Here is a 110,189-nt window from a genome sequence, read left to right as displayed (position 1 = left end):
CGCGAGCCCTCCACATTGCTGTGCGCGAGCTCGTCGACCAGCAGCACCGCCGGCTTGCGCGCCAGCGCCGCGTCCAGGTCGAACTCCTTGAGCGTGCGCCCGCGGTAGACCACCTCGCGCAAAGGCAGTTGCGCCAGCCCGGCCAGCAGCTCCAGGGTTTCGCTGCGGCCATGGGTTTCCACCACACCGACCAGCACATCGCGGCCGGCCTTGCGCTCGCGCTGCGCGGCGCTGAGCATGGCGTAGGTCTTGCCCACGCCGGCGCTGGCGCCGAAATAAATGCGCAGGCGGCCCCGGCGCGCTTTCTCCTCCTCGCCGCGCAGGCGGTCCAGGAGCTCGTCGGGGTCGGGGCGGGAGTCGGGGAAGCTGGCCATGGAATTCTTAGGAGTGCCTCATGGTATCGGCTTAACGCAAAGCCTCCAGCGCCAGGTTAAGCCGCAGCACATTGACCTGGGGCTCGCCCAGGACGGCCAGCAAAGGCTGCTCGGTGTGCTGCGCGACCAGGGCTTGGACTTTTTCCAGCGGCAAGCCACGCGCCTTCGCGACACGAGCCATCTGGTAGCGCGCCGCGGCGGGGCTGATGTGCGGGTCCAGCCCGCTGGCCGAGGCCGTGACCAGGTCCACCGGCACAGGGGCGGTATTGCCGGGGTCGGCCGCCTTGAGCGCCGCCACGCGGCCCTTGACGGCATCGACCAGCGCGGGATTGAGCGGCCCCTGGTTGGCGCCGCTGGAAGCCGCGGCGTTGTAAGGCATGGGGCCGGTGGCCGAGGGGCGGCCCCAGAAATGGCCGGGATCGCTGAAGTTCTGGCCTATCAGCGCGGAGCCGACCGGCTTGCCGTCGCGAAGCATCAGGCTGCCGCCGGCCTGGGCCGGGAACAGGGCCTGGGCCGCGCCGGTCACGGCCAGCGGGTAGGCCACGCCAGTGATGAGCGTCAGCACGGTAAACAACACCCCCGCAGGACGAAGAATTGCTTTCATGGTTTTTTCCTTATACGAGGTTCATCGCAACCAGTGCGAGGTCAATCGCCTTGATGCCGATAAAAGGCACGACCAGCCCGCCCAGGCCGTAAATGAGCAGGTTGCGCCGCAGCAGCGTGGCGGCACCGACAGCCCGGTACTTCACGCCCTTGAGCGCCAGCGGGATCAAGAACATGATGACCAGCGCGTTGAAGATCACCGCCGACAGGATCGCCGTCGAGGGGCTGCCCAGGCGCATCACATTGAGCGCGGCCAGCTGCGGGTAGGTGGTCACAAAAATCGCCGGGATGATGGCGAAGTACTTGGCCACGTCGTTGGCAATCGAAAACGTGGTCAGCGAGCCGCGCGTCATCAGCAAGGCCTTGCCGGTTTCCACGATCTCCAGCAGCTTGGTGGGGTTGGAGTCCAGGTCCACCATATTGCCGGCCTCCTTGGCGGCCTGGGTGCCGCTGTTCATGGCCACCGCCACGTCGGCCTGGGCCAGGGCCGGCGCGTCATTGGTGCCGTCGCCCGTCATCGCCACCAGGCGGCCTTCGGCCTGGTAACCGCGTATCAGTTTCAGCTTGTCTTCGGGCGTGGCCTCGGCCAGGAAGTCGTCGACACCGGCCTCGGCGGCAATCGCCGCGGCCGTGAGCTTGTTGTCGCCGGTGATCATCACCGTCTTGATGCCCATGCGGCGCAGCTCGCCGAAGCGCTCCTTGATGCCGGCCTTGACGATGTCCTTGAGCTCCACAATGCCCAGCACCACGGCGCCGTCGGCCACCGCCAGCGGCGTGCTGCCGCGGCGCGCCACTTCGTCCGCCGCGCGCAGCACCTCGGCCGGCAGGCTGCCGCCCAGCGCCTCCACATGCTTGCGCACCGCATCGACCGCGCCCTTGCGCAGCTGGCGCGTGCTGCCGTCGGGGCGCAACTGGTCCATGCCGCTCATGCGCGTTTGCGCGGTGAAGGGCACCTCGTGGCTGCTGCCCACCAGGGCTTCGCTGGCGCCCATGCGCTGAGCCAAAGCCACAATGCTGCGGCCCTCGGGCGTCTCATCGGCCATCGAAGCCTGCATCGCGGCGGTGGCCAGTTTGGCGCCGGCCACGCCGGGCGCCGGCAAAAAGCTCGAGGCCTGGCGATTGCCGTGGGTGATGGTGCCGGTCTTGTCCAGCAGCAGCACGTCCACGTCGCCGGCGGCCTCCACCGCGCGGCCCGAGGTGGCGATCACATTGGCCTGCATCATGCGGCTCATGCCGGCCACGCCCACGGCCGACAGCAGGCCACCTATGGTCGTCGGGATCAGGCAGACCAGCAAAGCCACCAGCGCGGTGATGCTGACCACGGTGCCCGAGCCCGCGGCCTGCACGCTGAACACCGAGTAAGGCAGCAGCGTGACCGTGACCACCAGAAAGACGATGGTCAGCGCCACCAGCAGAATCGTCAGCGCGATCTCATTGGGCGTCTTCTGGCGTTTGGCGCCCTCGACCATGCTGATCATGCGGTCCAGGAAGGATTCGCCGGGGTTGACCACAATGCGCACCACCAGCCAGTCGGACAGCACACGCGTGCCGCCGGTCACGGCCGAGAAGTCGCCGCCCGACTCGCGCACCACCGGCGCCGATTCACCGGTGATGGCGCTTTCATCGACCGAGGCCACGCCTTCGATGACCTCGCCGTCCAGCGGAATCATGTCGCCGGCTTCGACCAGCACCACGGCGCCCTTGCGCAGGTTCTCGGCTTGTTCAGGCAGCCAGGCTGTGCCGTGGAAGACCTTGCTGTTGGTTTCCTTGAACTTCTTGGCCCAGGTGCTTTTCTTGAGGCTGCGCAAAGAGGCGGCCTGCGCCTTGCTGCGGCCTTCGGCCAGCGCCTCGGCGAAGTTGGCGAACAGCACGGTAAACCACAGCCAGATCGCCACGGCAAAGATAAAGCCTGCCGGCGCCTCGCCCTGCCCCTGCAAGGCCTGCAGGCCCAGCAAGGTGGTCAGTATGCTGCCGATGTAGACGACAAACATCACGGGGTTGCGCCATTGCACGCGCGGGCTCAGCTTGGTGAAGGAGGCCGCGATGGCGGGCTTGAGCAGCGCGGGGTCCAGCAGCACAAAAGGTTTTTGGGTAGTCATATCGGTTTTCTTTCGCGGCGGTTCAATGGGCGGGCCAGAGCATCAAATGCTCGACCACAGGGCCCAGCGCCAGGGCCGGCACGTAATTGAGCAGGCCCACCAGCAGCACGGTGCCTATCAGCAGCAGCACAAACAGCGGGCCGTGCGTGGGCATGGTGCCGGCCGTGACCGGCAGGCGCTTCTTGGCGGCCAGCGCGCCGGCAATCGCCAGCACCGGCACGATGACACCGAAGCGGCCCAGCCACATCACCATGCCCAGCAGCGTGTTGTAGAAGGGTGTGTTGGCCGACAGGCCCGCGAAGGCGCTGCCGTTGTTGTTGCCGGCCGAGGTCAGCGCGTAAAGGATTTCAGAAAAGCCATGCGCGCCGGGATTCGCGATGCCGGCCTTGCCGGCGCCGGCCAGCACAGCCACCGCCGTGCCGGCCAGCACCAGGATGGGCGTGACCAGGATGGCAATGGAGGTCAGCTTCATCTCGTGCGATTCGATCTTCTTGCCCAGGTACTCGGGTGTGCGGCCAATCATCAGGCCGGCGATGAACACCGCGAGGATGGCGAAGATCAGCATGCCGTAAAGCCCGGTGCCGACACCGCCGAACACCACCTCACCCAGTTGCATCATCACCATGGGCACCATGCCGCCCAGCGGCGTGAAGGAGTCGTGCATGGCATTGACCGCGCCGCACGATGCCGCCGTGGTGATGACGGCAAACAGGCTGGAGGCATTGATGCCGAAGCGGGTTTCCTTGCCTTCCATATTGCCGCCGGCCTGCAGCGCGCTGGCCGCCTGGTCCACGCCCAGGGGCGGCAGCAGCGGGTTGCCGGCCTGTTCGGCCGGGGTGATGGCCACCACGGCAACGACAAAGATCAGCGTCATCGCGGCCAGCACGGCCCAGCCCTGGCGCGTATCGCCCACCGCGCGGCCAAAGGCAAAACACAGGGCCGCGGGAATCAGGAAGATGGACAGCATCTGGAAAAAGTTGCTCAGCGCCGTCGGGTTTTCATACGGGTGGGCCGAGTTGGCATTAAAGAAACCGCCGCCGTTGGTGCCCAGCATCTTGATGGCCTCCTGCGAGGCGACCGGGCCCATGGCCAGGGTCTGTGTGCTGGTTTTGGCGTCTTCCATGACCGGATTGCCCTTGTCGTCTTTCAAGGCCTGGCCGTCAGGGCCGTTTTTGGGCTGCTGGTAGCTGGTGGCTTCCAGCGTGCTCACATCCTTGTAAGCATCAAAGTTCTGGATCACACCCTGGCCCACCAGGAACACCGCAAACACCAGCGACAGCGGCAGCAGCAGCCAGGCCGTGACCCGCGTGATGTCCACCCAGAAGTTGCCGATGGCGCCGGTCGCACGCGCGGCAAAACCGCGGAACAGCGCGAACACCACGGCAATGCCGGTGGCGGCCGAGAAAAAATTCTGCACAGCCAGCACCAGCATCTGCGTGAGGTAGCTCATGGTCGATTCACCGGCATAACCTTGCCAGTTGGTGTTGGAGACAAAGCTGATGGCGGTGTTAAAGGCCGAGTCGGGCGAGATGGCGGCCATGCCGGCCGGGTTCAGCGGCAGCCACACCTGCAGGCGCTGCAGGGCATAGACGGCGACCACGCCCAGCGCATTAAAGGCCAGCAGCGCCAGCGCGTACTGCGACCATTTCATGTTCGTGTCGGCCGAGGTGCCGGCCAGGCGGTACAGCGGGGCTTCCACCCGATGCATCCAGCCGGGCAGCCGGCCCGCATACAGGCGCGCCAGCCACAGGCCCAGCGGCCAGGCGGTGGCCAGCAGCGCGGCCAGGAAAAGGGCCAGCAGCCCCCAGCTTGAGGCGTTCATCAAAACTCCTCGGCGCAGATCAGCGCATACACCAGGTAGGCCAGCAGCACGATGGCGCAGACGCCGCCAAAGCCATACAAAACGTCAAGGGGGATCATGAGCGGCCCCCTTCGGGCTTTTCGAGCTTCTCAAAGCCCCAGACCAGCAGGACCGTCACACCCCAAAGGGCGGCGGCGCCAACCATAAACGCAAGATCCATGATCTTTCTCCAAGCAACAACGATGGAGAAAGTGTCGGAGCCGGCGTGTAAAAACGGGGATGAAAGACGGGCGGCGGGTATAAAGAAAGCGTAAAAACCGGCCCCAAAACCGTGTCTTTGCGCCGGCTGCACTCTACGGTGTTTACCCCGCCAGCCAGCGTATGGCGCTGCCGATCACCATATAAAGGCCTATGGCCAGCAGGCCCGCAAAGAACAGGCGCTTGAAGGTTTTTTCATCCAGCCGGCCGCGCAGCACTTGGCCCGCCGCCATCCCCAGCAAGGCCGCGGGCAAAGCCACCAGCCAGCCCCAGCCACCGGGCAGGGCTGCGGCTGAGAACGAACCTTCAAGCACCAGGCGCCCAAAAAGCGCGACGGTGGAAACGGTGAAGGACAGCCCCAGCGCCTGCACGAGTTCATCCTTCCTGAGACCCAGAGCCTGCAGGTAAGGCACCGCCGGAAACACAAACACACCGGTAGCCGAAGTGATGGCGCCGGTGATGAGCCCGATGGCGCCGGATAAAAACGTCTCGCCGCGACGAGGCACGGCCAGCGGAACGGCCACCAGCCCCAGCACGGCATAGGCCATCAATGCCGCCCCCAGGCCCGCCGAAGCCGCATTGGCGTTCAGGGTGACCAGGCTCACCGGCGCCCACAGCGTTCCGGCCGCCACGCCCAGTTGCAGCGGCCAGAGGCGCCTGAGCAGCCGGCCCAGCGCAGCGCCGTCCCACATCTGCCAGGCATTCGTCAAAAACGAAGGCAGGATCAGGATCACCGCCGCCTGCGCGGGCGGCATCACGCCGGCCAGCAGGCCCATGGACAGCGTCGGCAAGCCCAGGCCGACCACGCCCTTGACCAGACCGGCCAGCAGGAATACCGCGGCGACGACGGCGACCAGCAGGGTATCGTGCCTCATGCCCGCGAAATTGTGCAAGTTCATGAGGCCGATTCTGCGCAGGGACGCGCCCCGCGCTCAAGCGGTAATATGCGCTGGCAGCCTTCGCCACTGCCGAAGGCTCAACAGCTTCCCACACCGTTATGCCCGCCGCCATCCGCTTTGACTTGGTCGACCTCCGGCTGTTTCTGCATGTGGTCGACACCGGCAGCATCACCGCCGGCAGCAGGCTTTCGCACCTGGCGCTGGCCTCGGCCAGCGCGCGCATACGCGGCATGGAGGACGCCCTGGGCGTGCCGCTGCTGGATCGCCTGCGCGGCGGCGTCAAGCCGACCAAGGCGGGTCTCGCCGTGGCCCACCATGCACGCCTGGTGCTGCAACAGATAGAGCACATGCAGGGCGAGATCGCCGACTACGCGGGCGGCCTGGCGGGCCGCGTGCGCCTGCTGTCCAACACCGCCGCCATCACCGACTACCTGCCGCAGGCGCTCGCGGCCTTCCTCAACAGCCACCCGGCCATAGACGTCGATCTTGAGGAGCGCCCCAGCCACCTGATCGTCTCGCAGCTGCTGGCCCAGGCGGCCGAGCTCGGCATCGTGGCCGACTCCGCGGATGTCTCCAGCCTGGAGTCCAGGCCCTTCAGGCGCGACCGGCTGGTGCTCATCGCGCCACGATCCACCGGCTTCGGCCGGCTGCGCCAGGTCGCGTTCGCACAAGCCCTGGCCCATGACTTTGTCGGCCTGAGCGAAGACAGCGCGCTGCAGCAGCACCTGGCCTTGCAGGCCGAACGCCTGGGGCTGCACATGCGCACGCGCATACGGCTGCGCAGTTTTGAGGCCGTGTGCCGCATGGTGGAAGCTGGCGTCGGCGTGGCCGTGGTGCCGGCCATCGCGGCCGAAGGCCATGCGGGCGCGGGCACGCTGCGCGTGCTCAAGCTCTCCGACGACTGGGCCGACCGGCAACTGCTGATTTGTGCGCGCAGCTTCGAGCAGCTGTCGCTGCCCGCCCTCAGGCTGGTGGAGGCGCTATGCGCACCCCATAAGGAATAAAGTCATGCCCATGAACACCCAAACCGACCCGCATGCCATCACCAGCCTGCCGCAACTCGAGGCGCTGTTCGGCGCCGTCGGCGAAGCCTCTCTCAAGAAAGAAGTGGACTATTTGCACCCGGCCTACCAGGCGCTGATCCAGGCCTCGCCTTTCGCGGTGCTCGCCACTTCGGGGCCTGACGGGCTGGATGCATCGCCGCGCGGAGACCCGCCGGGCTTTGTCGCCATCCAGGACGACAAGACCCTGCTGCTGCCGGAGCGCCGCGGCAACAACCGCATCGACAGCCTGCGCAACCTGCTGACGGACCCGCGCGTGGCGCTGCTGTTCCTGGTGCCCGGCGTCGGCGAGACGCTGCGCGTGAACGGCCGTGCCCGCATCACGGTCGCGCCCGACATGCTTCGGCGCTTTTCCATGGAGGGCAAGCCGCCTCACTGCGTGCTGGTGATCAGCGTGGAGTCGGTGTTCTTCCAGTGCGCCCGGGCCCTGCAGCGCTCAAAACTCTGGCAGACCGCGCCGCCAAGCCGGCCCGACGTGCCCACACCAGGCGCCATGCTGCAGGCGCTGACGGCGTCGGCCATAGACGGCGAAAAATACGACCGCGAGCTGCCCGCGCGGCAAAAGTCCACACTCTACTGATGGCGCACACCAACCCAGAATCCATGGACCTGCTGGCCCGCTCCTGGCGGCGCTGCACCAGCGCGCTCGTGCCGCGGACCATCACCGGCAGCGTGTTTGACCAGCTGCTGGCGCGCTACTCGGAGCCGCATCGCAAATACCACACGCTGCAGCACCTCGCGGAATGCCTCGCGCATGTCGAGGCCGTCCGCCACCTGGCCGAACAACCGGGCGAAGTCGAGTTCGCGCTGTGGTTCCATGACGGTATTTACGACACGCAGCGCCACGACAACGAACGCCAAAGCGCCGACTGGGCGCGCGCCGTGCTGCAGGGTCATGGCGCGGCGCCGGCCGCCGTGCAACGAATCGACGAACTCATCATGGCCACCTGCCACAGCGCGCTGCCGGTGACGCCCGACGCGCAGCTGCTGGTGGATATCGACCTGTCCATCCTGGGCGCCTTGCCCCCGCGCTTTGCCGAATATGAAGAACAGATACGGCAGGAATACGCTTTTGTGCCCGAGGACCTCTTTCGCCAAAAGCGCGGCGAGATTCTTCGCGCCTTCCTCGCCCGACCGGTGATTTACAGCACGCCGCATTTCCAGGCCGCGCTGGAAGCCCGCGCCCGAGGCAACCTGCGCCTGGCCATCGCAGCCATCACCGGCTAGGGCTTAACGGCCAGGGTTGGTGCGCGCGGCCAGGCCCTCGTCTTTGGCCGCGAACACGCTGGAGCGCAGCGCCTCCAGGTCCAGCACGCGCAGGCCGCCGTATTCGATGCGGATAAAACCCTGGTCCTGCAAGGCGCTGAGCGCCTCGTTCACGCGCTGGCGCGACAGGCCCACCAGGTAGGCCATCTCCTGCTGCGTGATGCGCAGCATCTGGCCCACACCCGGATACAGGACGGGGTTGAACAGCGCGGCCAGGCTGCGCGCCACGCGGATGTCGGGGTTGTTCATGCGGTCTATCTCGCGCGCGGCGATGAACTGGCCCAGGCGCTCGTTGAGCTGGTTCATCACAAAGCGGTTAAAGCCTATGGAATGGTCCAGCAGCCAGTGGAAGGTGTCTATCGGCAAACCGGCCACCACACTTTTGCGCAGCGCCTGGATGTTGTAGCGGTAGGGCTCGCGCTTGAGCGCCGTGCCCTCGCCGAACCAGCCGCCGGGCGGCAGGCCGGCAAATGTCATGGTCATGCCCTGGGCGTTGTCGCTGCTCATCTTGAGCAGGCCTTCCACCACGCCAAACCAATAAGTCACCGGCCTGCCGACACGGCAGACATAGTCGCCCGGCGCGGCGTCACCAACCTGCAGCACCGCGACCGCGCGTGCGCGCTCATCCGGCAGCAGCAGGGGCAGCCAGGGAATGCCGCGCAGCTCGTCCGGCGTGGGCGCCCTGCGGCGCAGGTGAAGGGGTGACTCAGTGGCCATGCTCGCAATGTTCAAGCAAGAAAGAAGGTGGGTAGATCAGGGAAAGCCCGGGCGGGCGCAACCCTTGGATTGTCGTCGGGCAGACAGTTGGCCGCGCCTCCAAAGCATAGCATCGGCCTCGCGTAGACAGGCCGTCAAGAGCCCACCGCAATCCCATCACGACCAGGAGACACCCGCCATGACAAGCTTTTTCACCGCCTCAAAAGCCGGTTTACCGCCGCCCGCTGATCACCTGACACGCCGCCGCATGCTGGGCGCACTCGCGGCTGTGCCAGCCGCCCTCTACGGTCCCGCGCGCGCCCAGGACAACGGCCCGGTCCGCATCGCGCAATCCATCGCGCTGAGCGGGCCGCTGGGCGAGCTGGGCCAGGCCATGCACCAGGGCGCCAAGGCCTGCTTTGCCGGCATCAACGCCAGGGGCGGCGTGAACGGCCGGCCCATAGAGCTCACGGCGGCCGACGACGGCTACGACGTCAAGCGCGCGCTGGGCAACGTCAAGGGCTTTATCGACGACAAAAGCACATTCGCGCTCTTCAACTGCATGGGCACGCCCATGATCGAGGCCATGCTGCCGCAGGTGATCGACTCGGGCATGCCGTTTTTCGCGCCGTTTTCGGGCGCGCTGTCGGCGCGGCCGGCCAACGCGCGCAATGTCTTCAACATACGCGCCAGCTACGCCGACGAGGCCGAGCAGCTGGTGCAGCACCTGGCGACCATAGGCATACGGCGCATCGCCATCGTCTACCAGAACAACTCCTTCGGCAAGGAAGTCTTCGACGCCACCCAGCGCTCCATGGCCAAACACAAGCTGGAGGCGACCGTGACGGTCACCGTGGAAAACAACGCCTCGGACGCCGGCCCGGCGGCCGAAAAAATCGCGGCCTCCAACCCCGAAGCCGTGCTGGTGGGCCTGGCCGGCAAGCCGACCATCGATTTCGTGAAAGCCATACGCGCGCAGCGCAAGGGGCTGTCGCTGTATGCGCTGTCCATCATGGGCGCGGCCGCCACGCTCAAGGCCATGGGCGAGGACGCCACCGGCATCGCGGTCTCGCAGGTGGTGCCGCTGCCGGGCAACACCGTGGTGCCCATGGTGCGTGAATTCCAGCAGGCCTGGAAGGCCGCCGGCGTGGCGCTGGAGCCTTCGCACCTGGCGCTGGAAGGCTATATCAATGCGCGCGTGTTCGCCGAGGCGCTGCGCCGCGCCGGCAAAAACCCGACGCGCGCCGCCTTCATCGACAGCACCTGGAATTTGAAGCGCTACGACCTGGGCGGCTTTGAAGTGAGCTTCAGCGATTCGGCCCGCAACGCCTCGCGCTTCGTGGAACTGACCATGGTTTCGCGCGACGGGCGCTTTATCCGATAAACCGGCCGGACCCCGGGGACACCCCAGTAGGACTTACCCGGAAATTGTCGTCGCAATGACACCATAGCGTCAAAGCCGGTCCTACTATTCGCCCATACCAGCGGTTTTCCTGAAAAACCGCGCACAACGGAGACAAGAAGCGAATGCAGACCACGTTCCCACGATTGCTGCTCAAACATGCGGCCGAACGCCCCGGCGCCCCGGCCATGCGCGAAAAAGAGTACGGCATCTGGCAGGCGCACAGCTGGGCCGGCATGGCGCAGCTCGTGGAGCACATCGCCTGCGGCCTGCACCTGCTGGGCCTGCAGCGCGGCGAGCACATGGTCATCATCGGCGCGAACCGGCCGCGCCTCTATGCCACCATGCTGGCCGCGCAGGCGCTGGGCGCCATACCGATTCCGCTGTACCAGGACGCGGTGGGCGCCGAATGCATCTTCCCGGTCAACAACGCCGACGTGCGCTTTGCACTCGTGGAAGACCAGGAGCAGGTCGACAAGCTGCTGGAGATACGCGGCCAGTGCCCGCAGCTGGCGCACATTGTTTACGACGACCCGCGCGGCCTGCGCAACTACGCCGAGGACGGCCTGCAGTCGCTGGACGCACTGCTGGACGCGGGCCGCGGTTTTGCCACCGGCCAGCCGGGCTTCTTCCAGGCCGAGGTCGAAAAAGCCCGCCCCGACGACGTGGCCGCGATGTTTTTCACCTCGGGCACCACGGGCAATCCCAAGGGCGTGGTCCACACCCACAACACCTTGCTGGACCGCGCCAAGGCCGGCGCCGATTTCGACAGGCTGACCTCCAGCGAAGAAGTGCTGGCCTATTTGCCGCCGGCCTGGATAGGCCAGAACATCTTCAGCTACGCCCAGTGGCTGGCCTGCGGTTATGTGGTCAACTGCCCCGAAAGCGCCAGCACGGTGACGATTGACCTCAAGGAAGTCGGCCCGACCTATTACTTCGCGCCGCCGCGCATTTTTGAAGGCCTGCTGACCACGGTGATGATCCGCATGGAAGACGCGGGCCGCATCAAGCGCGGCATGTTCCATTACTTCATGGGCGTGGCCAAACGCGCCGGCCCGGCGCTGATGGACGGCAAGCCCGTGGGTGCGCTGGACCGCGTGCTGTACGCGCTGGGCGGCCTGCTGGTCTACGGCCCGCTGCGCAACACCCTGGGTTTTTCGCGCGTGCGCGTGGCCTACACCGCCGGCGAGGCAATCGGCCCCGACCTCTTTACCTTTTACCGCTCCATAGGCATCAACCTCAAGCAGCTCTACGGCTCGACCGAGACCGCGGTGTTCGTCTGCCTGCAGCCCGACAACCAGGCGCGCGCCGACACCGTGGGCGTGCCCATCCAGGGCGTGCAGATCAAGGTGGCCGAGAACGGCGAGATCCTCGTGAAGTCGGCCGGGTTGCTCAGGGAATACTACAAAAACCCCACGGCCACGGCCGAGGTGCTGAGCGCCGACGGCTGGTACCACACCAGCGATGCCGGTTTCCTGGACGCCAGCGGCCACCTCAAGATCATCGACCGCGTCAAGGACGTGGGCCGCATCAAGGGCGGCGCCAACGACGGCGCCATGTTCGCGCCCAAGTATGTGGAGAACAAGCTCAAGTTCTTCCCGCACATCAAGGAAGCCGTGGCCTACGGCGACGGCCGCGAGAAATGCTGCGTGATGCTCAACATCGACTTCGACGCCGTGGGCAACTGGGCCGAGCGCCGCAACCTGCCCTATGCCGGCTACACCGACCTGGCGCAAAAACCCGAGGTCTACCAGCTCATCAAGGAATGCGTCGAAAAGGTCAACGCCGACCTCAGCGTGGACGCCCTGCTGGCCGGCTCGCAGATCAGCCGCTTCCTGGTGCTGCACAAAGAACTCGACGCCGACGACGGCGAACTCACGCGCACCAACAAGGTCAGGCGCGGTTTTATCGCCGAGAAATACCAGCCGCTGATCGACGCGCTTTACGGCGGCAAGGCCGAGCAGTTCATTGAAACCGTGGTGAAGTTTGAAGACGGCCGCAGCGGCAGCGTGAGCGCGACGCTCAAGATCAGCGACACCCAGACCTTTGAGCCAGTCAAGGCAGCAGCATGAACAACAAGTGGCAGCAAATTCCCCAAATACCAGCTCGAGCCGCGGAACCGGCTTTGCCGGGCCGCAGGCGGGCGGCCCCCTCGGGGGGCAGCGCAGTACACGCAGTGACAAGCGTGGGGGTCCACATCCCATGAGCAAAAAAATCGGCGACGTCATTCTCGACGTCAAAAACATCTCCCTGAGCTTCGGCGGCGTGAAGGCGCTGTCGGACATCTCCTTCAATGTGAAGGAGCATGAAATACGCGCCATCATCGGCCCCAACGGCGCGGGCAAAAGCTCCATGCTCAACTGCATCAACGGCGTCTATGCGCCGCAGCAGGGCTCCATCACCTTTCGCGGCCAGACCTTCAAGCACATGAACAGCCACCAGGTGGCCGTGATGGGCGTGGCGCGCACCTTCCAGAACCTGGCGCTGTTCAAGGGCATGAGCGTGCTCGACAACATCATGTCGGGCCGCAACCTCAAGATCAAGAGCAACCTGTTGCTGCAGGCGCTGCGCATAGGCCCGGCCGAAAAAGAAGAAATCATGCACCGCGAGGCGGTCGAAAAAATCATCGACTTCCTGGAAATCCAGGCCTACCGCAAGACGCCCGTCGGCCAGCTGCCCTACGGCCTGCAAAAACGCGTGGACCTGGGCCGCGCCCTGGCCATGGAGCCGCAGGTGCTGCTGCTCGACGAACCCATGGCCGGCATGAACGTCGAGGAAAAACAGGACATGTGCCGCTTTGTGCTCGACGTGAATGACGAATTCGGCACCACCGTGGTCCTGATCGAGCACGACATGGGCGTGGTCATGGACATCTCCGACCGCGTGGTGGTGCTCGACTACGGCAAAAAAATCGGCGACGGCACGCCCGACGAAGTCCGCAACAACGAAGACGTGATCCGGGCCTACCTCGGAACCAGCCACTGACATGGATAAGAACACCCCAATGAAATCACAGCACGCCCCACAACCCACGATGTCCGCATCCCGCGAGGGGGGCCAGTGATGGGTTCATTTCTTGAGACCATTATTGGCGGCCTGATGTCGGGCATGCTGTACTCGCTGGTCGCGCTGGGCTTTGTGCTGATCTACAAGGCCTCGGGCGTCTTCAACTTCGCGCAGGGCGCGATGGTGCTGTTCGCGGCGCTGGCCATGGCGCGCTTTTCCGAATGGATCCCGCAGTGGACCGGCCTGGACAGCAAGTTCATCAACAACGCCCTGGCCTTCGCGGCCGCGCTGGCCATCATGGTGGTGATCGCCTGGCTGATCGAAAAACTGGTGCTCGGCAAACTCGTGAACCAGGAAGGCGTCGCGCTGCTGATGGCGACCCTGGGCATCTCCTATTTCCTGGACGGCTTCGGCCAGACCATCTTCGGCTCCAGCATCTACAAGATCGACGTGGGCATGCCCAAGGATCCCATCTTCCTGCTCGAAAGCGTGTTCCAGGGCGGCCTGCTGGTGAACCAGGAAGACCTGGTCGCCGCGCTGATCGCCACCGCCCTGGTGGCGGCGCTGGCCGCCTTCTTCCAGTACACCGGCACCGGCCGCGCGCTGCGCGCCGTGGCCGACGACCACCAGGCCGCGCAGTCCATAGGCATACCGCTGAACCGCATCTGGGTCATCGTCTGGAGCGTCGCGGGTTTTGTGGCCCTGGTGTCCGGCGTGATCTGGGGCAGCAAGCTGGGCGTGCAGTTTTCGCTCTCGGTGCTGGCGCTCAAGGCGCTGCCGCTGGTGATCCTGGGCGGCCTGACCTCGGTGCCCGGCGCGATTGTGGGCGGCCTGATCCTGGGCGTGGGCGAAAAACTCGCCGAAGTGTTTATCGGGCCTTATGTGGGCGGCGGTATCGAGATCTGGTTTGCCTATGTGCTGGCGCTATGTGTCTTGTTGGTCCGCCCCCAAGGTTTATTTGGCGAGAAGATCATTGACCGCGTCTGAGCCGCTTTTTACCTAAAGAAAAACCATGTTCTACAGAGAAAACGGCCAGTTCAAAACCAGCTACCGGTCCGACCAGCAGATCTTCCCCATCCTGCAGGACCGCATCGCCATAGGCCTGCTGCTGGCCTTTGCCTTTATTGCCGTGCCGCTGCTGGCCAGCGACTATTTGTTCCGCGCCATCCTGATTCCCTTCCTGGTCTTTTCGCTGGCGGCCGTGGGGGTCAACATCCTGGTCGGCTACTGCGGGCAGATCTCGCTGGGCTCGGGTGCCTTTATGGCGGTGGGCGCTTACGGCGCCTACAACTTCTTTGTGCGCATCCCCGGCATGCCGCTGATCCCGGCGCTCATTCTGGGCGGCCTGTGCGCCATGCTGTTCGGCATCCTGTTCGGGCTGCCCAGCCTGCGCGTCAAGGGCCTGTACCTGGCGGTGACCACGCTGGCCGCGCAGTTCTTCAGCGACTGGATGTTCCTGCGCATCAAGTGGTTCACCATGGACACGCCCTCGGGCTCGGTGTCGGTGTCCAACCTGCAGGTCTTCGGCCTGCCGATTGAAAGCGCCGTGAGCAAATACCTGTTCTGCCTGGTCATCGTGGTGGTGATCACCCTGCTGGCCAAAAACCTGGTGCGCAGCGCCATAGGCCGCGAGTGGATGGCGATTCGCGACATGGACGTGGCCGCCGCGGTGATCGGCATACGCCCCATGTACGCCAAGCTCAGCGCCTTCGCGGTCAGCTCCTTCATCATCGGCATCGCCGGCGGCCTCTGGGCCTTTATCTACCTCGGCGCCTGGGAGCCTGCCGCCTTTTCGGTGGACTACTCCTTCCGCCTGCTCTTCATGGTGATCATCGGCGGCATGGGCGCCATCATGGGCAGCTTCTTCGGCGCCGCCTTTATCGTGGTGCTGCCCATCGTGCTGAGCCAGCTGCTGCCGGTGCTGGCCGGCTGGCTGGGCATCTCGATCTCCACCGCGGGTGTCTCGCACGCGGAACTGATGATTTTCGGCGGGCTGATTGTGTGGTTTCTGATTGTGGAGCCGCATGGCTTGGCCAAGCTGTGGGCCGTGGGCAAGCAGAAGCTGCGGCTATGGCCGTTCCCGCATTGAGGTCTTCCCATCTGCGCTTATAGGGTTAAGGATTACTCGAAATCACCAATGCGCAATGGATGCTTAGGTCGTTTACTGAGGTGCCCCTTTTTTCACGGTGTTTATCAATTTTCCAGGAGACAACAATGAAGATTCGTAATGTGATGTTGGCGGTGGCAATCCTCGCCACCGGCGCTTCGTCCCTTGTGACGACCAGCGCATTCGCCCAGGCCAAGGAACAGTTCTTCCCGGTGCTGTCCTACCGCACCGGGCCTTACGCGCCCAACGGCGTGCCCTGGGCCAACGGCTATGTGGACTACCTCAAGCTGGTCAACGCGCGCGGCGGCATCAACGGCGTGAAGATCTCGTTCGAGGAATGCGAAACCGGCTACGACACCGCGCGCAGCGTGGAATGTTATGAGCGCCTGAAGGGCAAGAACGGCGGCGCCACCCTGGTGCAGCCGCTGTCCACCGGCGCCACCTTCGCCATCACCGAAAAAGCCCCGGTCGACAAGATCCCGGTGGTGACCGTGGGCTACGGCCGCAGCGAAAGCGCGGACGGCTCCATCTTCAAGTGGAACTTCCCGATCGCCGGCACCTACTGGGTCGCCGCCGATGCCATCCTGCAGGCCATCGCCAAGAAGGAAGGCGGCTTCGACAAGCTCAAGGGCAAACGCGTCGCGCTGGTTTACCACGACTCGCCCTTCGGCAAGGAACCGATTCCGCTGATGCAGGAGCGCGCCGCCATGCACGGCTTCACGCTGCAGCTGCTGCCCGTCACCGCGCCCGGCGTCGAGCAGAAAGCCACCTGGCTGCAGATCCGCCAGTCGCGCCCCGACTATGTGGCGCTCTGGGGCTGGGGCATCATGAACACCACGGCCATCAAGGAAGCGCAAGCCACCGGCTACCCGCGCGAGAAGATGTACGGCGTGTGGTGGGCCGGCGCCGAGCCTGACGTGAAGGACGTGGCCGAGGGCGCCAAGGGCTACAACGCCGTGACCATGCAGCACGGTGCAGAGCCCAACTCCAAGCTGGTCAAGGACGTCATGACGCTGGTGCACGGCAAGGGCCAGGGCACGGGCCCCAAGGAAGAAGTCGGCCAGGTGCTGTACATGCGCGGCGCCATGAGCGCCATGCTGGGCGTGGAAGGCCTGCGCGCCGCGCAGGACCGCTTCGGCAAGGGAAAAATCATGACGGGTGAGCAGGTCCGCTGGGGCCTGGAGAACCTGAACCTGACCCAGGCCAAGCTGGACGCTCTGGGTTTTGCCGGCGTGATGCGGCCCATCAGCACCTCCTGCACCGACCACATGGGTTCGGCCTGGGCGCGCATTCACACCTGGGACGGCAAGGAGTGGAAGTTCACCTCCGACTGGCTGCAGGCCGACGAGCAGGTGATCAAGCCCCTGGTCAAGGCCACGGCCGCCAAGTACGCGACGGAGAAAAAACTGACGGCGCGCACGCCCGCCGATTGCCAATCCTGATAGTGGCTTGACCACCCCTCCCGCCGCGGCGGGAGGGCGGCGGCTCCTTAGAGCCGCCAATTGAAAGGGCCGGTGGCATGGCTTTTTCAATTGGCTTCACCGACACGGACACACAACAATGAGTGACTCACCCGACATCGTTCTCAACGTCAACGGCATCGAGGTTATCTACAACCACGTGATCCTGGTGCTCAAGGGCGTCTCGCTGCAGGTCCCGCAGGGCCGCATCGTGGCCATCCTGGGCGGCAACGGCGCGGGCAAGACCACCACGCTGCGCGCCATCTCTAACCTGCTCAAGGGCGAGCGCGGCGAGGTCACCAAGGGCTCCATCGAGCTGCGCGGCGAGCGCATCGAAAACCTTTCGCCGGCCGACCTGGTCAAGCGCGGCGTGGTGCAGGTCATGGAAGGGCGGCACTGCTTTGCCCACCTGACCATCGAAGAAAACCTGCTGACCGGCGCCTACACGCGCGCCGGCAAGGCCGAGGTGGCGGCCAACCTCGAGAAGGTCTACAACTACTTCCCGCGCCTGAAAACCCGGCGCACCTCGCAGGCGGCCTACACGTCAGGCGGCGAGCAGCAGATGTGCGCCATCGGCCGCGCGCTGATGGCCAACCCCTCCATGGTGCTGCTGGACGAGCCCTCCATGGGGCTGGCGCCGCAAATCGTCGAGGAGGTCTTCAACATCGTGCAGGACCTGAACCAGAAAGAGAAGGTCACCTTTTTGCTGGCCGAGCAGAACACCAATATGGCGCTCAAGTACGCCGACTACGGCTACATCATGGAAAGCGGCCGCGTGGTGATGGACGGCGCGGCCGCCGACCTGGCCAACAACGAGGACGTGAAGGAGTTTTACCTCGGCGTGGGCGGCGGCGAACGCAAGAGCTTTAAAGACGTCAAGAGCTACAAGCGCCGCAAGCGGTGGCTGGCCTGAGGGTATGGACATGAGCAATTTCTTCGACACCCTGGAACACCGGCCGCATGCCGAGCGCGAAGCCGCCCAGTTCGCCACGCTGCCGCAGCAGGTCGCGCACGCACAGTCCCATGCGCCGGCTTTTGCCGGCATCCTCAAGGGGGTGGACGCCTCGGCCGTCAGCTCGCGCGCCGCGCTGGCACGCCTGCCGGTCACGCGCAAGTACGAGCTGCTGGCACTGCAGCAGTCTTCGCGCGAGGCGGGCGGCGATCCTTTCGGCGGCTTCAGCGCGCTGCGTTATGGCGCCGCCATGCCGCGCGTGTTCGCCAGCCCCGGCACGATTTATGAGCCCGACAGCACACGCAAGGACTACTGGCGCATGGCGCGGGCCCTGCACGCCGCGGGCTTTCGGGCCGGGCAGCTGGTGCACAACTGCTTCAGCTACCACTTCGTGCCGGCCGGCACCATGATGGAAAGCGGCGCCCATGCGCTGGGCTGCACCGTCTTCCCCGGCGGCACCGGGCAGACCGAGCAGCAGGTGCAGGCCATGGCCGAGCTCAAGCCCGCCGGTTATGTCGGCACGCCCAGCTTCCTCAAGATCATTGTCGACAAGGCCGCCGAAATGAAAATCGGCCTGCCCAGCGTGACACGCGCCATGGTCTCGGGCGAGGCCTGCCCGCCCAGCCTGCGCGACTGGTTCGCCGAACGCGGCATCGCCGCCTACCAGTGTTATGCCTCGGCCGACCTGGGGCTGATCGCCTATGAAACCGAGGCCCGCGAAGGCCTGGTGCTCGACGAAGGCGTGATAGTGGAAATCGTGCGCCCCGGCACCGGCGACCCGGTCGCCGAGGGCGAGGTCGGCGAACTGGTGGTCACCACGCTGAACCCCGACTACCCGCTGGTCCGTTTTGGCACCGGCGACCTCTCGGCCGTGCTGCCCGGCAACTGCCCCACAGGCCGCAGCAACACCCGCATCAAGGGCTGGATGGGCCGGGCCGACCAAACCGTCAAGGTGCGCGGCATGTTTGTGCACCCGGGCCAGGTCGCCGACATCGCCAGGCGTTTTCCCGAAGTGCTCAAAGCCAGGCTGGTCGTCAGCGGCGAGATGGCCAACGACAGCATGCACTTCCAGGCCGAGGCGGCGTCCACCCCCGAGGGACTGGACCAGCGCATCAGCGAAGCGATACGCGACGTGACCAAGCTGCGCGGCACCGTGCAATTGCTGGCACCCGGCAGTCTCCCCAACGATGGCAAGGTTATTGAGGATGCACGAAGTTACAAGTAGAGCCATTCCAGTGAGCCCCCACGTTCGCTCACTGCGTGTAGCTCTCTGCCCCCCGAGGGGGCGCTGCGCCTGCGGTCTGGCAAAGCCAGTCCCGCGGCCCCTGCTGGCCTGAATGCCCGAAACCAGGGTCGCTTTTAAGGCCAGAAAGGCCCCGCCATAAAGGGGATAGCCCTTACGTAGTTCCCGCGATGCTGGGGCGGTAAGGGGACCGTAAACTTGGCGCCTTCAGATTCAAGGAGACGCTCATGAAACGCCTGTTAGTCCTCGCCGCCGCCGCAACGGCCATGTTTGCCGCCCACGCGCAAGCCCCCGCCTTCCCCGGCTCCAAGCCCATCAGCCTGGTGGTGCCCTTCGCCGCCGGCGGCCCGACCGACCGCGTCGCGCGCGACCTGGCCGAGGCCATGCGCAAAGCCATGGGCGGCAGCGCCAACTTCGTTGTGGAAAACGTCAACGGTGCCGGTGGCACCATCGGCGCAGCCAAGGTGGCACGCGCCGCGCCCGACGGCCACACCCTGCTGGTCCACCACATCGGTATGGCCGCGGCGACGGGCCTGTACCGCAAGCTGCCTTACAAGGTGCCTGAAGATTTTGAGTTCCTGGGCATGATCAATGAAGTGCCCATGACCATCATCGGCAAGCCGCAGCTGCCCGCCAACAACTACCGCGATTTCGAGAACTACATACGCGCCAATTCCGGCAAGCTCAACATCGCCCACGCCGGCCTGGGTTCGGCCTCGCACCTGTGCGGCCTGATGTGGCAAGCGGCCATCAACGCCAAGGACGCGATGACCACCATCCCCTTCGGCGGCACCGCGCCGGCCATGAATGCGCTGGTCGGCGGCCAGGTCGACATGATGTGCGACCAGACCACCAACACCACCGGCCAGATCGAAGCCGGCCGCGTCAAGGCTTTTGCCGTGACCACCGCCAAGCCGCTGAGCAACAACAAGCTGCTCAAAGACTACCCCACGCTGCAGGAAATGGGCCTCAAGGGCTTTGACCTGACCGTCTGGCACGGCATCTACGCACCCAAGGGCACGCCTCCGGCCGTGCTGACCCAGCTCAACACCGCGCTGAAGGCCGCCCTCAAAGACGCCGACTTCATCAAGAAGCAGGAAGGCCTGGGCGCCGTGGTGATCACCGACAACCGCGTCGACCCCGCCGCTCACAGGGCGTTTGTGGTCGGCCAGATCGCCAAGCTCAAACCCGTGATCGAAGCCGCCGGCAAGTTTGCCGACTGAGTGATTCCACGCTGACTGGATTGCCAAGCCGCCCGGTTCGCGCCGGGCGGCTTTTTCTTTTTCAAGCGCCCGGGTTTAACCCCCTTGAAGCGCCTGCCCGCGGACGTTATGTTCGTGTGGTCCCCGGCCGCGTGCCGGCCATCCCCTGGAGAGACTTCCTGATGAACAACAAATCCTTTCTGCGCGGCGCCAGCTTCATCGCCACCGCGATCGCCGCCCTCAGCACCTTTATGGCCGCACCCTCTGCCTGGGCGCAAAGCGCGAACTGGCCCGCCAAGCCCGTCAAGATCGTCGTGCCCTTTGCGCCCGGCGGCACCACCGACATCCTGGCCCGCGCCATGGCGCCTGAACTCTCCAAGGCTTTCGGCCAGCCCTTTGTCGTCGAGAACCGCGCCGGCGCCGGCGGTAACATAGGCGCCGACATCGTCGCCAAGTCCACACCCGACGGCTACACCCTGCTCATGGGCACCGTGGGCACACACGGCATCAACAAGTCCCTCTACACCAAGATGGCCTTCGACCCACAAAAAGACTTCGCGCCCATCACCCTGGTCGCGGGCGTGCCCAACGTCATGGTCGTCAACACCGAAAAAGCCAAGGCCGCCGGCATCAACAACGTCACCGACTTCATACGCGCCGCCAAAGCCAAACCCGGCACCTTCAACATGGCCTCCAGCGGCAACGGCACCTCCATCCACCTGGCCGGCGAGCTGTTCAAGACCATGAGCGGCACCTATATGACCCATTTCCCCTACAGCGGCTCAGGCCCCGCATTGCTGGCGCTCGTGGGCGGCGACATGGACGTCATGTTCGACAACCTGCCCTCCTCCATGGCCCTCATCAAGTCCGGAAAACTCAAGGCATTGGCCGTCACCAGCTCGGAACGCTCAGCCGCCCTGCCCGACGTACCCACCGTGGAACAGGCCGGCGGCCCGGCTCTCAAAGGCTACGACGCGAGTTCCTGGTTCGGCCTGCTGGCCCCCGCAGGCACACCCCCCGACATCGTCAACCGCATCCAGCAGGAAGCCTCCAAAGCGCTGGGCACGCCGGCAATGAAGGAAAAGCTTCTTGCCCAGGGCGCGATTCCCTCGGGCAGTACGCCGGCGCAGTTCACGGCGTTTATCAATGCCGAGCACAAAAAGTGGGCGCAGGTGGTGAAGGCTTCGGGGGCGAAGGTGGATTGAAAACCGTTAGCAAACCCTAACTAGCTAGTTTCAGCTAAGGCAGGCCATCACCTTTGCTGCGGCTGGCCCAGCCAGCATCAGCTGGTGCCACCAGCCCGGCACAGATTCTTGAAAAATCCAGCGCATCGCCTAAGAATGGCGCTACGCATCTCCTGGCACAGCTGAATCTTGAATCAATGAAGCGGGATAGCTCAGAGTAAGTGCTTAGGCCGCTCCCTGGAGCATTTCTAATGCGTCGCGATATAAAAACGGCACCCAGTAGGTCGGAGTTTCTCGGGATCCTCTGCGCTCAAAAAATCCCGCTTCTACCAACTGATCGGCCACCTCAACTGCTTTCTCGCCCGGCACTTTCCATAACTTAGACAGTGAGGTGGGGCTCTGCTCAGTTTTTTCTCCCTCTAACTTATCGAGGTAAGGTTTAAGTAATGGATATTCAGCGCAGAGCGTCTGTTCATATCTAACTTTCGATACCGCAGGCAACGCGGCACGAATTGCGGCCCTGTCGACCAGTTGCTCACCCGCTGGTTCAGCGTGCCCAATCTCATACAACTTAAGCTGCTCGCTCCGTATTTCATTTAGCAAATGGATCAGTTCACGTGGGGCTGTTCGCTTTGACCCATCAGCGGATCGAGATAGTATCCAATCTAAGGTCTTAGGCTGTCTTTTTCCGATATCAACTTGGTCAGGAAAAAATTTATAAAACAGCTCTTGTTGCAGTTGCGCGTTGGCACCTATGTCTTCGCTGTGCATGCCATAGCAGTCACAGATAAGTGCATTTGCCGATATTCTTTTTACTAGCAGATTCAACAAAGTGCGAGGCTCCCAAGAGATGCTGATCGTCCGAGTGACGTGGCTAGCTTCTCTGAACCCCGGGCCAATAATTTTTCGCCAGATATCGTCCCTCAGAAAAATCTTAATCTTGATATTTGAGAGGCCAGACATATCAAGATAAGTCCTAAATAGAGCTCTAAGCGCATTTCCCTCAAGCTCTGGCGAATCTGAAAAGGCCACATCTAATCGGTCCAATGCAAGCCAACACGTGATGTTTTCCATCGCATAGGCCGAATTTAATAACTCGATGAGGGTATCAATAGATGAATATCCTTTGCCTCGCTGCTCCTCTGTTAACGCACTAAACGTAATTTTTCCGCTCAGCTCAAGTCCACTGTTGGGTTCCGTAACCTTTCCTTCAAGCGAAGGAAGATTTTTCTTTAAGTAATCTAAAGCGGCCTTCAGTCGGGTAACAAGATTGGCGTTCGGCACTAGAAGTCCATTTTTCTCCAGAATCTCAAAAACCGCGCTGGCCTTTTCATTTTCTGTTTTTGAAACTACAAGGTGGTGCCGAAGATAGTTGGATGAGATCGAGAGGAAGTACAGTTTCCATAGCCCTCTAAACTGCTCTTCTGATAAAGGCGGAGCAGTCGTCAGATCTCGAAATGCCGGTGCGCCGCGAGGATTTTCTGCCGCTAGGAAAATTGTTCTTCTACCTAGTCGGAGTTGATCTTTTTGCGCGACAAGCAAGGAATAAAGTGCGCTCTTGCCTGCCCCTTTGGCCCCGAAGACGATGTCTACGTCGCCACTCAAAATTCTTCGCCATTGCTCGGTTTCAACAAAATAGTGCTGCAAGTCGTCGACCTCGTCCTCGGCTGTTCGGCTCCCAAAATTTGCCTCTGTTAGTGCTTTCTTTCTAGTCGTCATGCTATGTACCAATCGTTAGGTTGAGCAAAATCTTACAGATGATGATGCATATTTGATAGAGGAAGATGACGGAGTCTGCCTCCAAACCGGGAACAGAATCGTCAGGTCGACTATTGGCGCGTATCCCAATAGTTGCTGGGCTACCTCGAAAAGCCACGTCTCGGATCATGAATACGAAACTCGATTCTTCGGTGTTCTACTCTATTTAGAGGATGAGAGAAGGCAGCTTTAGGCTTAGTGTTGCATCCAGACGGACTCAATAGAAATATGCAGAGCGATGCACGAGGAGCGGGCGATGGCATACCTAGTGTTCTGTACCTTCGATCTCAAAGGTGCCAGTAGTCAAGACTATCAAGATGCTTATGCTGACTTAGCCTCGCTTGGCCTAAAGAAAGTCCAGAGCTCTCAAAGCGGGAGCAATGTGGTCATTCCCACAACCGCTGCTATGGGGTTTTTTGACGGCGCCAATGCTGTAGCGCTTCGTACAAAGATCGAAAGTAGCGTGAAGGCGAAGTTCACAGCACGGCGCTTCAAATCAGAGATATTCATAGTACTGGGGAGTGATTGGGCGTGGAGCGCCTCCACCACCTGAAGTCCAATTCCCGCAAGGAGCTGATCATTGCTAGAGTTCGTCCTGAGCATATCGTCGAACACCTTAGTTCGCAGATGCGCCGCGCGCTAGAGGCTGCCGTCTTGGAGGTCATTCCTGACGCGCAGTTTGATCAGTACGAGCTGTTCCGAGCTTTCCGACGGGCCGTCGGGCGCAAATGCAGCACTTGGGAACGAGTCCGAGATCAGGATGTCGATGCTAGTTAGCCGCTAGCGCAGGTGTGCAACATGAGTGCGCCTATCTAGCCTTCTTTGGATAGAGCTTATGTTGTGGAATTTGGGTCCGACGACTAGCCACAGATGAATTCCTCGTTTCCTTCCTAGCGAAGCAACCCCTAAACGCAGTTGCTATGGCTATGACACAGCAATCGCCCTTAACAATTTCTCGCGAGGAGGCGCCATATGCTTTGGCACGTCACGAACACGAGCCTTCACATCCTGGGATCGATTCACCTGTCGGGTACCCCATTGCTTCTAAGCGAAAAAATGGCCGCGACGGTGGAGCGCGCGGAAGTTCTGGCGTTTGAAGCGAACCTGGATGCGGCGCCTGATCCTCTCATCGGGAGGTACAAACGCGGTACTCTGCTAAGCACCTGTATTTCTGCAGATCTTTTTCGCGACACCGTGAATTTGTGGGATCAATTTCGATTTGATCGAAATGAGCTTGAAGGTCTTCAGCCGTGGTTAGCTGCTACTCGATTAACGAACGCTCTCGCACAACAACATGGCCTGCAATACGCGGAAGGCATTGATCGAAAAATATTCAGTCAAGGTAAGCACCTTCGAAAGAAACTCTTTTTCCTTGAATCAGTAAACGTTTTTGCGCAGCTCATGAGTCAATCCCCTCCTATAGAGCAGGAGCGCTACCTGTCCTTGATTGTTCAGGAGCCCGAGGAGGAAATGCAGCGCATACGGCAGATGGCTGCAGCGTGGAAAGCCCAGAGGCCCGACTATTTGATTCCCATAGTTAGCAGAGAAATCAGTCTCATTCCACGCACCTTTGCCGCTGTTGTTAACGCTCGAAACAGAAATTGGCTTCCTCAACTATTGCGTCTGGCACGAAGCAGAAAGAATACTGTGGCGGTAGTTGGAGCGCTACACATGGTAGGCCCGGGAAGTCTTGTTGATCTGCTTTTGGAGCAAGATTTCGCTTGTGTTCGATACGCTTAGTCTCATAGGAAAGTCGTTGCCTAGCGACTCGCGCGCTTCGAACGTGATGGACGTTTGGCAGATGAGTGATGCTGAACCACTCTCCACAAAACAATGCTTAGGCTTGATGATCAAGCCAACCCGTATCTTCAGTCCGGCACCACCGCCGTAACCTCAATCTCCACCTGCGCACGGTCCTCGACCAGGCCGGCCACCTCGACGCAGGTCATGGCCGGGAAGTTTTTTCCCATGACTTCGCGGTAGGCGGCGCCCAGTTCCTTGAGCCTGGCCACGTACTCGACGCGGTCCACCACGTACCAGGTCATGCGCACCATGTGTTCGGGCCCGGCGCCGCCGGCTTTGAGCACGGCTGCGATGTTTTGCAGGGCCTGCTTGGTCTGCGCGACGAAGTCGTCGCTCTCGAATTCCTGTTTCGCGTTCCAGCCGATCTGGCCGCCGACGAAGAGCAGCGCGCCGCGCGCGAGCATGCCGTTGGCATAGCCCTTGGGTTCGGCCCAGTCAGGGGGTTGGATTTTTTTGATCATGGGGCGGGTCTCCATGGGATGTTTTTAAATAGGGCAGCAAAGCCTCGCGCAGTGCATCGGGAATGCGCATGGGCTTGCCGTTGGGAACTTCGGAATACACGATCACGCCGTGGGCCTTGAGCCGGGTGTCGCCGGCCTCGCCGCGGATCTCGTACTGCATGCCGATGCTGGAGCCGCCTATGCGCGTGAGCTCCAGCGTGATGGTGAGCGCGTCGCCGTTGCGGCACATGCCGAGGAATTCGGTCTTCAGGTCGACGATGGGCACACCGACGCCGCTGGCGATCAGTTTGTGTTCGGGAAAGCCGATGTGTTCCAGGAAGTCTTCCTGCACCTCATGCAGCAGGTAAAAAAACTGCGGGTAAAAAACAATGCCGGCCGGGTCGCAGTGGTGAAAGCGCACGCGCTTGGGAACGCTGAATTTCATGGCTGGCGCAGCTTGAAGCGTTGCAGCTTGCCGGTCTCGGTGCGCGGCAGCTTGTCGACAAACTCGATTTGCCGCGGGTATTTAAAGGGCGCCAGCGTCGCCTTGACATGGTCCTGCAAGGCCTTGGCCGTGGCGTCGCCGCCGGCCTCGCCGGGCTTGAGCACGATAAAGGCCTTCACGACCATGCCGCGCTCCTCGTCGGGCAGGCCCACCACGCCGCACTCGGCCACGGCCGGGTGCTTGAGCAGCGCGTCTTCGACCTCGGGGCCGGCCACGTTGTAGCCGGCGGTGATGATCATGTCGTCGGCGCGCGCCTGGTAAAAAAAGTAGCCGTCGGCGTCCTGCATGAAGGCGTCGCCCGGGTAGTTCCAGCCGTTCTTCACATAGTTGCCCTGGCGCGCGTCCTCCAGGTAGCGGCAGCCCGTGGGCCCGACCACGGCCAGCTTGCCGATCGTGCCGCGCGGCACTTCGGCGCCGCTGTCGTCCACCACCTTGGCGGTATAACCGGGCACCACCTTGCCGATGGCGCCGCGGCGCACGTCGGCACCGGCCGCCGAGATAAAGATGTGGAACATCTCGGTCGCGCCTATGCCGTCAATCATCTCGATGCCGGTGGCATCCTTCCAGAGCTGGCGCGTGGCGTCCGGCAGGCTCTCGCCGGCGCTCACGCACAGGCGCAGGCCGGGCACGCCGTGCTGTTTGGCAAACGCGGCCATCTGCCGGTAAAACGTGGGCGCGGTGTAGCAGATGGTGGCGCCCACCTGTTTGATCAGCTTGACCATGGCCTCGGGTGTATAGCCTATGGAGGGGTAATACACCGAGGCGCCGGCCCACATCGGGAAGATCAGCATGCCGCCCAGGCCAAAGGTAAACGCCAGCGGCGGCGAACCGACCACGATGTCGTCGGGTTTGGCCTTGAGCACATGGCGCGGCCAGGCCTCGCAGGCGGCCAGCACGTCGCGATGCGTGTGCACCGCGGCCTTGGGCTTGCCCGTGGTGCCCGAGGTGAAAGCCATCAGCGCGATGTCGTCGGCCGACACCGGGCAGGGCTTGAACTTGCCGTCCTTCTGCGCCGACAGCACGGCCAGCGAACCGGGCGCATCCATCACATTAAAAGGCACGATGGTGGGCAGCGCGGCGCTGGGCGCCTGCGCCGCCTTCAGTTCATCGAGCAGACTTGCATCGCACAAGGCCAGCGCGGGCCGGGCTTTTTCGATGATCTCGCCGAGCTCCTTGGCGCGCAGCAGCGGCATGGTCGCCACCGCCACCAGCCCGGCCTGCACCACGCCCAGCCAAGCCAGCGCCATGCCTATGGAATTGCCGCCGCGCAGCAGCACGCGGTTGCCGGGCTTGAGCTTGAAGTCTTCGGTCAGCACCTGCGCGATGCGGTTCACGCGCTCCAGGGCCTCGGTGTATGTCAGCGTGATCTTGTCCGAGCGCAGCATGGGCTTGTCGCCGCGGCCCTCGCGAATTGCCTTGTCAAACAGGGACTGCACCAGGTTGGCCTGCGCCGGGATGCGCAGCTCGGGCAGCGCGTATTCCATGCGCGGCAGCTGCTCGGGCGCCGGCAGGCGCTCGTGCACAAAACGATCCACCTGTGCGGAAGGCGCGGAGGGCGCCGCGGTGACACTTTCGAGAGGGTCGGAGACGGAGGTGCTCATGATTGCAATTGGGCCTTTCCAATAATGAGTTGCTGCACTTCGGTCGCGCCTTCGTAAATGCGCAGCGAGCGTATGTCGCGGTACAGGCTTTCCACCTTGGTGCCCACCTTCACGCCCAGGCCGCCGTGCATTTGCAGCGCCATGTCGATGACCTTTTGCGCGTTCTCGGTGGCCGCCATCTTGGCCATGGCGGCCTCGGCGGTGATGCGCGCGCCGCTGCCCAGGCGCTCGCTTTCGTCGCGCATCCAGGCGGCGCGGTAGGTCAGCAGCGCGGCCGCGTCGACCAGGGCCGCCATTTCGCCGAGCTTGGCCTGCGTCAGCTGGAAGTCGGCCAGGGTCTGGCCGAACATTTTTCGTTCCTTCGAAAAGCGCACCGCCTCGGCCAGCGCGCGGCGCGCCATGCCCAGCGCGGCGGCCGCCACCGAGGCGCGGAAGATGTCCAGCGTCTGCATGGCGAGCTTGAAGCCGCCGTGCAGCGCGCCCAGCTGCGCGCCTTTGGGCAGCTTGCAGTGCGCAAACTTCAGCGTGGCCAGCGGGTGCGGCGCCATCACGGCGATGTGCTCGCTGCTGTCCAGGCCCTTGCTGTCCGCATCAACGATAAAGGCGGTGATGCCGCGCGTGCCGGCCTGCGGGTCGGTCTTGGCGAAGGTCACGTAAAAATCCGCGATGCCGCCGTTGCTGATCCAGGTCTTGCTGCCGTTCAGCGTCCAGCCTTCGCCCGTGTCGGTGGCCGAGGTCGCCATGGCGCCGGCGTCAGAACCCGCGTCGGGTTCGCTCAGCGCAAAGGCCGCGATTTTTTTGCCGCTGGCCACCAGGGGCAGGTAGGCCGCCTGCTGCGCGGGCGTGCCCGCCAGCGTGATGGCACCGCTGCCCAGGCCCTGCATGGCGAATGCGAAGTCGGCCAAAGGCGAATGAAAGGCCAAAGTCTCGCGCAGGATCACCAGCGCGCGCGAGTCCAGTTTCTCCAGCGCGCCGCCCAGGGCGCCGTCCTTGCCGGCCGGCACGCAGTAGCGCAGCCAGCCCTGCTCGCCCAGCAGCGCCACCCATTCCTTGCAGGCCTTGCGGTCGTCGCTTTCGTCGACCTGCTGCTGGGGCGCCCAGTCGGCCAGGCGCCGGCCCAGCTCGCGGTGAACCTCGTCAAAAAAAGGCAAAGCCAGGTGGGCGGTGCTCGATTTCATGCCTGAATCCTTGTTGTGCTGCTGTGCTCAGTCGCCGCGAAACACCGGTTTCTGTTTGGCCGCAAAGGCCTCGTAGGCGCGCGTGAAGTCCTTGGTCTGCATGCAGATGGCCTGGGCCTGGGCCTCGGCCTCTATGGCCTGGTCCAGCGTCATGGCCCATTCCTGGTGCAGCATGGTCTTGGTCATGCCGTGCGCGAAGGTCGGGCCCTCGGCCAGCTCGCGCGCGAGTTTTTGCGCCTGTGCCAGCAGCTCCTGCGGCTCATGCAGGGCGTTGAAGAAACCCCACTGCAGGCCTTCCTGCGCGTTCATGGCGCGGCCGGTGAACAGCAGCTCCGAGGCGCGGCCCTGGCCTATCAGGCGCGGCAGCAGCGCGCAGGCGCCCATGTCGGCGCCGGCCAGGCCCACGCGCGTGAACAGAAACGCCGTCTTGGCCTGGGCCGTGCCCAGGCGCATGTCGGCCGCCAGCGCCATCATGGCGCCCGCGCCGGCGCAGATGCCGTCGATGGCCGCGATGATGGGCTGAGGGCACAGGCGCATGGCCTTGATCAGGTCGCCCGTCATGCGCGTGAATTCCAGCAGCTCGGGCATGCTCATCTTGGTGAGCGGGCCTATGATCTCGTGCACGTCGCCGCCCGAGCAGAAATTGCCCCCCGCGCCGGTGATGACCACCGTTTTCACGTCGGTCGCGCTGTTCAGCGTGCGGAACAAATCGCGCAGCTCCGCGTAGGAATCAAAGGTCAGCGGGTTTTTGCGCTCGGGGCGGTTCAGGGTCAGCGTCGCGACGCCGTCCTCGAACGAGTACGCGAAATGCTCCGCCTGGTAGTGGGCCATCGCATCGAAATGCGCGTGCATGGGGTTGGCCAGGCCTATGTAGTGTTTCATGGGGTTTCCAGTTTTGCGTCGGCGAGTTGGTTGTGGTGCTGCTTGACCTTGCCCAGCAGCTTGTGCAGCGATTCGACCTCGCGCGGCGACAGGGCCTCAAAGGCCGAGACGATCCAGGCCTCGTGCTCGGTCGCCATTTCGTCAAACAGCTTGCGCCCGCGGGTCGTCAGGCGCACGCGGTAGGCGCGCCGGTCGCCCTCCACGTCCACGCGCTCGACCAGGCCTTCGGCCACCAGCTGGTCGGTGATGCCGGTGACGTTGCCGCCCGTCACCATCATGCGGCGCGACAGCTCGTTCATCTTCAGGCCCTCGGGGCTGCGCTCGAGCTGCGCCATCAGGTCGAAGCGCGGTAGCGTGGTGTCGAACTGCTCGCGCAGCTGGGTGCGCACCTGCTTTTCCACCAGCTGCGTGCAGGTCAGCATGCGCAGCCAGAGGCGCAATGCCTCGGGGTGTTCGCTGTGGCCTCGTGCTTCCATGTCCATGCGGGTCTCCTTGCTGTGTTGGCTTTTGCTTTTTTATTTACCGGCCGCGGGCTGCCCGGCGAGTGCCTGCTGCTTGGCGATTTCGCGGTAGAGCTGGTCGCGCCCGCTCAGGTAAGGCTTGGGCCAGTTCACATGGCGGCTTTGCAGCTTGGCGGCTTCGTGCAGCGTCCAGGCCGGATCGGCCAGGTGCGGGCGGGCGATCGCGCACAGGTCGGCGCGGCCCGCGGCGATGATGCTGTTGACGTGGTCGACTTCCGAGATCGCGCCCACGGCGATGGTCTGTATGCCCACCTCGTTGCGTATGCGGTCGGCAAACGGCGTCTGGTACATGCGGCCGTACACCGGTTTGGCCGCGCGCGTGGTCTGGCCGGAGGATACGTCGATGAAGTCGCAGCCCGCGGCCTTGAACAGACGCGCGATCGCCACCGCGTCGTCGGCCGTGTTGCCGCCCGGCGCCCAGTCGTGCGCCGAGATGCGCACGCTCATGGGCAGGTGGGCAGGCCACACGGCGCGCATGGCGGCGAAGACTTCGAGCGGGAAGCGGCAGCGGTTTTCCAGGCTGCCGCCGTAGTCGTCTGTGCGCTGGTTGGTCAGCGGCGTGATAAAGCTCGACAGCAAATAGCCGTGCGCGCAATGCAGCTCCAGCCAGTCAAAACCGGCTTCGGCCGCATAACGCGTGGACTGCACAAACTCGGCCTTCACGCGGTCCATGTCGGCGCGCGTCATGGCCTGGGGCAGCTGGTTGCCCGGGCCGTAAGCCACGGCGCTGGCCGCCAGCAGCGGCCAGTTGCCGGAAGGCAGCGGCTCGTCGGGCGCTTCCCAGCCCACTTGCGTCGAGCCCTTGGGGCCGCTGTGGCCCAGCTGCATGCCGATTTTGGCGCCCGCGCCCGAAGCATGCACAAAATCCACAATGCGTTTGAAACCCTTGGCCTGCGCCTCGTTCCACAAACCCGGGCAGCCCGGCGTGATGCGGCCTTCAGGGCAAGGCGAGGTCATTTCCACAAACACCAGGCCGGCGCCGCCCAGGGCGCGCGCGCCCAGGTGCACCAGGTGGAAGTCCTGCGGCATGCCGTCCACCGCGCTGTAGGTGGCCATGGGCGAAACGACGATACGGTTTTTCAGATTGAGTTCGCGCACTTTCAGCGGCAGCAGCATGGGCGGCGGCGCGTGCGGAGCATTGCTCTTGGCCAGCCACTGCTCATAGCCTTGCAGCCAGGCGGCGTCGCGCACGCGCAGGTTTTCGTGGCTGATGCGCTGTGAGCGTGTGAGCAGCGAATAGAAGAACTGCTCGGCCTCCATGCCGCTGTAGCGGTCCACGTTCTCGAACCATTCGGTGGAGTTGCGCGCCGCGTTCTGGATCTTGAGCACCTCGACGGAGCGCAGCGCCTCGTAGGCCTGCAGCGCCGCCGTGGCATCGCCGTGCTGGGCGAAGCAGTGGCTCAGCTCTATCGCGTCTTCGAGCGCCAGCTTGGTGCCGCTGCCGATGGAGAAATGCGCGGTATGCGCCGCATCGCCCATCAGCACAATCGGTACCTGTTTGCCGTTGATGTCAGCCTCATGCACCCAGCGCTCGCAAACCACACGCGGAAAGCGTATCCAGATGGCCGAGCCGCGCACATGGGTGGCGTTGTTCATCAGCGCGTTGCCGTCCAGGTATTTGGCGAACAGGCGCTCGCAAAACGCGATGCCGTCCTCCTGGCTCATCTGGTCCAGGCCGTGGGCCTTCCACACGGCCTCGGGCGTCTCGACGATAAAGGTCGAGGTGTTTTCGTCAAACTTGTAGGCATGCGCGGCAAACCAGCCGTGCTCGGTCTGCTCAAAGGCGAAGGTGAAGGCGTCAAAGGTCTTGCGTGTGCCCAGCCAGACAAAACGGCAGGCGCGCAGCTCCACGTCGGGCTTGAAGGTGTCCGCGTAGCGGTTGCGGATGCGGCTGTTCAGGCCGTCGCTGGCGACCACCAGGTCGGCGCCGTACTGCGCCGCGATGGCCTGGTCGTCCTGCACGTCGGTTTCAAACACCAGCGACACGCCCAGCGCCATGCAGCGCTCCTGCAGGATGTTGAGCAGTCGCTTGCGGCCTATGCCGCAGAAGCCGTGGCCGCCCGAGCGCACCGAGCGCCCCTTGAAGAACACCTCCACGTCATCCCAGTGGTTGAAGGCATCGCCTATCAGCTGCGCGCTGACCGGGTCGGCCGCGCGCAGGTTGCCCAGGGTCTGGTCCGACAGCACCACGCCCCAGCCAAAGGTGTCGAACGGCCGGTTGCGCTCGACCACCGTCACCTGGTGGGCCGGGTTCTGCAGCTTCATCAGCAGGGCGAAATACAAACCTGCGGGACCACCGCCCAGGCAAAGAATGTGCATGAAAGCGTACTCTCTGGATTAATCTTGCCTTAATTGTTTAGGTTTAAAGTAAATCCGTCAAGCAGGGTTTTCCGCCCCCTTCCCGGTTGAACCCCCTGAACTCTTAACCCAGCAGGGGCCGCGGAACCGGCTTTGCCGGGCCGCAGGCGCAGCGGCCCCCTCGGGGGGCAGCGAACCACACGAAGTGGGGAGCGTGGGGGCTGAATCTTCACCAGCAGGGGCCGCGGAACCGGCTTTGCCGGGCCGCAGGCGCAGCGGCCCCCTCGGGGGGCAGGGAGCTACACGAAGTGAGCGACCGTGGGGGCCTGGAAGGCCGCTGCGCGGTAAGTGAGCACCAGCGTGTCGCGGAATCCGGCACCCGGCTGATCGTCGGCCGGCAGGATGGGCGTGGTCTCGTGGATCACCCGGGCGTCGTCCAGCAGCAGCGCCGTGAGCGGCTCCCGCATCACAAAACGCACGCCGTGCGGGCCGTTGGCGTCAAACACCCGGGTCTCGCCGCCCTTCACGCCGTGGCGGCCCACCATCATCACCACCACAAAGTCCACGCCGTCGCGGTGCGCGCCCTCGGGTGTGGGCCGGCCCACGCCGCCGGCCGTGTCGATGCGGAACTGGTGCGCCTCGATGTGCCAGCGCTGGGCCGGCTGCACCTGGGCAAACAGCCGGCCCAGGGCGGCGATCAAGTCCGTCCAGGCCGCGGCCGTGGCCACGGCGGGCTCCACCGGCTCGAACCAGCGCTCAAAACCGCCGTGCAGCGCGTTGTAGTCGGTCGGCTGCCAGTGCGCGCGGTGCGGCGTCTGCGTGAGCGTGCCGGCGGCGATCTCCTGCACAAAACACGAGTGCCGGCGCTTGCGGTAATGGCCGCCGTCCTTCAGGTGGGCGTCGGGCGGCAGGCGGTCCCAGGAGGGCACCAGGGCATTCCAGGCCGGCGCCCAGGCGGGGCCCAGCTCCAGCGTGGCCGTCAGCTCGGCCGGGTTCAGCAGGCTCAGGCCGTCCTGGCTGAGCGCCTGGCGGGCCGACTTGGGGACAGTGGCGATATTGAACATAGTCCGCTATTTTGCTTGAGCCCGGCGGGCCGCCCGCGCCCCGCCAGCGGAAACCCCCTGGCGGCCAAAAAGGTGAAACTTACCTACACACAGGCCGCTCAAACCTTTCCATAATGGTCTGTCAGCACAACTTGAGGAGCCATCCATGCTTTACAAATTCAAATCCAAAGACGCCGGCGATGTGATCATGCTCGAAGCCAACGGCCGCAAGGTCCTCGAGATCATCGGCAAGGACCCCGCCCCCAAGGGCATCATCCTGCCCGAGCAGATGCCCGCCGCCATCGCCGCCCTGAAGGAAGCCATCGCGCACGAGGAGGCCCACGACGCCAATGCCGAGGACGGCGTGGTCCCCGGCGACGGCCTGGGCCTGCGCCAGCGCGCCGTGCCCTTTATCGACATGCTGCAGCGCAACCTCAAGGCCGGGCATGAGGTGGTCTGGGGGGTGTAGGCGCCCCGGCCGCCGCGGCGGCCTGACTCTCTCTATATATAGATAGGAATAAAAAAAGCCCTGGTGACAGGGCTTTTTTCATGGGGGGGGTTGTGATGCGCCGTGGCGCGCGGCAGGCAATTTAAATGTCAACCACACCCATCCGCTTCAAGGCATCCTTGGCCGGCTCCAGCCCTTGCAGCGCCGCCTTCTTGTACCAGTCGATGGCGGCCGTCCTGTCCTGGCTGCCGCCCCAGCCGTACTCATAGGCATGGCCCACCTTGTACTGCGACTGCGCAAAACCGGCCGTGGCGGCGGACAGGTGGTAGGCAAAAGCCTTGCGCAGGTCCGCCGGCTGGCTGATGCTGCAGCAGACCGCCAACCGGCACACCCTGCTCAGTGAGCTGGAGTGGCGTGTGATGCCGGCGCTGGTTCTGAACCAGGCCAAGCTGTATTTGAAGGATGAGACGCCCGTGGCCTTTGTTTCCTGGGCTAGATTGAGCGAGGAAGTGGCACAGCGCTACCAGGCCGGGCCGCACCAGCTCAGTATGACCGACTGGGCTTCGGGCGAGCAGATCTGGTTGATTGATGTGTTGACGCCTTATGGCGGCGCGCAGGAAGTGCTCAACAATCTGCGCGAGAAGGTGTTTGCCGGGCAGGTGCTGCGCCAGCTGGTGCCGGCCGGGCCGGCGCAAGTCAGGCTGGTGAGCTGGCCTGCCGCTAATGAGGAAGGCACCTCACGAGATGGATAGGCATGAAAAGCAAAGAGCGTGCTTTTCTCTTCTTTTTTTTCTTTCACGGCGCGCATCAAGAGACACTCAAAAAGAAAATGCGAACCGGAAAGCAAAACGCCTGCATGATGCAGGCGTTTTGGGTTTGGTTGCGCGGGCAAGATTTGAACTTACGACCTTTGGGTTATGAGCCCAACGAGCTACCAGGCTGCTCCACCGCGCGGTATATCTGTATTGTAGCTTACTCTGCCTTGGCCGCGTCAGCGGTAGTGTCTTCCGACACTTCAGGGCGGTCCACCAGTTCGACCAGGGCCATGGGCGCATTGTCGCCAACGCGGAAACCCATCTTCAGGATGCGGGTGTAGCCGCCTGGGCGGGCCTTGTAGCGGGGGCCGATTTCAGCGAACAGCTTGACGACCATGTCGCGGTCGCGCAGGCGGTCGAATGCCAGGCGCTTGTTGGCCAGGGTGGGTTCCTTGCCCAGGGTAATCATGGGCTCGACCACGCGGCGCAGTTCCTTGGCCTTGGGCAGGGTGGTCTTGATGACTTCGTGCTGCAGCAGCGAGTTCATCATGTTGCGCAGCATGGCGAGGCGGTGCTCGCTGGTGCGGTTGAGTTTACGTAGTCCGTGTCCGTGACGCATGATCAATTTCCTTTTTTAAAATCCGGGCAGCCGTATCAGGTACTGCCCGTGCGAGACCCCTTTGAGGCGGGTCTTGTGGGTTCAACAACTAATTAAATTAACGCTTGTCGAGGCCGGCGGGAGGCCAGCTTTCCAGGCGCATTCCGAGGGTGAGGCCGCGGGAGGCCAGCACTTCCTTGATTTCATTGAGGGATTTACGTCCCAGATTGGGGGTCTTGAGCAGCTCGTTTTCAGTGCGCTGGATCAGGTCGCCAATGTAGTAAATGTTTTCGGCCTTGAGGCAGTTGGCCGAGCGCACGGTGAGTTCGAGCTCGTCGACGGGGCGCAGCAGGATGGGGTCGAACTGCTGCGAGCTGCGCTGAACGGGTGCGTCGAACGCGGCCAGTTCATTGCCTTCGAGCTGCGCGAACACCGCGAGCTGCTCAACCAGGATCTTGGCCGAGGCACGGACGGCGTCTTCCGCGGTCACGGCGCCGTTGGTTTCGATTTCCAGCACGAGCTTGTCGAGGTCGGTGCGCTGCTCAACGCGGGCGCTTTCGACGGTGTAGCTCACGCGCTTGACGGGCGAGAACGAGGCGTCCAGCACGATGCGGCCGATGGATTTCGGCGACTCGTCGCCGTAGCGGCGCTGGTTGCCGGGCACATAGCCGCGGCCGTTTTCAACCTTGATCTGCATGTCGATCTTGCCGCCGTGCGACAGGTTCACGATGACGTGCTCAGGGTTGATGATTTCCACGTCGTGCGGCGTCTGGATGTCGGCGGCGGTGACGGGGCCTTCGCCGTCCTTGCGCAGGCTCAACGTGACTTCGTCGCGGTTGTGGAGCTTGAACACCACACCCTTGAGGTTCAACAGGATGTTGACGACGTCTTCTTGCACACCGTCGATGGACGAGTACTCGTGCAGGACACCCGCGATGGTGACTTCAGTGGCGGCGTGGCCGACCATGGACGACAACAGTACGCGGCGCAGTGCGTTACCCAGCGTGTGGCCGTAGCCGCGCTCGAAGGGCTCCAGAGTCACCTTGGCGCGGTTGGCGCCAAGCTGCTCAACATTGATGGTTTTTGGTTTCAACAAATTGGTCTGCATGCAGTCTTCCTCTCAATACCCTCGGTTCGTTACACCGATAAGGCCGGCGAAGCACACCCTGGCGGCACGGTGCCCCGTGCCGCAGGAACGAAAATTAGCGTGAGTACAACTCGACGATCAACGATTCGTTGATGTCGGCGGCGAACTCATCGCGGTCAGGAACCTTCTTGAAGGTGCCTTCGCCCTTGTCGGCGTTCACATCGACCCAGGCGGGCAGGCCGACCTGTTTTGCGAGCTCGAGGGCTTCGGTGATGCGGGTCTGCTTCTTCGACTTTTCGCGCACGGCGATGACGTCGCCGGTCTTGACCATGTACGAAGGGATGTTGACCGTGCCGCCGTTGACCGTGATGGCCTTGTGTGACACCAACTGGCGTGCTTCAGCGCGGGTCGAGCCGAAGCCCATGCGGTACACCACGTTGTCCAGGCGGCATTCCAGGATGAACAACAGGTTGGCGCCGGTGTTGCCCTTGCGGCGATCGGCTTCTTCGAAGTAGCGGCGGAATTGCTTTTCGAGCACGCCGTACATGCGCTTGACCTTTTGCTTTTCGCGCAGCTGCAGGCCGAAGTCGGAAGTACGGGTACCGGAGGTACGGCCGTGCTGGCCCGGCTTGGAGTCGAATTTGGCCTTGTCGCTGATGGCGCGGCGGGCGCTCTTCAGGAACAGGTCGGTGCCTTCACGGCGGGATAGTTTGGCCTTGGGGCCGAGGTAACGTGCCACTTGAGTGTCCTTTTTTCATCTGCTGCATTTACATGCAGGAGCCGGAGGTCGTGACCTGCCGGCGGTGGGCTTGGTAAAAATGCCTGGTGTCTGACGGGCTAAAACGCCCGCCGGACAGCCAGGCACGGGGGATTAAATGCGGCGGCGCTTTTGCGGGCGGCAGCCGTTGTGCGGAACCGGGGTCACGTCGGCAATGGAATTGATCCGGATGCCGAGTGCGCCCAATGCGCGAACAGACGATTCACGGCCGGGACCAGGACCCTTGATTTCGACGTCAAGGTTCTTGATGCCCTGCTCAATGGCGGCGCGGCCTGCGACTTCCGAAGCGACCTGCGCTGCGAAAGGCGTGGATTTGCGCGAGCCCTTGAAGCCCTGGCCACCGGAGGAAGCCCAGGACAAGGCGTTGCCCTGGCGATCCGTGATGGTGATGATCGTGTTGTTGAAAGAAGCGTGCACGTGGGCGATGCCATCGGCCACGTTCTTGCGAACTTTCTTGCGAACGCGCTGTGCGGCGTTATTGCTTGGTGATTTTGCCATGACGACCTCTCAATTATTTCTTCAAAGCTGCAGCGGCCTTGCGCGGACCCTTGCGGGTGCGGGCGTTGGTCCGGGTGCGCTGGCCGCGCATGGGCAGGCCACGACGGTGGCGGAAGCCGCGGTAGCAGCCGATGTCCATCAGGCGCTTGATGTTCATCGTGGTTTCACGACGCAAGTCACCTTCGATGGTGAACAGGGCGATCTGCTCACGGATTTTTTCCAGGTCGCCGTCGGTCAGGTCTTTGACCTTCTTGGCGTAGGCGATGTCGCATGCTTCGCAAATCTTGCGAGCGCGCGTGCGACCGATGCCAAAGATAGCAGTCAAGCCGATTTCGGCGTGCTGCTGCGGCGGAATATTGATACCAGCGATACGAGCCATGTTCGTCCTCTAAAACTCTTGAAATCAGCCTTGACGCTGTTTGTGGCGCGGGTCCGTGCAGATCACACGGACAACGCCCTTGCGACGGATAACCTTGCAGTTGCGGCAAATCTTCTTGACCGAAGCTGAAACTCTCATTTCTATTACTCCTAAACTTTCACTCTGTGCCTACTTGGCACGGAAAACAATGCGTGCCCGCGATAAATCGTAAGGCGTCAATTCAACCGTCACCTTGTCACCGGGAAGGATGCGGATGTAGTGCATACGCATTTTTCCCGAGATGTGCCCCAGTACCACATGTCCATTTTCAAGCTTCACCCTGAAAGTTGCATTGGGGAGGTTTTCCACAACCTCACCTTGCATCTGGATCACATCGTCTTTAGACATATCCCATCAAATACCCAGTTAACCGCCCAGTGACGTCTTGAAGTTCGCCTTTTTAAGCAACGACTCATACTGTTGCGACATCATGTAGTTCTGCACCTGGGCCATGAAATCCATGGTCACCACGACAATAATCATCAACGACGTGCCGCCGAAATAGAAAGGCACGTTGTATTTCAAAATCAAAAACTCCGGCAGCAGACACACGAATGTGATGTACACCGCACCTGCCAGCGTCAAGCGCACCAGGATTTTGTCAATGTAGCGGGCCGTCTGGTCACCAGGCCGGATGCCGGGAATGAAGGCGCCGCTCTTCTTCAGGTTGTCCGCCGTTTCACGGCTGTTGAACACCAGGGCCGTGTAGAAGAAGCAGAAAAACACAATCGCGCTGGCATACAGCATCACATAGATCGGCTGGCCGGGGGTCAGCGTGCTGGCGACGTCTTTCAACCAGCGCATGCTGTCACCGGCGCTGAACCAGCCCACCACGGTTGCCGGCAGCAGAATGATCGACGAAGCGAAGATCGGAGGGATCACGCCCGCCATGTTCAGCTTCAGCGGCAAGTGCGACGACTGGCCGCCATAGACCTTGTTACCCACCTGGCGCCGCGCGTAATTCACAAGAATCTTGCGCTGCCCGCGCTCCACGAACACCACGAAGTAGGTCACCAGCACAACGACCGCGACGATCACGATCGCCACGACAATGCTCATGGCACCGGTGCGCACCAGCTCCAGCAAGCCGCCCATCGCGTTCGGCAAACCAGCCGCGATACCCGCGAAGATCAGGATCGAGATACCGTTGCCCAAGCCGCGCTCGGTGATCTGCTCGCCCAGCCACATCAGGAACATGGTGCCGGCCGTCAGGCTGAAAACCGCCGTCATGCGGAAACCGAAACCAGGCACCAGGACCAGGCCCGGCGAGCTTTCCAGCGCCACGGCAATGCCCATGGACTGGAACAAGGCCAGGGCCAACGTGCCGTAGCGCGTGTACTGGGTAATCTTGCGGCGGCCGCTTTCACCCTCTTTTTTCATCTGCTCGAACGTCGGAACGACGTAAGTCATCAGTTGCATGATGATCGAGGCGGAGATGTAGGGCATGATGCCCAGGGCAAACACGGTGAATCGCGACAGGGCACCACCCGAGAACATATTGAACAGGTTCAATATGCCGCCTTGCTGGCCCTTGAAAAGCTCTTTCAGCTGGCCAGGATCGATCCCCGGCACCGGGATGTGCGCGCCAATGCGGTACACCACCAGGGCCAGCAGCAAAAACACAAGCCTGTTGCGCAGATCACCGTACTTGCCGGTTTTCGCAATTTGAGCCGAGTTGGTTGCCACTGATTTATCCAGTCAGGTATTTAAGCGATGGAGCCGCCGGCGGCTTCAATCACGGCCTTGGCAGCCGCCGTGGCGGAAATGCCGTTCAGCTTCACAGCCTTGGTCAGTTCGCCGGTCTTGATGACCTTGACGTTCTTGGCCAGCTGGCCCACCAGGCCGGCCGTCTTCAGTGCCAGCAGATCCACTTCGGCCAGGCCGAGCTGCTCCAGCGCGCCGAGGGTGACCTCTGCGTTGAACTTCAGCAGGTGCGACTTGAAGCCGCGCTTGGGCAAGCGACGCTGCATGGGCATTTGACCGCCCTCGAAGCCCACCTTGTGGTAGCCGCCCGCACGGGACTTCTGGCCCTTGTGGCCGCGACCCGACGTTTTGCCCAGGCCGGAGCCGATGCCGCGGCCGACACGGCGCTTGGCATGTTTGGCGCCTTGGCCAGGCTTGATTCCGTTCAATTCCATGATGAGTCTCCGCTCAGACAATCTTGACCAGATAGCTGATCTTGTTGATCATGCCGCGCACTGCGGGCGTGTCCTGCAGTTCGCTGACGCTGTTGACGCCACGCAGGCCCAGACCGCGCACGGTGGCGCGATGCGATTCCTTGGTGCCAATCGGGCTGCGAACCAGCTGGACTTTGAGTTTGGTTTCTTTGGTCATTTCAATGCCGCCTTAACCGAAGATTTCTTCGACAGACTTGCCACGCTTGGCCGCGATTTCCGAGGCGGTCGTGGAGTTGTTCAGTGCATCCATGGTGGCGCGCACCATGTTGTAGGGATTGCTCGAACCATGGCTCTTGGCCACGATGTCGGTAATGCCCATGACTTCGAAAACAGCGCGCATCGGGCCGCCGGCAATGATGCCGGTACCCTTGGGAGCCGGCGCCATCATGACGCTGGCCGCACCGTGGTGGCCGAACACATTGTGGTGAAGGGTGCCGTTCTTCAACGAGACCTTGGTCATGTTGCGGCGCGCTTCTTCCATGGCCTTTTGCACGGCTGCTGGCACTTCTTTCGACTTGCCCTTGCCCATGCCGACGCGGCCGTCACCGTCACCAACCACCGTGAGCGCGGCGAAACCGAGGATACGGCCGCCCTTCACGACTTTGGTCACGCGGTTGACCGCGATCATTTTTTCCTTCAGACCATCGTCTGGAGCGTCGTTGTTCGATTTTGCTTGAAACTTAGCCATACTTAATTCCAGTCTGCTTAGAACTGCAAACCAGCTTCGCGAGCCGCATCAGCCAGCGCTTTGACGCGGCCGTGGTACGCAAAACCGGCGCGATCAAACGCCACTTTTTCTACACCTGCTGCTTTTGCCTTCTCGGCAATACGCTTGCCAATGGCTTGCGCGGCAGCAACGTTTCCGCCTTTACCCGAGGCGCCGATTTCCTTGCGCACTTCGACTTCCGCGGTGGAAGCGGCAGCCAGAACCTTGGTGCCGTCGCCAGAGATAACGCTGGCGTAGATGTGCAGATTGGTGCGGTTGACGGTCAGACGGGCAACGCCTTGCGTGGCAATGCGGATGCGGGTCTGGCGTGAACGACGAAGGCGCTGCTCTTTTTTGGTCAACATGATGCAGCTCCTTATTTCTTCTTGGTTTCTTTGATCGTGATTTTCTCATCCGCATAACGGATGCCCTTGCCCTTGTAAGGCTCGGGAGGACGGACGGCGCGCACTTCGGCGGCGATCTGTCCCACACGCTGGCGATCGGAACCCTTGATCACGACTTCGGTCGGGGTGGGCGTTTCGACCTTGATACCGGCCGGCATGTCCATCACCACCGGATGGGAGTAACCCACCGTCAGGTTCAGCTTGGCGCCCTGGGCCTGGGCCTTGTAACCCACGCCGATCAGGCTGAGCTTCTTCTCGAAGCCCTTGGTCACGCCCGTCACCATGTTGTTCACGAGCTGACGCATCGTGCCGCTCATGGCATTGGCTTCACGCGAATCGTTGGCCGGCGCAAAGGTCAGCTTGCCGGCATCGTTCTTGATGGTGACAAGCGCGTTCTGGGCCAGCGCCAGGGTGCCGAGGGCGCCCTTGACGTTGATCTGGTCGTCTTTCATGGCCACGTCCACGCCCTGAGGGACGGAGACCGGCATTTTTCCTACACGAGACATTTCAGTTTCTCCTCAATGCCGCCGTTAGGCCACGTAGCAAAGCACTTCACCACCGATACCGGTAGCGCGGGCTTTACGATCGGTCATGACGCCTTTCGGGGTCGTGACAATTGCCACACCAAGGCCGTTCATGACCTGGGGGATGGCGCCATGGCCTTTGTAGACGCGAAGACCGGGGCGGCTGACGCGCTCGATGCGCTCAATCACGGGGCGGCCTGCGTAATACTTCAGGGCGATTTCCAGCTGGGACTTGCCTTCGTCGGTCTTGACGGAGAAGCCATCGATGTAGCCCTCATCCTTCAGCACCTGCGCGATGGCAACTTTGACTTTCGACGACGGCACCAGCACAACGGCTTTTTCAACCATTTGTGCATTGCGGATGCGGGTCAACATGTCGGCGATAGGATCACTCATGCTCATTTTGTGGTTCTCCTATGCTTACCAGCTTGCCTTGGTGATACCAGGGATATCACCAGCAAAAGCCAACTCGCGAATCTTGGCGCGAGCCAGGCCGAATTGACGGAACGTACCGCGTGGGCGACCCGTGATCTCGCAGCGGTTGCGCTGGCGAGTCGGGTTGGCGTTGCGGGGCAACTTTTGCAGCTCAAGGCGGGCCAGGGCGCGCTCTTCATCGGAGCGCTTGGCGTCGTTGGACGCAGCCTTGAGTTCAGCGTATTTTTTGGCGAACTTGGCGGCGAGTTTCTCGCGCTTCAGTTCACGTTGCAGTAAAGCTTGTTTTGCCATGTCCCGCCTCAGTTCTTGAACGGAAAACGGAAAGCGGTGAGGAGCGCCTTGCACTCTTCATCGGTCTTTGCCGTGGTGGTGATGCTGATATTGAGACCGCGCAGGGCGTCAACCTTGTCGTACTCGATCTCAGGGAAAATGATCTGCTCTTTCACGCCGATGTTGTAGTTTCCGCGGCCATCGAAGGCCCGGCCGGAAATACCGCGGAAGTCGCGCACGCGGGGCAGGGCCACGGTGACGAAACGATCGAGGAACTCATACATCTTCACGCCGCGCAGGGTCACCATGCAGCCGATGGGCAGGTCTTCGCGGATCTTGAAACCGGCGATAGCCTTCTTGGCCTTGGTCACGACGGGCTTCTGGCCGGCGATCTTGGTCATGTCGCCGACGGCGTTGTCCATGACCTTCTTGTCGGCAACAGCCTCGCTCACACCCATGTTGAGCGTGATCTTGGTGATGCGGGGAACCTGCATGGGCGAGGTGTAGCCGAATTTTTCAACCAGGCTGGGGGCGATTTTTTCGCGGTACTGGGTTTGCAGGCGGGCCTGCAAAGCAGCTGGTGCGGGTGCGGTCTTTGCCATGTTATGCAACCTTGATTTCTTCGCCGCTGGACTTGAAGACGCGCACTTTCTTGCCGTCAGCCAGGAGCTTGATGCCAACGCGATCCGCCTTGCCGGTTGCGGCATTGAAGATTGCCACGTTCGACTGGTGAATCGGCATGCTTTTTTCGACGATGCCGCCGGTGGTGCCCTTGAGGGGGTTGGGCTTGGTGTGTTTCTTCACCAGGTTAATGCCCTCAACCACGACGTGGCTGTCGTCTTTGCGCAGCGAAATCTTGCCGCGCTTGCCTTTGTCGCGACCGGCGATCACGATGATCTCGTCGCCCTTACGAATCTTGTTCATGGCGCGTCCTTACAGAACTTCAGGAGCCAAGGACACGATCTTCATGAACTTTTCAGTGCGCAGTTCGCGCGTCACTGGTCCGAAGATGCGGGTGCCGATAGGCTCCAGCTTGGCGTTAAGCAACACGGCTGCGTTGCCATCGAATTTGACGAGGGAGCCGTCACCGCGGCGGATGCCCTTGGCGGTGCGAACGACCACAGCGCTGTAAACCTCGCCTTTTTTGACGCGGCCACGCGGAGCGGCTTCTTTGATGCTCACCTTGATGACGTCACCAACGCTGGCGTACCGGCGCTTGGAGCCGCCCAGAACCTTGATGCACATCACGGACTTGGCACCCGTGTTGTCAGCAACATCGAGCTTGGATTGCGTTTGAATCATTTAAATGTGTTCCCAACTTGCACCGGAAGGCAATCCCTTGGGATTGCCAGCCAATCAGTCTTGGGCCTGTCGTCCACACCGCAAACCACTTGCGATGCTTCCGTTAGGCAGAATTCCTCGCCTTTTTAGAGCGAAGCCCACGATTATCACTGAATCGCCTGGCAGTGTCAACCGGCTGGTGTGAAAATATCCCAACAGGGCTTTTGCAGACGGGCCTGGCAACCCAAAAATCGCAAAACTGCGGCTGAACCCGGCACGCCAAGGGGTTGAATTTCAGGTATGAAATCTAGCCCAGCATCAGAGCTAGAAAGAAAAGTCCGCTATAAAAAGCGGAGCGATTCAGGACACATTCAATTGGGCAGGCTCAGGTACTGGCCGCAGAGCGCCAAAAATGCGTCCAGCTGCGGATCCACCCCATTTTCCTGCTGCAGCAGGGTCGCCACCTCCGGCGCCAGGGTACGGGCCAGCGCGGCGTCCAGGAACAGCAGCCGCGAACGCCGCGCCAGCACGTCTTCCACCGTGCGCGCATATTCGTGGCGGGCGGCAAAACGCACCATGGCCTCAGTCAGGCCGCCGCCCAGCTCGCGCCCGGCGCCCGGTAGGCTGTCCAGGGAAGCCGCCTCGCTGCCATATAGATGAGGGCCGGGGGCCTCGCTGATCTTATGGCCCGAGTTGTGAGCGCCAACTAACTTCAAGTGCGCGGTGGTGCTGCCGGCCCGCGCGGGCAGCAGCGCCGCGCCAAAACATTTGTCCAGCACGTCTTCCGCCATGGCGCGGTAAGTGGTCCATTTCCCGCCGGTCACCGTGACCAGGCCGCTTTTGCTGACCAGCACCGTATGCTCGCGCGACAGCGCCTGGGTGCTGCCGGCATCGTCGTCCGGCGGCTTGACCAGGGGCCGCAGGCCTACCCAGATGCTCTTGATGTCCGCCGGCCCCGGGGCCCGGCTCAGGTAGCGGGCCGATTCGCGCAGGATGAAATCGACCTCTTCCCGGAAAGGCAGCGGCTCGCGGGCCAGGTCGTGGCGCGGCGTGTCGGTGGTGCCCAAAATGGTTTTGCCCAGCCAAGGCACGGCAAACAGCACCCGGCCGTCGGCCGTCTTGGGCACGAGCAGGGCATGGTCAGTGGGCAGGAACGAGCGGTCCACCACGATATGGACGCCCTGGCTGGGCGCCACCATGGGCTTGGTGTCGCGGCCTATGGCCTGGCCGTCCAGCAGGCGCAGCTGGTCCACCCAGACGCCGGCCGCGTTCACCACGCAGCTCGCGCGGATCTCAAACGTGCGGCCGGTTTCCTGGTCACGCGCATGCAGGCCGGCCAGCTTGCCGCCCTCATGGATCAGGCCGGTGGCCTCGCAGTAATTGACCAGCAGCGCGCCCTGGCTTGCGGCCGTGCGGGCCAGCGCCAGCGCCAGCCGCGCGTCGTCGAACTGGCCGTCCCAGTACTTGACGCCGCCTTTGAGGTCGCGCGGCTGCACCGTCGGCAGGTAAGCCAGGGTTTCCCGGCGATTGAGGAATTCGGTCGCGCCCAGGCCGGCCTTGCCGGCCAGCGCGTCATACATCTTGAGCCCTATGCCGTAGAACGGCGCTTCCCAGAATTTGTAGGAAGGCATGACAAAAGGCAGCGGCTGCGCCAGGTGCGGGGCGTTGGCCAGCAAGGTGGTGCGCTCCAGCAAGGCCTCGCGCACCAGTGAAATATTGCCCTGCGCGAGGTAGCGCACGCCGCCGTGCACCAGCTTGGTGGCGCGTGAGGAGGTGCCCTTGGCAAAGTCGTGCGACTCCACCAGCACCACGGAAAATCCGCGCGCCGCGGCGTCCAGCGCCACGCCCAGGCCGGTGGCGCCGCCGCCGATGATGGCGATGTCGTAGTGGCGAGGCGCGGCCAGGCTGTCCATCAAGTCCTGGCGCCGCGTGGCGGCAGCAGGTGCGAATTCAGTCGACATGGGCTTTGATTCCCGTTCCATACAAACCCATTTTTTTAAAAGTGGCGACGAGCTTACCCCAGCGCCGTGGCGGCAAGCGCCGCCCTCATCCGCAAAAAAATGGGCCGTGCGGCAGCAAGGCGCCGCACGGCCCCGCGGTTTAACGCACCTTGCCGTCTTTCCAGGCCTGCAGCAGCTTGTCGTAGTTGATGGTCTCGCCCTTGGGCTTTTCATTGGCCAGCTTGGCCCATGGCGCACCCTTGTCGCTCAGCCATTTAGCCGGGTCGCTCTTGGGGTTGAGCTTGGGCGCGCACTTGGCCATGCCGGCGCGCTCCAGGCGGCCCATCACCTGGTCCATCTCGTCGGCCAGTGTGTCCATCGCGCCTTGCGGCGTTTTTTCGCCGGTCACGGCCTGCGCCACGTTCTTCCACCAGAGCTGCGCCAGCTTGGGGTAGTCGGGCACGTTGTTGCCGGTCGGCGTCCAGGCCACGCGGGCCGGGCTGCGGTAGAACTCGACCAGGCCGCCGTACTTGGCGGCATTCTTGGTGAAGTACTCGTGGTGGATGTCGCTGTCGCGGATGAAGGTCAGGCCCACCACCGATTTTTTGGCCGAAACGGTCTTGGAGGTGATGAACTGCGCATACAGCCAGGCGGCGGCGACCTTGTTGGCATCATGGTCCTTGAAGAAGGTCCAGGAGCCCACGTCCTGATAGCCGTTTTGCATGCCCTGTTTCCAATAGGGGCCGTTGGGGCCGGGCGCCATGCGCCACTTCGGCGTGCCGTCGGCGTTAACGACCGGCAGGCCCTTCTTGGTCATGTCGGCGGTAAAGGCCGTGTACCAGAAGATCTGCTGGGCGATCTGCCCCTGGGCCGGCACCGGGCCGGCTTCGCCAAAAGTCATGCCGCCGGCTTCCTTGGGCGCGTACTTCTTCATCCAGTCCACGTACTTGGTCAGCGCGTAAACCGCGGCCGGCGAGTTGGTGGCGCCGCCGCGCGCCACCGAGGCGCCCACCGGCGTGCACTTGTCGTCCCCCACCCGGATGCCCCACTCGTCCACCGGCATGCCGTTGGGGATGCCCTTGTCGGCGGTACCGGCCATGGACAACCAGGCGTCGGTGAAACGCCAGCCCAAAGACGGATCCTTCTTGCCGTAATCCATGTGGCCATAGATGGGCTTGCCGTCTATGGTCTTCACGTCGTTGGTGAAGAACTCGGCGATGTCCTCGTAGGCGCTCCAGTTCAGCGGCACGCCCAGGTCATAGCCGTATTTGGCCTTGAACTTGTCCTGCAGGTCCTTGCGCGCGAACAGGTCGGCACGGAACCAGTAAAGGTTGGCAAACTGCTGGTCGGGCAGCTGGTAGAGCTTGCCGTCGGGCGCCGTGGTGAAGCTGGTGCCTATGAAGTCCTTGAGGTCCAGGCCCGGGTTGGTGTATTCCTTGCCTGCGCCGGCCATGTAGTCGGACAGCGCCAGGATCTTGCCGTAGCGGTAGTGGGTGCCTATCAGGTCGGAGTCGGAGATCCAGCCGTCGTAAATCGACTTGCCCGACTGCATGGAAGTCTGCAGTTTTTCAACCACGTCGCCTTCCTGGATCAGGTCGTGCTTGACCTTGATGCCGGTGATCTCCTCAAAGGCCTTGGCCAGCGTCTTGGATTCGTATTCGTGGGTGGTGATGGTCTCGGACACCACCGAGATTTCCTTCACGCCCTTGGCCTGCAGCTTTTTGGCCGCGTCGATGAACCATTTCATCTCCGCCTGCTGCTTGTCCTTGGCCAGCGTGGAAGGCTGGAATTCGCTGTCGATCCATTTTTTCGCCTCGGCCTCGCCGGCCCAGCCGGGGCTGGCCATGGCACACACCGCGGCCACTGCCAGTGCCGTATAACGCATCTTCATGACTTGTCTCCTCATTGGTTCACTCCCCGTGGTTGAAGGCTTGTTCGGCTCCGGGGAATATGAGCCGGGTTCCTCTTTCTACGCACTTCTCTTCTCTTCACGTCCTGCCTAGCCCTTGCGCATGATCCATGCGAGCAAGGCCATGGACAACACAAAACTGATCCAGATCGATGGATCCCCCTCCAGCTTCAGCCAGCCGGCCAGCTTGCCGCTGATGCCGACAAAAATCAGGTTCACATAGGCCGCGCTGAGCAGGCCTATGAACAGCCGGTCGCCGCGTGTGGTTTCCAGCGGCAGGAAGCCACGCCTGAGCGTCGTCGGCGACTTGAACTCCCACACCGTCATGCCCACCAGCATCAACACGATGCAACTGAAGAAAATCGCCACCGGCGTGGTCCAGGCCATCCACTCAAACATGGGTCATCTCCTTCTAGACTCGGCCCATCGCGAAACCCTTCGCGATGTAATTGCGCACAAACCAGATCACGATGGCGCCCGGCACGATCGTCAGCACGCCGGCCGCGGCCAGCGTGGCCCAGTCCATGCCCGAGGCCGACACCGTGCGCGTCATGGTCGCGACGATGGGCTTGGCGTTGACGCTGGTCAGCGTGCGCGCCAGCAGCAGTTCCACCCAGCTGAACATGAAGCAAAAAAACGCCGCCACGCCCACGCCGGCCTTGATCAACGGCAGGAAGATGCGCGTGAAAAAGCGCGGGAAGGAATAGCCGTCGATGTAGGCGGTCTCGTCGATCTCGCGCGGAATGCCACTCATGAAACCTTCCAGGATCCACACCGCCAGCGGCACGTTGAACAGCAGGTGGGCCAGCGCCACCGCGATGTGGGTGTCCATCAGGCCCACCGTGGTGTAGAGCTGGAAGAAGGGCAGCAAAAACACCGCGGGCGGGGTCATGCGGTTGGTCAGCAGCCAGAAAAACACATGCTTGTCGCCCAGGAAGCTGTAGCGCGAGAACGCATAGGCGGCCGGCAAGGCCACGGTGATGGAGATCACCGTGTTGATGGCGACGTAGATCAGGCTGTTGATGTAGCCCGAATACCAGGACGGGTCGGTGAAGATGGTCTTGTAGTTGTCCCAGGTGAATTGCTGGGGAAAGAAGGAGAAGCTCGACAGGATCTCGCTGTTGGTCTTGAAGCTCATGTTGACCATCCAGTAGATGGGCAGCAGCGCGAACAGGATGTAGGCGATGAGGAACAGCGTGCGCGCCTGGAATTTCGGTGTGTTCATTCCACGCCCTCCTTCTCCTGCGTGCCCACGCGCTGCATCCAGTTGTAGAGGATGAAGCACAGCAGCAGGATGATCAAAAAGTAAATCAGCGAGAAAGCCGCCGCCGGGCCCAGGTCGAACTGGCCGACGGCTTTTTGCGTGAGGTATTGCGACAGGAAGGTCGTGGCATTGCCCGGCCCGCCGCCCGTGAGCACAAAGGGCTCGGTGTAGATCATGAAGCTGTCCATGAAGCGCAGCAGCACGGCGATCATCAGCACGCCGCGCATTTTCGGTAGCTGGATGTAGCGGAACACCGCGAACTTGCTCGCGCCGTCTATGCGCGCGGCCTGGTAGTAGGCGTCCGGAATCGAGCGCAGCCCGGCGTAACCCAGCAGGGCCACCAGCGGCGTCCAGTGCCAGACGTCCATCAGCAGCACCGTCACCCAGGCGTGCGTGGCATTGCCGGTGTAGCTGTAGTCAAAACCCACCTTCTGCAGCATCGCGCCCAAGAGGCCTATGTCGGCCCGACCGTAAATCTGCCAGATGGTGCCGACCACATTCCAGGGGATCAGCAGCGACAGCGCGACCAGCACCAGCACCAGCGAGGCCTTCCAGCCCTGCGCCGGCATGGACAGCGCCAGCGCGATGCCCAGCGGGATTTCCACCGCCAGCACCGCCAGCGAGAAGGTCAGCTGCCGCCACAGCGCCGCATGCAAATCCTCGTCACGCATGACGGACGCAAACCACTCGGTGCCGACAAACACGCGCCGTTCGGGCGAGATGATGTCCTGCACCGAATAGTTGACCACCGTCATCAGCGGCAGGATGGCGGAAAAGGCCACGCAGATGATCACCGGCAGCACCAGCAGCCAGGCTTTTTGATTGACCGGTTTTGTTGTCGTGCTCATGCGTCCACCAGTTCATCGTTGAGGTACAGGCAGGTGTGCGTGCCCATGACCTGCAGCCAGACCTCTTCGCCCACCTGCGGCGCGCGGGAGGCGGGGTTCAGGCGGGCTTTCAGGGTGTGCTCACCAATGCGCGCCGTCAGCATCCAGTGCGTGCCTATGTCCTGCACCAGCGTGACGGTAAAGGGCAGCGCCGCCGGGTCGCCGGGCGCGGTCTTCACCACATACTCGGGGCGCACGCCGAGCTTGAGCTCGCCGTCGGGCACGGTGCGCCCGGGCGGCAGCGCCAGCGGCCGGTCCGCGACGCGCAGCGCGCCGCCGGACACCGTGGCCGGCAGGAAATTCATGCCGGGCGAGCCGATGAAGTGGCCGACAAAGGTATGGCGGGGCCGCTCGAACAGCGCGTCGGCCGAACCGGTCTGCACCGCGCGGCCGCGCGTCATCACCACCACCTCTTCGGCAAAGGTCAGCGCCTCGACCTGGTCGTGGGTGACGTAGATCAGGGTGAGCTTGAGCTCGTGGTGGATCTGCTTGAGCTTGCGCCGCAGCTGCCATTTGAGGTGCGGGTCAATCACCGTGAGCGGCTCGTCGAACAGCACGGCCGACACGTCGGGCCGCACCAGGCCGCGGCCCAGCGAGATCTTCTGCTTGGCGTCCGCCGCCAGCCCGGCCGCGCGCTGGTTGAGCTGGCCGCTCATGTCCAGCATCTCGGCGATCTCGCCCACGCGTTTTTTGATCTGCTCTTCGGGCACCTTGCGGTTGCGCAGCGGAAAGGCCAGGTTCTCGGCGACCGTCATGGTGTCGTAGATCACCGGGAACTGGAAAACCTGCGCGATGTTGCGCTGCTGCGGCGTCGCGCGCGTCACGTCCACGCCGTCGAACTTGACGCTGCCCTGCGAAGGCACCAGCAGGCCGGACATGATGTTGAGCATGGTCGTTTTGCCGCAGCCCGAGGGGCCCAGCAGCGCATAGGCGCCGCCGTCGCGAAAGCTCATGGTCAGCGGCAGCAGCGCGTAGTCGCTGTCCTCGCGCGGGTTGGGCCGGTAGGCATGGGCCAGGTCCAGGTCAATGCGCGCCATGAGACCTCCGTGGAGCCAAAAGCAACGCGCCTTCGGCATCAAAAACATAAACCTGCGCCGGGTCGAGGTACAGGGTGACGGGCGCGCCCAGGTCGAAGTAGTGCACGCCCGTGAGCTGCGCCACCAGCTCGCCCACGGCCGTCGCCACGTGGACAAAGGTGTCTGAGCCGGATATCTCGGCCAGCTCGACCTTGCCGGGCAGCGCCACGTCGCCTTCGCGCGCCGTGACACGCAGGGCGCTGCCGCGAACCCCTGCCGTGAAAGAGGCCATGCGTTGCGCCGGCGCGTCCGGCAGTTTCAACGCCAGGGCCGGGCCGCCGGCCAGCTGCAGGCCCTGGGCGGCGGGCAGCGCCGCGACCAGGTTCATGGGCGGGTCGCTGAAGGCCCGCGCCACACGCAGCGACTGCGGCGCGTGGAAGACCTCGGCAGTAGGGCCGTACTGCAGCAGCTCACCGCCGTCCATCACGGCGGTATAACCGCCCAGCAGCAGGGCTTCGCCGGGCTCGGTGGTGGCATAAATGACCGTGGAGTCTCCCGCGGCGAAGAGCTGGGTCAGTTCCTCGCGCAATTCCTCGCGCAGCTTGTAGTCAAGGTTGACCAGCGGCTCGTCCAGCAGCATCAGCGGCGCGCCCTTGGCCAGCGCGCGCGCCAGGGCCACGCGCTGCTGCTGCCCGCCCGAGAGTTCGGCCGGGTAGCGGTCCAGGAACATGTCGATGTGCAGGCGCTCGGCCAGGCCGCGCACCTTGCGCTCTATGTCTTTTTCGCCGCGCAGCTTGAGCGGCGAGGCGATGTTGTCGGCCACGCGCAGCGAGGGGTAGTTGATGAACTGCTGGTAGACCATGGCGACGTTGCGCTCGCGCACCGGCATGCCGGTCACGTCGGCCTGGTTGACCAGGACCTTGCCGTGCGTGGGGACGTCCAGGCCGGCCATGATGCGCATCAGGCTGGTCTTGCCGGCCTGCGTGGCACCCAGCAACACCGTGACTTCGCCGCTGCGCGGCGCCAGGCTCATGTCGTACAGCCATTGCTCGGCGCCGACTTTTTTGCTGATCTGGTCGAGCGACAGCTGCATCACGCCGCTCCCCCGCCCCGCAGGGGCTGGAACAGGCCGCCGCACACCCCGGCCGGGGCCAGGGCAGGCAAGAAATTTGAAACAGTCAACAAGAAAGCGTCTCCCGAGGATGTGTAGACAGAACTTGATAAGTTCGGTTTTTTTCTATTTTTCTTCCTTTGTGATTGTTTTATCTAATTGTTTTCCCTTATCTGTTTCCTTTTGTTTCGATATAAAGTTTCTTCACGCTCATACAGCTGTCATTCTTAGGTCCTTTTAATTCCCCGATTTCCCCCAGACTCCCCAGACTTGGCCCCGCGTGAACTCCAATCCCAGGCAAATCAAGCTTCTTGACGTGGTCCGTGCCCACGGCTCGGCCTCCGTCGAGCAGCTTGCCGACAAGCTCAACGTCACCCTGCAGACCGTCAGGCGGGACGTGCAGCGCCTGTCCGAAGCCGGCTTGCTGACGCGCTTTCACGGCGGCGTGCGGGTGCCCACCTCCACCATTGAAAACATCGCGCACCGCCAGCGCGAAAGCCTGAACGCCGAAGGCAAGGCGCGCATCGCCGAGGCCGTTGCCAGGCGCATCCCCAACGACTGCTCGCTGATCCTGAACATCGGCACCACCACCGAAGCCGTCGCCAAGGCATTGCTGAACCACAAGGGGCTGCGCGTCATCACCAACAACCTCAATGTGGCGGCCATCCTGTGCGGCAACACCGACTGCGAGGTCATCGTGGCCGGCGGCGTGGTGCGCGCGCGCGACCGCGGCATCGTGGGCGAGGCGGCGGTGGATTTCATGCGCCAGTTCCGCGTCGACATCGCCGTGATCGGCATTTCGGGCATAGAGCCCGACGGCTCGTTGCGCGACTTCGACTACCGCGAGGTCAAGGTCGCGCAGACCATCATCGAGCACGCCCGCGAGGTCTGGCTGGCCGCCGACAGCAGCAAATTCAACCGCCCGGCCATGGTCGAGCTGGCCAGGCTTTCGCAGATAGACCGGCTGTTCACCGACATGCCGCCGCCTGAGCCCTTCCCGGCCCTGCTGGAGGAAGCGGACGTCAGCTGCGAAGTGGCCCATCCCTGAGCCCCGCCCGGACCGGGCAGTTTTCATACACTCCAGCGCATGACCTACCTCCTCGCCCTTGACCAGGGAACCTCGAGTTCCCGCAGCATCGTGTTTGACGAACACGGCCACATCGTGGCCCTGGCGCAGCAGGAACTGCCGCAGATCTACCCCCGGCCCGGCTGGGTCGAGCACGACTTGAATGAAATCTGGCGCACCCAGCTGGCCACGGCGCGCGAGGTGCTGGCCAAGGCCAACATCAAGGCCGGCGACATACGCGCGCTGGGCATCACCAACCAGCGCGAAACCACCGCCCTCTGGAACCGCAAGACCGGCCAGCCGGTGCACCACGCCATCGTCTGGCAGGACAGGCGCGCCGAAGCCACCTGCGCCGAACTGCGCGAGCAGGGCAAAGAAAAACTGATCCAGTCCAAAACCGGCTTGCTGGTTGATGCCTATTTTTCAGGCACCAAGCTCAAGTGGCTGCTCGACAACGTGCCCGGCGCGCGCGCGCAGGCCGAGCGCGGCGAACTGGCCTTCGGCACCATAGACAGCTGGCTGATGTGGCAGCTCACCGGCGGCGCGCTGCATGCCACCGACGTCAGCAACGCCTCGCGCACCATGCTCTTCAATGTGCACAACAACCAGTGGGACACGGAACTGCTGGACCTGCTGGGCATCCCGGCCTCGCTGATGCCCCAGGTGCTGCCCTCCAGCGCGCATTACGGCGAAGTCCGGCCCGAGCTGCTGGGCCACCCGATTGCAATCGGTGGCGTCGCGGGCGACCAGCAAAGCGCCCTCTTCGGCCAGGCCTGCTTCAAGGCCGGCATGGCGAAGAACACCTACGGCACAGGCTGCTTCATGCTGATGCACACGGGCGGGCAGTTCCAGACCTCGCACAACGGGCTGCTGACCACCAGTGCAGCACAAGCGACCCCGCAAACCCAGTTCGCCATCGAGGGCAGCGTCTTTGTGGGCGGCGCCGTGGTGCAGTGGCTGCGCGACGGCCTGCATGCCATCAAGGGCAGCGCCGAAGTGCAGGCGCTGGCCGAAAGCGTGCCCGACTCGGGCGGCGTGATGATGGTGCCGGCCTTCACCGGCCTGGGCGCGCCCTACTGGAAACCCGATGCGCGCGGCACCATCACCGGGCTCACGCGCGGCACCACCGTCGCCCACATTGCGCGCGCCGCGCTGGAAAGCATTGCCTACCAGAGCGCGGCCCTGCTGCAAGCCATGAGCCGCGACGCGGTCGGTGCCGGCGCCGCGCCCGTGGCCGAGCTGCGCGTGGACGGCGGCGCCTGCGTCAACGACCTGCTGATGCAGTTCCAGGCCGACCTGCTGGGCATCCCGGTGATTCGCCCGGCCGTGATCGAAACCACCGCGCTGGGCGCCGCCTACCTGGCGGGGCTGTCCAGCGGCGTGTACCGCAGCACCGAAGAACTCTCGGGCATGTGGCGCGCCGAGCGCAAGTTTTTGCCCACGCTGGGCGCGGACCGGGCGGCCGAGCTGATGGCGCGCTGGGAGCAGGCGGTGCGGCAGACCGTGCTGCAGTAGCACTCCCTGCGCTACTGTCACATTTCCCGCAGGGGCGGCCGCTAGACTGGCCGCATGAACACGTCCACCACGTCTCTTTCGAAGCGCCGGCTCATCCTCGGCGCCGGCGCGGCCGCCGTGCTGGGCCTGGCCGGCTGCGCGGCGCCGCCATCGCCGCCCGCGACCGGCCAGCCGCCGCGCGCGCGCCTGCGCCTGATCGGCGAATCCCGTTTTGCGCACCGCCTGCAATTCCAGGGCAGCACCGTGGGCGGGCTGTCGGGCATGGACTACGACCCGGCCGGCGACCTCTATTACCTGATCAGCGACGACAGCTCCAGCATCAACCCGGCGCGCTTTTACACCGCGCGCATCGCGCTAGGCATGGACAGCCTGGGCGCGCCCGAGCTGCTGGGCGTGGCCACGCTGCGCCAGGCCGACGGCAGCGCCTACCCTTCGGCGATGCGGGGCGGGCAGGTGCCCGACCCGGAAGCCATACGCTGGCGCGCGGCCAGCAACACCCTGCTCTGGACCAGTGAAGGCCACGCGCCCACGGGCACCGCGCCCTGGCTGCGCGAAACACGTCCCGACGGCGGCTTTGTGCGCGAATTTTCCCTGCCGGCGATGTTCAATTTCCAGGCCGGTGCGGGGCCGCGCGGCAACCTGACGCTCGAAGGCCTCACACTGGCGCCCGACGGGCAGACAGCCTGGATCGCCATGGAAAACGCCTTGCTGCAGGACGGCCCCGTGCCCAGCGTGCAGGCACCGGGCGGGCCTTGCCGCTTCACGCAGATAGACCTCGCCAGCGGCAAGGCCCTGCGGCAGATCGCCTATGTGCCCGACGCCATCCCGCGCGCGCCCGTGCCGCCCACCGCCTTCGCCGACAACGGCGTGGCGGAAATCCTGATGCTGGACGCCGAACGCATGCTGGTGCTGGAGCGGGCCTATGTGACGGGCTCGGGCAATTCGCTGCGCCTCTACCTGATCGATACCCGCCAGGCCGGCGATACGCTGGAGCTTCCCGCCCTGCGGCCGGGCGCTTACCAGCCGGCCGGCAAAACCCTGCTGGCGGATTTTTCGGCCTTTACCGGCCCGGGCGCGGGCCCCCGGCTCAAACAGCTGGACAATACCGAAGGCATGAGCTGGGGCCCGGTGCTTCCCAACGGGCGCCGCAGCCTGATGTTCATCAGCGACGACAATTTCAGCCCCCGGCAAATCAGCCAGTGGCTGGCCTTTGAATTTTTGGACTGACAACGCATGACTTCCACTTCCCGCGCAAACAACGAGCACATCGCCTTCATAGGCGGCGGCAACATGGCCAGCGCCATCATCGGCGGCCTGCTCAAGCAGGGCCTGCCAGCCGGCCAGGTCCAGGTGGTCGAGCCTTTCGCCGAGCAGCGCGCCAAACTCGCGCAGCAATTCGGCGTGCAGGTCCACGAAGGCCCGGGCGCCTGGCTGGCCGCCGCCGGCCTGGTCGTCTGGGCGGTCAAGCCGCAGGTCTTCAAGGATGCGGCCCTGCAAACGCGCTTTCACACCAAAACCGCCCTGCACCTGAGCGTGGCCGCCGGCGTGCGCTCCGGCAGCATCGCGCACTGGCTGGGCACCGAACGCGTGGTGCGCGCCATGCCCAACACGCCGGCGCTGGTCGGCAAGGGCATGACCGCCCTGTTCGCCCGCGAGGCCGCCACCGGCGCCGACAAGCTGGCGATCGAAAAAGTGCTCAAGCCCACGGGCGACTACCTGTGGCTGGCCGAGGAAGCCCAGCTGGACGCGGTGACCGCGCTGTCCGGCTCGGGCCCGGCCTATGTGTTTTATTTCATCGAGGCCATGATCGAGGCCGGCACCGACATGGGCCTGCCCCTGGCGCAGGCGCGCCAGCTCGCGATCGGCACCTTTGTGGGCGCCTCCGCACTGGCGCAGGCCTCGGACGAGCCGCCGCAGGAGCTGCGCGCGCGGGTCACCTCCAAAGGCGGCACGACTTACGCTGCGCTGACATCGATGGAGCAGGACCGCGTCAAGATGCAGTTCATGCGCGCCATCCACGCCGCCCGGCAACGCGCCGCCGAGCTGGGCGACGAATTCGGCGGCGCCTGAGCGCGCCGGCCCCGGGCGCGTCAACCGCCCGGCCGGGGCCGGCGTTGAACACAGGCGTACGTGCAGCTTGTCTTGGTCCACGCACAGTGGGACACCCCCGGCGGCATCCGCGTTACAACTTTTTCCAACATCCGGAGCTTCACATGAACAAAGTCCTGTCCACCCTCATCAGCGCAGCCGTCCTCGCCATGCCCCTGGCCGTGATTTCCACGTCCGCATCGGCCCAGGCTCCTGCCGCCGCACCTGCAGCAGCCCCCGCCGCCGCGCCTGCCGCAGCACCCGCCCAAAAAGCAGCCCCCGCCGCCAAGGCAAAGGCCAAGAGCAAAGGCAAGCGCAAGGCAAAGGCCAAGAAGGCCGCCGTCTGATCAGCCCGCGCTGACGCAAAAAAGCCCGCTTGAAGCGGGCTTTTTTTATGGACGCCTTCCGGGCCTTGCGCGGTCAGCGGCCCAGGTAAGACAGGGCGATACCCGCAAAAACCGCAAAACCCAGCCAGTGGTTGATGCGAAAAGCCTTGAAGCAGTCCTCGCGCCCGCGCCTGCGGATCAGCCAGCCATGCCACAAGGCCTGCAGCAGGGCGACGCCCATGGCGACCCAAAAAACCGGCGATTGCCGCAGCATGTCCGGCAGGGCCCAGGCCCAGACCACCAGGTAGGCGGCGTAGCACAGCATCACCGCCGCCACGTCAAAACGGCCCAGCGTGATGGCCGAGGTTTTCATGCCTATCTTGAGGTCGTCGTCGCGGTCCACCATGGCGTACTCGGTGTCGTAAGCCACCACCCAGAACAGGTTGCCCAGCAGCAGCAGCCAGGCCAGCAGCGGCACACGCGACTGCACGGCGGCAAAAGCCATGGGAATGCCGAAGCTGAAGGCCACGCCCAGCACGGCCTGCGGCATGGACACATAACGCTTGGCAAAAGGATAGGCCAGCGCGATCGCCAGCGCCGCGAACGACCAGGCGATGGTGGCGGTATTGGTGGTGAGCACCAGGCCGAAGGCCAGCAGCGCCAGCACCGCGCCGACGATGAGCGCTTCGCGCACCGACAGCGCCCCGCTGGTGACCGGCCGCTGGGCCGTGCGTTTGACGTGGCGGTCGAAGTCCCGGTCGGCCACGTCGTTGACGCAGCAGCCCGCGCTGCGCATCAGGATGGTTCCCAGCGTGAACACCGTCAGCAGGTGCCAGCCCGGAAAGCCGTGCGAAGCCACCCATAGCGCCGACAGCGTGGGCCATAGCAGCAGCAGCCAGCCCGCCGGGCGGTTCCAGCGGATCAGCTGAAGATAGAGGGCGAGCTTATTCTTCAAGCAGCGAGCGCAGCATCCACGCGGTCTGCTCGTGCACCGTCAGGCGCTGGGTCAGCAAATCGGCCGTCGGTTCGTCATGGGCCTTGTCGGCCAGCGGGAACAGCTCGCGCGCGGTGCGCGCCACGGCCTCATGGCCTTGCACCAGGATGCGCACCATCTCGAGCGCCTTGGGCGGCAGCACCGGCACATCGGGAATCGAAGCCAGCTTGCTGAACTGCGCATAAGAGCCCGGCGCGGGATGGCCCAGCGAGCGAATGCGTTCGGCGACAGGGTCGACCGCGGCCCAGAGTTCGGTGTACTGCGTCATGAACATCAGGTGCAGCGTGTTGAACATGGGGCCCGTCACATTCCAGTGGAAGTTGTGGGTGGTGAGGTAAAGCGTGTAGGTGTCGGCGAGCAGGCGGCTCAGGCCCTTGGCAATGGCCGCGCGGTCTTTTTCACTGATACCGATGTTGATGGAGGGTGCGGCTTTTCCATTGGGTTTGGCGGAAGGCTTGGCCATGGTGTTTCCTTTTTTTAAAAATTCAGGGATAACTTTAACGAAATCGGGACGGCGGCCGCAACAGCCGCCGTCAATGCGCGCCATAGGCGGGATTCAAGACAGGCGGATGACGCCGGGCAGCTCGCAGGCGTAGATGGCATTGCGCAGCGCGGCGATGGCTTCATAACGCGTGAAGCTGCGCCGCCAGGCCAGTACCACGCGCCGGCTCGGCACGTCGCCCTCGAAGGGCAGGTATTTGATAAACGAAGGTTGCTCCGCGGCCACCTTGCCGCGGCCCGGGGCGGTTTTTCCTTTCACCGCCTTTTTGGCGGCGGCCTGCTCGGCCAGCGCTTCCTTGGGCACGCCCAAACGGGGTACCAGCGTAATGCCCATGCCGGCCGCCACCATGTGTTTGATGGTCTCCAGCGAGGAGCCCTCAAAGCTTTTGCTGATGCCCTCGGCGCTGCTGGAAAAGCGCGCGAACTCGGGGCAGACCTCCAGCACATGGTCGCGAAAGCAGTGGCCGGTGCCCAGCAGCAGCATGGTTTCCTTCTTGAGCTCCTCGGCCGTCACGCCGCCGCGCGCGGCCAGCGCGTGCGCGCTGGGCACGGCCGCCATAAAGGGCTCGTCATACAGCGGCGCGATCGCCAGGTTGGCGTCCGGGAAGGGCTCGGCCAGGATGGCGCAGTCGATCTCGCCGGTGCGCAGTTCCTCGAGCAGCTTGACGGTGAAATTCTCCTGCAGCATCAGCGGCATCTGCGGCGTCATCGCGATGGCCTGGCGCACCAGGTCGGGCAGCAGGTAAGGGCCTATGGTGTAAATGACGCCCAAGCGCAGCGGGCCGGACAGCGGGTCCTTGCCGCGCTTGGCGATTTCACGGATGTTGTCGGCCTGCTCGAGCACGCTCTGGGCCTGGCGCACGATCTCCTCGCCCAGCGGGGTGACCGTGATTTCATTGGCATTGCGCTCAAACAGCTTGACCTGCAACTCCTCTTCCAGCTTCTTGATGGCCACGCTGAGCGTAGGCTGGGAAACATGGCAGGCATCGGCGCCCTTGCCGAAATGCTTTTCCCGGGCTACGGCGACGATGTATTTGAGTTCGGTCAGCGTCATGGGCTTATTGTCCTGCTTTTCTCGCCTGCCGTATCGCGGTGTTCAGGCCTTCAGGTACTCCGCCTTGCCGCCCAGCCAGCGCAGGATGTGCCGGTGCGCGAGTTCCGCATGCTGGTCCAGCATGGTGGGCGCCAGGCCGCGTGCCCAGGCCAGCAGCTCGGTGTCGGTGGCGAGGTCGGCAAAACGCAGCAAGGGCGCGCCCGACTGCCGCGCGCCCAGGAATTCGCCCGGCCCGCGGATTTCCAGGTCGCGCCGGGCGATCTCGAAGCCGTCATTGGTCTGCGCCATGGCCTTGAGGCGCTCGCGCGCCATCTCGCCGAGCCGGGGCGCATCGCCGGTGGAATACAGCAGCACGCAGGCCGAAGCCGCCGCCCCGCGCCCGACCCGGCCGCGCAGCTGGTGCAGTTGGCTCAGGCCGAAACGCTCGGCGTGCTCTATCACCATCAGCGAGGCATTGGGCACGTCCACGCCCACCTCTATCACCGTGGTGCTGACCAGCACGCCCATCTGCCCACCGGTGAACAGCGCCATCACGGCCTTTTTTTCGGCCAGCGGCATGCGTGAATGCAGCAGACCGACCATCACGCCGGGCAGGGCCGCGCTCAGGGCTTCATGGGTCTGGGTCGCGTTGACCAGGTCTATGGACTCGCTTTCCTCGATCAGCGGGCAGACCCAGTAGATCTGCCGCCCCTCGGCGAGCTGGCCGCGTATGCGAGTGATCACCTCGTCGCGCCGCGCGTCGCTGACCACCTTGGTCACGATGGGCGTGCGGCCGGGCGGCAGCTCGTCGATGGTGGAGACGTCGAGGTCGGCGTAATAGCTCATGGCCAGGGTGCGCGGAATCGGCGTGGCGGTCATCATGAGCAAATGAGGTTCCTCGCCGCCTTCAGTCATCTTGCTGCGCAGGGCCAGGCGCTGCGCCACGCCGAAGCGGTGCTGCTCGTCGATGATGGCCAGCGCCAGATTTTTGAACTTCACCTTGTCCTGGATCACCGCATGCGTGCCCACCACCAGGCCGGCGTCGCCGCTTTCTATCATCGCCAGCATCTCGCGCCGCTCCTTGGCCTTCTGGCTGCCGGTCAGCCAGGCGGTCTTGATGCCCAGGGGCTCCAGCCAGCCTATGAGCTTGCGGAAATGCTGCTCGGCCAGGATTTCGGTGGGCGCCATCAGCGCGCACTGCCAGCCCGCGTCCATGCAGCGGGCCGCGGCCAGCGCCGCCACCACGGTCTTGCCGGCGCCCACGTCGCCCTGCAGCAGGCGGTGCATGGGAATGTTTTTCTTCAGGTCCGCTTCAATTTCACCGCAGACGCGCTGCTGGGCCGCGGTGAGCCGGAAAGGCAGGCGTTCCAGCAATTGCTCTTCCAGCGTGCATTGCGGGCCGCGCATGGCCGGGCCCGTGAGCGCCGGCGCGCGCATGGCCGCGCGTATGCGCCTGGCCTGCAGCTGCGACAGCTGCTGGGCCAGCAGTTCCTCGGCTTTCAGGCGCTGCCAGGCCGGGTGGCTGCGGTCTTCCAGCGTGGCCAGCGACACGTCGGGCGTCGGGTGGTGCAGGAACTGCAGCGCCTCGCGCAGGCTCCACAGGGGTTGCGGCAGGCCCTTGCCCAGCACTTCCTGGGGAAGCGTCTCGCGCAGGTCGGCGCGGAACAGCCCGCTGAGCACCGCCTTGCGCAAATAGTTCTGCGGCAGGCCGGCCACCGTAGGATAGACCGGCGTCAGCGCGCCCGGCAGCTCGCCCTCGGCCAGCCTGAAGCTGGGATGGATCATTTCGCGGCCCACAAAACCACCGCGTAGCTCGCCGCGCACGCGCACGCGCGCGCCCACGCTGAGCGTCTTCTGGTGGGCCGGGTAAAAATTGATAAAGCGCAGCACACAGGTGTCGCTGCCGTCGTCCACCGTCACACGCAGCTGGCGGCGCGGGCGGAAGGCGACGTCGCTGTGCGTCACCACGCCCTCGATCTGCACCAGGTCGCCGTCGCGGGCGTCGGCCAGGCGCACGATGCGGGTTTCGTCCTCATAGCGCAGGGGTAAATGCAGGGCCAGGTCGATGTCGCGGCGCAAGCCCAGCTTTTCCAGGGCTTTTTGCGCCGGCGACTTGGCAGGGGCTTTTTCAGGCCTGGCAGGAGGCACGGCCTGCTCCCCTGCCGCAGCCTCGAGCGGGGCGGTTTTGCGGGCAGGAGCACCAGGTGGCGACATGGGACAATTGTGCCTTCATGAAAACGCATTTCAGCCTAGGCGATTTTGATTTCGCACTGCCCGAAGAACTCATAGCCCAGCACCCCGCCGCCCAGCGCAGCGCCTCGCGCCTGCTTGACGGGCGCAACAGCCCGCCGGTGGACCGGCGTTTCACCGAACTCCCCGGCCTGCTGCAGCCCGGCGACCTGCTGGTCTTTAACGACACCAAGGTCGTCAAGGCCCGCCTCTTCGGCCAGAAAGCCAGCGGCGGCAAGCTGGAGCTGCTGATCGAGCGGGTGCTGTCGCCGCATGCGGACCAGGGCCATGAAGTCGCCGCCCACATGAAGGTCAGCAAAAAACCCCTGCCGGGCGCGGTGCTGCAGATGGACGGCGGCTTTACCGCCACCTTGCTGGGCCGCTGGCCCGAGGAAAGCGGGCCCCTGTACCGCTTTCGCCTGAGCAGCGACCCCTATGCGCTGATGGCGCAACACGGCCATGTTCCGCTGCCACCTTACATCACCCACACCGATTCCGCCGAGGACGAGCAGCGCTACCAGACCGTATTTGCCAAAAACCCGGGGGCCGTGGCGGCGCCCACGGCCGCGCTGCATTTTGACGAGGCCGTGCTGGCCGAGCTGGAGGCGCGCGGCATCCGGCGCGCCAGCGTGACGCTGCATGTAGGCGCGGGCACTTTCCAGCCGGTCAAGGCCGAAAACATCGCCGAGCACACCATGCACTTTGAGCGCTTTGAGGTACCCCCGGCCACGCGGGAAGCGATTGCCGCCTGCAAGGCGCGCGGCGGCCGTGTGGTGGCCGTGGGCACCACCACCGTGCGCGCGCTGGAATCGCACGCCAAGTTCGGCCCCGAATGCGATGACACCAACATCTTCATCACGCCGGGCTTTGAGTTCGCCGTGGTGGACCTGCTGCTGACCAACTTCCACCTGCCCAAAAGCACCTTGATGATGCTGGTCAGCGCGTTTTCGGGCTACGAGCACATCATGGCGCTGTACCGCCATGCCATCGAGCAGCGCTACCGCTTTTTCAGCTATGGCGACGCCATGCTGCTGGCGCGCAAAAGCCCCTGACACGCGCCCGGGCCCGCCCACCTACACCTGCGACAATCCCAAGATGCTCGAATTTGAAGTTCTGAAGACCGATACCCCGGCCGGCGAAGGCGCCGGCGCCTACCTCGGCAGCTATGCCCGCCGCGGCAAGCTCACGCTCAACCACGGCGTGGTGCAAACCCCCATCTTCATGCCGGTCGGCACCTACGGCACGGTCAAGGGCGTGATGCCGCAGTCGCTGCACGACATGGGCGCACAAATCATCCTGGGCAACACCTTTCACCTCTGGATGCGGCCCGGCCTGGACGTGATGCAGCAATTCGGCGGCCTGCACAAGTTTGAAAGCTGGAACAAGCCCATACTGACCGACAGCGGCGGCTTCCAGGTCTGGTCGCTGGGCGAGATGCGCAAGATTTCCGAGGAGGGCGTGAAGTTCGCCTCGCCGGTCAACGGCGACAAACTGTTCCTCACGCCCGAGATCTCCATGCAGATCCAGACGGTGCTCAACAGCGACATCGTGATGCAGTTCGACGAATGCACACCTTACGACACCAAGGGCCACATCACCACCGAAAGCGAAGCGCGCCACTCCATGGAACTGAGCCTGCGCTGGGCCGGCCGCTGCATTACCGAATTCAACAAGCTGGAGAACCCCAATGCGCTGTTCGGCATCGTGCAGGGCGGCATGTTTGAAAACCTGCGCCAGGAATCGCTGGACGCGCTGGTCGAACTGGATTTGCCCGGCTACGCCGTAGGCGGCGTCAGCGTGGGCGAGCCCAAGGAAGAGATGCAGCGCATCATGGCGCACACGCCGCACCGCCTGCCCGCGCACAAGCCGCGCTACCTGATGGGCGTGGGCACGCCCGAAGACCTGGTCGAGGGCGTGGCCGCCGGCGTCGACATGTTCGACTGCGTGATGCCGACGCGCAATGCGCGCAACGGCCATATGTTCACGCGCTTCGGCGACCTGAAGATACGCAACGCGCGCTACAAGACCGAAGACCAGCCGGTGGACGCGACCTGTAGCTGCTATACCTGCAAGAATTTTTCGCGCGCCTATATGCACCACCTGGACCGCTGCGGTGAAATGCTGGGCCCCATGCTGTCCAGCATCCACAACCTGCACTACTACCTGAACCTGATGCAGGAAGTGCGCGATGCGCTGGACGCCGGGCGCTTCGGCGAATTCAGCGCGCGGTTCCGTGCCGACAGGCAGCGGGGGGTGTAATGAATATCAAGCTACAACGCTGGATAGACCGCTGGGCAGGTATTCCGCTGTGCGCGGCCGTGTCCGCGGTTAACGCCGTGGCACGGTGCTTTCGCAAGGAGGGCAAGGCGGACCAGGCGCCGCGCGCCATCGTGGTGATCTTGCTGTCGGAAATGGGCAGCCTGGTGCTGGCCCACGAGATGTTCGCGCGCCTGAAGCAGCGCTACCCCGATGCGCCGCTGCACGCCCTGCTGTTCGGCAAGAACCGCGAAATCCTGGATCTCATGCAGGTGGTGGACCCGGCCAACGTGCATACGGTGGACGACAAATCGCTGGGCGGCCTGCTGTCCAGCCTGTGGAAGGCGATTGGCGAGCTGCGCCGCGCGCATGTCGATGTGGCGATTGACTGCGAGCTGTTCTCGCGCATCAGCAGCCTGCTGTCGTACGCCAGCGGCGCGCGCATCCGCGTGGGCTTTCACCGCCACACGCAGGAGGGCCTGTACCGCGGCTCGCACATCAACCGGCCCGTGCCCTACAACCCCTACCACCACATCAGCGCGCAGTTCCTGACGCTGGCGCGCGCGATCGATTCGACCGCCGTGCCCAAGTCCAAACTGCCGGCCAACCTGGCGGCCACGGGCACCGGCAAACCGCCGCCGCACGTGCAGCTGGACCCGGCGCTGGTGCCGGGCATCCAGGCCCGCCTCGCGCAGGACTTCCCCGCGATCGCCGGCAAGCCGCTGGTGCTGGTCTACCCGGGCGGCGGCATCCTGCCGATACGCGCCTGGCCGCTGGATTCCTACACCGCGCTGTGCCGGGGCCTGGTGGCCGACGGCTGCGCCGTGGCCGTGATTGGCCTGAAGGACGACCAGGCGCTGGCGCGGCAGCTGGTGGCCAATGTGCACGCAGCCTTTCCGGATAGCCCGGTCATCGATCTCACCGGCTACACGCGTTCGATTTCCGAGCTGCTGGCGCTGTTCCATGTGGCGCGCCTGCTGGTCACCAACGACGGCGGGCCGGGCCAGTTCGCGGCGCTCACCCCGATCTGGACGCTGATGCTGTTCGGCCCCGAAACCCCGGGCCTGTATGCGCCGCTCACGCCGCAGTGCCATTCCTTTTACAGCCAGTGGCCCTGCTCGCCCTGCCTGACCGCCTACAACCACCGCTCGTCTTACTGCGACGGCGACAACCAGTGCCTGAAAGTCATTGCACCGGACACCGTATTGGCCAAGGCGCGCGAGTGCCTGGCGGCACCCTGAACCCCTACACCCCTGATGTCCACACTCCGATCCTTTGCCGAGGCCGTGATACGGCGCCTGCCCGAACGCCTGCAACCCATGGTGCGCTGGCGCTTCATCAAGTTCGGCGTGGTGGGTGCCACTGGCACGGTGGTCAACCTCGCGGTGCTCTACCTCGCGCAGGAGTTTTTGTTCAGCTGGATCGCGGATTTCCATGACCGGCTCAACTACTCCATCGCGCTGGCCATCACCGTCGCCACCATCAGCAACTTCTACTGGAACCGGCGCCTGACCTGGCGCGACCGCAAGCACGAAGTCCATCATTCGGCGCTGTTCCTGTTTTCCAAATATGTGATGGCCGCCGGCCTGGCCATCGTGCTGCAGTCGCTGCTGACCAAATGGCTGGCCCTGTACATGCACTACCTGCTGGCCAATGTGCTGGCCATCGTGCTGTCCAGCGTCTGCAATTTTGTGGCCAATGACCGCATGACTTTCCGCCGCCGCCGCGCCAAAATTACGGCCGATGCCGCCGCGCACCCACCGCCCGCCGATGTCCATGACAAGCCCTGAGTCCCTGAAAACACGCTTTCCCGCCCACCGCATCTGGATAGGGCTGGCCCTGCTGGTCGCCCTGGGCTATTTGTTCGGCCTGGGCGGCGACCACATCCCGCGCAACGGCGACGAGCTGGTTTATGCCCACATCGCGCGGCTCACGGCGCAAACCGGCAACTGGCTGCCGCTGGTAAGTTCCTACGACTTCATGCGCAACACCAAACCGCCCGTGCTGTTCTGGCAGGCCATGGTGGCCGGCGGCTGGGGCGAGCACTGGACGCTGCTCAACTTGCGCCTGCCCAGCATTGCCTACACCTGGGCTATCGCGCTGATGACGGCGCTGCTGGCCTGGAAGGTCGTCCAGGGCGAAACCGCGCCGGCCGATCGGCGCCGCCATGCGCTGGCCATGGGCGCCATCGCGGCCATCGTCTACCTGTCTTTCTTCAGCACCTACCGCTACGGCCGGCCCTACTTGACGAGCGCGCCCGAAACCTTCTGGCTGTTCGGCGTGTTCTTCGCAGTGGCCTGGTCGCCGGCGAAGCTGCTGGCCTCGCGCTGGCAGTTTCCGCTGCTGGCGGGCATCGCCATCGGCATAGGCTGCCTTTACAAGTCTTTCGTCATGGTGGTGCCGGTGGGCTTCGCGCTGGCGCTGTGCTACCAGCTGCTGGGCGCGCGCAAGCCGGCCTGGGAAGTTTTGCGGCCCGGCATCGTCGCCGACGGCCTCAAGGTGGCGGCCATTTGCGCGCTGGCTCTGGCGATTTTCGGCCTCTGGTTTGCCATAGACCCGCAGCCGGGCGAAGTCTGGCGCGAATTCGTCGTCGGCGAGAACGCCGGCAAGATGAATTCGTCCAAAGGCTACTTCGCCATTGCCTTCAGCGGCAGCAGCGGCATCCTGACCATTCTCACGGGCTACTACTCCAACGCGCTGTTCCTGCTGCCTGTTGCGGTGGGCTGCACCTGGGCGGCATGGAAAGCCTGGCGCCAGCGCAAGGGCACGGGCCAGTCCATCAGCGACACCGAAAAAGCCCTGTGGATCTGGCTGCTGGCCTTTGCGCTGGTGTTCATGGTGCCCACGCAGCGTTCCACGCGCTACCTGATTCCCGCCATGCCGGCGCTGGCCGTGCTGATCGCGCTCTACTGGGAGCGCATCGCGCGCATCTGGTTCAGCCTGACCCTGGTGATCTGCCTCATAGGCGCGCTGGCCATGGGCCTGATCGGCTATGGCGGCCTGCGCGCCACGCAGGACACCTGGCTGTTCTCGCCGCTGTACTGGATTTTCCTGGCCGTGCTGGCCGCCGCCTGCATCGCGGGCATGGCCAGGCCCCGATGGAGCCGGCCCGTCGCCGCGCTCAGCAGCTTTGCGGTGCTGTTCGCGCTGGCCTGGGTCACCGCACCCTTCAACGGCGACATGGGCCGCTTCCGCGCGGAAACCAATGCACTGCTCAAAGGCCAGGCGGTATCAGTGCCCAGCAACTTCAACGGGCATTTCGAGCGCTACGAATTCATCGTCCCCGGCGCCAAAATCGTGCCTTACTTCGCCGCGCAGCCGGTGGATTACCAGGACATGGAGGCGCTCTTCAAGAACACGCGCTATGCGCTGGTGCAGCGCCGCCCCGGGGAAAAGCCCTGCGAGCCATGCCGCGTCATTGACGAGCGCTGGGACCTGCGTTCGCGCCAGGACGAAAAAGAAGGTACGCTGGGCGCCTTCAAGTCGCCCGAAACCTTTTGGTACGCCAAAGAGTACCTGGTCGAGCGGGCCGCGCCGTAACCCCTTGCGGCTCCACCCCTGCAAACAAACAACAACGAGGAAACACCATGCTCCGATTCAACAGATTTGCAGGGATGTTGGCCCTGGCGGCCATGCTGGGGCTGGGCGGCTGCGCCACGGCCATCAAGCCGCATGAAACCAGCGGCGCGCCCACATTGGGCTTCCAGAACATGGCGCTCAACCCGGGCAACGGCGGGGAACTGGTCACCGCCGACGCGCTGCGCCCGGGCGACATCATCCTCACGGCCGAAAACGGGCTGAACTCGGTCGGCATACGCCTGATCACGCTGTCGCCGGTGAGCCATGCCGCGGTCTACATGGGCAACCGGCAGATCGCCGAAGCCGTGGGTTCGGGCATACGCATTCGCAGCGTGGACGCGCTGCTGGAAGACGAAGCGACGGTGGTGGCCTTTCGCCACCCCGACCTCACGGCGGGGCAGGCCGTGAAGATCAATACCTTTGTGGCCCGCCACGAAGGCCAGAAATACAACTACGTCGGCGTGATGCTGCAGGCCCCCTTCGCACTGGAGCGGCGCATGTGCGAACTGCCGCTGGTGCCGTCCATGGTGCGCGACTTCTGCATACGCGGCATCGCGGCCGTGCAGCTGGGCCTGGGGCGCAACGACCAGTTCTTCTGCTCGCAGTTCATCCTGGAGGCCTACCGCAGCGCGGACCTGCCGCTCACCGACGCCGACCCGCGCCTGATCAACCCCGGCGACCTGCTGCACATGAGGGAGGGCGACGTGCCCTCCATCCGGATTCACAAGCCGCTGCAGTATGTGGGCCACCTCAAGGCGGCCCCGCAGGTCGCGGCGGCGGAGCAGTTCGGTCAATAGAACCGCTCCGCACGAAGTTCAGCCGCCCACATGCATGGTGAACTCGGCGCCGTTGGACAGCCTGCACTGCCCGGTGCCCAGGGTGGACGAGTTCATCTGGTAGCGGCAGCTGATGTAGTTGCCGCGGCTGCCCGAGCCATTGGCCACGCCTTCTCGCGTCGATGAGCCCGCGATGCGCGTGGCCTCCCCGCTAAAGCTCTCGCCGTTGATGTTGGTGGTGAAAGTCCCGCGCCCGTTCATGTCATTGGTCACCACCGCGCCCACCATGCCGTAGGCACGGGCCATGTCGTTGGCCGGGTACAGCCGCGCCGCAAACGTCGTGCTGGCCGGGACGGCCGGCGTGACGTAGACCGTGGAAGTGACCGGCGGATGGCTGGGCTGGACCGGCACAACATAGCAGCCCGTCAGGGCCGTGGCGCCCAGCACCGCAGCGGCCAGAGCCGTGCGGCGAGACAACCGTGAGAGGCGTGGCAGAGAGAACAAAGAAGAAACGATCTTCATAAATAACCCGAAGGCCCAAGCACATGCTTGTGGGCGCAGTGTGCGGCGGGGCGCTCAAAAGGTTGCATTTAAAGATACAAGACCATCAAATTTGTACGACAAGCATCAAAATCAGATACTTCATCGAAATTCGGACTGCCGGCCATCCGCGAAATAGCCGACCCACAGCGCAAGACAACAAGCTGAGGCAACATCAGGCCTCTCCCTTTCGCTTTTCCTTTCATTGTTTTTTGCCGCAAAGATGACCATGCAATACCGCCGCCTTGGAAACAGCAACCTCAAAGTCTCCGTCCTGTGCCTGGGCACCATGATGTTCGGCAAGCAGACGCCTTTTGAGGAAGCGGCACGCATCGTGGCCTCGGCCCGCGAGCACGGCCTCAACTTCATAGACACCGCCGACGTCTACAACCAGGGCCAGTCTGAAAAGGACGTGGGCAAGCTGCTGGCCGGCCAGCGGCAGCACTGGGTGCTGGCCAGCAAGCTGGGCAATGCGGTCAGCGACAACATCAACGAAAGCCATTACTCGCGCCGCTGGCTGGTGCAGCAGACCGACGCCATCCTCGCGCGGCTGCAGACCGACTACCTGGACATCCTTTACCTGCACCGCGACTACCACGAGGAAAACCTCGAAGAAGCGGTGCGCGCGCTGGGCGATTTGATACGCGCCGGCAAGCTGCGCAGCTTTGGCCTGTCCAACTTCCGCGGCTGGCGCATCGCCGAGGTGGTGCGGCTGTGCAAGGAACTGGGCGTGCCGCAACCCGCCGTGTGCCAGCCTTACTACAACCTGCTCAATCGCGGCCCGGAAGTCGAGATCCTGCCGGCCTGCGGCCATTACGGCCTGGGCGTGGTGCCCTACAGCCCGCTGGCGCGCGGCGTGCTCACCGGCAAGTACCCGCCCGGCCAGCCGCCAGCCGAAGGCACGCGCGCCGGCAGCGGCGACAAACGCATCCTGGAAACCGAGTTCCGTGAAGAGTCACTGCTGATCGCGCAGAAGATCACGGCCCGTTGCGAAGGCAAAGGCCAGGTGCCCGGCCAGTTCGCCGCGGCCTGGGTGCTGGCCAACCCGCTGGTCAGCTCGGTCATCGTCGGCCCGCGCACCCTGCCGCACCTGGAAGACGTGTACGGCGCGGTGGACCTGGTACTGGACAAGGACGACGAGGCCTTTGTCAATGAACTGGTGATACCCGGCCACGCGTCCAGCCATGGCTACAACGACCCGGGCTATCCCTTCTTCGGCCGTCCACTGGCCTGAGCCGGACATCTAGGGGCTTGCGCCGGCCTTTCTCGAACGGCACTGGCCTCAGACCTGGTACTGCGACCACAAGGTATTCGTGAGCCGCGATGCGCCAATTTGCTGCCGCAACTTGTTAAACCTGGATGCCTGCGGGTAAGCACGAAGAAATTGTTCCTGCGTCGCGTGCAACTGGTACGGCAGGTAGTAGGTGCCTTCATGCGAGAGCGCCAGGTCGATCATTGAACGGGTCCATTGCGCGGCGTGTCGCTGCGCATGGACCGACAGGCCCTGTTTATAGTAAATCACGAAGGAAAACACATCCTGCCTGGCCCAAGCCATCCATACCGCGCGGTCGGCTGGGGAGTGGCGTATTGAGACATTCACCACACCCGTGGGAGTCGACTGCAACAGGCTGGACATCTTTCGCGCGAAGCTTGTGAAGTGGCGCTCCGGGATAAAGTACTCCTGCAAAACATAAGTGGAAAAATCCCGGCTGGCAGGCTCAAGCTGCGCAACATCAAGGCTGGCTTCATGGTTGCGCCACACCACCGCTGGGCTGTCCTCGATGGCGGTAGCGGCTTTTCCGCGAAGCAACGCCCCGCCAGGTAACTCCGTCATGGCCCAGAAGAAAAGTTTCTCTTTGGTGTAGGGACGGCCCGGCGGTGTCAGCCTCTCATGAACGGTCAAAGGCCTGTCGGTCCGTGACCATGTGACGCAATGCGGATAGTCAAACCGGTCCGGGAATAAATCGGCGTTGTGCAATAGCGCATTCGGGTTGGCCTGAATTTTTTCGCGGAACCAGCCCGGATAGTCCTCAATGGAAACTCGGCTCGTCGATCTTTCTATCCGGAAGTTCTCATCGAGATCCAGTTCAATTTCCGTGATGACTCCTATGCCCCCATACCCGCCAATGGCGGCATGAAAAAGCTCTGAATTGGTTTGCCTGCTGGCCTCAAGCACCTCACCATCAGGCAAAACCATCTGCAGCGCCCTGACAGACCGTCCGACTGGCCCGTGCCCGACATAACGCCCATGGCAATTCACCGACACCGAGCCTCCCACCGTGAAACTGGCGTAGCTCTGCATGGTCTGGACCGCCAGCCCCTGCGGGTCGAGGATTGTCTGCAAATCGCGCCACCGCATCCCGGCCTGGACTCTGGCGATTCGTTTGGCGGTGTCGAATTTCACCAACCCATTCATGGCGCGCATATCCAGTTGCAAGCCGCCGTGAATCGCGGTCTGCCCGCCCATGCTGAATCTGCCGCCGCCGACGCTCACAGGGCCCTGCCACTTTTTCAACGCCCGCCGCACGTCATCGGTTCCGCGGATCTCTGCGATTTCGGCCATCTTCACCGAACTGAGGTGCGTGACATTGCACACCTCCAGCGGATCGGCCGGGCACTTCGCCTCGGCATTCAGCTGCGCCAGCGCCGCGCCGCCCGCGATCACCGATAGCGCTCTCCTGCGCGATGGATCGAAGCGCATCAGCCGGCACCGCAAGCGTGGCAGAACCTGGCAAACGCGCTCTTGCGCGTCGTGCATTGGACGCAATGGTCAAACAGGCCTATGCCGCAATGCGGGCAGAAATCGATTTCCGTGTTCTTGAGGTCCACGGCCCGCTCGCAGCCGGGGCACACGCTTTTTGACAGGCGCTTGAGCGCTGTGTCGTAACTCAGTTCCTCGCGGCGTTGCGCATCAGGCAGCTGTTCGGCCAGTTTCTGCTTTTCAAGGTAGCGGTTCAATGCAACGATGGCCTGCCGGCCGACCAGCGCCGTGACAACAATGCCCACGATGTAGCGCACATAGCCGCCGTAGCTGGGCAGGTAGGGCACCAGTTCGACGAAGAAGGCAAACAGGGCAAAGAAGATAAAGCCCCAGACAAAAGGCCAGTAAGTGCTTTTGCGTTTTTTCGCGAACAGCCAGCCGGCCGCCGCCAATAGCGGAAGCGTCAGAGCCAGGCGGTACAAAAAGACGCGCAGTTCCACGCGCCGGTATTCGGCGTTGAGCTGCACTTGCGCGGCTTCCTCCATCTCGCGGAGCTTGCGGCGCTCGCGCGCGGCGCCCTGGCGCGCATCGAGCGCGGCCTGCTGCTGGGCCTCGGCGGCCGCACCGGCCGCGCGCTCGCGCTCCTTGAGCGCATCCAGCGCCCGCGTGCGCGAGACCAACTCCGGGTCCTGCTCGGCCAGCTGCGTGGCGTGCCGCGTGGACAGCCAGTTGTTAAAGGTCTCGCGCGCCGCGGCCGAATCGGCCTGGGCCGCCCGGCGCTTGAGCTGCGCCTGCTCCAGCGCGGCCTGGGCGTCTTGCCCTGCGCGCTCGGCGGCCCTGATGGCGTTGCGCAGCGCGGTAGCGGCGTTCGCATCCATGAAGTCGTCGAGCGAGAGCTGTTTCTCGACCTTGGGCAGGTCGCCCACCACGGTGCCGCCCAGGCCTATCAGGAAGCCGGCGAACACAAAAGCCACCAGCCAGAGGCCGCGGTGCATCCATTTTTCCGTCAATCGCAAGGTATTGGCCATGCTTATCTCCAGTTTCCGAACATCACAAACACGTCGCTCACAGCCTGACCACCATCATGGGCCTGCCGTCCGTCATGCGGGCCCTTTGCAGCCAGGCAAAGACCGAATCCACCGTGACAGTTTCGATGCGGTCAGAAAAGCGCTTGTCGTTGGGGTGGTCGTCGAATGCGACGTTCGCGGCCGTCATGCGGCCGCCCAGCCGGGTCAAAGGGCCCAGTTTGAGCGTCGTGGGCTCGTAGCCCTTGAACTGCAGCCAGGCCTGCGCCTGGTCGCGCGTGGCCACGCCGGGCTCCGCGGCGGCGGCCATGGTTTCAATCGCCCACTGGTTGGACTGCTGGTATTTGCGGCCCCAGGCATAACTGACGATGCTGTAGGGCTTGTGGTGCATGGCCGTGAGCCGGGCCGGGTCCTGCAGCAGCGCCAGCAGTTGGGCCTGGGCTTCGGGCGATGGCGCGACCCAGGCCGCTTCGAAGCGCCACAAGTCGTCCAGGAAAAACTCGCCCAGACCCTGGCGGTAAACCGCAGAGTCGCTGGTGCCGCAGCTGTTGAGCTTGTGCACCACGCGCCAGGTCATGCCGCCCTGCCCGTCGGGCAACTGGTAGGCCAGGCCCAAGTGTGAATAGCGCACACCGTACTTGCTGAGATCCTGGCCGGCCCTGGCCAACAGCACGACTTTTTCGCCGCTGGCGTTGAGCGAGGCCAGTGTCTTTTCGGCGAGCGTCATGGCCCGCTCCACGGCCTGGGGGGTGGTCTTGCGCGCCTCGCAGGAGCGGCCGGCTTGGGCGGCAGGCGCCGCACCCAGGATGGCGGCCGCCAGGAACAGGGGGAGAAAGATTTTCATGGGATGGCTCCGGCTTATTGGGTCAAGCGCTCGTTATGCAGCAAGGCGCGGCCCAGCGCGTTGGGGATAAAGGCAATGGCCTCCCCGGCCGCCGACAGCACCACACCCGCGCCCACCACGCTGACGACCACGGAGCTCCCCACCACCATGGACACGCCGGCCGCACCCCGGCCCACCACCTCTATGCTGGCGCGGGCACCGTCCGAGGCGCGCTCCAGCACATACAGCGTTCCGCGGGCCGTGCTCTCGACGGCCTTGACCACCAGCACGGTGCCCGCCGTGGACAACACCACCGGAACGGCCACAACGGAGCCCGCGACGGCACTGGCGCCGACCACCACGGAAGCCACCGGCAGGGCCGACACGGCGCTCAGGGCCGAGGCCTCCGACTGGGCTTGCGCATTGAACGCGGCGCTTCCCGCCACGGTGATGCAAACAGCGGCAAGGTAAGCTGAAAGTCGATTTTTCATGATGTTTCCTTGGTGTGCGAGCGGTGCTTATTCGTTGGCCGCGTGGTTGCGGGCGGCGCGGCCCATACGGGCTTCGCTGAGGTCGGCCTCATGGCTGTCACGCAGGGTCTTGGCCAAGGTGAAGCTGCAGGTGATCAGGTAGAGCCAGCTCACGCCCAGGAAAGCCTTGTAGGTTTCGTTGATCTCCATGCGCCACAGACCCCAGCCGGTCAGCGACATGGCCAGGAAAAAGCCGCCCCACACCACCAGCCTGAACATGGGCGTGTCGGCCAGCTTGCCTTCGGCTTTGCTTTGCTGCTGGTCGCGCACATACTTGGCCAGCACAAAGGCTGCCGACAGGCAGAAGAAATAACCCATGACCATGAAGGCGCGGTCCAGGTCCCTGCCGGGCAGCCAGGACAAGCCCACGGCGCAGAGGAAAACGGCGATCAGGAAAGAAGCCCAGACCTGCAGTTGCCAGGGTTTGGAGTCACGGTGTATCAGCGTCTGCATAAAAACCTTGCGGTTGTTGAGGTGCCGCCACTGTGCGGCCGGCGCCCCGGAAATCATGCAGATGACAATACAGTCCTCAAAAAATGGCCGAGGAGTATTGAATTTTGATACTCAATACCCGGCTAGGGTTGCTTCAACAGCTCGGCCATTCGCGAATTGAACAGGGCCGGATCCTCGATTTGCGGGATATGCCCGACGCCCGGCAGAACCACCAGCCTTGCCCCAGGGGCCAGCCGCTGCAGGGCCTGCGCCTGGGACAGCGGTGTGATGCTGTCCTCCTGTCCCCAGACCAGAGTGAGCGGCACGGACAGCTTGCGATAAGCCTCGGGCCTCTCGCTCAGGGACTGGCCGCTTTCGCCGGCAAACTGCACGGCCCAATCGCCCAGGCTGGCGGTAAAGCCATGCAGCACGAAAGGCTGGCGGTAAATCGCCGTGCGCAAAGGCGTGACGACTTCCTTGCGGGCCACGAACTTGCGCAGCCAGAACTCACTGAACAGCGGCTGGGTCCCCACCGTGGCAATCAGCGCCGTGCGCAGCGGACGAACGCCGAAAAGGCCGGCCGCCACGCCGCCGCTTTCCGCTGGCACGGGATTCTCCCTCAGGCCGATTGCCGCGTCGACAAGGATGAGGCGGCGCACGCGATCGGGCTGCAGCATGGCGGCCTCAGCCGCGGGCCCGCCGCCATAGGAATGGCCCAGCAGCGTCACCGGGCCGAGCTTCAGCGCGTCGATCAGGCCTGTGATGCGGCGCGCCTGCGCACCACGGCTGTAGTCGCGCGAAGCGGGACGCGTGCTGAACCCGAAAGGCGGCAGGTCGACCGCGATGACGCGGTAGCCGGCCGCGGCCATGGCCTGCACGTTCTGGTCCCAGGTGCCGCTCCAGGCGCCTGTGCCGTGGGTCAACAGCAGCGGCGGCGCGGCCGGGTCGCCGAATTCCTGCACATAAAGTTCAACATCATGCGCATGCAGCCAGCGCCCCTGCGCCGGCGCGGCCTGGCGCGGGCTGCGGTCTTCGACCCACAGCATGCGCACCCATGACAGCCCCAGCAGCAACAGCAGGCACAGCAGGGCGGCGCCCACCAGCCGCAGCGCCACAGACGGCCACCTGCGCGCAGGACGGCGCGGTGCCGGCGCCGGCGCCCGTTTTGCCCCCGGCCTAGTAGTCAAAGACATGCTCGATTTGCAGCTTCGCCGTCTTCCACTGCCGCAAGGCTTCGGCCAGGTGGGCCACGGGCAGCGTCATCACGACCCGCTGGGTGCCCGGCTGCGTGAGTATGGGTTGCACCAGCAGCGCCGCGGCGGGGCTTTCGGGCTTCCAGGCGCCGGGTGCGAGCACACTGACCAGGATGAAGGAGTCGTTGCCGGCGATCTCGCTGAAGTTGACACCCTGCCCGGCCAGCGCCTGCGCATAGGTCATAAAGGCTTCGTAGCGTGGAATGGTGAGCAGCGCGGCACCGTCCGGCAGGGGCCGCAGCAGCTTGAGTTCAGGCAGGGCCGCATCCGCCGCGGGCGCGGGTTTGGCCACCACGGCCGTCACCGGCAAGGGCGCATCGTAGATCGACTTGGTGCCCAGCTTGATCAGCTTGGCGTAGGCCATCTTGATGGCATATTCGGTCGTGAGCGCAAAGCGCCGCTCCCATTTGCGAAGCATGTCGGGACCGGTCGCCGGAACGCCCTGCCAAAGGCCGGCCATCGCCTTGCCGAAGTCGTACTCGTACCAGGGCTGCACGCGGATGAAGCGCACATAGTCCTGTGCCACGGCCGCGGCATGCCGGTCTTCCGGCGTCGGCCGGCCGGCCGTCGATTCGGCAAGGCGGCCGATCAGGGTTTCGTAGGCGGACTTGAGGGCATATTCCACGCTGGTGCTGGTGCCTATCACCATGATCATGAGGTGGTAGCCGGCGTTGAGGTCCAGGGCGCGCCGGCGCGTCTCGTCAAACACCGCCTTGTAGCTTTCCCAGAACTGCGCGATGTGCCCGTAATAGGGGAAACGGCTGGGTGCGTTCGCGGCAATGAACTCGCCGTATTCATAGGGGCTGAATACCAGGAACCATTCGGGGTAGGTCAGCAGCGTCTGCTCCACGCCGCGCACGTGCTCCGCCCCCGCCACGGGCTTGGCGGGCGCCGCGGCGATGCCGCAGGCCAAGGCGAGCCCCGCGACCAGCGCGCCCACGGCGCCCAGCCTGCGGATGCTACGCATCATGCCGGCACCCGCGCGCCGGCTTTGGTGAAGGCCAGCAGGACATTGTCGGAAGGGTCATGGGCCTGCAGTTCCCGCTTGCCCGTGTCGCTGAGCCCGCGCTCGCCCAGGTAGGCCACCCAATGCGCGACGGGCCTGAAATGGCGCAGCTCGCGCTGGTTGCTTTCCCAGGCCACGTTCAGGCCGGCGTTAAAGACGGCGTGCACCAGCGACACAAAGGTGTGCATTTCAGGCGTCGTGACGTCGTGGTCGCGCAGGATGAAGATGCCGCCCGGCTTGAGGACCCTCACGATGGAAGCGACAAAACTGTCGAGCTTGTCCAGCGGGCAGTGGTGCAGGCCGATGTAGCAGGTCACCAGGTCCGCGCTGGCGTCGGGCATGGAAGCGGGCAGCGGATCGTGGTCGCCCATGGGCACAAAACCGCCGATTTTCCGCAAGCCGCCGCGCTCCGCGATATCGACCGGCGAATTCGTCGGCGCCAGGTCATTGACGAGGGTAATGGGGCCGGTGACGTCCACGCGCTTGCGCAGCTCGCTGATGTAGCGGCCCGTCGAGCCGATCTCGACATAACCGTCGATGCGCTTCCTGCCCTCCAGCAGGCGCAGGGTCTGGTCGGCCATCTCCTTCTTCTGCTTGAAGAGCGCGGGCAGCGCATGGGTCAGGTCGGCCAGCAGGGGCTTGATCTTCGGCAGCTCGCGCTGCAAGCGTCGGTAAATCGCCTCGTCGTCGTCAAGCTCCGCCGAAGTGCTCTTGATCAGCGTATGGAAGCGGTCTTCGGGATAAAGCCGGTAGATGTTTTGCAGGAACTTGTAAAAACCGTCGCGCCAGCCGACGTCGGAGAAAACGGCCCTGAATTCCGAAGCGGGTTTGCTGTTGTCCATGGAGTCAGTCAAAGTGGCGGGATGGGCGGGATTGGTGGAGGCGGCAAGTGTGGGGGCGTAATACGTGTCCCACAGCACATTGCGTAGCCTGTACTGCGGGTCAAGCCGCCGCTTCATCGCGAACAGCTCCTGGGCTCTCGGGTAAGCCGCGTGAAACTGCCGGGCCGTGGCGTGCGGCTGGTAAGGCAGGTAATAACTTCCGCCCGCGCTGATGGCCGCGTCTATCAGCTCGCGCGTCCAGACCGACACCCGGTTGATCGCGTTGTCGCGCGTGCGCTGCTTGTAATACAGCACAAAGGCGAAGGTTTCCCCTCGGGACCAGGCCAACAGGGTGCCCGGGTCCTGCTGGGCGTGGCGCACCGACACGTTGAGCGCGTTGACCTTGTGGCGCCGCAGGATCTCCGCCATCCTGGGCACAAAATCGTCGAAGCGTTCGACCGGAATGAAGTACTCCTGCAACACATAGGTGGTGTGCTTGCGCGAAGCGGGTTCGAGCTCCGCCACGTCGTAACCGGCTTCGAAATTGCGCCAGTGCACCTTGCGGAACATATAAAGCAGCGGGTCGATCAGGTACTCACGCCGCCATTTCCCCAGCGGGGTTTCCGTCACCGCCCAGACGAAGTAGCGGTTCAGCGGATAGCTCTGGCCGCCCTGCTGCAGGCGCCGCGGCTCGGTCGTCGCCTCGTCGGTGCGCGCCCAGGTCACCGAGCGGACCTTGCGGTAATGCGGCGGGTACAGGTCGGCATTATGGAAAACGGCGTCCTGGAAATACCGGACCTTGGCCTTGAAATGGCTGATGTATTCCGCGGCGCTCATCTTGCGCGCCAGGCGCTTGACCTTGACGTTGTCCGCCAGGCTCAGCTCCGCCTCGACGATCACCGCCACGCCGCCATAGCCGCCTATCACCGCGTAAAACAGCTCCGCATTCGCGGCCGGAGAAGCTTCCTGCACGCTGCCGTCGGCCAGCACGACCTTGATCGCGCGCACCGACAGCACCACCGGCCCCAGCCCCATGTAGCGGCCGTGGCAGTTGACGCTCAGCGCGCCACCCACCGTGAAGTTGGCATAGGTCTGCATGATCTTGACGGCCAGGCCGTGCGGATCGACGAAGCGCTGGATGTCGCACCAGCGAATGCCGGCCTGCACACGGATGACCTTATCCTGCGGAAAAAAGGCAATCACCTGGTTCATGTCCCGCATGTCCAGGTGCAGGCTGCCCGGGCTGGCAGTCTGGCCGCCCATGCTGAAATGCCCGCCGCCCACGGAAACCGGCCCGTCGGTGCGGCGTAGGGCGTCGGCCACGTCGGCCACGGTTTTCGGCTTGCTGATGGCCCAGACCGCTACCGGGTTCAAACCGGTGACGTCGTTGACGATCAATGTGTTTTGCTGCATCCCTCGCTCCCTTTTTTTGAACCCTAGCGCACCACGAGGTAGTCACCGTGCGCCTGCAAGGGGTCCGCCCCCCAGCGGTTGCCATCGGCAACGCCTCGCCTGAGCGCCAGCTGCCAGACCAGCCAGAGCGCCCCCAGCACGGGGACGGCGGCCAGCAACAACCACCAGCCGGAGTAGTTCCGGTCATGCAGGCGCCGGATGCAGATCAGCACCAGCGCCGCCAGCGCCGGCAGGTTGATCACCCAGGTCAGGATGCCGGACGAGGCATTGCCGAGCGCGGCCCAGACCAGGTAGAACAGCCCCCAGACGATGAGGCCGTGAAGCCAGAAGCCGCCGCGCGACAAACGCCCTCCGGCTTTGAAGAATTGAAGTGATTTCATGTGTTTCCCTGTTGCAGGAGTTGTGCCACCCGGACCTGCAGGTCCGCGGGCGCGACTTTTTCAGCCGCCAGGGGGGCGCCTACGTTAAGCCCCACCCGGTTGAAAAACCCCCGGCGAAACGGCTTGCTCATCGCGGTCCCGCTTTCAACGCGGCTGAAAAACGATCCCCAGAGGTTGGTCAGCGCCATGGGCACGACGGGCACTTGCAGGCCGTCGCGTTCGGCGTTCTCCAGGATCTTCATGATGCCGCCCTTGAAGGCCTGGAGTTCGCCGTTTTTGGTGATGCCGCCTTCCGGGAAGATGGCCAGCAGGTCGCCATCGCGCAGCACCTTGGCGGCCGCCTCGAAGGCCGCTTCGTAGAGCGCCGGGTCTTCGGTGCGCGGTGCGATGGGGATGGCCTTGGCCAGGCGGAACAGCCAGCCCAGCACCGGCATTTTGAAAATGCGGTGGTCCATCACGAAATAGATGGGGCGCGGGCTGGCGGCCATCAGCAGTACCGGGTCGACAAAACTCACATGGTTGCAGGTCAGCACGGCCGCGCCCTGCGCCGGGATATGGTCGTCGCCCGTGATCTTGAAACGATAGACCAGGCGCGAAGCGATCAGCGCGATAAAGCGCAGCAAATACTCGGGCACCAGCATGAAGATATAAAAAGCCACCACCGCATTGGCCAGGCCCACGAAGAGGAAGATCTGCGGAATGCTGAAGCCGGCCTTGAGCAGCGCGCCGGCCAGGATGGCGCTGACGATCATGAACAGCGCGTTCAGAATGTTGTTGGCCGCGATGATGCGGGCCCGGTGCGTGGGCTGGCTGCGCAGCTGGATCAAGGCATACATGGGCACGCTGTACAAGCCCGCGAACAGGCTCAGCAGCGCCAGGTCCAGCATCACGCGCCAGTGGGCATGCTGCGCCACGAATTCGCCCACGCTCATGATGGGCACGGCGGGCAGGCCGCGCGAGGCAAAATACAGGTCCACCGCGAACACGCTCATGCCGATGGCGCCCACCGGCACCAGGCCGATTTCAACGTGGCGCTTGCTGAGCACCTCGCAGAGCAGCGAGCCGGTGGCGATGCCGACGGAGAACACCACCAGCAGCAGGGACGCGACCTGCTCGTTGCCGTGCAGCACTTCCTTGGCAAAGCTCGGGAACTGGCTCAGGAACACGGCGCCGAAAAACCACATCCAGCTGATGCCCAGCATGGAGCGAAACACCACCAGGTTGTCGCTGGCGAGCTTGAGGTTGCGCCAGGTTTCCGTTACCGGGTTCCAGTTGATCTTCAGGCCCGGGTCGGTCGCCGGCGTGAGCGGGATGAACTGCGAAACCACCCGGCCCACCAGGGCCAGGCCCACACAGGCCATGGCCACATAGTCGGGCCCGACCTGCGGCACGGCCACCATCAGCCCGCCCACGACCTGGCCCAGCAGGATGGCCACAAAAGTGCCCATCTCGACCATGCCGTTGCCGCCCGTGAGTTCGCGCTCGTTGAGCGCCTGCGGCAAGTAGGCGAACTTGACCGGGCCGAAGATGGTGGAATGCAGGCCCATCAGAAAGGTACAGCCCAGCAGCACCGGCACCTGGACGTTGGCGTTGCCGCTCATGAAACCGACGGCCGCGATCAGCATGATCACGACTTCGAGGTTTTTGACGAAACGGATCACCCGGGTTTTTTCGAACTTGTCGGTGAGCTGCCCGCTGGTGGCCGAGAACAGCAGGAAGGGCAGGATGAACAGCGCGCCTATGGCCAGCCCGGCCAGCGCCGGGGGCAGCCAGCTCACGCTGAGCTGGTAGGTCACCATCACGGTGAAAGCGAACTTGAAGAGGTTGTCGTTGGCCGCGCCGGAAAACTGCGTCCAGAAAAAAGGTGCGAAGCGGCGCTGCTTGAGCAGCGCGAACTGGTTCGGATGCCCCTGGACAGGCGGCGGCGACACCGGCGTGGCCTGATCAACACTCATGCGTGACTCCTCGTTTTGATTGTTGTGCGGCGGGCTTCGCGCCGAAGCGGCTGGCCTACTCTGTTTCTGGACAGTGCATGGGATTCTGCCCTGATTTTTCGCGCGGCTAGCAAGGCCGACACCACAGGCCAGGCGGCGCAGGCAGCCACCATGTGTTTGAGGCTGTGGCCCGACACCAGCTGGCCGGTCCATTCATAGGCCGCGTGGTCGCCCAGCTCCAGCAGCTTGGCCAGCGCGTAGATGGCGATCACCAGTCCCCAGCGCACCGGCAGCTCCCAGGCCTGTGCAGGACGCAGGCAGGCAAAGCCCAGGATCAGCGCCATGCCGCCTCCCTGCAAGACCGCCCAGGGCAGGACATTGCCGCTCAGCGACCAGGCATAGACGGAAAGCGGCCCCAGCACCAGCACGGCCGTGGCCAGCGCCATGCCGGCGCGCGTGCTGACGGCCCGCATCGCCGCCAGGCCCAACAGCCCGGCAAAAGCCAGCACCATGCCGCCGCGGTCCCAGGCCAGGCCGGCGTCGCCGGGCTGCAGGTGGTAGGTCGCGGACACCGCCGCCGTCACCCACAGGCCGCCGAAAAAAAGCCCGGCCATGGCCGCCGCCGCGGCACTGACGGCCTGCTCACGCACAGCCCGCAGCAGCGCCCAGATACCCACCATGCCCCACAGCGCAAAGGGAAGGTTGCTGATGACATCCATGGCATGCGGCAGCCAGCCCCAGCTGCGCTGGTCGGCGAAGTCGTGGTAGTGGACGGGCTGCGCCAGCGAAGGCCCCAGCAGCGCGGCAGCCAGCATTAGAAAGAAGACAAGGGCAAGCACGCATTCACGGCGCCGGGCCAAGGCAGCCGGCCGCGCGTGCCAGGGGAGCGGCTCAACCCGGCGATGAAGAATGGAGGGGGTGGTCTGCATGCGAAAAGCTCCTCTGTCTATATATGAGTGAGCCGCACTGTGCGGGGCGGGATGGGCCGCGGGCATCAAAATTCAGTGCGGTGGAGCCGCTTCAAACCGAAAGTACCGATAATCGATACCCATGAGCACCACCGCCGACCTCGTCACCGTCCTCAAAAAAGAACTCAAGGCCGCGCGCATGACCTATGCGGACCTGGCCGCCAAACTGGGCATGGCCGAATCCAGCGTCAAGCGCATGCTGGCCAAGGGGGACATGCCGCTGTCGCGCATAGACGCGATCTGCCGCGCGCTCAAGCTGGACTTTGCCGATCTCGCCAGGCGCATCGCCGACACCCAGCCGCTGCTGGCTGAACTGACGGAGGCGCAGGAAAAAGCCGTGGTGGCCGACAAAAAGCTGCTGCTGACCGCGATTTGTGTGCTCTCGCAGTGGACGCTGGAGCAGATCACCAGCAGCTACCGGCTCTCGGAGGCCGAATGCATCAAATACCTCGCGCAGCTGGACCGCATAGGCATCATCGAGCTCAAGCCCCTGAACCGCTACCGGCTCAAGCTCGCCAAGACCTTTCGCTGGCGCCCGCATGGGCCGGTGATGGATTACTTCCGCGAGAACGCCTTGCTCGACTATTTTTCAGGCGGCTTCGACGGCGAGGGCGAAGGCCTGCTGCTGGTGCACGGCTCCATCAGCCGTGGCCTGGCGCCCTCCTTCCTGGAGCGCATGCAGCGCGTGGCCCAGGATTTTGCCCAGCAGCACCAGACGGACCAGAAGCTGGGCGAGAAAGACCGCGAGGGTTTTACGCTGCTGCTGGCCATGCGGAGCTGGGAGTTTGAGGCTTTTGCCGCGCTGCGCAGGTAACCCCCCGTCCAGGCTCACTGCGTGTAGCCTGTTCCCCCCTCAAGGGGGCGGCGCCTGCGGCCCGGCAAAGCCGGTTCCGCGGCCCCTGCGGGTTCAGTAGGCGCGGCAGTCAATTGCATGCAATTACATTAGTCGACTAAGAAAATATCGCACTTACTGCTAATATCCAGCTGTTTGATGCCAAAAATACGAATTTTGTGCATGCAATTCTTAACGGAACCACGATGAACCCAAGCCCCACTTACGTCGGCCTGCCTATCCCCGTGGCGGCCAATCTGACCGACACCAAGTACTTTTTCCAGGCGCTGGACAATTTTTCGCGCGTGATGGCGATACGCCCGGGGGACAGGGTGCTGATGCTGGCAGACCCGCTGCTGGACCCGCGGGTGATCGATGCGGTGATCGGCGTCGCCAAGTCGCGCGGCGCCGAGGTGCGTGTCTATATGGAGCCCAGCACCCAAGTGACGGCGGTGCCGGAAGAAGTGCATGCCATGCTCAAAAAGGCCACTTTTGTGGTGTCGACGTGGTTTTGCTCCATCCTCGACCCTTTGTGCATCAACTTGCGCCGCGCCGGCCAGCGCTGGGTCAAGATCACCTACTTTCGCAACCTCGATTTGCTGCACACGCCGCAAGCGCGCTTTCCGGTCGACCTGATCGGCGAGATCATCCGCGGCACGGCCGCCCGCTACCCGGCCGAGGGCGGCTTCGACCTGCGCTTTACCGACCCGCGCGGCAGCGACTTTCGCATCAGCTTCACGCAGGAAATGCGCGCCAACCAGCTGGCCACCAACCGCTGGCGCGGCCAGATGACAGCCGAGGAGGACGGCTGTTATGTGCACTACCTGCCCACGCACGGCCCCAACCTCTGGGACCACAACTCGGTCAAAAACGACTTCAAGGCCGTGGTGCCCATGGCCGGCGTGCTGTATCCGCAATGGGCGGTCGGTTTCGCCAAACCCTTTGAGGAAAAAATCGCCGTGCGTTTTGAGGGCGACACGATTTCTGCGGTCGAGGGCACCTCGGAAGAAGCGGTCATCCTGCGCGAGATGTTGGTGGGCGGCCGCATGATCGAAGGCGGCGGCTGCGGCTTCAACCCCAAGGCGCCGCGCCACACGGTCTACCCGGCCGGCTCCAACGCGCCCGGCGCGCTGCACTTCGGCATAGACCTGGCCCAGCCCAGCGACTACATACGCCGCGTGATGCCCGACTGGGAAGAGCCGCCGGTGCACATGGACCTGATCACGCTGGATGCGACGGTGACCGCGGGCGGCAACACCTTGATCAAGGACGGGTTTTTGTGCGCGCTGCGCGACCCCGCCGTGGTGGCGCTGGCCGCGCGTTATGGCGATCCTGTGGAGCTGCTCGAAGCGCAGGTTCTCTAGGCTGGTGCTGTAAACACGGTCAAAACACCGGTATAGCCGTAGAGGTGGTGCCGCGCGATTTCGCCGCCGGCAAAAAACCCCACCAGCGGCACATCACCCAGCGCGCGCCGCACGATCTGCATCTCGGCACTGGGCGCGCCGAAGTGCGGCCCGCCGCGGCCTGAGCAGCTCACGTAAACCGCGCCGGCAATGCGCCGCGCCGCATGCGGCGCCGATTCGGCTTCCGAGGCGCTCAGGGCGCTGGCGACTTCCAGCGTGACTTCCTCGGGCTCCAGTTCTTCGCGGATTTCAGCGCAGACGCGGATCAGGTCGGCGCGCGCGGCCTCCATATTGCGTTCGCAAAAGGCCAGCTTCATGCCCACGGCCGGCACCTCGGCGATGGCGATGCCCCGGCGCGACGGGTCCAGCCCTATCAGGTGGCGCACCCGCACCTCGGCGCCGAACTGACCCGCGCGACGGCCCGCGGCATGGGCCGCGCCGTCATCGGGAATGTCGGCCGGCCGGCTCAGGCCGACCAGGGTGGTGCGTACTTTGGCCAGCGCCTCGCGCGGCTGGTCCAGCGACACGGCCAGGTCGGCCAGCATGACGTCGAGCGCCGGCTTGCCATCAAGCTCCGTCACCACATTGGACTCACAGGCGGTGATTTCATGGTCGGCCGACACCGGCCGGCAGCCCTGGGTGATGCGCGACATCAGCGCCGCGCCCTGGCCGAAAGCCACACCGCTAAGCCCGCCGCTGAACACGCCGCCGGCGGCCCCCTGCCCCTTGACGTTGCCGTGCCCACTGAGCGCGAACTGCACGGTGCCGGAGCGGCTGGAGGCCAGGCCGCCGAACACATAACCGCTGTGGGTGCGCTCGGCCATTTCAGCGATCAGTTCAGCCACATCGGGCGTGGCGGCGTCGGCGTGCACCAGCGCGGTGTGCGCCTTGAAGCGGCCGCTGCTGGCCGGCGGCAGCGGCGACACGCCGGAAAACACCCGGTACTGGTCGTGCGGCAATTCGCACAGCATCACCGTGAGGGCCGGCTCGTCGAAGTACTCGACATTGTTGGAGGCGATGCCCACACCCACCGTGCCGCTCCAGTCGGTGATGTCGGGCAGCTCGGCGCTCAGGTGGTCCAGGATGTCCTGCGCATGGGCTGCATAGTGGTCGGTGATGTAAAGCAGCGCCAGCGTGGGCGACTTGGCGTAGCCGGGCAGCGCCTGGTAGGCGCGCAGCTGCGCCAGCACCAGGCCAGCCGCCATCTGCCATTGCGGATGGGTGGCGTGGCCGTAGGGGAAAAGCTTCATGGGGTCCTGGTGAAATTCAGTGAAAGTCGGGGGTGGGTCCAGTGTCGTTCAACGTGCGGTTTTGCGCGCGACCTTGCGCGCCGGCGCCTTGGGTTTGGTTTTAGCGGCGGCGTTCCCGGCAGCTTTTGCGGGCGTCTTGCCGGCGGCCGGCGTGGGCCAGCCCTGGCTGCTGCGCAGCGCGGTGTTCATGGCCGCGCGCGCGCCGCCCGCCATGGTTTTGCCCGCCGTTTCGGCCATGTTGCGGGCCATGCCCGTGGCCATGCCGGTGGCGGTTTTCATCGCGTCCTTGGCCAGGCCCGTGGCCAGGTTCTTGGTCGTGTCCATCGCGGCTTTTTTGGCCGCATCCTTCATGGCGTCGGTCGCGATCGCCTGGAACTGCTGGGTCAGCGCGCCCCACCACTGCATGGGGTCGACCACGCCGGCCGGCGCGGCGGCGGCCTTGCCCGCGGCGGGCGCCTTGGCCTTGGACGTGGAAGCGGCCTTGGCGGCGGGCTTGCCCGTCCCAAAACTCGAGGGCGGCACTTCCAGCCCCGAAAACGTCCTGGCCTTGTCGGCCACGCGCTGCACGCCGCCGGCCACGCTGTCGGCGACCTTGAGCTTGAAGGCGTTCGCCACGTCGCCCATGTTGAAATTCATGCCCTTGAGCGTGGCCAGGGTCATCTTCTGCACTTCCAGCGCCTGGATGGTGGCCTTGAGCGCCGTGGCGTTCTGGTCCAGCCAGAACTGCACGGCCTTGAGCTCCTCGATACGTTTGTCGAGCTCCTCGACATTGAGCGTGGGCGCCACCCAGTTTCCGAGGTTGGGCAGCTGCGGGATGCTCTGCGTGGCGCTGCCGGCCGCCTGTTTGGCCAGGTTCTGCAGGAAATCAAAGCCGGGCACCAGCTTGCCGAAACCGGGGAAGGAAGGGTTGTCTGCGTCACTCATGAATGTGTCTCCTGGCATGTTGGGCATGATGGCATTGAAGGACGGGGCGGCTCGCGCCCTTGTCTTCATTGTGCAGCGCCGGGGCGGGACGTCAACCGGTTTTTGGCCCTCACCCGCGCGCACGGCCTGATAAGCTTGTGCCATGGCCTATACCTTCGCCTCCGCCACGGTCCTGCTGCTGCTGATCACCGACCCCTTCGGCAACATCCCGATTTTTGCCAATGCCCTCAAAGGCGTGGCGCCCGAGCGGCGCATGTTCGTCATCCTGCGCGAGGTGCTGATCGCCTTTTTGCTGCTGCTGGCCTTCATGTTCGTCGGCGACGGCTTTTTGCGCCTGATGAACCTCAGCGACCTGTCGCTGCAGATCGCCGGCGCCGTCGTGATGTTCCTGATCGCACTGCGCATGATCTTCCCCTCGGACCAGCCCGAGGCCGCGCCCCTGCTGGGCGAGCCGCTGATCGTGCCGCTGGCCATTCCCGCGCTGGCCGGGCCCTCGGCGCTGGCCACCGTGATGCTGCTGGTGTCGCAGGCGCCGGAGCGCCGGCTTGAATGGGTTGCCGCGCTCTGCGTCACCATGGCCGTCTGCGCCGTGGTGCTGGTGCTGTCCGAGCGCATACAGCGCGTGGCCGGCGACCGCGTCATGATGGCGTTTGAGCGGCTCATGGGCCTGATCCTCGTGGCGATTTCGGTCGAGATGTTCCTGCGCGGCATACGGCTGTTCATCACCCAGACCGGGGCCGCCGCATGAAAGCATCCGCGCAACGCCTGGTCCTTCTTGCCGCCTGCGCACTGGCCTCGCCCTGGGCGCATGCCGTGCAAGACTGCGAAATCAACGGCGAAAGCGTCAACCCCAACAACGGAAACACCACCGCCGGCAAGACCGGCGTCATGCGCTGCAAGGACCGGGACTCGGGCCAGCTGATGCGTGAGCAGGAACTGCAGGGCGGCAAGTTCATGGGCCTGGTGCGCTTCTACCAGAACGGCAAGCTGCAGCGTGAATACAGCGAAAACGAGCGCGGCAACCGGCACGGCCGCGCGCGCGAATTCGCAGCGGACGGCCAGGTGCTGCGCGACACCGTGTACGACAACGGCACCGAGGCCGGCCTGGCACGCAGCTTTCACGCCAACGGGCAACTGCGGCGCATCGTGTTTTACGGCCCGCGCGCGGGCGGCAGCGTCGAGCAGGCCTATGCCGAATTCAACGATCGCGGCCAGCTCCAGGCCATGCGCTGCGGCGACAAGCCCCTGCTGGCGGCGCCGGCCGATGACGCCCGCTGGTGCGGTTTTTCGGGCGGCGCTTCGAAAATCGAACTGTTCAGCAGCAAGGGCGTGCTGAACGGCACCAGCAGCTACCTGGCCGGAAAACGCATACGCCATGAAACACTGGGCGAGGGCGGCAAGCCGGATTACCTGGATGAGGTGTCGGGCAGCACCCGCATTGAGCGCCATTTCAACAACGCCGGCGTCAAGCGGCGGGAAATCCAATGGAAGCTGGACAGTGAAACGCCCAGGAATTCGCTCAAGGAGCGGGAGCAGGAATTCGCCGACGGCGGCACCCTGACGCGCGACAGGAAATGGTCCGAAGGCAAACTGGTGAGCGACCAGTCTTATTACCTCAACGGCCAGCCGCGCAGCAAAACCGAGTTCGGCGGCGAGGGTGACAGCGCCTGGCTGCAAGCCACCGATTTTTTCGACAACGGGAACATCGCCAGGGCAGGCCGCTACAGCAATTCCAGCCGCTACCGACAACTACCCCTGGGCACACACCAGCGCTTCAACGAGGCCGGAAAGCTAGTGGCCGAATCAAGCTACGACGAGCGCGGCCGCATCACGCGCGAGAAAACCTGGGACAACGAAGGCAAGCTGCTGAGCGACGATGCCGTCTTTGAAGACGGCTCCCGCAAAGCATACTCCAGATAGCACCCCCGTCCAGGCTCACTGCGTGTAGCCTGTTCCCCCTCAAGGGGGCGGCGCCTGCGGCCCGGCAAAGCCGGTTCCGCTGCCTCTGCTGGATTTATTCAGGGCGGCTCAGACGTTCTCGACAATTTTTTGGTCGATGGCGCCGAACACTGAGAGCCCATCCTTGCCCTTGGCCTCGATGCGAATCGTGTCGCCATATTTCATGAACTCGGTCTTGGGCTTGCCGTCTTCTATGGTTTCGATCGCGCGTTTTTCCGCGATGCAGCTGTAGCCGTGGCTCCAGTCCTTGTTGCTGACGGTGCCCGAGCCCACGATGCTGCCGGCGCGCACATTGCGGGTCTTGCAGATATGGGCGATCAGCTGGCCGAAATGGAAGGTCATTTCAGGGCCGGCCTCGCACATGCCGACCTTGCGGCCGTTCCAGGTGCTTTGCAGCGTGAGGTGCAAACGGCCCTTGTCCCAGGCATCGCCCACCTCGTCGGGCGTCACCGCCACCGGGCTGAAGGCCGTGGCCGGCTTGCTCTGGAAGAAGCCAAAGCCCTTGGCCAGCTCATTGGGAATCAGGTTGCGCAGCGAGACATCGTTGGCCAGCATCAAGAGGCGCACGCCCTCGAGCGCCTGGGCCGGCGTGGCGCCCATGGGCACGTCGCCGGTGATCACGGCGACCTCGGCCTCGAAGTCGATGCCGAAGTCCTCGCTGGCCACGACCACGTCGTCGCAGGGGCCTATGAAATCGTCGCTGCCGCCCTGGTACATCAGCGGGTCGCTGTAAAAGCTTTCCGGCACTTCGGCGTTGCGGGCCTTGCGCACCAGCTCCACATGGTTGATGTAGGCCGAACCGTCGGCCCACTGATAGGCGCGAGGCAGCGGCGCCATGCAGCGCGAGGGCTCGAAGGGAAAGGCGTGGCGCGCCTTGCCGTGGTTCAGCGTCTCATAGAGGTCCTGCAGCTGCGGCGACATGAAGTTCCAGTCGTCCAGCACCTGCTGCAGTTTGCCCGCAATGCCGGTCGCATAATGCGCCGTGGAGAGATCGCGCGACACCACGACGAGCTGGCCGTCGCGTGAAGAGTCTTTGTAAGTGGCGAGTTTCATCGATATCCTGGTGGGTGGCTGCCGGCTTTCGCCGCAGGCCTTGATTGTGCCGTGTATGCCGTGGCCGGCGGCGGCTGGCGGACCCGCGTTACGATCCATGCATCCACAGCCCCACGGCGAACCTGAAATTCTAGTCAAGCCCTTCAAGCCCATGAAAGCAAGCCCCGGCGCCACCGCCCCCGCACGCCGCAGCACGGCGCCGCAGCGCGCGGGCATACAGTCGCTCGAAGTCGGCTTTGCCCTGCTGGAAGTGCTTTCCACCTCGCCAGGCGCCCTGATGCTGCGCGACCTGGCGGCGGCGGCCAGCATGAGCGCGGCCAAGGCCCACCGCTACCTGGTGAGCTTCCAGCGGCTGGGAATGGTGGTCCAGGACCCGGCCACCACGCTGTACGACCTGGGCCCGGCGGCGCTCAAGCTGGGGTTGGCGTCCCTTTCCAGGCTGGACAGCGTGAAACTGGCCCGGCAGCGCCTGCAGCCCCTGATGGCGCAGACCGGCCAGACCCTGGCCCTGGCCGTCTGGGGCAACCAGGGGCCCACGCTGGTGCATTGGGAAGAGTCGCCGCGGGCGGTGACGGTCAACTTGCGGCTGGGCGACGTGATGCCGCTGCTGTCTTCGGCCACGGGCCTGTGCTTTACCGCGTTTTCATCGCCGCGCCTGCTGGCCACCGGCAGGCCGCAGGGCCGGCTGGCGCTGCTGGTCAAGGACGAACTGGCGCGCAACCAGAAGCTGGCGCGCCAGGACGTCCCCACCACCATGGCCGGACTGGCCGAGGTGCTGGAGGAAGTGCGCCGCCGCGGCATGGCGCGTGCCGTCAATACATTGCTGCCGGGCGTGGCCGGCTTTTGCGCGCCGGTCTTCGACGCCGACGGCCACCTGGCCCTGGGCATGGTGGCGCTGGGCTCGCTGGCCACCTTTGACGCCGAGTGGGACGGCGCGGTGGCCCGGCCCCTGGCGGCGGCGGCCCGGCAACTTTCGCGCGACCTGGGCTTCGAAGCAGCATGAGCACGTTGGCCGCCTCTTCCTATCCCGCGCCGCCCCGGCGCGCGCTGGCCTGGCTGGCCGTGCTGGTGCTGGCCGTGCACACGCTGGTGCTGACCTTTGTGCCGGCGCGTTTCGGCCTCGGACGGGATACCGTGCCGCTGCCCGCGCGGCCCTTTGAGACGCGCAGCATTGCACCGCCGCAAACGGCCCCGCAGCCCGAGGCTGCGCCCGCGCCTGCAAGGAAACCCCCGGTCGCGGCCAGGGCAGAGCCCGCGGAGGAAGACAACGAGGTCGAGCCGGTCCGGGCGCCCAAACAGCGGCCGGCCGACTACGTGCCCGACGCGCCCACGCCCTCAGACCTGCTCGCAGAAGCCGCCGCCAGGGCCGAAACCCCCGCCGCAAGTGCATCCGAGGCTGCGCCCGCCGGCCCGGCCGAGGTGCCGGTGACCACTATCGCCTTGCCCGCAAGCATCGTGCTCGACTACAAAATGACCGGCAACGCCAAAGGCATGAATTATTTTGCGAATGCCGAGCTGCGCTGGCAGAACAGCGGCGACGCCTATGACGCCCTGATGCGCGTCAGTGCCCTGTTCCTCGGTTCACGCAGCATGGCCAGCACCGGGAAGCTCAGCCCCGAGGGCCTGGCGCCCACGCGCTTTTCCGACAAATCCCGAACCGAAGTAGCCGCGCATTTCGAGCCTGAGAAAAACCAGATCAGCTTCAGTGCCAACACGCCCACGCTGCCCTGGGTCAAGGGCGCGCAGGACCGGGTCAGCGTGTTCATGCAACTGGGCGGCATGCTGGCGGGCAACCCGGCCGGCTTCCCGGCGGGGTCGACGATCTCGATCTACACCGTGGGCCCGCGCGATGCCGAAACCTGGACTTTCCTGGTGGAGGCTGAGGAAAAAATCTCCCTGCCTTTCGGCGAACTGGTCGCAGTCAAGCTCACGCGCCAGCCGCGACGCGAATTCGACCAGAAGGTGGAGATCTGGTACGCGCCCTCACTGGGCTACCTGCCCGTGCGCAACAAGATCACCCAGTCCAATGGGGATTTCATCGACCAGCAGCTCGGCGCCCTCAGCAAGGGTTGAGGGCCCTCGTCCCGCCCTGGCCGCGCTGAACCGCGTTGCGATTGCCGCACGCCTGCGCGGGCTTTATGTGCGGTTTCACACGATGTCGCGCGTCTTTACCGAACTCTTGCATGCCGGATGGTGCGGACTCTTGAACTTGGCCTCATCGTAGCTATCTGACGAGAAAGGACTTCACCATGCAAATGCTTTACGACTCCGACTCCTTTGCCGTGCTGCAGATTCACGCGAACGCGCCGGAAGAATCCGCACCCGCGCCCGCCGTTCCCCAACTGGCCCGCCACGGCTTTGAAATCGTGGACAAGCGCTCGGGCAAAGAGGTCTACCTGGACGGCTCCTGGGCCGAAATGTTCCAGCAACGTTTGAGCGCATGGGCACAGAACACGCCCACGCAGGAAGAAATCGAAGATACGCTGGAGGGCTACAGCGGGCTCGCAAACACCCCCATGTCGATGCACTAGCCCCCCCCACGGCCGCTCACTCGGCCGGCGGGATTTCAGTTTGCGCTGCCAGGCGCTTCTCGTAAATCCACCGGTACATGGGCTCGGCCAGCAGCAGCACAGCCGCCAGCCTGGTGACGTGAAAGGCCGTGACCACCGGCACACCCAGCTGCAAAACCTTGGCCGTGATGGCCATCTCGGCGATTCCGCCGGGTGAGGTGCCCAGCAACAGCGTGGCCCAGTGCTGGCTGGTGAACTGGGCCAGAGACCACGCAAACCCCGCGCACAGCGCGATCATTCCCACCGTGGCCAGCGCCACTGAACCCAGCCAGCGCGGCGCCATGTGCACAAAGCCGCTGGTAAAACGCACGCCCAGGCTGATGCCTATAACCAGCTGCGCGGCATTGGTCATCCACTGCGGCAGGGCTGAGAGCGTGAAGCCAAAAGCCGTCAGCAGCAGCGACACCACCAGGGCGCCTATGAACCAGGGGTTGGTGCGCTCCAGCTTGAGCATGGCCCAACAGCCCATGCCGGTCAGCACGGCCAGCAGGGCCAGGCCTGGCCACTGCACCACACGCGCGCCCGGCAGGGTGGCGTCCAGCCCGTGCAGGCCCGCCCACTGGAAACCAAAGGGAATGACCAGCGTGACCAGCAGCACGCGCAGGCTGTGCGCCGAGGCCACCAGGTCAGTCTGCGCGCCGTGGCGCTCGGCCATCAGCGTCATTTCCGAGGCTGCCCCTATGGGGGCGGCAAAGTAGGTCGTGATGCGCGACAGGCCTTTCACCTGGAACGGCCCGGGCCCATGGTGCACCCGGTAAAGCCAGGCCCCGAAAGCCAACCCCAGGGCCAGTGCCCAGACGATGTTCAGCGCAATCGCCCACCACAGGCCGGCGAGCAGGGTGACGACCTGCGGCGTGAAGTAAAGCCCCAGCGCGCAGCCAATCACCCATTGCCCGGTGTTGCGCAGCGGCGTCCAGCTGGCCGTCGGGCCGCCCAGCATGGAGGCCACGGCGGTCGCCAGCAGCGGGCCAATCATCCACGGCAAAGGCGTGCGCAGCCAGACGCACAGGGAGGCGGCGGTCCAGGCCATGAGCAGCGTCAGGACGACACGTGCGGAAAAGACGCGGGCAGGGAGGGGAAAAGACAGCATGGCTTAGGGCGCGGCCGACAAAAACCGGCTGGAGTAGTATCCAACGATGCCTTATTTTGCCGCCCCTCGTCCTTTGGCATGGCTGCTGTGCACGGTCGCGATGGCCCTGGCCGCCGGCTGCGCGGGCCGGCCCGAGGCGCCCATCCTGCAGCCGCCCGGCGCTGAAAGCGCGCAAACCTCGGCCCGGCTGGAAGCCGTGCTTCCGGCGCAGGTACTGATCCTCGGCGAGCAGCATGATGCGGCCGAACACCAGCAAATCCAGCAGCAGGTCGTCGCCCTGCTCGCGGCGCGCGGCACGCTGGCTGCGCTGGCACTGGAAATGGCCGACACCGGCACCAGCACCTCGGCGCTCAAACCCAGCGCTACCGAGCAGCAGGTGCGCAACGCGCTGGCCTGGAACGACAAGGGCTGGCCCTGGGCCGCCTACGGCCCCGCCGTGATGACGGCCGTGCGGGCCGGCGTGCCGGTGCTGGGCGCCAACCTGCCGCGCGCGCTGATGCCGGCCCGCATGGCCGACAGCCGGCTCGACCTGCAGCTGCCAGGCCCGGCCCTGAAGGCGCAGCAGCAATTGATGCGCACCGGCCACTGCAACCTGCTGCCCGAGAGCCAGGTCACGCCCATGGCGCGCCTGCAGATCGCCAAGGACATCACCATGGCCAACACTCTGGCCCAGGCCGCCTTGCCGGGAAAAACCGTGCTGCTGCTGGCCGGCAGCGGCCATGCGGATCGCCAGCTGGGCGTGCCGCAGCACCTGCCTGCGGATGTGAAGGCCAAGGCCGTTCGCCTGCGCGCCGGCGGCGCCGCGGCCAGCGACCAGGCTGAGGCTTTCGATGCGGTGTGGGAAACGCCCGCGCTGCCCGAAAAGGACTACTGCGAAGGCCTGGACAAAAAGATGGCGCCCAAGCCCTGAGCGCCAGGCATCGCTGACACGCCTCAGGCGTATTTACGGATCGCGTCGGCCACCACATTGACGATGCGGTCTATGTGCGCTTTCTCGACGATGTAGGGCGGGCAGACCACGATGTTGTCGGCCGCCGGCCGCACCAGCACGCCGTGGTGGAAGCACTCCATGAAGACGTCGTAAGCACGCTTGCCGGGCGCGCCGGCCACGGGCGCCAGTTCCACCGCGCCGGCCAGGCCCAGGGCGCGGATGCCGATCACATTGGGCAGGCCCTTGAGGCCGCTGTGCATGGCATCGCCCAGCACCTTGCCCATCTGGCCCGCGCGCTCATAAAGCTTTTCTTCCTTGAACAAACTGAGCGTCGCGATCGCCGCCGCGCAAGCCACCGGGTGGCCCGAATAGGTGTAGCCGTGGAAAAACTCGATGGCATGCTCGGGCGCGCCGCTGTTGGCATTCATCATGCCGTCGTAAATGCGGTCCGAGCAGATCACGCCGCCCAGCGGGATCACGCCGTTGGTCACGCACTTGGCGAAGTTCAGCATGTCGGGCACCACGCCATAGTAGTCGGCGCCGAAGCCCGTGCCCAGGCGGCCGAAGCCGGTGATGACCTCATCAAAAATCAGCAGGATGCCGTGCTTGTCGCAGATCTCGCGCAGGCGCTTGAGGTAACCCCTGGGCGGCAGGTACCAGCCGGCGCTGCCGGCCACCGGCTCGACGATGACGGCGGCCACATTGCTCGGGTCATGCAGCGGCAGGATGCGGTTTTCGAGTTCCAGCAACAGGTCTTCTTCCCACACAGGTTCGGCGCCGTTGATGTAGGCGTGCTTGACCGGGTCGTGGATGAAGCGCATGTGGTCCACGCGCGGCAGCAGCGCGGCGCCGTAGACCTTGCGGTTGGCCGGAATGCCGCCCACGCTCATGCCGCCGAAACCGACGCCGTGGTAGCCCTTCTCGCGGCCTATGAAGATGTTGCGGTGGCCCTCGCCGCGCGCCCGGTGGTAGGCCAGCGCGACTTTCAGCGAGGTGTCGGCCGCCTCCGAGCCCGAGTTGCAGAACAGCACCTTGTTGAGGTCGCCGGGCGCCATGCCCGCGATGACTTCGGCGGCCTTGAAGGCCTGGTCGTTGCTGGCCTGGAAGGCGGTTGCGTAGTCCAGCGTGTCCAGCTGCTTCTTGATGGCGTCGTTGATGGGCTTGCGGTTGTGGCCGGCGCCCACGCACCACAGGCTGGAAATGCCGTCTATGACCTGCCGGCCGTCGTGCGTGGTGAAGTGCATGCCGTCGGCGGCCACGAACACACGCGGGTCCTTCTTGAAGCTGCGGTTGGGCGTGAAGGGGAGCCAGTGGTGCTCCATGTTGAAATCCTGATAGGCCATGGCGTGTTTCCTGCGTCTGAAAAGGGGGTGTCCTGGCATTCTGGCACTTCCGGGCGGACGCCGGCCTCACCTGCGACAATTCATCCCCTATGAATCACGCTTATATCCTCACCCTGTCCTGCCCGGACCGTATGGGCATCGTTCATGCCGTGTCCGGCTTCCTGCTGGACAACGGCGGCAATATCGAAGAAGCCGCGCAATACAACGACCACGACACGGGCCTGTTCTTCATGCGGGTGCAGTTCGCCTGCGACAAGCTGGGCCACGAGGAACTCTCCAGCCGGCTCAAAGCCTTTGCCCAGCCCTTTGGCATGAACTGGAAGCTGCATGCCACCACCCAGCCCATGCGCACCGTCATCATGGTGAGCAAGGAAGGCCACTGCCTCAACGATCTGCTGTTTCGCTGCAAATCGGGCCTCTTGCCGGTCGACGTGCGCGCCATCGTCTCCAACCACCGCGAGTTCTACCAGCTGGCGGCCAGCTACAACATCCCCTTCCACCACATCCCGGTCACCGCGGCCACCAAGGCCCAGGCCGAGGCGAAGCAGCTGGAGATCATCGAGTCCGAAGGCGCTGAACTCGTGGTGCTGGCGCGCTACATGCAGGTGCTCTCCAACGAGCTGTGCCAGAAGCTCTCGGGCCGCGCCATCAACATCCACCACTCCTTCCTGCCCAGCTTCAAGGGCGCCAAGCCTTACTACCAGGCGCACGACCGCGGCGTGAAGCTGATAGGCGCGACCGCCCACTATGTGACGGCCGACCTCGACGAAGGCCCCATCATCGAGCAGGACGTGGCGCGCGCCGACCACAGCAAGACCGTGGAAGACCTGACCGCCATGGGCCGCGACACCGAAAGCCAGGTGCTGGCCCGCGCCGTCAAGTGGCACAGCGAGCACCGCGTGCTGCTCAACGGCCACAAGACGGTCATCTTTAAATAAACACCATGGCCACGCCGGCGCGCATTCCTCCGATCCAATGCCTGCTGACCTTCGAGGCGCTGGCGCGGCTGCGCAGCGTGACGCAGGCGGCCGAGGAGTTGTGCGTCACGCCCAGCGCGGTCAGCCACCGCGTCAAACAGCTCGAGCAGATCATAGGCACCAAGCTGTTCGGGCGCGCCGATTTTTCGCTGACCACCGAGGGCAGCGAATACCTTGCCCATGTGCGCGAAGGCCTGGCCACCTTGCAAAAATTTCCGGGTGCCGCCGGCCAAAGCAGCACGCCCGGCAAGCGCAAGCTGCGCCTGGCGGTCACGCCGACCTTTGCGCGCTCCATCCTGATTCCGCGGCTGCGCCAGTTCACCGACGCCTATCCCGAAATCGACCTGACCCTGCAGGTGTCGATTCCGCTGCTGGACGTGGTGGCCGAGGATGCCGACCTGATCGTGCGCTTCGGCACCGGCCGCTACGCGGACCTCGAACACGTCTGCCTGAGCAAGGACGAGGTCGCGCCGCTGGCCTCGCCCGCCTTTGTGCGTGAGCACGGCCCTTTTGAAGCGGCCGAAGACCTGGAAGGCGAAAGCCTGCTGCGTTCGCCGCTGGAGCCCTGGCGCACCTGGTTCGCCGCCCATAAACTCGATTGGCCCGAGCCCGCCGACGGCTCCCAGTTCAACGACATAGGCCTGATGTGCGACGCCGCCGCGGCCGGCATGGGCATCGCGCTGATACGCCTCAAGCTGGGCGCGCCCTGGCTGGAGAACGGCTCGCTGGTGCGCCTGGGCAGCAACGCGGTGTTTGCCGGCAATGTCCCCAGCCCGCATGCGCACTACCTGTGCTGGCGCACCGGCACCATGGACCGCTGGGAATGCGCGGCTTTTGCCGACTGGCTGCGCAAAAGCCTGGGTTAGGGCCCCAAAAGCGTGTGAATAAGAACGCCTCTACCCGGCGTGCAAAGCCTTAACGAGCGCTCACCCTGCCGGGGCTTTGCACCCTGTTCAAGGCCTTTTTGACTTGTAGCGCATTTTGCGTACGCCGATAGCGTTAACGGATCTCATGCGTCCGACAAGTGGTTTTGCGCCCATACCGGCTCATGCCTATGATGGGCTGACCATGGCACCGTACGAGGACCCGGCCAGCGGCACATGGTAAAAAATCAACTTGTTCAACGAGGGAAAGTCTCATGAGAAAAAATCAATTAGCCGCCGGCCTGGCCGGCATCATGCTCTCCATGCTCGCCATTTCACCCCTGGCTCACGCCGAGGGCAAAGCGGCCGGCAAATCCGTCAAACCCGGCACCTTCTGCACCATCCAGGACGCCAAGGCCTGCCAGGACGCTGTGACGCCCGCGCAAATCCTGTCGCGCTTCAAGGCCGGCAATGCGCGCTTTGTCTCCGGCAAGCCGCGCCACCAGAACTACCTCAAGGAAATGAAGGCGACGGCCGACGGCCAGTTCCCGCTGGCCAGCGTGGTGTCCTGCATAGACTCGCGCGCGCCGGCCGAAATCGTGTTCGACCAGGGCATAGGCGACCTTTTCAATGCGCGCGTGGCCGGCAACATCGTCAATGAAGACATCCTGGGCAGCCTGGAATTCGCGCACAAGGTCGTGGGCGCCAAGCTGCTGGTGGTGATGGGCCACACCAGCTGCGGTGCCATCAAGGGCGCGTGTGACGACGCCCAGCTGGGCAACCTGACCGGCCTGATCGGCAAGATCAAACCGGCCGCCAACCTGGTCTCCGCCGACATCAAGGACCGCACGTCCAAAAACTACGCTTTTGTCGAGATGGTGGCCGAGAGCAATGTGCGCCTCACGGTGGAGACCATCCGCGAGAAGAGCCCCATCCTGCGCGAGATGGAGCAAAAGGGCGAGATCATGATCGTGGGCGCCATGTACGACGTGAAGACCGGCAAGGTCAAGTTCTATGACACGCCGGGCGCCAGCAAGGCCCCGGGCACGAAGTCCTGAGAACCTCTTGAAGGGCTGAACGGGTTCCTGGCCCAGCGCCGGTTCACCGTCGCCTTGACGCTGCAGGCGCCCATCCCGCTGCCCGGCGCAGCCGGCATGGGCGGGGCGTTGGATCGCCTCAAGCTGAGGCACTTCACAGCCGTAACTGAATGTTAGACTCGCGCGATTCCAACAAATAGGCCGGGGGGAATTGATGCGGATTTTTCGACTGCTTGTCATTGCTGTCGCCATTTTTCTGACCGGCTGTGCGGCCACTGGCCCCCGTTATGCCGAAGTCGAAGCCAGCTTCCCTACCCTGCGTCCGGGTGACGGGCGTCTGGTGGTCTACCGCTCAGGCGGTCTCGGGCCGGTAGTCCAGCCGGACATCAAACTCAATGGCGAAGTTGTCGGCAAGTCTCAACCCGACGGTTTTTTCTTTGTTGACCGCGCGGCAGGCAAATACACGGTCAGTGCCCGCACTGAAATCGAGACGAGCCTGGACGTTGACCTGGAGGACGGTCGCACGACCTATGTGCAGACCGGCATCACGATGGGCCTCTTTGTGGGTCACCCCGTTTTCGGCCTTCAAAGCGAAAGCATGGCCGTAAAACACCTGCCTCACCTGGCTTATACCGGCGCAATTCCGCTCACGCCCGGCGCACCGCGCGCCCTTGCCGCAAACGACACCACAGCGCGCAGCACCAATGAACGAAGCCGCGCACCCGGTCCCGTGACGCTCGACGACCTCAACGGCCTGTTGCCAGTCGCACCGCGCCCCAGTGCCGTGAACGACACCGCAGGTCGCAGCACCCAAGAACGAAACCGCGCATCCGGCCCAGCGACGCTCGACGACCTGAGCGGCCTGTTACCTCCAGCACGATAAACCGAACGCTCAATAAGGCGCACAGTGATATTTCAATCCATGTTTCGCGGCATAGGCCTGTTTCTGGTTGGCTGCAATGTCCTTGCCCAAAATGCAACACCGAGCGCGGAACAGCTCTTTGAGCGCCTGTCACCCAGTATCTGGGTCGTCAAGACCTTTGATGATGCGGGAAGGCCGATCGCTTCAGGCAGCGCGGTTGTCATTCGAGCCGGCTCGCTCATCACCAATTGCCATGTGCTGGCCAAGGCGCGCAAGGTTTCGGTGACACGCGACAACGTCGCTTACGGCGCCAGCCTCGAACACGCGGACACCGCGCGCGACCTGTGCCAGCTCAAGGTGGCCAATTTCAACGCGCCGCCGGTCACCATAGCCTCCACGGGGACGCCGAAAATCGGCGCCCGGGTCTATGCCATCGGCAATCCGCGCGGGCTGGAAATGACGATCAGCGATGGTCTTCTGTCCGGCATCCGCCGTGCCGACAACGATGAGTTCGTCGCGCTGCAAATCACGGTTCCCATTTCGCCGGGTTCCAGCGGCGGTGGCCTTTTCGACGCGCAAGGCCGTCTGATTGGCATCACCACCTTTATCTTGCGCGATGCGCAAAACCTGAATTTCGCCGTACCGGCCGCCTGGATTGCCGAGGTACCCGCGCGTTCGGCGGCAGCGCTGGCTGCGCGCAGTGAGCGCAGCAAACCTGCTGCGGCCACCCAGGCAGGAAATGCGCAAGTTTTCGAGTACCGGCTGCGTGATCGAACCACCGGATTGACACAGAACATCAGGTACCGGCTGGACCGCATGGATGGAGACCAACTGATCTTCAACCAGGGAAGCCGGGTGGAGCGGGCCGGCGGCGAGGTTGTCACACTCACCAACGCCATTGCCGGGGAGTATGAGTTGGCCATGCCGCCGGGCGGTTGGATCACCAAGACACCGGAACGCGGGCAGACATGGCAACTCCAGTACGAAACCAAGATGCAAAACCAGCGAATCGGAATGAGCGTCACGGCCCGCGCAGCCGATGAATCGACCATGCGCATTGGCGAGCGCGAGTTTCGCATCATGCGGGTCGAGTTCACCGGGTTTACAGAACGGGGAACTTTTCTCAAGACTAACGCGGTATACGCCGCCAATGCATGGTATGCGCCTGAACTTGGCCGCATAGTGCGATTTGATGCAAAAACGCGCGGCGGAAGCGGCACCAGTTTCTTTCTTGTCGACGAAGCTCTGGAACTGTTCGACATCCGCAAGGAATGACCGAAAGCGAAATGCGGGGCATTGGCATGACGGGCCGCTGAAAAAGAAAAACCTTGGCCGAGAGGCTGAAAAAAACTGGTCCAGCAAGCGTTTTCACAAAACACCCTCATTTTCTTCACGCCACCAGCCCCGGCTTTGCATTAAAGTGCCTTCATCACCGGCGAGAACCGGTTTTCTCCCCGAAGGCCATCCATGAATGCACCCCCTGAAGCCTGGCAACAGCACCCGCTTGAACGCCGTGAACGCCAGGTCCAGGTGGTCGGCGCGCTGCAGGCGGTGCTGCCGGCCCACGCGCTGCTCTGGAACCACGAAGACACCACACCTTACGAATGTGACGGCCTGACCGCCTACCGCCAGCGGCCGCTGGTGGTGGCCCTGCCTGAAACCTATGCGCAGGTGCAGGCCGTGCTCAAGGCCTGCCATGCGCTGGACGTGCCGGTGGTCGCGCGTGGCGCCGGCACCGGGCTTTCCGGCGGCGCCATGCCGCACAAGCTGGGTGTCACGCTGTCGCTGGCCAAGTTCAACAAAATCCTGAAGCTCGACGCCGCCAGCCGCACGGCCGTGGTGCAGGGCGGCGTGCGCAACCTCGCGATCTCCGAGGCGGCCGCGCCGCTGGGCTTGTATTACGCGCCCGACCCTTCCAGTCAGATCGCGTGCACCATAGGCGGCAACGTCGCCGAGAACTCGGGCGGCGTGCACTGCCTCAAGTACGGGCTGACGGTGCACAACGTGCTCAAGGTCAAGGGCTTCACCGTTGAAGGCGAGGAAGTCGAGTTCGGCGGCGAGGCGCTGGACGCCCCCGGCTTCGATTTGCTGAGCGTCATCATCGGCAGCGAAGGCATGCTGGCCGTGACCACCGAGGTCACCGTGAAGCTGGTGCCCAAGCCCCGGCTGGCGCGCTGCATCATGGCCAGCTTTGACGACCTGCGCAAGGCGGGCGACGCCGTGGCCGCGGTGATTGCCGCCGGCATCATCCCCGCCGGGCTGGAAATGATGGACAAGCCCATGACGGCCGCCGTGGAGGATTTTGTGCACGCCGGTTATGACCTCAGCGCCGAAGCGATCTTGCTGTGCGAAAGCGACGGCACACCCGAGGAGGTCGAAGAGGAGATAGGCCGCATGAGCGAGGTACTGCGCCGCTGCGGCGCCACTGCCATCGCGGTCAGCCGCGACGAAGCCGAACGCCTGCGCTTCTGGAGCGGACGCAAGAACGCCTTCCCGGCCTCCGGCCGCATCAGCCCCGACTACATGTGCATGGACTCCACGATTCCGCGCAAGCGCCTGGCCGACATCCTGCTGGCCATCGCGGAGATGGAGAAAAAATACCAGCTGCGCTGCGCCAACGTGTTCCACGCGGGCGACGGCAACCTGCACCCCTTGATCTTGTTCGACGCCAACGACCCCGACCAGCTGCACCGCTGCGAACTCTTCGGCGCCGACATCCTGGAGACCAGCGTCGCCATGGGCGGCACCGTGACGGGCGAGCACGGCGTGGGCGTGGAAAAACTCAACTCCATGTGCGTGCAGTTTTCGGCCGAGGAAAACGAGCAGATGTTCGGCGTCAAGCGCGCCTTCGACAGCAAGGGCCTGCTCAACCCGGGCAAGGTGATCCCCACGCTGAACCGCTGCGCCGAATACGGAAAAATGCTGGTGCGGGCCGGGCAAATCAAGCATCCTGACTTGCCGCGGTTCTAAACAAGGGCCGGGGCACGGCCGGATCGGGATCACGTAGACTGCGCAAAAAACCCGAGGCAAGGTCATGCACACAACACGGTCCAGCGGCGCCAGCACTTCCCTCACCACATCTGGACGGCTTCTTGGCGCCCTCGCAAGCGTCTTGCTTGCATGGCTTCCGCAATCGGGGCTCTGCCAACAAGGTTCTTCATTGCCCAAGCTCGAGCCTTTCGACAAGGCCGTGCTGGAGGTCATGAGGAAACACGACATTCCCGGCGCCAGCCTGGCCGTGGCCAAGGACGGCAGGCTGCTGCTTGCCAAAGGCTACGGTTATGCCGACAAGGACAAACAGGAGGCCATGACGCCGCAAACCCTCACCCGCATGGGCAGCATCAACAAGACCTTGACGGCGGTCATGGTGCTCAAGCTCGCGGAGGACGGGAAACTGAAACTGGACGACCCGGTGCTGCCCCTGTTCGAGAAAGCCGGGATAGCCCCCGCTTCGCCCGCCGACCCGCGCGCGAAAGACATCCGCATCCGCCACCTGCTGCAGCACTCGGGCGGGTTTGACCGGGAGCGTTCGGGCGACCCCTTCTTCCAGCCGCGGCTCAGGGAGATTGCCCGCCGGCAAGGCGTCTCGCCCGTCAGCTGCGACGCCATCATCCGCGACTCGCTGCAGGAGAAACTGGACTTCACGCCCGGCGAGCGCTTCGCCTATTCGAACACCGGCTACTGCATGCTGGGCAGAGTGGTGGAGATCGTCAGCGGCGAGTCCTACCGGGCTTTCAGCAGCCGGGAGTTTCTGCAGCCCGTCATCGGCAAAGGCTTTCAGGCCGCCAGCAGCACCGAAAGCCGGCCCGGCGAGACCAAGTACTACCCATTTCCCGGCGAGCCGCTGCAGCGCGGCGCGCCCGGCGTCTCGAACGCGAACGTGCCCAGCCCCTACGGCTCCTATTCGGTCGAAAACATGGATGCGCTGGGCGCATGGATTGCAACGCCGACGGAGGTCCTGAAATTTTTCCTGGCGATAGACGGCACACGGGGAAAGCGCCTGCTCAATGAAGAGTCCCTGCGGGCCATGCGCAGCGAGCCTGTGTTGTCCAAAGAAGTCAACCCGCGCGCCTTCTACGGGGCGGGCATTCATGTGGTCAGAAGCGACAAGGGCGACAACTGGTGGCACACGGGCAGCCAGCCGGGCCTGCAAACCCTGGCACTCAGGACCCGGCAGGGTTATGCCTGGGTGGTGGCCTTCAATTCCAGGCCCGAGCATGCCGAGCGCCGCGCCTTCTTCAAGGACATAGACCAGGCGCTGTGGGGCGCGGCCAACGCGGTGAAAGAATGGCCGCAAGGAGACCTGTTTGCCAACAAGCCCTAAAGGCCTGACGCGATGACGGCACTGCGCGGATTGGCCTGGTTACTGGTTTTTCAATCGATGGGGGAACTGCTGTCGCGCGGCTTTTCCCTGCCGTTTCCGGGGCCGGTGATAGGCATGGTTTTGCTGCTCTTGGCCCTGCGTTCAGAGCTGGTGCGAGGCCCTGTGTCAGTGTGCGCAGACTTTCTCCTCTCGCACCTTTCGTTACTCTTTGTACCCGTCGGCGTGGGGGTCATGACCCATCTTTCGCTGGTCAGCCAGTACGGCGCGCGCATTTTGCTGGCCGTGTTGGTGTCGACTTTGGCGGGTTTGGCGGTCACCGTGCTGACGCTGCATTTGCTGCGGGACCGCGGCGAAGCGAAGCCGCAGGAGCCGCCAGATGCCTAAATTTGTCGAACTCTGGGTCTACCTGTCGGCCACGCCGCTGTTCGGCCTGACAGCCACGCTGGTGGTGTATGTGCTGGCGCAGGCGCTGTATGCCCGCCTGGGGCAAGCGCCCTGGGCCAACCCGGTGCTCTGGACGGTGGTGTGCCTGGCCGCCACGCTGCTGGCCACCGGCGTGCCCTATCCCACCTATTTCGCGGGCGCGCAGTTCATCCATTTCCTGCTGGGCCCCGCGGTGGTGGCGCTGGCCTGGCCGCTGTGGCTGCGCCGCGAGGAATTGCGCCGGCGCTGGGGCCGGCTGCTGCTGGCCGCACTGGCCGGCGGTATCGCGGCCGGCGGCTCCGCATTGCTGATGGGCTGGGCGCTGGGCCTGCCTTCGGAAGTGACCTTGTCGCTGGTCCCCAAATCGGTCACCGCACCCGTGGCCATGGGTATTGCCGAAAAAATAGGCGGAATCCCCGCGCTAGCGGCCGTGTTCGCGGTGATCACCGGCCTGGTGGGCGCCCTTAGCGGCAAATACCTGTTTGACGCGCTTCGCATCCCGCGCGACGCCTCCGGCTGGGCCGCGCGCGGCTTCGCGCTGGGCACGGTGTCACACGGCCTGGGCGCGGCGCGCGCGCTGCAGATCAATGCCGACGCAGGCGCCTATGCCGGGCTGGCGCTGGGCCTGCAGGTGGTGCTGGCTTCCGCGCTGATACCGCTGGTGTTTCGCTTTTGGTAGGGCGAACGCAAAACGCCGCATCACCTTCCTGTCGCGAACGACGGGAAAGTGATGGGCCGATTCGATGCTGCGGCTGAGCCGCGCTCGCTTGTTGCTTTAAGTCTCCTACACCGCCTGCAGTCCTGGTTTCACAGCGGCCGGCTTGGCAGCGGCCAGCGCGCCAAACAGGATCTCGCCCGAAAGCTGGCCGCCTTCTTCAATCACCAGCTTGCCGTAGCGGATGATGCCCGTGACCTTGCCAGTCGAGTAAATCACCAGCTTCTGGCGCACCGTGAGGTTGCCGTTGAATTCGCCGCGGATTTCCGCGACGTCGATTTCCGCCGAGCCTTTGAAAGCACCCTGCTCGGAGATCTGGATCACGCGCGAATCCATGGTGGCTTCCACCAGGCCTTCGACGACCAGGGTGTCGCAGTCGGTGATCTCCACGCCCTTGAGCTTGATGTTGGGTCCCACTGTGAGCTTGCTGCCGCCTTCCTTGGTGGCGGTGGTGGAAGGCGAGGCTTCGTTCACGGCTTTGGCGGCATTGTTCTGCTGGCCGGACAGCGGGGCCGAATGCAGCGTGCTGGCCGAGCCGGTGTTGCTATAGCCGTTTCCAGGGCTGTTGCGCAGGCCCGTCGGTGTCTCGTTTTCTCGCTTGCCAAAGAACGGTGTTGCCATGTGAGTTCCTTCAAAAAAGAAGGCATGGTACGTCTGCGAAAAATTAAAAGCTTGAGCAGCATGCAAGAGAGGTAACGAAATTAATTCTTACATTCCCCTTCAGATGTCCTGGGAACGGCCCACGCGTGTAGCATGTGGCGCACCATGATTGCCGACAGCGAACCTCACGGCTTCACGCTTTTCGCCACCGCCATAGGGCAGTGCGCGCTGGTGTGGAACGAACACGGCATCGCCGCCGTTCGCCTGCCCGAGCAGACCGAAGGCCGCATGGTGTCGCGACTGCACCGGCAGTTCCCCTTGCTGGAGGCCGCCGCGCCGCCACCCGCCATGCAGCAAGCCATAGACGCCATGGTGGCCCTGTTCGAAGGCGAGGCCCGCGACCTGCGTTTTTGCGTGCTGGACCTGCGCCACGAGACGCCCTTCCACCAGCGCGTGTACGCGGCCGCGCAGGACATCCCGCCGGGCAAGACCAAGACCTATGGGGAAATCGCCGCCCTGCTGGGCGAGCCCGGTGCGTCGCGCGCCGTGGGCCAGGCGCTGGGCCACAATCCTTTTCCCGTCATCGTGCCCTGCCACCGCGTGCTGGCTTCGGGTGCGCGCTCGGGCGGTTTCTCGGCACCCGGCGGCGTGTCCACCAAGCTGCGCATACTGCTGATCGAAGGCGCCGAGATAGGCGGCGCGCCCGGCCTGTTCGACCGCGAGCCGCCGCCTTCCGCGCCCTGATTTTTTCGCCTCACACAAAACACCCACACCCATGGCCTCTACACGCAACTCCGCATCGCCATCCATACGCCTGTACTCGGCCCGCCTCAGCATGTTCGGCGCCAAGGTGCAGATCGCCGCCATCGAAAAAGGCATTACCCTGGAAGTCGTCATGGTGCCTTTCTCGCAGGCCCAGGGCTATTCGCCCAAGGATCCCGAGGTGGTGCGCATCAACCCCAAGAAGCAGGTGCCGGTGCTGGTGCACGGCGACGTGGAGGTCTTCGACTCGACGCAAATCCTGGAATACCTCGAAGACCTCAAGCCCGAGCCGGCGCTGTGGCTCACCGGCATCCACAAGCGCGCGAGGGCCCGCCAGCTGGAGCACCGCTCGGACGAGGTCTACTTTCCGCACGTCATCAAGCTCATGGGCCTGCAGGACAGGCTGGACGACCCGCAGGCCGTCGCGGCGCTGCAGGGCGCGCGGGATTTTTACCGCTACCTCGAAGCGCTGCTGGGCGCGCAGGACTACATGCTTGGGGAGTTTTCCAATGCCGACATCGCTCTCTATATGGCCATGGTGTTCGGCGAGCGCATGAGCGCCCCTCTCACCGCCGAGACGCCGCGGCTGCTGGCCTGGCGAAGCAGGATGAGCGCGCGCGCCTCGGTGCGGCAGGTGCTGCGGCCCATGGCCGAGTACCTGCTGTACGACGGCCATGGCCGGCCTTTGCCTGCCTTTATGGCGGCCATGCTGCACGGCGACTGAGTTTCAGGCCTGGCGGCAGAGGGGCTGCTGCAAATGAGTCATGCAAAACCCGCCGCTTTGGCGCAAACTGGCGAACCCGGTTGCGCCACAACTCCAATATGCGCAGCCGGCAAAAAAAGGAGTTCGCCATGCCCCGCCATACCCCCATAGAGCGCTACCGCAATATCGGCATCAGCGCGCACATCGACGCCGGCAAGACCACCACGACCGAGCGCATCCTGTTTTACACCGGTGTGAACTACAAGATAGGCGAGGTCCATGAGGGCACGGCCACCATGGACTGGATGGAGCAGGAACAGGAGCGCGGCATCACCATCACCTCGGCCGCGACCACGGCCTTCTGGAAAGGCATGGCGGGCAACTATCCCGAGCACCGCATCAACATCATCGACACGCCGGGCCACGTGGACTTCACCATCGAGGTCGAGCGCTCCATGCGCGTGCTCGACGGCGCGGTGATGGTCTACGACGCCGTGGGCGGCGTGCAGCCGCAGTCGGAAACCGTCTGGCGCCAGGCCAACAAGTACAAGGTGCCGCGCCTGGCCTTCGTCAACAAGATGGACCGCGTGGGCGCCGACTTTTTCCGCGTGCAGCGCCAGATCAGCGAGCGCCTCAAGGGCGTGGCCGTGCCGGTGCAGATCCCGGTGGGCGCGGAAGAGCATTTCCAGGGCGTGGTCGACCTCGTCAAGATGAAAGCCATCATCTGGGACGACACCAGCCAGGGCGTGCACTTCGAGTACGGCGACATCCCGGCGGAACTGCTGGAAACCGCCAACGAATGGCGCACCAAGATGATCGAGGCGGCTGCCGAAGCCAATGACGACCTTCTGAACAAATACCTGGCGGGCGAGCCCCTGAGCGAGGACGAGATCAAACAAGGCCTGCGCCAGCGCACCATCGCCAACGAGATCGTGCCCATGCTCTGCGGCAGCGCCTTCAAGAACAAGGGCGTGCAGGCCATGCTGGACGCGGTGATCGACTACATGCCCTCGCCGGCCGACGTTCCCGCCATCCTGGGCCACACCGAGGATGACGTGGGCGAGGCCGAGCGCCACCCGAACGACGACGAGCCCTTCTCGGCGCTGGCCTTCAAGATCATGACCGACCCTTACGTCGGGCAGCTGATTTTCTTTCGTGTGTATTCGGGCGTGGTCAAAGCCGGCGATACGGTCTACAACCCCGTCAAGGGCAAGCGCGAGCGCCTGGGCCGCATCCTGCAAATGCACGCCAATGAACGCAACGAGGTCAAGGAAGTGCGCGCCGGCGACATCGCCGCCGCCGTGGGCCTGAAGGACGCGACCACCGGCGACACGCTGTGCGACCCGGCCCACGTCATCATCCTCGAGAAGATGGTGTTCCCCGAGCCGGTGATCTCGCAGGCCGTGGAGCCCAAGACCCAGGCCGACCAGGAAAAGATGGGCATCGCGCTGAACCGCCTGGCACAGGAAGACCCTTCGTTCCGCGTGCACACCGACGAGGAGTCGGGCCAGACCATCATCTCGGGCATGGGCGAGCTGCACCTGGAAATCCTGGTGGACCGCATGAAGCGCGAGTTCGGCGTCGAGGCCAATGTCGGCAAGCCGCAGGTCGCCTACCGCGAAACCATCAGGCAGGCGGTGAACGACGTCGAAGGCAAATTCATCAAGCAGTCGGGCGGGCGCGGGCAGTACGGCCATGCGGTGCTCAACCTGGAGCCCCAGCCCTCGGGCAAGGGTTATGAGTTCGTCGATGCCATCAAGGGCGGTGTGATCCCGCGCGAATACATTCCCGCCGTCAACAAGGGCATCCAGGAAACGCTCAAGGCCGGCGTGCTGGCAGGTTACCCGGTGGTGGACGTGAAGGCCACGCTGGTGTTCGGTTCCTACCATGACGTGGACTCCAACGAAAACGCCTTCCGCATGGCCGGCTCGCTGGCCTTCAAGGAGGCCATGCGCCGCGCCAAACCGGTGCTGCTGGAGCCCGTGATGGCGGTGGAGGTGGAAACGCCCGAGGACTTCATGGGCAATGTGATGGGCGACCTCTCGTCGCGGCGCGGCATGGTGCAGGGCATGGAAGACATCGCGGGCGGCGGCGGCAAGCTGGTGCGCGCCGAGGTGCCGCTGTCGGAAATGTTCGGCTACTCCACCACCCTGCGCTCGCTGACCCAGGGCCGCGCGACCTACACCATGGAGTTCAAGCGCTACGCCGAAACCACACCCGACGTGGCCGCGGCCATCATGCGCGGCAAGGGTGGCTGAGGAAGCGCCCGAAACCGAAAGACATCTCCGTCCTCAGGGTCTGCCAGCCTTTATTGCGTATTTCCGCCGGAGTTCTACACTGAAATTCCCTTGGCTTTACTACGGAGGTTGTCATGGATACCCTCAATCGTTGGCAAGACAGGCTGGAGATTTTCGCGGGGCTCTGGCTGTGCATCGCGCCCTGGGCGCTGGCGCTGCCCGCGGCGGCGGCATGGTGCTCGGTGGTCGTGGGCATTTCCGTCATCGTCCTGGCATCGCAAGACCTCTTCCTGCCCAACCACATGGACGACTGGGCCAACGTCCTGCTAGGCGTGGGCCTGATGATCTCGCCCTGGGTCTGGGGCTACAGCGGGCACGACAACGCCCTGCTCAATGCGCTGCTCATGGGCCTGGTAGTGACACTGACCTCGGGCTGGGCCCTGGAGCAGGTGCTTTATGACAAGTTCAAGGTCTGGAGATCGCATCATCACGCGCATTGAGGCCTGTGCGGCGCAGGCCTTGCGCCGGCTCGGGCGTTAGTGGTCTTTGCTAAGGCTTGCTGGCCGGGTCTCGCCCCGGCGGGCGACTTACTTTCTTTTGCTTCGCCAAAAGAACGTAAGCAAAGAAAAGGCGACCCGCAGTCTGGGTCCCTTCGCTGCGCTACGGGCAACCTGCGGTGCTCGAGCCAAGCGGGGTCCGGCTAAACTCGCCTTCGGCTCAGACAACGCCGGCCCTGATCCGCTTGTCTCTGCGCTCCTCGGCCCAGCCAGGACGGGGCAATCGGGAGCGGGGACAGAAGACAAAGAAACCAAATACAAACAAGGACACGCCAAGGCGTGTCCTTGTGGATTTCGGTGTTTGGCTGTTTGGTATTCCTGTCCCCACCCCTTGTGTATGCGCCGAGGAGCGGAGGTCCAGACGGATCAGGGCTGGCGTTGTCTGAGCGAAGCGCAGCGCAGCGAGTTTAGCCAGACCCCGGCTGGACCGAGCACCG

Annotated in this window: 114 protein-coding genes and 1 tRNA gene (1 of these 115 running past the window's edge); 50 read left to right on the top strand and 65 right to left on the bottom strand. The window is 64.2% G+C overall.

The window, feature by feature from the left end:
* From BLQ85_RS19340 to BLQ85_RS19315, 6 genes are all read right to left on the bottom strand, one after another.
* Nucleotides 1–374 carry the start of a DUF4118 domain-containing protein gene (locus tag BLQ85_RS19340; RefSeq protein WP_074579374.1) on the bottom strand. The gene continues 2,335 nt to the left of window position 1, outside the view, so 374 of the gene's 2,709 nt are visible here — the first part of the coding sequence; the start codon lies at nt 372–374; its stop codon lies beyond the left edge, outside the window.
* 31 nt (nt 375–405) lie between these two features.
* Nucleotides 406–978 (bottom strand): potassium-transporting ATPase subunit KdpC, encoded by a 573-nt coding sequence (gene kdpC, locus BLQ85_RS19335; RefSeq protein WP_074579372.1) that lies wholly within the window; start codon nt 976–978, stop codon nt 406–408.
* A gap of 10 nt (nt 979–988) precedes the next feature.
* Nucleotides 989–3,076, bottom strand: coding sequence for a potassium-transporting ATPase subunit KdpB (gene kdpB, locus BLQ85_RS19330; RefSeq protein ID WP_074579370.1), 2,088 nt, complete (start codon nt 3,074–3,076; stop codon nt 989–991).
* Nucleotides 3,077–3,098: 22 nt separating this feature from the next.
* Nucleotides 3,099–4,898 (bottom strand): potassium-transporting ATPase subunit KdpA, encoded by a 1,800-nt coding sequence (gene kdpA, locus BLQ85_RS19325; protein WP_074579368.1) that lies wholly within the window; start codon nt 4,896–4,898, stop codon nt 3,099–3,101.
* Nucleotides 4,898–4,996 carry a potassium-transporting ATPase subunit F gene (locus BLQ85_RS19320; RefSeq protein ID WP_074579365.1) on the bottom strand — a complete coding sequence of 33 codons (99 nt, stop codon included), beginning with the start codon at nt 4,994–4,996 and terminating at the stop codon, nt 4,898–4,900. The genes kdpA and BLQ85_RS19320 overlap by 1 nt, the downstream gene beginning before the upstream one ends.
* A gap of 243 nt (nt 4,997–5,239) precedes the next feature.
* Entirely contained in the window at nt 5,240–6,034 is a 795-nt protein-coding gene (locus BLQ85_RS19315; protein ID WP_254806486.1) for a sulfite exporter TauE/SafE family protein, read from the bottom strand.
* 110 nt (nt 6,035–6,144) lie between these two features.
* Here BLQ85_RS19315 and BLQ85_RS19310 point away from each other — a divergent pair, with 110 nt between their 5' ends.
* Genes BLQ85_RS19310 through BLQ85_RS19300 form a run of 3 tightly spaced genes read left to right on the top strand, consistent with a single transcriptional unit; the run spans nt 6,145 to nt 8,322 of the window.
* Nucleotides 6,145–7,038 carry a LysR substrate-binding domain-containing protein gene (locus BLQ85_RS19310; protein WP_074579484.1) on the top strand — a complete coding sequence of 298 codons (894 nt, stop codon included), beginning with the start codon at nt 6,145–6,147 and terminating at the stop codon, nt 7,036–7,038.
* A 10-nt stretch (nt 7,039–7,048) separates the two neighbouring features.
* Nucleotides 7,049–7,675 (top strand): pyridoxamine 5'-phosphate oxidase family protein, encoded by a 627-nt coding sequence (locus tag BLQ85_RS19305; protein WP_074579363.1) that lies wholly within the window; start codon nt 7,049–7,051, stop codon nt 7,673–7,675.
* Entirely contained in the window at nt 7,675–8,322 is a 648-nt protein-coding gene (locus tag BLQ85_RS19300) for an HD domain-containing protein (RefSeq protein WP_083336922.1), read from the top strand. The genes BLQ85_RS19305 and BLQ85_RS19300 overlap by 1 nt, the downstream gene beginning before the upstream one ends.
* A gap of 3 nt (nt 8,323–8,325) precedes the next feature.
* On the opposite strand, the gene BLQ85_RS19295 is transcribed toward BLQ85_RS19300, so the two are convergent.
* The gene (locus tag BLQ85_RS19295) at nt 8,326–9,078 is read right to left on the bottom strand and encodes a Crp/Fnr family transcriptional regulator (RefSeq protein WP_074579361.1); all 753 of its coding nucleotides are present in this window, start codon (nt 9,076–9,078) and stop codon (nt 8,326–8,328) included.
* A gap of 178 nt (nt 9,079–9,256) precedes the next feature.
* Here BLQ85_RS19295 and BLQ85_RS19290 point away from each other — a divergent pair, with 178 nt between their 5' ends.
* The 10 genes from BLQ85_RS19290 to BLQ85_RS19245 all read left to right on the top strand — a co-directional run bounded on the left by BLQ85_RS19290 (nt 9,257) and on the right by BLQ85_RS19245 (nt 21,634).
* The gene (locus BLQ85_RS19290; protein ID WP_074579359.1) at nt 9,257–10,441 is read left to right on the top strand and encodes an ABC transporter substrate-binding protein; all 1,185 of its coding nucleotides are present in this window, start codon (nt 9,257–9,259) and stop codon (nt 10,439–10,441) included.
* 143 nt (nt 10,442–10,584) lie between these two features.
* Nucleotides 10,585–12,531 carry an AMP-dependent synthetase/ligase gene (locus tag BLQ85_RS19285; protein WP_074579357.1) on the top strand — a complete coding sequence of 649 codons (1,947 nt, stop codon included), beginning with the start codon at nt 10,585–10,587 and terminating at the stop codon, nt 12,529–12,531.
* Between the two features lie 130 nt (nt 12,532–12,661).
* Complete coding sequence (locus tag BLQ85_RS19280; RefSeq protein ID WP_074579355.1) at nt 12,662–13,444, top strand: ABC transporter ATP-binding protein; 783 nt, start codon at nt 12,662–12,664, stop codon at nt 13,442–13,444.
* Nucleotides 13,445–13,522: 78 nt separating this feature from the next.
* Nucleotides 13,523–14,452: a branched-chain amino acid ABC transporter permease gene (locus tag BLQ85_RS19275; protein ID WP_074579353.1), complete on the top strand. Its 930-nt coding sequence runs from the start codon at nt 13,523–13,525 to the stop codon at nt 14,450–14,452.
* Between the two features lie 25 nt (nt 14,453–14,477).
* On the top strand, nt 14,478–15,554 hold the full coding sequence (locus BLQ85_RS19270; protein WP_074579351.1) for a branched-chain amino acid ABC transporter permease: 1,077 nt from the start codon (nt 14,478–14,480) through the stop codon (nt 15,552–15,554).
* 125 nt (nt 15,555–15,679) lie between these two features.
* Entirely contained in the window at nt 15,680–17,014 is a 1,335-nt protein-coding gene (locus BLQ85_RS19265; protein WP_074579349.1) for an ABC transporter substrate-binding protein, read from the top strand.
* 118 nt (nt 17,015–17,132) lie between these two features.
* On the top strand, nt 17,133–17,945 hold the full coding sequence (locus tag BLQ85_RS19260; RefSeq protein WP_074579347.1) for an ABC transporter ATP-binding protein: 813 nt from the start codon (nt 17,133–17,135) through the stop codon (nt 17,943–17,945).
* A 10-nt stretch (nt 17,946–17,955) separates the two neighbouring features.
* Nucleotides 17,956–19,209 carry a phenylacetate--CoA ligase family protein gene (locus BLQ85_RS19255; protein WP_074579345.1) on the top strand — a complete coding sequence of 418 codons (1,254 nt, stop codon included), beginning with the start codon at nt 17,956–17,958 and terminating at the stop codon, nt 19,207–19,209.
* A 245-nt stretch (nt 19,210–19,454) separates the two neighbouring features.
* The gene (locus BLQ85_RS19250; RefSeq protein ID WP_074579344.1) at nt 19,455–20,450 is read left to right on the top strand and encodes a tripartite tricarboxylate transporter substrate-binding protein; all 996 of its coding nucleotides are present in this window, start codon (nt 19,455–19,457) and stop codon (nt 20,448–20,450) included.
* A 230-nt stretch (nt 20,451–20,680) separates the two neighbouring features.
* Nucleotides 20,681–21,634, top strand: coding sequence for a Bug family tripartite tricarboxylate transporter substrate binding protein (locus BLQ85_RS19245; protein ID WP_254806488.1), 954 nt, complete (start codon nt 20,681–20,683; stop codon nt 21,632–21,634).
* Nucleotides 21,635–21,838: 204 nt separating this feature from the next.
* On the opposite strand, the gene BLQ85_RS24380 is transcribed toward BLQ85_RS19245, so the two are convergent.
* A complete protein-coding gene (locus BLQ85_RS24380) occupies nt 21,839–23,332 on the bottom strand; it encodes a P-loop ATPase, Sll1717 family (protein ID WP_074579341.1) in 1,494 nt (497 codons plus the stop codon).
* Nucleotides 23,333–23,627: 295 nt separating this feature from the next.
* Between BLQ85_RS24380 and BLQ85_RS19235 the strand changes: the two genes are divergently transcribed.
* A complete protein-coding gene (locus tag BLQ85_RS19235; protein WP_074579479.1) occupies nt 23,628–23,924 on the top strand; it encodes a hypothetical protein in 297 nt (98 codons plus the stop codon).
* Between the two features lie 419 nt (nt 23,925–24,343).
* Complete coding sequence (locus tag BLQ85_RS19225; RefSeq protein ID WP_074579337.1) at nt 24,344–25,111, top strand: TraB/GumN family protein; 768 nt, start codon at nt 24,344–24,346, stop codon at nt 25,109–25,111.
* Between the two features lie 128 nt (nt 25,112–25,239).
* On the opposite strand, the gene BLQ85_RS19220 is transcribed toward BLQ85_RS19225, so the two are convergent.
* The 8 genes from BLQ85_RS19220 to BLQ85_RS19185 form a co-directional block, all read right to left on the bottom strand.
* Nucleotides 25,240–25,635 carry a RidA family protein gene (locus BLQ85_RS19220; protein WP_074579335.1) on the bottom strand — a complete coding sequence of 132 codons (396 nt, stop codon included), beginning with the start codon at nt 25,633–25,635 and terminating at the stop codon, nt 25,240–25,242.
* Entirely contained in the window at nt 25,610–26,059 is a 450-nt protein-coding gene (locus tag BLQ85_RS19215; RefSeq protein ID WP_074579333.1) for an acyl-CoA thioesterase, read from the bottom strand. Before BLQ85_RS19215 ends, BLQ85_RS19220 begins: the two co-directional genes overlap by 26 nt.
* A complete protein-coding gene (locus BLQ85_RS19210) occupies nt 26,056–27,720 on the bottom strand; it encodes a benzoate-CoA ligase family protein (protein WP_074579332.1) in 1,665 nt (554 codons plus the stop codon). Before BLQ85_RS19210 ends, BLQ85_RS19215 begins: the two co-directional genes overlap by 4 nt.
* Nucleotides 27,717–28,898 carry an acyl-CoA dehydrogenase family protein gene (locus BLQ85_RS19205; RefSeq protein ID WP_074579330.1) on the bottom strand — a complete coding sequence of 394 codons (1,182 nt, stop codon included), beginning with the start codon at nt 28,896–28,898 and terminating at the stop codon, nt 27,717–27,719. Before BLQ85_RS19205 ends, BLQ85_RS19210 begins: the two co-directional genes overlap by 4 nt.
* Nucleotides 28,899–28,925: 27 nt before the next feature.
* Nucleotides 28,926–29,780, bottom strand: a complete 855-nt coding sequence (locus BLQ85_RS19200; RefSeq protein ID WP_074579328.1) for an enoyl-CoA hydratase family protein — start codon at nt 29,778–29,780, stop codon at nt 28,926–28,928.
* The gene (locus BLQ85_RS19195; protein WP_074579326.1) at nt 29,777–30,262 is read right to left on the bottom strand and encodes a MarR family winged helix-turn-helix transcriptional regulator; all 486 of its coding nucleotides are present in this window, start codon (nt 30,260–30,262) and stop codon (nt 29,777–29,779) included. The genes BLQ85_RS19200 and BLQ85_RS19195 overlap by 4 nt, the downstream gene beginning before the upstream one ends.
* Before the next feature lie 33 nt (nt 30,263–30,295).
* Nucleotides 30,296–32,620, bottom strand: a complete 2,325-nt coding sequence (locus BLQ85_RS19190) for a bifunctional salicylyl-CoA 5-hydroxylase/oxidoreductase (RefSeq protein WP_074579323.1) — start codon at nt 32,618–32,620, stop codon at nt 30,296–30,298.
* A gap of 278 nt (nt 32,621–32,898) precedes the next feature.
* The gene (locus BLQ85_RS19185) at nt 32,899–33,663 is read right to left on the bottom strand and encodes a 2OG-Fe dioxygenase family protein (protein WP_074579321.1); all 765 of its coding nucleotides are present in this window, start codon (nt 33,661–33,663) and stop codon (nt 32,899–32,901) included.
* Between the two features lie 145 nt (nt 33,664–33,808).
* On the opposite strand from BLQ85_RS19185, the gene BLQ85_RS19180 reads away from it, so the two are divergent.
* Nucleotides 33,809–34,111, top strand: coding sequence for a DUF1840 domain-containing protein (locus BLQ85_RS19180; protein ID WP_074579319.1), 303 nt, complete (start codon nt 33,809–33,811; stop codon nt 34,109–34,111).
* A gap of 121 nt (nt 34,112–34,232) precedes the next feature.
* On the opposite strand, the gene BLQ85_RS19175 is transcribed toward BLQ85_RS19180, so the two are convergent.
* Nucleotides 34,233–34,472, bottom strand: coding sequence for a tetratricopeptide repeat protein (locus BLQ85_RS19175; protein ID WP_175456153.1), 240 nt, complete (start codon nt 34,470–34,472; stop codon nt 34,233–34,235).
* Here BLQ85_RS19175 and BLQ85_RS19170 point away from each other — a divergent pair.
* The gene (locus tag BLQ85_RS19170; RefSeq protein ID WP_074579315.1) at nt 34,453–34,842 is read left to right on the top strand and encodes a toxin-activating lysine-acyltransferase; all 390 of its coding nucleotides are present in this window, start codon (nt 34,453–34,455) and stop codon (nt 34,840–34,842) included. The genes BLQ85_RS19175 and BLQ85_RS19170 overlap by 20 nt on opposite strands.
* Before the next feature lie 125 nt (nt 34,843–34,967).
* Here the strand turns inward: BLQ85_RS19170 and BLQ85_RS19165 are convergent.
* The 26 genes from BLQ85_RS19165 to BLQ85_RS19040 all read right to left on the bottom strand — a co-directional run bounded on the left by BLQ85_RS19165 (nt 34,968) and on the right by BLQ85_RS19040 (nt 52,130).
* Nucleotides 34,968–35,044: transfer RNA gene (locus BLQ85_RS19165), tRNA-Met, on the bottom strand.
* Between the two features lie 18 nt (nt 35,045–35,062).
* Entirely contained in the window at nt 35,063–35,464 is a 402-nt protein-coding gene (gene rplQ / locus BLQ85_RS19160) for a 50S ribosomal protein L17 (RefSeq protein ID WP_007869297.1), read from the bottom strand.
* Nucleotides 35,465–35,561: 97 nt separating this feature from the next.
* On the bottom strand, nt 35,562–36,551 hold the full coding sequence (rpoA, locus tag BLQ85_RS19155; protein WP_007869294.1) for a DNA-directed RNA polymerase subunit alpha: 990 nt from the start codon (nt 36,549–36,551) through the stop codon (nt 35,562–35,564).
* Between the two features lie 94 nt (nt 36,552–36,645).
* Nucleotides 36,646–37,269 carry a 30S ribosomal protein S4 gene (gene rpsD, locus BLQ85_RS19150; RefSeq protein WP_007869291.1) on the bottom strand — a complete coding sequence of 208 codons (624 nt, stop codon included), beginning with the start codon at nt 37,267–37,269 and terminating at the stop codon, nt 36,646–36,648.
* 132 nt (nt 37,270–37,401) lie between these two features.
* A complete protein-coding gene (gene rpsK / locus BLQ85_RS19145; protein ID WP_007869288.1) occupies nt 37,402–37,806 on the bottom strand; it encodes a 30S ribosomal protein S11 in 405 nt (134 codons plus the stop codon).
* 13 nt (nt 37,807–37,819) lie between these two features.
* Entirely contained in the window at nt 37,820–38,185 is a 366-nt protein-coding gene (gene rpsM, locus BLQ85_RS19140; protein ID WP_074579313.1) for a 30S ribosomal protein S13, read from the bottom strand.
* A 24-nt stretch (nt 38,186–38,209) separates the two neighbouring features.
* Nucleotides 38,210–38,323 (bottom strand): 50S ribosomal protein L36, encoded by a 114-nt coding sequence (gene rpmJ, locus BLQ85_RS19135; protein WP_028820150.1) that lies wholly within the window; start codon nt 38,321–38,323, stop codon nt 38,210–38,212.
* A 30-nt stretch (nt 38,324–38,353) separates the two neighbouring features.
* Entirely contained in the window at nt 38,354–38,572 is a 219-nt protein-coding gene (gene infA / locus BLQ85_RS19130) for a translation initiation factor IF-1 (protein ID WP_007869286.1), read from the bottom strand.
* Between the two features lie 18 nt (nt 38,573–38,590).
* Nucleotides 38,591–39,910: a preprotein translocase subunit SecY gene (gene secY, locus BLQ85_RS19125; RefSeq protein WP_074579312.1), complete on the bottom strand. Its 1,320-nt coding sequence runs from the start codon at nt 39,908–39,910 to the stop codon at nt 38,591–38,593.
* A gap of 20 nt (nt 39,911–39,930) precedes the next feature.
* Nucleotides 39,931–40,362 (bottom strand): 50S ribosomal protein L15, encoded by a 432-nt coding sequence (rplO, locus tag BLQ85_RS19120; protein WP_007869279.1) that lies wholly within the window; start codon nt 40,360–40,362, stop codon nt 39,931–39,933.
* Nucleotides 40,363–40,375: 13 nt separating this feature from the next.
* The gene (gene rpmD, locus BLQ85_RS19115; protein ID WP_007869277.1) at nt 40,376–40,558 is read right to left on the bottom strand and encodes a 50S ribosomal protein L30; all 183 of its coding nucleotides are present in this window, start codon (nt 40,556–40,558) and stop codon (nt 40,376–40,378) included.
* A gap of 12 nt (nt 40,559–40,570) precedes the next feature.
* A complete protein-coding gene (rpsE, locus tag BLQ85_RS19110) occupies nt 40,571–41,089 on the bottom strand; it encodes a 30S ribosomal protein S5 (RefSeq protein ID WP_036838811.1) in 519 nt (172 codons plus the stop codon).
* Between the two features lie 17 nt (nt 41,090–41,106).
* On the bottom strand, nt 41,107–41,472 hold the full coding sequence (gene rplR, locus BLQ85_RS19105) for a 50S ribosomal protein L18 (RefSeq protein ID WP_007869273.1): 366 nt from the start codon (nt 41,470–41,472) through the stop codon (nt 41,107–41,109).
* An 11-nt stretch (nt 41,473–41,483) separates the two neighbouring features.
* Nucleotides 41,484–42,017, bottom strand: a complete 534-nt coding sequence (gene rplF / locus BLQ85_RS19100; RefSeq protein ID WP_007869269.1) for a 50S ribosomal protein L6 — start codon at nt 42,015–42,017, stop codon at nt 41,484–41,486.
* Nucleotides 42,018–42,041: 24 nt separating this feature from the next.
* A complete protein-coding gene (rpsH, locus tag BLQ85_RS19095) occupies nt 42,042–42,437 on the bottom strand; it encodes a 30S ribosomal protein S8 (protein ID WP_007869267.1) in 396 nt (131 codons plus the stop codon).
* Nucleotides 42,438–42,455: 18 nt separating this feature from the next.
* Nucleotides 42,456–42,761, bottom strand: coding sequence for a 30S ribosomal protein S14 (gene rpsN, locus BLQ85_RS19090; RefSeq protein WP_007869264.1), 306 nt, complete (start codon nt 42,759–42,761; stop codon nt 42,456–42,458).
* A gap of 8 nt (nt 42,762–42,769) precedes the next feature.
* On the bottom strand, nt 42,770–43,342 hold the full coding sequence (rplE, locus tag BLQ85_RS19085) for a 50S ribosomal protein L5 (RefSeq protein WP_074579309.1): 573 nt from the start codon (nt 43,340–43,342) through the stop codon (nt 42,770–42,772).
* 1 nt (nt 43,343) lies between these two features.
* Nucleotides 43,344–43,664 (bottom strand): 50S ribosomal protein L24, encoded by a 321-nt coding sequence (gene rplX, locus BLQ85_RS19080; RefSeq protein WP_007869250.1) that lies wholly within the window; start codon nt 43,662–43,664, stop codon nt 43,344–43,346.
* A gap of 9 nt (nt 43,665–43,673) precedes the next feature.
* A complete protein-coding gene (rplN, locus tag BLQ85_RS19075; RefSeq protein WP_007869247.1) occupies nt 43,674–44,042 on the bottom strand; it encodes a 50S ribosomal protein L14 in 369 nt (122 codons plus the stop codon).
* Between the two features lie 350 nt (nt 44,043–44,392).
* Nucleotides 44,393–45,982, bottom strand: a complete 1,590-nt coding sequence (locus BLQ85_RS19070) for a glycerol-3-phosphate dehydrogenase/oxidase (protein WP_074579477.1) — start codon at nt 45,980–45,982, stop codon at nt 44,393–44,395.
* A gap of 139 nt (nt 45,983–46,121) precedes the next feature.
* Complete coding sequence (locus BLQ85_RS19065) at nt 46,122–47,852, bottom strand: ABC transporter substrate-binding protein (RefSeq protein WP_074579307.1); 1,731 nt, start codon at nt 47,850–47,852, stop codon at nt 46,122–46,124.
* 108 nt (nt 47,853–47,960) lie between these two features.
* Nucleotides 47,961–48,269 carry a DUF2160 domain-containing protein gene (locus tag BLQ85_RS19060; protein WP_074579304.1) on the bottom strand — a complete coding sequence of 103 codons (309 nt, stop codon included), beginning with the start codon at nt 48,267–48,269 and terminating at the stop codon, nt 47,961–47,963.
* 13 nt (nt 48,270–48,282) lie between these two features.
* Nucleotides 48,283–49,095 (bottom strand): carbohydrate ABC transporter permease, encoded by an 813-nt coding sequence (locus BLQ85_RS19055; protein WP_074579302.1) that lies wholly within the window; start codon nt 49,093–49,095, stop codon nt 48,283–48,285.
* Entirely contained in the window at nt 49,092–49,982 is an 891-nt protein-coding gene (locus BLQ85_RS19050) for a carbohydrate ABC transporter permease (RefSeq protein ID WP_074579300.1), read from the bottom strand. Before BLQ85_RS19050 ends, BLQ85_RS19055 begins: the two co-directional genes overlap by 4 nt.
* Nucleotides 49,979–51,058 (bottom strand): ABC transporter ATP-binding protein, encoded by a 1,080-nt coding sequence (locus BLQ85_RS19045; protein WP_074579299.1) that lies wholly within the window; start codon nt 51,056–51,058, stop codon nt 49,979–49,981. The genes BLQ85_RS19050 and BLQ85_RS19045 overlap by 4 nt, the downstream gene beginning before the upstream one ends.
* Nucleotides 51,045–52,130 carry an ABC transporter ATP-binding protein gene (locus BLQ85_RS19040; RefSeq protein WP_074579296.1) on the bottom strand — a complete coding sequence of 362 codons (1,086 nt, stop codon included), beginning with the start codon at nt 52,128–52,130 and terminating at the stop codon, nt 51,045–51,047. Before BLQ85_RS19040 ends, BLQ85_RS19045 begins: the two co-directional genes overlap by 14 nt.
* Before the next feature lie 298 nt (nt 52,131–52,428).
* On the opposite strand from BLQ85_RS19040, the gene BLQ85_RS19035 reads away from it, so the two are divergent.
* The 5 genes from BLQ85_RS19035 to BLQ85_RS24635 all read left to right on the top strand — a co-directional run bounded on the left by BLQ85_RS19035 (nt 52,429) and on the right by BLQ85_RS24635 (nt 57,164).
* Nucleotides 52,429–53,196, top strand: coding sequence for a DeoR/GlpR family DNA-binding transcription regulator (locus tag BLQ85_RS19035; RefSeq protein WP_007869218.1), 768 nt, complete (start codon nt 52,429–52,431; stop codon nt 53,194–53,196).
* A gap of 39 nt (nt 53,197–53,235) precedes the next feature.
* Nucleotides 53,236–54,729, top strand: coding sequence for a glycerol kinase GlpK (gene glpK, locus BLQ85_RS19030; protein WP_074579294.1), 1,494 nt, complete (start codon nt 53,236–53,238; stop codon nt 54,727–54,729).
* Between the two features lie 54 nt (nt 54,730–54,783).
* Nucleotides 54,784–55,956: an esterase-like activity of phytase family protein gene (locus BLQ85_RS19025; RefSeq protein WP_074579293.1), complete on the top strand. Its 1,173-nt coding sequence runs from the start codon at nt 54,784–54,786 to the stop codon at nt 55,954–55,956.
* Between the two features lie 6 nt (nt 55,957–55,962).
* On the top strand, nt 55,963–56,799 hold the full coding sequence (proC, locus tag BLQ85_RS19020) for a pyrroline-5-carboxylate reductase (protein WP_074579291.1): 837 nt from the start codon (nt 55,963–55,965) through the stop codon (nt 56,797–56,799).
* Between the two features lie 143 nt (nt 56,800–56,942).
* Nucleotides 56,943–57,164: a hypothetical protein gene (locus BLQ85_RS24635; protein ID WP_074579289.1), complete on the top strand. Its 222-nt coding sequence runs from the start codon at nt 56,943–56,945 to the stop codon at nt 57,162–57,164.
* A 73-nt stretch (nt 57,165–57,237) separates the two neighbouring features.
* Here BLQ85_RS24635 and ubiA read toward each other — a convergent pair whose 3' ends face one another.
* The 4 genes from ubiA to recG form a co-directional block, all read right to left on the bottom strand.
* Complete coding sequence (gene ubiA, locus BLQ85_RS19010; RefSeq protein WP_074579287.1) at nt 57,238–58,098, bottom strand: 4-hydroxybenzoate octaprenyltransferase; 861 nt, start codon at nt 58,096–58,098, stop codon at nt 57,238–57,240.
* Nucleotides 58,088–58,600 carry a Dps family protein gene (locus tag BLQ85_RS19005; protein ID WP_074579285.1) on the bottom strand — a complete coding sequence of 171 codons (513 nt, stop codon included), beginning with the start codon at nt 58,598–58,600 and terminating at the stop codon, nt 58,088–58,090. The genes ubiA and BLQ85_RS19005 overlap by 11 nt, the downstream gene beginning before the upstream one ends.
* Nucleotides 58,601–58,693: 93 nt before the next feature.
* Complete coding sequence (locus BLQ85_RS19000; RefSeq protein WP_074579284.1) at nt 58,694–59,692, bottom strand: LysR substrate-binding domain-containing protein; 999 nt, start codon at nt 59,690–59,692, stop codon at nt 58,694–58,696.
* 42 nt (nt 59,693–59,734) lie between these two features.
* Complete coding sequence (gene recG, locus BLQ85_RS18995; RefSeq protein WP_074579281.1) at nt 59,735–61,885, bottom strand: ATP-dependent DNA helicase RecG; 2,151 nt, start codon at nt 61,883–61,885, stop codon at nt 59,735–59,737.
* Nucleotides 61,886–61,902: 17 nt separating this feature from the next.
* Between recG and queA the strand changes: the two genes are divergently transcribed.
* The 6 genes from queA to BLQ85_RS18965 are packed head-to-tail and all read left to right on the top strand — an operon-like array spanning nt 61,903 to nt 68,532.
* A complete protein-coding gene (gene queA, locus BLQ85_RS18990) occupies nt 61,903–62,952 on the top strand; it encodes a tRNA preQ1(34) S-adenosylmethionine ribosyltransferase-isomerase QueA (protein WP_074579279.1) in 1,050 nt (349 codons plus the stop codon).
* A 43-nt stretch (nt 62,953–62,995) separates the two neighbouring features.
* The gene (gene tgt / locus BLQ85_RS18985) at nt 62,996–64,159 is read left to right on the top strand and encodes a tRNA guanosine(34) transglycosylase Tgt (protein WP_074579475.1); all 1,164 of its coding nucleotides are present in this window, start codon (nt 62,996–62,998) and stop codon (nt 64,157–64,159) included.
* A complete protein-coding gene (locus BLQ85_RS18980) occupies nt 64,159–65,397 on the top strand; it encodes a glycosyltransferase family 9 protein (RefSeq protein WP_074579277.1) in 1,239 nt (412 codons plus the stop codon). The genes tgt and BLQ85_RS18980 overlap by 1 nt, the downstream gene beginning before the upstream one ends.
* A 15-nt stretch (nt 65,398–65,412) precedes the next feature.
* Nucleotides 65,413–65,946 carry a GtrA family protein gene (locus tag BLQ85_RS18975; RefSeq protein ID WP_074579275.1) on the top strand — a complete coding sequence of 178 codons (534 nt, stop codon included), beginning with the start codon at nt 65,413–65,415 and terminating at the stop codon, nt 65,944–65,946.
* Entirely contained in the window at nt 65,933–67,696 is a 1,764-nt protein-coding gene (locus BLQ85_RS18970; protein WP_074579472.1) for an ArnT family glycosyltransferase, read from the top strand. Before BLQ85_RS18975 ends, BLQ85_RS18970 begins: the two co-directional genes overlap by 14 nt.
* 47 nt (nt 67,697–67,743) lie before the next feature.
* The gene (locus BLQ85_RS18965) at nt 67,744–68,532 is read left to right on the top strand and encodes a C40 family peptidase (RefSeq protein ID WP_074579273.1); all 789 of its coding nucleotides are present in this window, start codon (nt 67,744–67,746) and stop codon (nt 68,530–68,532) included.
* An 18-nt stretch (nt 68,533–68,550) separates the two neighbouring features.
* On the opposite strand, the gene BLQ85_RS18960 is transcribed toward BLQ85_RS18965, so the two are convergent.
* Complete coding sequence (locus BLQ85_RS18960; RefSeq protein WP_254806485.1) at nt 68,551–68,988, bottom strand: hypothetical protein; 438 nt, start codon at nt 68,986–68,988, stop codon at nt 68,551–68,553.
* Nucleotides 68,989–69,280: 292 nt separating this feature from the next.
* Here BLQ85_RS18960 and BLQ85_RS18955 point away from each other — a divergent pair, with 292 nt between their 5' ends.
* Complete coding sequence (locus tag BLQ85_RS18955) at nt 69,281–70,285, top strand: aldo/keto reductase (RefSeq protein ID WP_074579470.1); 1,005 nt, start codon at nt 69,281–69,283, stop codon at nt 70,283–70,285.
* A 48-nt stretch (nt 70,286–70,333) separates the two neighbouring features.
* Here BLQ85_RS18955 and BLQ85_RS18950 read toward each other — a convergent pair whose 3' ends face one another.
* The 11 genes from BLQ85_RS18950 to BLQ85_RS18900 form a co-directional block, all read right to left on the bottom strand.
* Complete coding sequence (locus BLQ85_RS18950) at nt 70,334–71,809, bottom strand: FAD-binding oxidoreductase (RefSeq protein ID WP_217631832.1); 1,476 nt, start codon at nt 71,807–71,809, stop codon at nt 70,334–70,336.
* A complete protein-coding gene (locus BLQ85_RS18945; RefSeq protein WP_074579269.1) occupies nt 71,752–72,780 on the bottom strand; it encodes a zinc ribbon domain-containing protein in 1,029 nt (342 codons plus the stop codon). The genes BLQ85_RS18950 and BLQ85_RS18945 overlap by 58 nt, the downstream gene beginning before the upstream one ends.
* A 37-nt stretch (nt 72,781–72,817) precedes the next feature.
* Nucleotides 72,818–73,621 carry a DUF2145 domain-containing protein gene (locus tag BLQ85_RS18940; RefSeq protein WP_074579267.1) on the bottom strand — a complete coding sequence of 268 codons (804 nt, stop codon included), beginning with the start codon at nt 73,619–73,621 and terminating at the stop codon, nt 72,818–72,820.
* Between the two features lie 14 nt (nt 73,622–73,635).
* Nucleotides 73,636–74,091, bottom strand: coding sequence for a hypothetical protein (locus tag BLQ85_RS18935; RefSeq protein WP_074579265.1), 456 nt, complete (start codon nt 74,089–74,091; stop codon nt 73,636–73,638).
* A 27-nt stretch (nt 74,092–74,118) separates the two neighbouring features.
* Nucleotides 74,119–74,583, bottom strand: a complete 465-nt coding sequence (locus BLQ85_RS18930; protein WP_074579467.1) for a YiaA/YiaB family inner membrane protein — start codon at nt 74,581–74,583, stop codon at nt 74,119–74,121.
* A gap of 122 nt (nt 74,584–74,705) precedes the next feature.
* Nucleotides 74,706–75,677 (bottom strand): alpha/beta fold hydrolase, encoded by a 972-nt coding sequence (locus tag BLQ85_RS18925; RefSeq protein WP_074579264.1) that lies wholly within the window; start codon nt 75,675–75,677, stop codon nt 74,706–74,708.
* Nucleotides 75,678–75,738: 61 nt separating this feature from the next.
* Nucleotides 75,739–76,785, bottom strand: a complete 1,047-nt coding sequence (locus BLQ85_RS18920; protein WP_083336917.1) for a hypothetical protein — start codon at nt 76,783–76,785, stop codon at nt 75,739–75,741.
* Nucleotides 76,782–79,055, bottom strand: a complete 2,274-nt coding sequence (locus BLQ85_RS18915) for an FAD-binding protein (protein ID WP_074579262.1) — start codon at nt 79,053–79,055, stop codon at nt 76,782–76,784. Before BLQ85_RS18915 ends, BLQ85_RS18920 begins: the two co-directional genes overlap by 4 nt.
* Before the next feature lie 23 nt (nt 79,056–79,078).
* Nucleotides 79,079–79,435 carry a DUF805 domain-containing protein gene (locus tag BLQ85_RS18910; RefSeq protein WP_083336916.1) on the bottom strand — a complete coding sequence of 119 codons (357 nt, stop codon included), beginning with the start codon at nt 79,433–79,435 and terminating at the stop codon, nt 79,079–79,081.
* The gene (locus BLQ85_RS18905; RefSeq protein ID WP_074579258.1) at nt 79,432–81,390 is read right to left on the bottom strand and encodes an MFS transporter; all 1,959 of its coding nucleotides are present in this window, start codon (nt 81,388–81,390) and stop codon (nt 79,432–79,434) included. The genes BLQ85_RS18910 and BLQ85_RS18905 overlap by 4 nt, the downstream gene beginning before the upstream one ends.
* A complete protein-coding gene (locus BLQ85_RS18900; RefSeq protein WP_254806484.1) occupies nt 81,387–82,184 on the bottom strand; it encodes a hypothetical protein in 798 nt (265 codons plus the stop codon). Before BLQ85_RS18900 ends, BLQ85_RS18905 begins: the two co-directional genes overlap by 4 nt.
* Nucleotides 82,185–82,419: 235 nt before the next feature.
* Here BLQ85_RS18900 and BLQ85_RS18895 point away from each other — a divergent pair, with 235 nt between their 5' ends.
* Nucleotides 82,420–83,151, top strand: a complete 732-nt coding sequence (locus BLQ85_RS18895) for a helix-turn-helix domain-containing protein (protein ID WP_074579254.1) — start codon at nt 82,420–82,422, stop codon at nt 83,149–83,151.
* 224 nt (nt 83,152–83,375) lie between these two features.
* The gene (locus tag BLQ85_RS18890) at nt 83,376–84,533 is read left to right on the top strand and encodes a hypothetical protein (RefSeq protein WP_074579252.1); all 1,158 of its coding nucleotides are present in this window, start codon (nt 83,376–83,378) and stop codon (nt 84,531–84,533) included.
* Here the strand turns inward: BLQ85_RS18890 and BLQ85_RS18885 are convergent.
* The gene (locus BLQ85_RS18885; protein WP_074579250.1) at nt 84,530–85,822 is read right to left on the bottom strand and encodes an FIST signal transduction protein; all 1,293 of its coding nucleotides are present in this window, start codon (nt 85,820–85,822) and stop codon (nt 84,530–84,532) included. The genes BLQ85_RS18890 and BLQ85_RS18885 overlap by 4 nt on opposite strands.
* A 48-nt stretch (nt 85,823–85,870) precedes the next feature.
* Nucleotides 85,871–86,746, bottom strand: coding sequence for a PhaM family polyhydroxyalkanoate granule multifunctional regulatory protein (locus BLQ85_RS18880; RefSeq protein ID WP_074579247.1), 876 nt, complete (start codon nt 86,744–86,746; stop codon nt 85,871–85,873).
* A gap of 142 nt (nt 86,747–86,888) precedes the next feature.
* On the opposite strand from BLQ85_RS18880, the gene BLQ85_RS18875 reads away from it, so the two are divergent.
* The gene (locus BLQ85_RS18875; RefSeq protein WP_074579245.1) at nt 86,889–87,494 is read left to right on the top strand and encodes a MarC family protein; all 606 of its coding nucleotides are present in this window, start codon (nt 86,889–86,891) and stop codon (nt 87,492–87,494) included.
* A complete protein-coding gene (locus BLQ85_RS18870; RefSeq protein WP_074579243.1) occupies nt 87,491–88,666 on the top strand; it encodes a toxin-antitoxin system YwqK family antitoxin in 1,176 nt (391 codons plus the stop codon). Before BLQ85_RS18875 ends, BLQ85_RS18870 begins: the two co-directional genes overlap by 4 nt.
* A 108-nt stretch (nt 88,667–88,774) precedes the next feature.
* Here the strand turns inward: BLQ85_RS18870 and BLQ85_RS18865 are convergent, their stop codons facing one another.
* Entirely contained in the window at nt 88,775–89,758 is a 984-nt protein-coding gene (locus BLQ85_RS18865; protein WP_074579463.1) for a fumarylacetoacetate hydrolase family protein, read from the bottom strand.
* 151 nt (nt 89,759–89,909) lie between these two features.
* Between BLQ85_RS18865 and BLQ85_RS18860 the strand changes: the two genes are divergently transcribed.
* From BLQ85_RS18860 to BLQ85_RS18850, 3 genes are all read left to right on the top strand, one after another.
* Complete coding sequence (locus BLQ85_RS18860) at nt 89,910–90,761, top strand: IclR family transcriptional regulator (protein ID WP_074579242.1); 852 nt, start codon at nt 89,910–89,912, stop codon at nt 90,759–90,761.
* On the top strand, nt 90,758–91,831 hold the full coding sequence (locus tag BLQ85_RS18855) for a DUF3108 domain-containing protein (protein WP_074579239.1): 1,074 nt from the start codon (nt 90,758–90,760) through the stop codon (nt 91,829–91,831). Before BLQ85_RS18860 ends, BLQ85_RS18855 begins: the two co-directional genes overlap by 4 nt.
* 176 nt (nt 91,832–92,007) lie before the next feature.
* A complete protein-coding gene (locus BLQ85_RS18850) occupies nt 92,008–92,289 on the top strand; it encodes a BTH_I0359 family protein (RefSeq protein ID WP_074579237.1) in 282 nt (93 codons plus the stop codon).
* A gap of 16 nt (nt 92,290–92,305) precedes the next feature.
* Here BLQ85_RS18850 and BLQ85_RS18845 read toward each other — a convergent pair whose 3' ends face one another.
* A complete protein-coding gene (locus tag BLQ85_RS18845; protein WP_074579236.1) occupies nt 92,306–93,418 on the bottom strand; it encodes an AbrB family transcriptional regulator in 1,113 nt (370 codons plus the stop codon).
* 46 nt (nt 93,419–93,464) lie between these two features.
* Between BLQ85_RS18845 and BLQ85_RS18840 the strand changes: the two genes are divergently transcribed.
* Nucleotides 93,465–94,328, top strand: coding sequence for a ChaN family lipoprotein (locus tag BLQ85_RS18840; protein WP_074579234.1), 864 nt, complete (start codon nt 93,465–93,467; stop codon nt 94,326–94,328).
* Between the two features lie 23 nt (nt 94,329–94,351).
* Here the strand turns inward: BLQ85_RS18840 and BLQ85_RS18835 are convergent, their stop codons facing one another.
* The gene (locus BLQ85_RS18835) at nt 94,352–95,692 is read right to left on the bottom strand and encodes an omega-aminotransferase AptA (RefSeq protein ID WP_074579232.1); all 1,341 of its coding nucleotides are present in this window, start codon (nt 95,690–95,692) and stop codon (nt 94,352–94,354) included.
* A gap of 89 nt (nt 95,693–95,781) precedes the next feature.
* Between BLQ85_RS18835 and purU the strand changes: the two genes are divergently transcribed.
* The 9 genes from purU (at nt 95,782) to BLQ85_RS18790 (ending at nt 104,857) form a co-directional block, all read left to right on the top strand.
* On the top strand, nt 95,782–96,630 hold the full coding sequence (gene purU / locus BLQ85_RS18830) for a formyltetrahydrofolate deformylase (RefSeq protein ID WP_074579230.1): 849 nt from the start codon (nt 95,782–95,784) through the stop codon (nt 96,628–96,630).
* A 5-nt stretch (nt 96,631–96,635) separates the two neighbouring features.
* Nucleotides 96,636–97,535 (top strand): LysR substrate-binding domain-containing protein, encoded by a 900-nt coding sequence (locus BLQ85_RS18825; RefSeq protein WP_074579228.1) that lies wholly within the window; start codon nt 96,636–96,638, stop codon nt 97,533–97,535.
* Between the two features lie 272 nt (nt 97,536–97,807).
* A complete protein-coding gene (locus BLQ85_RS18820) occupies nt 97,808–98,590 on the top strand; it encodes a carbonic anhydrase family protein (RefSeq protein WP_175456152.1) in 783 nt (260 codons plus the stop codon).
* Nucleotides 98,591–98,783: 193 nt separating this feature from the next.
* Nucleotides 98,784–99,452 (top strand): DUF2846 domain-containing protein, encoded by a 669-nt coding sequence (locus BLQ85_RS18815; RefSeq protein WP_083336915.1) that lies wholly within the window; start codon nt 98,784–98,786, stop codon nt 99,450–99,452.
* 39 nt (nt 99,453–99,491) lie between these two features.
* On the top strand, nt 99,492–100,706 hold the full coding sequence (locus tag BLQ85_RS18810; protein WP_074579226.1) for a S1C family serine protease: 1,215 nt from the start codon (nt 99,492–99,494) through the stop codon (nt 100,704–100,706).
* A 192-nt stretch (nt 100,707–100,898) separates the two neighbouring features.
* The gene (locus BLQ85_RS18805) at nt 100,899–102,401 is read left to right on the top strand and encodes an FAD-linked oxidase C-terminal domain-containing protein (RefSeq protein ID WP_074579224.1); all 1,503 of its coding nucleotides are present in this window, start codon (nt 100,899–100,901) and stop codon (nt 102,399–102,401) included.
* 190 nt (nt 102,402–102,591) lie between these two features.
* Entirely contained in the window at nt 102,592–103,755 is a 1,164-nt protein-coding gene (locus BLQ85_RS18800; protein WP_074579222.1) for a serine hydrolase domain-containing protein, read from the top strand.
* Between the two features lie 12 nt (nt 103,756–103,767).
* Nucleotides 103,768–104,139, top strand: coding sequence for a CidA/LrgA family protein (locus BLQ85_RS18795; protein WP_074579221.1), 372 nt, complete (start codon nt 103,768–103,770; stop codon nt 104,137–104,139).
* Nucleotides 104,132–104,857 (top strand): LrgB family protein, encoded by a 726-nt coding sequence (locus BLQ85_RS18790; RefSeq protein WP_074579219.1) that lies wholly within the window; start codon nt 104,132–104,134, stop codon nt 104,855–104,857. Before BLQ85_RS18795 ends, BLQ85_RS18790 begins: the two co-directional genes overlap by 8 nt.
* Nucleotides 104,858–104,962: 105 nt before the next feature.
* Here BLQ85_RS18790 and BLQ85_RS18785 read toward each other — a convergent pair whose 3' ends face one another.
* Entirely contained in the window at nt 104,963–105,514 is a 552-nt protein-coding gene (locus tag BLQ85_RS18785) for a bactofilin family protein (RefSeq protein WP_074579217.1), read from the bottom strand.
* A 132-nt stretch (nt 105,515–105,646) separates the two neighbouring features.
* On the opposite strand from BLQ85_RS18785, the gene BLQ85_RS18780 reads away from it, so the two are divergent.
* From BLQ85_RS18780 to BLQ85_RS18765, 4 genes are all read left to right on the top strand, one after another.
* Nucleotides 105,647–106,237, top strand: coding sequence for a methylated-DNA--[protein]-cysteine S-methyltransferase (locus BLQ85_RS18780; RefSeq protein ID WP_254806483.1), 591 nt, complete (start codon nt 105,647–105,649; stop codon nt 106,235–106,237).
* Nucleotides 106,238–106,268: 31 nt separating this feature from the next.
* A complete protein-coding gene (locus BLQ85_RS18775) occupies nt 106,269–106,979 on the top strand; it encodes a glutathione S-transferase family protein (RefSeq protein ID WP_074579216.1) in 711 nt (236 codons plus the stop codon).
* Between the two features lie 128 nt (nt 106,980–107,107).
* On the top strand, nt 107,108–109,216 hold the full coding sequence (gene fusA / locus BLQ85_RS18770; RefSeq protein ID WP_074579457.1) for an elongation factor G: 2,109 nt from the start codon (nt 107,108–107,110) through the stop codon (nt 109,214–109,216).
* Between the two features lie 113 nt (nt 109,217–109,329).
* Nucleotides 109,330–109,695 (top strand): SPW repeat protein, encoded by a 366-nt coding sequence (locus tag BLQ85_RS18765; RefSeq protein ID WP_074579214.1) that lies wholly within the window; start codon nt 109,330–109,332, stop codon nt 109,693–109,695.
* Nucleotides 109,696–110,189 lie beyond the last annotated feature (494 nt).

Origin of the sequence: Polaromonas sp. JS666, assembly GCF_900103405.1 — a bacterium.
In the GTDB taxonomy this organism is placed as follows: domain Bacteria; phylum Pseudomonadota; class Gammaproteobacteria; order Burkholderiales; family Burkholderiaceae_C; genus Polaromonas.
Note: the sequence above shows the minus strand (reverse complement) of the source record. Positions and strands in the feature narration are given on the sequence as shown.

Excerpts from the sequence above, each read along its gene's own strand:
- kdpC (WP_074579372.1), bottom strand. The coding sequence starts at position 978 with ATGAAAGCAATTCTTCGTCCTGCGGGGGTGTTGTTTACCGTGCTGACG.
- kdpB (WP_074579370.1), bottom strand. The coding sequence starts at position 3,076 with ATGACTACCCAAAAACCTTTTGTGCTGCTGGACCCCGCGCTGCTCAAG.
- kdpA (WP_074579368.1), bottom strand. The coding sequence starts at position 4,898 with ATGAACGCCTCAAGCTGGGGGCTGCTGGCCCTTTTCCTGGCCGCGCTG.
- BLQ85_RS19320 (WP_074579365.1), bottom strand. The coding sequence starts at position 4,996 with ATGATCCCCCTTGACGTTTTGTATGGCTTTGGCGGCGTCTGCGCCATC.
- BLQ85_RS19315 (WP_254806486.1), bottom strand. The coding sequence starts at position 6,034 with ATGAACTTGCACAATTTCGCGGGCATGAGGCACGATACCCTGCTGGTC.
- BLQ85_RS19305 (WP_074579363.1), top strand. The coding sequence starts at position 7,049 with ATGAACACCCAAACCGACCCGCATGCCATCACCAGCCTGCCGCAACTC.
- BLQ85_RS19300 (WP_083336922.1), top strand. The coding sequence starts at position 7,675 with ATGGCGCACACCAACCCAGAATCCATGGACCTGCTGGCCCGCTCCTGG.
- BLQ85_RS19295 (WP_074579361.1), bottom strand. The coding sequence starts at position 9,078 with ATGGCCACTGAGTCACCCCTTCACCTGCGCCGCAGGGCGCCCACGCCG.
- BLQ85_RS19290 (WP_074579359.1), top strand. The coding sequence starts at position 9,257 with ATGACAAGCTTTTTCACCGCCTCAAAAGCCGGTTTACCGCCGCCCGCT.
- BLQ85_RS19285 (WP_074579357.1), top strand. The coding sequence starts at position 10,585 with ATGCAGACCACGTTCCCACGATTGCTGCTCAAACATGCGGCCGAACGC.
- BLQ85_RS19280 (WP_074579355.1), top strand. The coding sequence starts at position 12,662 with ATGAGCAAAAAAATCGGCGACGTCATTCTCGACGTCAAAAACATCTCC.
- BLQ85_RS19275 (WP_074579353.1), top strand. The coding sequence starts at position 13,523 with ATGGGTTCATTTCTTGAGACCATTATTGGCGGCCTGATGTCGGGCATG.
- BLQ85_RS19270 (WP_074579351.1), top strand. The coding sequence starts at position 14,478 with ATGTTCTACAGAGAAAACGGCCAGTTCAAAACCAGCTACCGGTCCGAC.
- BLQ85_RS19265 (WP_074579349.1), top strand. The coding sequence starts at position 15,680 with ATGAAGATTCGTAATGTGATGTTGGCGGTGGCAATCCTCGCCACCGGC.
- BLQ85_RS19260 (WP_074579347.1), top strand. The coding sequence starts at position 17,133 with ATGAGTGACTCACCCGACATCGTTCTCAACGTCAACGGCATCGAGGTT.
- BLQ85_RS19255 (WP_074579345.1), top strand. The coding sequence starts at position 17,956 with ATGAGCAATTTCTTCGACACCCTGGAACACCGGCCGCATGCCGAGCGC.
- BLQ85_RS19250 (WP_074579344.1), top strand. The coding sequence starts at position 19,455 with ATGAAACGCCTGTTAGTCCTCGCCGCCGCCGCAACGGCCATGTTTGCC.
- BLQ85_RS19245 (WP_254806488.1), top strand. The coding sequence starts at position 20,681 with ATGGCCGCACCCTCTGCCTGGGCGCAAAGCGCGAACTGGCCCGCCAAG.
- BLQ85_RS24380 (WP_074579341.1), bottom strand. The coding sequence starts at position 23,332 with ATGACGACTAGAAAGAAAGCACTAACAGAGGCAAATTTTGGGAGCCGA.
- BLQ85_RS19235 (WP_074579479.1), top strand. The coding sequence starts at position 23,628 with ATGGCATACCTAGTGTTCTGTACCTTCGATCTCAAAGGTGCCAGTAGT.
- BLQ85_RS19225 (WP_074579337.1), top strand. The coding sequence starts at position 24,344 with ATGCTTTGGCACGTCACGAACACGAGCCTTCACATCCTGGGATCGATT.
- BLQ85_RS19220 (WP_074579335.1), bottom strand. The coding sequence starts at position 25,635 with ATGATCAAAAAAATCCAACCCCCTGACTGGGCCGAACCCAAGGGCTAT.
- BLQ85_RS19215 (WP_074579333.1), bottom strand. The coding sequence starts at position 26,059 with ATGAAATTCAGCGTTCCCAAGCGCGTGCGCTTTCACCACTGCGACCCG.
- BLQ85_RS19210 (WP_074579332.1), bottom strand. The coding sequence starts at position 27,720 with ATGAGCACCTCCGTCTCCGACCCTCTCGAAAGTGTCACCGCGGCGCCC.
- BLQ85_RS19205 (WP_074579330.1), bottom strand. The coding sequence starts at position 28,898 with ATGAAATCGAGCACCGCCCACCTGGCTTTGCCTTTTTTTGACGAGGTT.
- BLQ85_RS19200 (WP_074579328.1), bottom strand. The coding sequence starts at position 29,780 with ATGAAACACTACATAGGCCTGGCCAACCCCATGCACGCGCATTTCGAT.
- BLQ85_RS19195 (WP_074579326.1), bottom strand. The coding sequence starts at position 30,262 with ATGGACATGGAAGCACGAGGCCACAGCGAACACCCCGAGGCATTGCGC.
- BLQ85_RS19190 (WP_074579323.1), bottom strand. The coding sequence starts at position 32,620 with ATGCACATTCTTTGCCTGGGCGGTGGTCCCGCAGGTTTGTATTTCGCC.
- BLQ85_RS19185 (WP_074579321.1), bottom strand. The coding sequence starts at position 33,663 with ATGTTCAATATCGCCACTGTCCCCAAGTCGGCCCGCCAGGCGCTCAGC.
- BLQ85_RS19180 (WP_074579319.1), top strand. The coding sequence starts at position 33,809 with ATGCTTTACAAATTCAAATCCAAAGACGCCGGCGATGTGATCATGCTC.
- BLQ85_RS19170 (WP_074579315.1), top strand. The coding sequence starts at position 34,453 with ATGCTGCAGCAGACCGCCAACCGGCACACCCTGCTCAGTGAGCTGGAG.
- rplQ (WP_007869297.1), bottom strand. The coding sequence starts at position 35,464 with ATGCGTCACGGACACGGACTACGTAAACTCAACCGCACCAGCGAGCAC.
- rpoA (WP_007869294.1), bottom strand. The coding sequence starts at position 36,551 with ATGCAGACCAATTTGTTGAAACCAAAAACCATCAATGTTGAGCAGCTT.
- rpsK (WP_007869288.1), bottom strand. The coding sequence starts at position 37,806 with ATGGCAAAATCACCAAGCAATAACGCCGCACAGCGCGTTCGCAAGAAA.
- rpsM (WP_074579313.1), bottom strand. The coding sequence starts at position 38,185 with ATGGCTCGTATCGCTGGTATCAATATTCCGCCGCAGCAGCACGCCGAA.
- rpmJ (WP_028820150.1), bottom strand. The coding sequence starts at position 38,323 with ATGAGAGTTTCAGCTTCGGTCAAGAAGATTTGCCGCAACTGCAAGGTT.
- infA (WP_007869286.1), bottom strand. The coding sequence starts at position 38,572 with ATGTCTAAAGACGATGTGATCCAGATGCAAGGTGAGGTTGTGGAAAAC.
- rplO (WP_007869279.1), bottom strand. The coding sequence starts at position 40,362 with ATGGAATTGAACGGAATCAAGCCTGGCCAAGGCGCCAAACATGCCAAG.
- rpmD (WP_007869277.1), bottom strand. The coding sequence starts at position 40,558 with ATGACCAAAGAAACCAAACTCAAAGTCCAGCTGGTTCGCAGCCCGATT.
- rpsE (WP_036838811.1), bottom strand. The coding sequence starts at position 41,089 with ATGGCTAAGTTTCAAGCAAAATCGAACAACGACGCTCCAGACGATGGT.
- rplR (WP_007869273.1), bottom strand. The coding sequence starts at position 41,472 with ATGTTGACCAAAAAAGAGCAGCGCCTTCGTCGTTCACGCCAGACCCGC.
- rplF (WP_007869269.1), bottom strand. The coding sequence starts at position 42,017 with ATGTCTCGTGTAGGAAAAATGCCGGTCTCCGTCCCTCAGGGCGTGGAC.
- rpsH (WP_007869267.1), bottom strand. The coding sequence starts at position 42,437 with ATGAGCATGAGTGATCCTATCGCCGACATGTTGACCCGCATCCGCAAT.
- rpsN (WP_007869264.1), bottom strand. The coding sequence starts at position 42,761 with ATGGCAAAACAAGCTTTACTGCAACGTGAACTGAAGCGCGAGAAACTC.
- rplE (WP_074579309.1), bottom strand. The coding sequence starts at position 43,342 with ATGGCAAAGACCGCACCCGCACCAGCTGCTTTGCAGGCCCGCCTGCAA.
- rplX (WP_007869250.1), bottom strand. The coding sequence starts at position 43,664 with ATGAACAAGATTCGTAAGGGCGACGAGATCATCGTGATCGCCGGTCGC.
- rplN (WP_007869247.1), bottom strand. The coding sequence starts at position 44,042 with ATGATTCAAACGCAATCCAAGCTCGATGTTGCTGACAACACGGGTGCC.
- BLQ85_RS19070 (WP_074579477.1), bottom strand. The coding sequence starts at position 45,982 with ATGTCGACTGAATTCGCACCTGCTGCCGCCACGCGGCGCCAGGACTTG.
- BLQ85_RS19065 (WP_074579307.1), bottom strand. The coding sequence starts at position 47,852 with ATGAAGATGCGTTATACGGCACTGGCAGTGGCCGCGGTGTGTGCCATG.
- BLQ85_RS19060 (WP_074579304.1), bottom strand. The coding sequence starts at position 48,269 with ATGTTTGAGTGGATGGCCTGGACCACGCCGGTGGCGATTTTCTTCAGT.
- BLQ85_RS19055 (WP_074579302.1), bottom strand. The coding sequence starts at position 49,095 with ATGAACACACCGAAATTCCAGGCGCGCACGCTGTTCCTCATCGCCTAC.
- BLQ85_RS19050 (WP_074579300.1), bottom strand. The coding sequence starts at position 49,982 with ATGAGCACGACAACAAAACCGGTCAATCAAAAAGCCTGGCTGCTGGTG.
- BLQ85_RS19045 (WP_074579299.1), bottom strand. The coding sequence starts at position 51,058 with ATGGCGCGCATTGACCTGGACCTGGCCCATGCCTACCGGCCCAACCCG.
- BLQ85_RS19040 (WP_074579296.1), bottom strand. The coding sequence starts at position 52,130 with ATGCAGCTGTCGCTCGACCAGATCAGCAAAAAAGTCGGCGCCGAGCAA.
- glpK (WP_074579294.1), top strand. The coding sequence starts at position 53,236 with ATGACCTACCTCCTCGCCCTTGACCAGGGAACCTCGAGTTCCCGCAGC.
- BLQ85_RS19025 (WP_074579293.1), top strand. The coding sequence starts at position 54,784 with ATGAACACGTCCACCACGTCTCTTTCGAAGCGCCGGCTCATCCTCGGC.
- proC (WP_074579291.1), top strand. The coding sequence starts at position 55,963 with ATGACTTCCACTTCCCGCGCAAACAACGAGCACATCGCCTTCATAGGC.
- BLQ85_RS24635 (WP_074579289.1), top strand. The coding sequence starts at position 56,943 with ATGAACAAAGTCCTGTCCACCCTCATCAGCGCAGCCGTCCTCGCCATG.
- BLQ85_RS19005 (WP_074579285.1), bottom strand. The coding sequence starts at position 58,600 with ATGGCCAAGCCTTCCGCCAAACCCAATGGAAAAGCCGCACCCTCCATC.
- BLQ85_RS19000 (WP_074579284.1), bottom strand. The coding sequence starts at position 59,692 with ATGACGCTGACCGAACTCAAATACATCGTCGCCGTAGCCCGGGAAAAG.
- recG (WP_074579281.1), bottom strand. The coding sequence starts at position 61,885 with ATGTCGCCACCTGGTGCTCCTGCCCGCAAAACCGCCCCGCTCGAGGCT.
- queA (WP_074579279.1), top strand. The coding sequence starts at position 61,903 with ATGAAAACGCATTTCAGCCTAGGCGATTTTGATTTCGCACTGCCCGAA.
- tgt (WP_074579475.1), top strand. The coding sequence starts at position 62,996 with ATGCTCGAATTTGAAGTTCTGAAGACCGATACCCCGGCCGGCGAAGGC.
- BLQ85_RS18980 (WP_074579277.1), top strand. The coding sequence starts at position 64,159 with ATGAATATCAAGCTACAACGCTGGATAGACCGCTGGGCAGGTATTCCG.
- BLQ85_RS18975 (WP_074579275.1), top strand. The coding sequence starts at position 65,413 with ATGTCCACACTCCGATCCTTTGCCGAGGCCGTGATACGGCGCCTGCCC.
- BLQ85_RS18970 (WP_074579472.1), top strand. The coding sequence starts at position 65,933 with ATGACAAGCCCTGAGTCCCTGAAAACACGCTTTCCCGCCCACCGCATC.
- BLQ85_RS18965 (WP_074579273.1), top strand. The coding sequence starts at position 67,744 with ATGCTCCGATTCAACAGATTTGCAGGGATGTTGGCCCTGGCGGCCATG.
- BLQ85_RS18955 (WP_074579470.1), top strand. The coding sequence starts at position 69,281 with ATGCAATACCGCCGCCTTGGAAACAGCAACCTCAAAGTCTCCGTCCTG.
- BLQ85_RS18950 (WP_217631832.1), bottom strand. The coding sequence starts at position 71,809 with ATGCACGACGCGCAAGAGCGCGTTTGCCAGGTTCTGCCACGCTTGCGG.
- BLQ85_RS18945 (WP_074579269.1), bottom strand. The coding sequence starts at position 72,780 with ATGGCCAATACCTTGCGATTGACGGAAAAATGGATGCACCGCGGCCTC.
- BLQ85_RS18940 (WP_074579267.1), bottom strand. The coding sequence starts at position 73,621 with ATGAAAATCTTTCTCCCCCTGTTCCTGGCGGCCGCCATCCTGGGTGCG.
- BLQ85_RS18935 (WP_074579265.1), bottom strand. The coding sequence starts at position 74,091 with ATGAAAAATCGACTTTCAGCTTACCTTGCCGCTGTTTGCATCACCGTG.
- BLQ85_RS18930 (WP_074579467.1), bottom strand. The coding sequence starts at position 74,583 with ATGCAGACGCTGATACACCGTGACTCCAAACCCTGGCAACTGCAGGTC.
- BLQ85_RS18920 (WP_083336917.1), bottom strand. The coding sequence starts at position 76,785 with ATGATGCGTAGCATCCGCAGGCTGGGCGCCGTGGGCGCGCTGGTCGCG.
- BLQ85_RS18915 (WP_074579262.1), bottom strand. The coding sequence starts at position 79,055 with ATGCAGCAAAACACATTGATCGTCAACGACGTCACCGGTTTGAACCCG.
- BLQ85_RS18910 (WP_083336916.1), bottom strand. The coding sequence starts at position 79,435 with ATGAAATCACTTCAATTCTTCAAAGCCGGAGGGCGTTTGTCGCGCGGC.
- BLQ85_RS18905 (WP_074579258.1), bottom strand. The coding sequence starts at position 81,390 with ATGAGTGTTGATCAGGCCACGCCGGTGTCGCCGCCGCCTGTCCAGGGG.
- BLQ85_RS18900 (WP_254806484.1), bottom strand. The coding sequence starts at position 82,184 with ATGCTGGCTGCCGCGCTGCTGGGGCCTTCGCTGGCGCAGCCCGTCCAC.
- BLQ85_RS18895 (WP_074579254.1), top strand. The coding sequence starts at position 82,420 with ATGAGCACCACCGCCGACCTCGTCACCGTCCTCAAAAAAGAACTCAAG.
- BLQ85_RS18890 (WP_074579252.1), top strand. The coding sequence starts at position 83,376 with ATGAACCCAAGCCCCACTTACGTCGGCCTGCCTATCCCCGTGGCGGCC.
- BLQ85_RS18885 (WP_074579250.1), bottom strand. The coding sequence starts at position 85,822 with ATGAAGCTTTTCCCCTACGGCCACGCCACCCATCCGCAATGGCAGATG.
- BLQ85_RS18880 (WP_074579247.1), bottom strand. The coding sequence starts at position 86,746 with ATGAGTGACGCAGACAACCCTTCCTTCCCCGGTTTCGGCAAGCTGGTG.
- BLQ85_RS18875 (WP_074579245.1), top strand. The coding sequence starts at position 86,889 with ATGGCCTATACCTTCGCCTCCGCCACGGTCCTGCTGCTGCTGATCACC.
- BLQ85_RS18870 (WP_074579243.1), top strand. The coding sequence starts at position 87,491 with ATGAAAGCATCCGCGCAACGCCTGGTCCTTCTTGCCGCCTGCGCACTG.
- BLQ85_RS18865 (WP_074579463.1), bottom strand. The coding sequence starts at position 89,758 with ATGAAACTCGCCACTTACAAAGACTCTTCACGCGACGGCCAGCTCGTC.
- BLQ85_RS18860 (WP_074579242.1), top strand. The coding sequence starts at position 89,910 with ATGAAAGCAAGCCCCGGCGCCACCGCCCCCGCACGCCGCAGCACGGCG.
- BLQ85_RS18855 (WP_074579239.1), top strand. The coding sequence starts at position 90,758 with ATGAGCACGTTGGCCGCCTCTTCCTATCCCGCGCCGCCCCGGCGCGCG.
- BLQ85_RS18850 (WP_074579237.1), top strand. The coding sequence starts at position 92,008 with ATGCAAATGCTTTACGACTCCGACTCCTTTGCCGTGCTGCAGATTCAC.
- BLQ85_RS18845 (WP_074579236.1), bottom strand. The coding sequence starts at position 93,418 with ATGCTGTCTTTTCCCCTCCCTGCCCGCGTCTTTTCCGCACGTGTCGTC.
- BLQ85_RS18840 (WP_074579234.1), top strand. The coding sequence starts at position 93,465 with ATGCCTTATTTTGCCGCCCCTCGTCCTTTGGCATGGCTGCTGTGCACG.
- BLQ85_RS18835 (WP_074579232.1), bottom strand. The coding sequence starts at position 95,692 with ATGGCCTATCAGGATTTCAACATGGAGCACCACTGGCTCCCCTTCACG.
- purU (WP_074579230.1), top strand. The coding sequence starts at position 95,782 with ATGAATCACGCTTATATCCTCACCCTGTCCTGCCCGGACCGTATGGGC.
- BLQ85_RS18825 (WP_074579228.1), top strand. The coding sequence starts at position 96,636 with ATGGCCACGCCGGCGCGCATTCCTCCGATCCAATGCCTGCTGACCTTC.
- BLQ85_RS18820 (WP_175456152.1), top strand. The coding sequence starts at position 97,808 with ATGAGAAAAAATCAATTAGCCGCCGGCCTGGCCGGCATCATGCTCTCC.
- BLQ85_RS18815 (WP_083336915.1), top strand. The coding sequence starts at position 98,784 with ATGCGGATTTTTCGACTGCTTGTCATTGCTGTCGCCATTTTTCTGACC.
- BLQ85_RS18810 (WP_074579226.1), top strand. The coding sequence starts at position 99,492 with ATGTTTCGCGGCATAGGCCTGTTTCTGGTTGGCTGCAATGTCCTTGCC.
- BLQ85_RS18805 (WP_074579224.1), top strand. The coding sequence starts at position 100,899 with ATGAATGCACCCCCTGAAGCCTGGCAACAGCACCCGCTTGAACGCCGT.
- BLQ85_RS18795 (WP_074579221.1), top strand. The coding sequence starts at position 103,768 with ATGACGGCACTGCGCGGATTGGCCTGGTTACTGGTTTTTCAATCGATG.
- BLQ85_RS18790 (WP_074579219.1), top strand. The coding sequence starts at position 104,132 with ATGCCTAAATTTGTCGAACTCTGGGTCTACCTGTCGGCCACGCCGCTG.
- BLQ85_RS18785 (WP_074579217.1), bottom strand. The coding sequence starts at position 105,514 with ATGGCAACACCGTTCTTTGGCAAGCGAGAAAACGAGACACCGACGGGC.
- BLQ85_RS18780 (WP_254806483.1), top strand. The coding sequence starts at position 105,647 with ATGTGGCGCACCATGATTGCCGACAGCGAACCTCACGGCTTCACGCTT.
- BLQ85_RS18775 (WP_074579216.1), top strand. The coding sequence starts at position 106,269 with ATGGCCTCTACACGCAACTCCGCATCGCCATCCATACGCCTGTACTCG.
- fusA (WP_074579457.1), top strand. The coding sequence starts at position 107,108 with ATGCCCCGCCATACCCCCATAGAGCGCTACCGCAATATCGGCATCAGC.
- BLQ85_RS18765 (WP_074579214.1), top strand. The coding sequence starts at position 109,330 with ATGGATACCCTCAATCGTTGGCAAGACAGGCTGGAGATTTTCGCGGGG.